Genomic DNA, 113643 nt, shown 5'->3' with positions numbered 1-113643 from the left:
GGAAGCGATCAGGCTCATGCTCGATCAGTCCTCAACGCAGTTTCAACGTGGCCAGACCGATCAGCACGAGAATTACCGTGATGATCCAGAAACGCACGATCACGCGCGGTTCAGGCCAACCTTTGAGTTCGAAGTGGTGGTGGATCGGCGCCATGCGGAACACGCGCTTGCCGGTCAGCTTGAAGGAGGCGACCTGGATCACCACCGACAGGGTTTCCATGACGAACACGCCGCCCATGATGAACAGCACGATTTCCTGGCGGACGATCACCGCGATGGTGCCCAGCGCGGCGCCGAGGGCCAGCGCGCCGACGTCACCCATGAAGACCTGGGCCGGGTAGGTGTTGAACCAGAGGAAGCCCAGCCCGGCACCGACGATGGCGCCGCAGAAGATGATCAGCTCACCCGCGCCAGGCACGCTCGGGATGAACAGGTATTCGGCGAATTTGATGTTGCCCGACAGGTAGCAGAAGATCCCCAGCGCGCCGCCGACCATCACGGTGGGCATGATGGCCAGGCCGTCGAGGCCATCGGTGAGGTTCACCGCGTTGCTGGAGCCGACGATCACGAGGTAGGTCAGCACCACGAAACCGATCCCCAGCGGGATCTCGACGTTCTTCAGCATCGGCACGATCAGCGTGGTCTCCACCGGCGTCTCGGCGGTCATGAAGAGGAAGATCGCCGCGCACAGGCCGAATACCGACTGCCAGAAATACTTCCAGCGGCTCGGCAGGCCGCGGGAGTTCTTCTCGATCACCTTGCGGTAGTCATCCACCCAGCCGATGGCGCCGAACAGCAGGGTCACTACCAGCACGACCCACACGTAGCGGTTCGACCAGTCGGACCACAGCAGGGTGCTGATGGCGATGGCCGTGAGGATCAGCGCGCCGCCCATGGTCGGCGTGCCTTTCTTGGACAGGTGCGATTGCGGGCCGTCGTTGCGCACGGACTGGCCGATCTGGCGGATCTGCAGGGTGCGGATCATCCACGGCCCCAGCCAGAGCGACAGGACGAGCGCGGTCAACACGCTCAGGATGCCGCGCAGGGTCAGGTACTGGAAAACGCCGAAGCCCTTGTAGAACTGTTGCAGGTACTCGGCGAGCAGCAGCAGCATTTAGTGACTCTCCTCGGAGGAACCACAGAGCGCCGCGACGACCTTGTCCATCGCCGCGCTGCGGGAACCCTTGATCAGAATGGTGGTTGTCGAAGCTTCTTCGGCCAGGGCCTGGATCAGGCTGGCCTGATCGGCGAAGTGCCGGCCCGCGGAACCGAACGCCTGCACGGCGTGGCTCATCAGCGGTCCGACCGCATACAGGGCGGCGACTTTGCCAATGGCATAGGTTCCCACTTCGCGGTGGGAAGATTCCGCCCAGGCACCCAGCTCGCCCATGTCCCCGAGGACCAGGACGGTCCGGCCGGAAAAGCCGGCGAGTATATCAATCGCCGCGCAGATTGAAGCCGGGTTGGCGTTGTAGCTGTCGTCGATCACACGCATGCCGTTCGTCGCCAACTGGGCTACGGCGCGCCCCTTGACCGGCTGCAGGTTGTGCAGCCCGGAAACGATCCCGACCAGCGGCACGCCAAGAGCGTGAGCGGCTGCGGCGGCGGCCAGCGCATTGGTGACGTTGTGCTCACCCAGCAGATTCAGCTGAACGGCAGCCTCGCCGGCAGGGCCCTGCAGGGTGAATCCCGGGCAGCCACGGGCGTCACGCTTGACGTCGCTGGCGTGGAAGTCGGCGCGAACATCGTGCAGGCCGAAACTGGAGACGCGACGGCCGTCAGCACGGGCCTGCCAGGTATCGAAGGCCTTGTCGTCACGATTGAGAATGGCGACCCCATCGGCCGCCAGGCCTTCGAGTATTTCGCCCTTGGCCAGGACGATCTTGTCCTGCCCGCCGAACTCGCCCACATGGGCGGTGCCGGCGTTGGTGATGATCGCCACCTGCGGACGGGTCAGCGCGACGGTATAGGCAATCTCGCCGACACGGTTGGCGCCCAGCTCGATGACTGCGCTCTGGTGCTCGGGGGCCAGCTTCAACAGGGTCAGCGGCGCGCCGAGATCATTGTTCAGGTTGCCGCGGGTCGCCAGGACGTCGCCCTGGGTCCGCAGGATACTGGCGAGCATTTCCTTCACGGTGGTCTTGCCGCTGGAGCCGGTCACGGCAGCGACGCGGCCGGTGAAGGCAGCACGGTTCAGCGCGCCGAGCTGGCCCAGCGCGATGCGGGTGTCTTTCACGACCAACTGCGACAGCGGCGCACCGGCGACTTCACGCTCGACCAATGCAGCGACAGCGCCCTTGGCGGCGACGTCGGCCAGATAGTCGTGGCCGTCGAAGCGCGGACCGGTCAGGGCAATGAACAGTTGGCCCGGCTCGATGGCGCGGCTGTCGGTGCTCACGGCGGCGAAAGTGACATCGGCACCGACCACCCGGCCTTGCAGTGCGCCAGCGACTTCGTTGAGCGACAGGGGCTTAAGCACGCTTCACCTCCCAGGCAGCCAGCGCCTTGGCGGCTTGATCAAGATCGGAGAACGGATGGCGTACGCCGTCGATCTCCTGGTAATCCTCGTGTCCCTTGCCAGCCAGCAGCACGACATCGTCGACAGCGGCGGAGGCAATCAGGCGGGCGATAGCCTCGCCACGGCCCGGGACGAACTCGACGGCATCGGGCTTGGCGAAACCGGCGCGGATATCCGCGATGATCGCCCCGCTCTGCTCGGTACGCGGATTGTCGTCGGTGACCAGCACGCGGTCGGCGTGCTGCTCGGCAATCTGCGCCATGATCGGACGCTTGCCGCGGTCACGATCACCGCCGCAGCCGAACAAGCACAGCAGTTGGCCGTGCACATGCGGGCGCAGGGCCAGCAGGACCTTTTCCAGCGCATCCGGGGTGTGGGCGTAGTCGACAACCACCAGTGGCTTGTCGCCGCCACCCAGGCGCTGCATGCGGCCGATGGGGCCTTCCAGTTGCGGCAGCACTTTGAGGACGTCGCCCAGCGGGTAGTCCAGGCCTAGCAGCGCACCGACCACGGCCAGCAGGTTGCTCAGGTTGAACTTGCCCAGCAGCGAACTGCGCAGCAGGCCTTCGCCCTGCGGGGTGACGATGTGCGCCTGCACGCCGGCATCGCTGAACTTCGCTTCGCGGCAATAGATATAGGCAGACGAGTCGCTCAGGCTGTAACCCATCAGTCGCGACTCGTGGGACTCGGCAGCCAGCTGGCGACCGAAGTCATCGTCCAGGTTGATCACCCGGCAACGCAGCCCCTGCCAGGCGAACAGCTTGGCCTTGGCGGCGCCGTAGGCTTCCATCGAGCCGTGGTAGTCCAGGTGGTCGCGGGACAGGTTGGTGAATACCGCCACATCGAAACCCAGGGCGGCGACGCGGCCCTGCTCCAGGCCATGGGACGACACCTCCATCGCCACGGCCTTGGCGCCGGCCTGCTTGAGGCGTGCCAGGGTCGCCTGCACGGCGAGCGGATCGGGCGTGGTGTGGCGGCCGCTTTCCAGCGCGCCATAGAAACCGGTGCCGAGGGTTCCGACAATGCCGCAGCGTTCGCCCAGCAGGTCGAGCGCCTGGGCCACCAGTTGGCTGACGCTGGTCTTGCCATTGGTGCCGGTCACGCCGACCAGCTCGACGGCACGGCTAGGCTCGCCATAGAAGCGCCCGGCAATGGCGGAAAGCTGTTTGGCCAGGCCCTTGATGGCGATCATCGGCACATCGCTGGGTGGCAGGTCGACAGCACCTTCCGCTTCGTAGGCAATCGCGGCAGCGCCCAGAGAGAGCGCAGCGGCAATGTGCGCGCGGCCATCCTGACGGCCACCCGGCACGGCCAGGAACAGGTCGCCCGGCTTGACGGTGCGGCTGTCCAGGGTCAGCTCACGGATCAGCTCGCCGCTTTCAGCTTGCGGCAGCAGTTGATTCAGGCTCATCGGCATCAGCCACGCCCTCCCTTGGCAGCGGGCGCAGCATCGGCTTGTTGCTGCGGGGTTGTCGGCAGGTTGTCTGGCGGCACGTTCATCAGGCGCAACGTCCCGGACATCACCTTGCTGAACACCGGCGCGGAAACCAGGCCACCGAAGTAACCGGCCTTGCTGGGTTCATCGATCACCACCACGGCGACATAGCGTGGGTTGTTCATCGGCGCGAACCCGGCGAACAGGGAACGGTAGGAGTTCTCGGCGTAGCCCTTGGTCCCGGTCGCGGTCTTGCGCGCGGTGCCGGACTTGCCGGCCACGTGATAACCCGGCACCTGGGCGCGGTACACGCCGTTCGGCGCCTCGATGACCTGCTGCAGCATGCCCTGCATGGTTTTGGCGACCGGCTCGGGGATGACCTGGACGGCGTCGGCCGGGCGATCGGCACGCACCATGGTCAGCGGCACGCTGCGACCATTGTTGGCCAGCGCCGCATAGGCATGGGCCAACTGGATGGCGGTTACCGACAGGCCATAACCGTAGGACAGGGTCGCGGTCTCGGCCTTGCGCCACTCACGGTAGTTCGGCAGGTTGCCGACGCGCTCGCCCGGGAAGCCCAGGCCGGTGTCCTGCCCCAGGCCGACCTTCTGCATCACGCTGTAGATGGCTTCGCCGCCGATGTCGAAGGCGACCTTGCTCATGCCCACGTTACTGGAGCGGATCAGGATGCCGGTCAGGTCCAGCACCGGGCCCTCGGTACGGGAAACGTCGCGAATGGTGTAGCGGCCGATCTGCAGGGTGCCGGGGTAGACCTCGACCTTGTCGGTGGGCTTCCAGCGGCCGGTTTCCAGCGCCGCGCTCATGGAGAACGGCTTCATGGTCGAGCCGGGCTCGAACACATCGATCATCGCGCGGTTACGCATCATCGCCGGCTGCAGGTTGCGGCGGTTGTTCGGGTTGTAGGTCGGCTGGTTGGCCATGGCCAGTACTTCGCCAGTCTTCACGTCGAGGATCACCAGGCTGCCGGCCTTGGCCCCGTTCTCCACCAGCGCGTTACGCAGTTCGCGGTTGGCCAGGTACTGCAGACGCAGGTCGATGGACAGCGCCAGGGTCTTGCCGGCCTTGGCATTGCGGGTGACCTGCACGTCGCGGATCAGGTGGCCACGGCGATCCTTGAGCACTTGGCGCTTGCCCGGCACGCCGGCCAGCCAGCTGTCGAAGGCGAGCTCGACACCTTCACGGCCGCGGTCGTCGACATCGGTGAAGCCCACGACCTGTGCAGCAACCTCGCCCGACGGATAGAAGCGGCGGAATTCCTCGACCGAATAGACGCCGGGGATGCGATGGGCCTTCACCTGAGCCATCACCGCCTCGCCCTGTTCCGGGGTCAGGCCCCGGACCAGATAGATGAATTCCTTGTCAGCGTTCGCCTCCAGTCGCTCGGACAGCGCGGCCTTGGGCTGGCCAAGCGCGTCGGCGAGGAAATCCCACTTCTCGCGCTCGAGCACCAGTTCCTTGGGGTTGGCCCAGAGGGTGGCGACCGGCGTACTGACGGCCAGCGGCTCACCATTGCGATCGGTGATCAGGCCGCGGTGCGCGGGGATGGTGATGTGACGCACGCTGCGCGCATCGCCCTGCCCCTTGAGGAAGTCATGGTCGATCACGTGCAGGTCGACGATCCGCCAGGCAATCGCCGCGACCATCGCCAGCAGCAGGGCGATGACGACGCGGAAGCGCCAGGGGTAGCGAGCGCCGGCCAGGTCTCTCATGGTGCCACCATGATGATTTCGGTCGGATCGGGCACGCGCATCTTCAACTGGTCGGTCGCCAGGCCTTCGATACGGCTATGGGCCGTCCAGGTGCTCTGCTCGAGGATCAGCCGACCGTACTCGGCCTGCGCCTTGTCGCGCACGTTGAGCTCGGTGTACAGCGAGTTGAGCAACTGGCGATTCCAGTAAGCGCTGTAGGAAACGGAGATGGCCGACAGCAGCACGCCGATGAACAGCAGCAGCATGAAGAAGCTGCCGGTGGGCAGGCGCTTGGAGAAGAGACGGCTCATCTGAGCTTCTCCGCAATGCGCATGACCGCGCTGCGCGAGCGCGGGTTGGCCTTGAGCTCCGCCTCGGAGGCGTAGACAGGCTTGCCGATCAGCTTGAGGCGCGGATCGAACGGCTTGACCTGGATCGGCAGGTTGCGTGGCAGGTTGTCCGCTTCGCCTTTCACCTGCTTGCGCATGAACTGCTTGACGATGCGATCTTCCAGCGAGTGGAAGCTGATCACCACAAGACGACCGCCCACAGCCAGACCTTCCAGCGCGGCCTCGAGACCACGCTCCAGATCGCCCAGCTCGTTGTTGATGAAGATGCGCAGTCCCTGGAAGGCACGGGTAGCCGGGTTCTTGCCCTTTTCCCAGGCCGGGTTGGCCTCGGTGATGACGGCCGCCAGGTCGGCGGTACGCTCGAACGGCGCTTCCGCACGGCGCTGCACGATGGCGCGAGCCATGCGCTTGGCGAAGCGCTCTTCACCGTAATCCTTGAATACACGGGCGATCTCGTCTTCCGCGGCCGTGGCGATCCACTGCGCAGCGCTGACGCCCTGATCCGGGTTCATGCGCATGTCCAGCGGGCCATCATTGAGGAAGCTGAAGCCACGCTCCGGGTCATCCAGCTGCGGCGAGGACACGCCCAGGTCCAGCAGAACGCCGTTCACGCTGCCCTGCAGGCCGCGTGCGGAGAACTCTTCGCCCATCTCGGCGAAGGACCTTTGCACAATGACGAAGCGGCCGTCTTCGGCCGCCAGTGTTTTTCCCGTCGCGATGGCTTGCGGGTCCTTGTCGAACCCGAGCAGTTGACCGCCCGGGCCGAGCTTCCCGAGCAAGGCCCGGCTGTGCCCTCCCCTTCCGAAGGTTCCGTCCACATAGCGGCCGTCCTCCAGGGGGGCCAGCGCTTCGACGGCCTCCTCGAGTAGAACGGTGATGTGTTGGAAGGTACTGGTCACAGGCAGGCTCACAGAATAAGGTCGCGCAATTCATCCGGCAGGCCGCCGGGCTCTTTGATGGCTGCGAGGTCGGCCTCGGCAACCGCATTCCACTTGTCTTCGTCCCACAGCTGGAACTTGTTCAGCTGGCCGACCAGCATCGCCTTCTTGTCCAGGCCGGCGTACTCGCGCAGGCGCGGCGGAACGAGAAAACGCCCGGCGCTATCGAGCTCCAGGTCAACGGCATTACCAATCAGCAAACGCTGCAGACGCCGCGTTTCTTCACGCAGCGAGGGCAGCTCGCGCAGTTTGGCTTCGATGAGTTCCCATTCAGGGAGGGGGTAGACGGTGAGGCAGGTGTCGACGGCATCGATAGTGACGATGAGCTGGCCATTGCAACGCGAAACGAGCTCGTCACGATACCGACTCGGCATCGCGAGGCGCCCTTTGGCGTCGAGACTGATGGCGTTAGCTCCGCGAAACACGTCAGCGCTTCCCCTGTGGTTGGCTATCCATGCCTGTTGATCCCACTTTTACCCACTTCATACCACTTCTGCACACTATAGAAATCCGCGCTCCCCACCGTCAAGGTAAGCCTGAGGGGAAAAATCCTTACAGGACCGAGATTTAGCGTGCTTTTACGAGGTTCTGGGAGGGAATTTGACGCGCTAGAAAAGAGAAAAGCCCAGTGTTTTCAAAACACTGGGCTTTCATACTTAAAGTGATTTCTTAAGTTCTACACTTCTTCCGGTCAGCGACAAATGGTCATGTGGGAAGAAGTGGCGGAAAAGTGGTGAGAGTCGATCTGTAAGCCGGGTTCTGTCGAGGACAGCCATTCCTCTGGGACATACATCACTGCATGCCTCAAGCGATCTACCCGAACCCAACGCGGGCCGCGCCAATGGGTTCCTATTTGATCTTGCTCCGAGTGGGGTTTACCTAGCCACGAACTGTTGCCAGCCGTGCGGTGCGCTCTTACCGCACCTTTTCACCCTTACCGGCGCTTGCGCGCTTAGGCGGTTATTTTCTGTGGCACTTTCCGTAGGCTCACGCCTCCCAGGCGTTACCTGGCACTCTGCCCTGTGGAGCCCGGACTTTCCTCCACCCCGTGATGGAACACCACGAAACAGCGACTGTCCAATCGACTCTCAGGCTGCAAGGTTAGCGGCTGTCAACGCCCAGGACAAGCTCAAGCCTTGCCCTGGCGCTCCAACGCGATCTGATAAAGCTGGTTCTTGCGCGCCCCGGTGATCTCCGCGGCAAGCGCCGCCGCGCGCTTGATCGGCATCTCCGCCAGCAGCAGGTCGAGCACCCGCAGGGTGTGCGCATCGACCGCTTCATCGCCCTCGGGCGCAGGCTTGCCGGCCACCAGCAGCACGCACTCTCCCCGCTGCTGATTGCTGTCCGACGCCACGAATTCACGCAGTTCCCCCAGCGGCAACCCCTTGAGGGTCTCGAAGGCCTTGGTCAGTTCACGGGCCAGCAGCGCCGGCCGTTCGTCGCCGAAGATCGCCACCATATCCTCGATGCACTCCAGCACGCGGTGCGGCGCCTCGTAGAAGATCAGGGTACGCGGCTCATCCACCAGCGCCTCCAGGCGCCCACGACGTCCGGCGGCCTTGGCCGGCAGGAAGCCTTCGAAGACGAAGCGATCCGACGGCAGGCCCGCCGCGGAAAGTGCGGCAATCAGCGCGCAGGCTCCCGGCACCGGCACCACCGGGATGCCCGCGGCGCGCGCCTGGCGCACCAGGTGATAGCCCGGATCAGAGATCAGCGGCGTGCCCGCATCAGAGATCAGCGCGACATCCTCGCCAGCCTGAAGCTTGGTAAGGAAGCGGCCGCCCTGCTCTCGCTCGTTGTGTTCGTGACAAGCCGCCAATGGCGTCTGGATGCCGAAGTGCTGCAGCAGACGCACGGAGTGACGGGTGTCTTCGGCCGCGATCAAGGCCACGTCGGCCAGCACCTTCAGCGCCCGGGCGCTGATGTCGTCCAGGTTGCCAATAGGAGTGGCCACCACATAGAGAGTGCCTAGGGTCACGCGGGAGAACCTCACCGGAAGTGTCGGAAAAGACGCATTGTATCCCGATTCCGCCAGCCGCCATCGCGTCCCCCTTGCCGCTTCGGTACAATCGGCAGTTCTTTGAATGCGTCACGAGAAGCCCGATATGATCGCTCGCCTGCGTCCGCTATCCGCTCTGTTCCTGGCCGGCATGCTCGCCGCCTGTGCGTCCTCCCCGTCGTCCACTCTCGGCGAACTGCCGCGCACCCCGGACGCCAGCATCGAACAGCTGCTGCAGCAGGCCTCCACCGCCAAGCCAGATGAAGCCGCAGTCCTGCGCCTTTTCGCCGCCGATCAGGCCTACAAGCAGAAAGATCTTGGCCGCTCGACGCAGATCCTCGACCAGATTCCGCTGGAAAGCCTGAAGCCCGCCCAGCAGGTCTTCGCCAGCACCCTGCGTGCCCAGCTCGAACTGGCGCGCAACAAGACCAAGGCCGCCCTGAAGGCTTTCGACCATCCCAGCTTCCAGCGCCTGGGCGAAATGCCCGTGGACCTGCAGGCGCGCGCCGGCATGGTCAAGTCACTCGCCCTGGCCGCCGACGGTCAGGCCCTGAGCGCCGCCCGCGAACGCGTCTTCATCGACCCACTGCTCAATGCAGAGGCGAGCAAGGCCAACCACGAGGAGATCTGGAAACTGGTTTCCAGCCTCCCACTCGAGCAGATGCAGGCCAGCAGCAACGAAGGCGACCTGAACGGCTGGCTGGAACTGGCGCGCATCACCAAATCCTCGTCAACCCTCAAAGAACAGCAGTCGAACATCGACAACTGGGTCGCGCAGAACCCCGACCACCCGGCCGCCAAGCAATTGCCCGACGCGCTGACCAAGCTGAAATCCCTGGCTGCCCAGCCGCTGAACAAGATCGGCCTGCTGCTGCCCCAGCAAGGCCAGCTGGCCTCCGTCGCCCGCGCCCTGCAGGACGGCTTCCTCGCCGCCCACTACCAGGCCCAGCACAACGGCGGCCAGCAGCCGGATATCAAGCTCTACGACAGCACCCAGGTACGCTCGCTGGATGAGTTCTACCGCCAGGCCCAGGCCGACGGCGTGCAACTGGTCGTTGGGCCGTTGGAGAAGAACCTGGTCAAGCAGATGAGCAGTCAACCGCAACTGCCCATCACCACCCTGGCCCTGAACTACGCCGATGGCAATCAGGAAGGCCCTGCCCAGTTGTTCCAGTTCGGCCTGTCCGCCGAGGACGAAGCCCGCGAAGTCGCCAACCGCGCCTGGAACGACGGCATGCGCCGCGCCGTGGCCCTGGTGCCGCGCGGCGAATGGGGCGACCGTGTACTCGCCTCGTTCAGCCGCAACTGGCAGGCCGCCGGCGGCACCCTGATCGCCGCCGAACACGTCGACCAGCCGGTCGAGCTGGCGCGCCAGATCGCCGACCTGCTACAACTGCGCCAGAGCGAAGGCCGCGCCAAGCGCCTGCAGGGCGTGCTTGACAGTAGCGTCGACACCCAGCCGTCGCGCCGCCAGGACATCGACTTCATCTTCCTCGCCGCCACCCCGCAGCAGGCCCGTCAGATCAAACCGACGCTGGCCTTCCAGTACGCTGGCGACCTGCCGGTCTACGCCACCTCCAACCTGTACACCGGCGTAAACAATCCGGCGCAGGACCAGGACCTGAACGGCATTCGCTTCTGCGAAACCCCCTGGCTACTGAACCCCAACAACGCCCTGCGCCAGCAGGTCGCAGCGCAGTGGCCGGCCGCCAACGGCAGCCTCGGCCGCCTGTACGCCATGGGCGCCGACGCCTACCAACTGGCCCCGCGCCTGCCGGAGCTCAAGGCGGTGCCAAGCATGCAGCTAGATGGCCTGACCGGCACCCTGAGCGTCAGCGCCAGCCAGCGCGTAGAGCGCCGCCTGCCCTGGGCAGAGTTCAAGAACGGCCAGGTCCAGCCGCTGGAGAACAGCGGTATTTGATCGGCAACAGCCCTACCCAGAAGGCCGGGCAGCGAGCCGAAGCCGCCGCCCTGGCCCACCTGCAACAGCATGGATTGAGCCTCCTGGCTCAGAACTGGACGTGCCGCCGAGGCGAGCTCGATCTGGTCATGCTGGACGGCGATACAGTAGTATTCGTCGAAGTTCGCTCCCGCCGGCATTCTGCCTGGGGAGGAGCACTGGAGAGCGTGGACATGCGCAAGCGTCAACGCCTGGCCATTTCCGCTGAACTCTTCCTGCAACAGAACGCCCGCTGGAGCAGCCACCCCTGCCGGTTCGACATCGTCGCCATCGACATTCGCACCCCCAGCTCCGCAGGGCACTTGAACTGGATTCCCAACGCTTTTGACACCTGATCAGACGCCCGACGAAAGGTCACACCTGATGGACATGCAATCCCGTATCCGCCAGCTCTTCCATGCCAGCATCGAGACCAAGCAACAGGCTACCGAGGTGCTCATCCCGCATATCGAGCAGGCCAGCATGGTCATGGTCAATGCCCTGCTGAACGAGGGCAAGATTCTCTCCTGCGGCAATGGCGGCTCCGCTGGCGACGCCCAGCACTTCTCCTCCGAACTGCTGAACCGCTTCGAGCGCGAACGCCCGAGCCTGCCGGCGGTCGCCCTGACCACCGACAGCTCGACCATCACCTCGATCGCCAACGACTACAGCTACAACGAAGTCTTCTCCAAGCAGATCCGTGCCCTGGGCCAACCGGGCGACGTGCTGCTGGCGATTTCCACCAGCGGCAACTCGGCCAACGTCATTCAGGCGATCCAGGCCGCACATGATCGCGAAATGGTTGTCGTAGCTCTGACCGGCCGCGACGGCGGCAACATGGCATCATTGCTGCTGCCCGAAGACGTGGAGATCCGCGTTCCGGCCAAGGTCACCGCACGCATCCAGGAAGTCCACCTGCTGGTCATCCATTGCCTCTGCGACCTTATCGACCGTCAACTGTTCGGGAGTGAAGAATGACCCGCACCCCTCTGATCGCAGCCGCACTGGCCGTGACCATGGCACTGGGTGGCTGCAGCAGCTTCGTCAGCGCCACCCGCGACAAGCCGATCGACGATGACAAGGGTACCCGTACCCTGGGCAGCAAGATCGACGACTCACTGATCGAAACCAAGGTGGCGGTGAACGTCGCCAAGGCCGATCCGGACCTCGACCGCAATTCCCACATCGTGGTGATCAGCTATAACGGCGTGGTACTGCTCGCCGGCCAGACTCCGCGAGCCGACCTGAAGAACAAGGCCGAGCAGGCCGCCAAGGAAGTGCAGAAGGTCAAGACCGTGCACAACGAGCTGCAGATCCTGCAGCCCTCTTCCCTGGCCGCGCGCAGCAACGACACCTGGCTGACCACCAAGATCAAGAGCCAGATGCTCGCTGACGCAAACGTGCCGTCCACCCGCATCAAGGTGCTGACCGAGAACGGCATCGTCTATATGCTCGGCCTGGTGACCCGCAAGGAAGGCGACCTGGCCACCCAGGTGGTCCAGGGCGTGGACGGCGTGCAGAAGATCGTCCGCCTGTTCGAGTACATCGACTGACCGGGCCATTTATTGCAGGCATGAAAAAGGCGACCCTCGGGTCGCCTTTTTTTATTACTTCACCACCTTGAGACTCGGGCGGCCACTGGGGCGTGGCGGCTCGTCGGACGGGCCGTCATCCGGCAGCTCCTCGTCATCGGTGGGCACCGGCGGCTCCAGATCGAACACCATGCCTTGGCCGTTCTCCCGCGCATAGATGGCCATTACAGCCTGAGACGGTATGTACAGACCCTGGGCAACACCACCGAAGCGACCCTCGAAGCTGACCGCCTCGTTGTCCATCTGCAGGTGGCGCACAGCGGTCGGGGAGACGTTGAGCACGATCTGCCCGTCGCTGGCATAACCCGGCGGCACCCGCACGCCGGGATACTCGGAATTCACCAGGATATGCGGCGTGCAGCCGTTATCGACGATCCACTCATAGAGGGCTCGCACGAGGTAGGGACGACTGGAGTTCATCATCGGGCTCCTTAGCGCATATCACGTTCGATAGAGGACAGGCTGGCACGGAAAGTTTCCCGTGCAAACTGTCGCTCCATGTAATCCAGCAGGGGCTTTGCCGGCCGCGGCAGCTCGATGCCCAGGATCGGCAGTCGCCAGAGGATCGGCAGCAGGCAGCAATCCACCAGGCTCAGCTCGTCGCTGAGGAAGAACTGCTTGTCGGCGAACAGCGCCGATACACCCGTCAGGCTCTCACGCAATTCCTTGCGCGCCAAGGCGCGTTCGGTGTCCTTGCGGCGGGTATCGAGGATTCTATCCACCAGACTGCACCAGTCGCGCTGGATGCGATGCATCAGCAGACGGCTGTTCGCGCGGGCCACCGGGTAGACCGGAAGCAGCGGCGGGTGCGGATAACGCTCATCGAGGTACTCCATGACCACCGTCGACTCGTAGAGCGCGAGATCGCGATCCACCAGGGTCGGCAAGCTGCCGTAGGGGTTCACTTCAGCGAGTTTGGCCGGGATATTGCCGGCAGGGACGTCGATGATGTCGGCAACGACGCTCTTCTCAGCCAGCACCAGGCGTACGCGATGGCTGTAGTGGCAGGCGGGATCGGAGAAGCAGGTGAGCTTGTTGATAGCGGCCATGCCGCGCGCCTCCTCGCAGGACTTTCTTGTGGGAGGTAGAAAAACGCACGCGCGCCCCGTAGGGCGCGCGCTTGTTACTACGACGGGTGGTGCTTAGTGCACGTCCTTCCAGTATTCGCGCTTGAGCAGGTAGGCGAACACGAAGAAGAAGGCCAGGAACAGCAGGACGTAGGTGCCGATGCGGTGGGAGTCCAGCTTGTTCGGGTCAGCCGAATAAGCCAGGAAGGTCACCAGATTCTTCACCTTCTCGTCGAACTGAGCCTCGGTCAGCTGACCGGTCTTCGGAACGACGGTCAGTTGGTCGCAGGCCTCGTGGGTCAGCGGGGTACCGGTCAGAGGATCGTACTGCTTCTTGCCATCCTCGACGACCTGAACCTGCTTGCAACCGACGACCTGGCGGCCCTGCAGGCTCACCAGCACGTTCGGCATGCCGACGTTCGGGAAGATGGTGTTGTTCACCCCCCAAGGACGCTTGGGATCTTCGTAGAACGAGCGCAGGTAGGTGTACAGCCAGTCGGCGCCACGCACGCGGGCTACCAAGGTCAGGTCCGGCGGAGCAGCACCGAACCATACCTTGGCGTCAGCAGGCTTCATGCCGATGTCCATGTGGTCACCGATCTTCGCACCGGTGAACACCAGGTGGCTCATCATCAGCTCTTCCGGAATACCCAGATCACGACCAACACGCTCATAACGCTGGAACTTGGCGCTGTGGCAGCCCATGCAGTAGTTGGCGAAGGTACGCGCGCCGTCCTGCATGGCGGCCTTGTCAGTCAGGTCGATATCGACGCGATCCAACTCAGGACCGGCCTCAGTGGCGGCAAATCCGAATACCGGCAGGAAAGCCAGAATCAATGCTGCGAATTGCTTTTTCATCAGCCAGTCACCCTTTCCGGAACCGGTTTGGTTTTCTCCATCCGGGTGTAGAACGGCATCAGGATGAAGAAGGCGAAGTACAGAATGGTGCACAGGCGGGACAGGGTAGTCCCCAGCGGCGACGGTGCTTGCGAGCCGTAGTAGCCGAGAACGACGAAGGACACCGCGAAGATCACCAGCCAGATCTTGCTCAGCCAACCCTTGTAGCGGATCGAGCGCACCGGGCTACGATCCAGCCACGGCAGCACGAACAGCACAGCGATGGAGGCGCCCATGGCGACAACGCCCATCAGCTTGTCCGGAACGGCACGCAGAATGGCGTAGAAGGGCGTGAAGTACCACACCGGAGCAATGTGCGGCGGGGTCTTGAACTGGTTCGCCATCTCGAAGTTGGGCTTCTCGAGGAAGAAACCACCCATTTCCGGGAAGAAGAAGATCACGGTGCAGAAGACAAAGAGGAAGACCACGACACCGACAATGTCCTTCACGGTGTAGTACGGGTGGAACGGGATGCCATCCAGCGGGATACCGTTCTCGTCCTTCTTCTTCTTGATGTCCACGCCGTCCGGGTTGTTCGAGCCGACTTCGTGCAGCGCCAGGATGTGCAGCACGACCAGGCCGAGCAGGACGATCGGCAGAGCGATCACGTGCAGGGCGAAGAAGCGGTTCAGGGTGATGCCGGAGATCAGGAAGTCACCGCGGATCCACTGGGCCAGGTCTTCGCCGACCACTGGAATGGCGCCGAACAGCGAGATGATCACCTGGGCACCCCAGTAGGACATCTGGCCCCAGGGCAGCAGATAGCCCATGAAGGCCTCGGCCATCAGGGCGAGGTAGATCAGCATGCCGAAGATCCACACCAGTTCGCGCGGTTTCTGGTAGGAGCCGTACAGCAGGCCACGGAACATGTGCAGGTAGACGACCACGAAGAACGCCGATGCACCGGTAGAGTGCATGTAGCGGATAATCCAGCCGTAATCCACATCTCGCATGATGTACTCGACGGAGGCGAAAGCCTCTTCCGCCGACGGGGTGAAGCTCATGGTCAACCAGATACCGGTGAGGATCTGGTTAACCAGGACCAACAGTGCGAGGGAGCCGAAGAAGTACCAGAAGTTAAAGTTCTTCGGGGCGTAGTACTTGCTCAGATGGTCTTCCCACATCTTGGTCGCGGGGAAGCGGGCATCGACCCAAGCCATGAACTTGTTCATCAGGCTTTCTCCTGGTCCACACCGATGGTCAACTCATCACCATCCAGCGTATAGGGCGGAATCGGCAGGTTCAGAGGCGCAGGCTGCCCCTTGTAAACGCGGCCGGCGAGGTCGTAATGGGAGCCGTGGCAGGGGCAGAAATAGCCACCCTTCCAGTCCGGACCGAGGTCAGCAGGGGCGACTTCCGGGCGGAAAGTCGGCGAGCAGCCCAAGTGGGTGCAGATACCGACGATCACCGCCAGCTCAGGCTTGATCGAGCGAACCTTGGGATCGACGTAAGCGGGCTGCTCCGAAGCCTTCGACTCGGGGTCGGCCAGTTGCCCTTCGAGCGTCGGCAGCGCGTCCAGCATTTCCTTGGTGCGGTGCACCAGGAACACCGGCTTGCCGCGCCATTCGGCCACGACTTGCTGGCCCGGCTCGATCTTCCCTACGTTGACCTTAACCGGCGCGCCAGCGGCCTTCGCCTTGGCACTGGGGAACCATGACCCCACGAACGGGACCGCAGCTCCGACCGCTCCTGCCGCACCTACCACCGAAGTGGCCGCGACAAGGAAGCGACGCCGGCCTGCATTCACGCCGTCATTACTCATTCAGTCGTCTCCCATCAGCTTCAAGCCTGTTCAAATCAGGCTTTTAAGTAAAAATTCGAGCCGCGCAAAAAATTCGCCAAATGGTAAAGAAAAGCCCTTGTGATGACAAGGTAATAGCCTGTCACACAACCCCTGAAACCCTTGAACGACGCGGCCTGCGCGGATGCGACACCTTGCCGCACGAACTTATTGAAGACATAAAAAAACGCCCAGTCCAAAGGATCTGGGCGTTTTTTTCGAAGCGTCGTATTAACGCTTGGAGTACTGCGGACGCTTACGCGCTTTACGCAGACCGACTTTCTTACGTTCAACTTCGCGGGCATCGCGAGTGACGTAGCCGGCTTTACGCAGCGGACTGCGCAGGGTCTCGTCGTACTCGATCAGTGCGCGGGTGATACCGTGGCGGATTGCACCAGCTTGACCGCTTACGCCACCGCCAACGACGGTCACGTAGATATCGAACTTCTCGGTGTTCTCGGTCAGCTCGAGCGGCTGACGAACAACCATGCGAGCGGTCTCACGACCGAAGAACTGCTCGATGGAGCGGTTGTTGATGGAGATCTTGCCAGTGCCCGGACGCAGGAAGACGCGAGCGGTAGCGGTCTTACGACGGCCAGTGCCGTAATTTTGAGTCGCCGACATAATGAGCTATCCCGTTAAATCTTCAGTTCTTGAGGCTGCTGAGCGGTGTGCGGGTGGTTGGCACCCTTGTACACTTTCAGCTTGCGGTACATGTCGCGGCCCAGCGGGTTCTTCGGCAGCATGCCTTTGACGGCAGTCTCGATAACACGCTCAGGAGCCTTGGCGATCAGCTTCTCGAAGTTGATCGACTTGATACCGCCCGGGAAGCCCGAGTGATGGTAGTACATCTTGTCGGTAGCTTTGGCGCCAGTGACACGAACCTGCTCGGCGTTGATCACGACGATGTAGTCGCCGGTGTCAACGTGCGGGGTGTATTCCGGCTTGTGCTTGCCGCGCAGGCGGGTAGCAATCTCGGTAGCCAGACGACCCAGGGTCAGGCCAGCAGCGTCGACGACGAACCAGTCGCGCTTAACAGTTTCTGGTTTCGCGGTATAAGTTTTCATTCGTTATAGCCTCAGGGGCCGCCTGAAAATAAGACGGCGAATCTTACTGGACAGTGGTTGCCTTGACAAGTCAAGGACAGCCGAAGACAGACACGAATTGGGGCTCGGGTCGGTGTGCGTCCGTAACGACTAGATGTATCAATCGGCAGGCTTTGGCATCCCCCACCGATGAAAGGCTGCGGAATTATGCAGATTCCGGCAGAATTTTCAACTGTATGACGCACTTGTTTTCATGAGGAGACCCGCATGGAGTACCGCCCGCTCGGCCGCACCGAATTGAAAGTCAGCGCCCTCTGCCTGGGAACCATGACCTGGGGCGAGCAGAACACGCAGGACGAGGCTTTCGCCCAGATCGAGCGGGCCAAGGCCGCCGGTCTGAATTTCATCGATACCGCCGAGATGTACCCCGTCCCGCCACGTGCGGAAACCTACACCCGCACCGAGCAGATCATCGGCAACTGGTTCGCCCAGCGCGGCGATCGCACCGATTGGGTACTGGCCAGCAAGGTTGCCGGCCCCGGCAACTCCATCAGCCACATCCGGGACGGCCAGCCAAAACTCGATCGCAAGAACATCGTGGCGGCACTGGATGGCAGCCTCAAGCGCCTGCAGACCGACTGGATCGACCTCTACCAACTGCACTGGCCCGAGCGCAGCACCAATTTCTTCGGCCAACTGGGCTACCAGCACAAGGAAGAGAGCTTCACCGCGCTGGAAGACACCCTGGAAGCACTCGACGAGCAGGTCCGCGCCGGCAAGATCCGCCATATCGGCCTGTCCAACGAAACGCCCTGGGGCACCATGCGCTTCCTGCAGATCGCCCAGGAGCGAGGCTGGCCACGCGCAGTGTCGATCCAGAACCCCTACAACCTGCTCAACCGCAGCTTCGAGGTGGGCCTGGCGGAAATCGCCATCCGCGAGCAGATCGGACTGCTGGCGTACTCGCCCCTGGCCTTCGGCATGCTCTCGGGCAAGTACTTCGGCGGCGCGCGCCCGGCCAATGCGCGGATCACCCTGTTCAGCCGCTTCACCCGCTATACCAATCCGCAGACCGCCAGCGCCTGCGACCGCTATGTAACCCTGGCCCGCGAGCATGGCCTGGACCCGGCACAGATGGCCCTGGCCTTCGTCACCAGCCGACCGTTCGTGACCAGCAACATCATTGGCGCGACCAACCTGGAGCAACTGGAGGCCAACCTCGGCAGCTTCGACCTCAAGCTCTCCGACGAGATACTGGCCAGCATCGAGGCGATCCACAAGGATCAGCCGAACCCGGCACCCTGACCGCGCGCAAAGAAAAAAGCCCGGCAATCGCCGGGCTTTTCTCTTGCCGCTGCCGCTTACAGCGCGCGAGCGATGATTTCCTTCATGATCTCGTTGGTGCCCGCATAGATGCGCTGCACGCGCGCATCCGCCCAGGCGCGGGCGATCGGGTATTCCCACATGTAGCCATAACCGCCATGTAGCTGTACGCATTCATCGAGCACCTTGCACTGCAGGTCGGTGGTCCAGTATTTGGCCATGGCCGCTGTCGGCACATCCAGCTTGCCTTCCAGGTGCTGCTCCAGGCAGCGATCGACGAAGACACGCCCCACCTGCACCTCGGTGGCGATCTCGGCCAGCTTGAAACGGGTGTTCTGGAAGTCCGCCACGGACTTGCCGAAAGCCTTGCGCTCGCGGGTGTATTCCAGCGTCCACTTCAACGCTGCCTCGGCCGATGCCAGGGCGCCGAGGGCGACCGTCAGGCGTTCCTGGGGTAGCTCCTGCATCAGGTAGATGAAGCCCTGTCCTTCCTTGCCCAGCAGGTTCTCCTTGGGGATACGCACGTCCTGGAAGAACAGCTCGGAGGTGTCCTGAGCCTTCATGCCCACCTTTTCCAGGCGCTTGCCCTTGCTGAAGCCCGGTGTGCCGGCTTCCACCAGGAACAGGCTGGTGCCCTTGGCGCCGGCCTTCGGATCGGTCTTGGCGACCACGATCACCAGATCGGCCAGCCAGCCGTTGGTGATGAAGGTCTTCGACCCATTGATCACGTACTCGTCGCCGTCCAGTACAGCGGTGGTCTTCACGCCCTGCAGGTCGGAGCCGGCACCCGGCTCGGTCATGGCGATCGCAGAGACCATCTCGCCGGAGATCAGCTTGGGCAGGTAGCGCTGCTTCAATTCCTCGCTGCCGTAATGAAGAATGTACGGAGCGACAATGTCCGAGTGCAACGAGAAGCCAATGCCGGTCAGCCCGAGACGGCCGATCTCCTCGATCACCACCGCGCTGTAGAGGAAGTCCGCCGCCATGCCGCCATACGCCTCGGGCAGGTGCGAGCAGAGCATTCCGGCCTCCCCGGCCTTGTTCCACAGTTGACGGTCGATATGGCCGTCCTTTTCCCACTGGGCGTGAAAGGGCACCGCCTCCTGTTCGAGGAACTTGCGGACGCTGTCGCGGAACAGTTCGTGATCGGAACTGAACAGGGTTCTGGGAATCATGCGGTGCACCTGCGAATCGGTTGTAGGAATTATTGGAAGGCCGACTGTAGGCCAGCCCGAACCGCTCTGCACTGGACACTTTCGCCAAAAAATAAGACGATCCAGCCGCATCATGACCGCTTTAGCGTCATGCAAAGACATCCATAAGAAGTACAAGAATCGATGCCCAATTCAGTTTCCCAGGTGCTGCGCCGCGTCAGCATCCTCGCCACCCATGGCGTCTTCGGCTCCACCCTGATGCAGGCCAAGGACTTCTTCCACATGGCCGCCCTGCGCCACGGCCGCCAACAGGGCCTCGGCCTGCAGCCCAGCTTCGAGACCCGCATCGTCAGCCCCGACGGCCAGCCGGTAATGAGCTTCAGCGGCGACCTGCTACCGGTGCACGGCGCCCTGGACGAGCCGGAACTGATCATCCTCCCCGCCTTCTGGGGCGACTTCGACGAACTGCTGACCCTCTACCCACAGGTAACGGCCTGGCTGCGCGAGCGTCACGCCGCCGGCTGCGTGCTCTGCGGTGAGGTCTCGGGGGTGTTCTGGCTCGCCGAGGCGGGCCTGCTGGACGGCAAGGAAGCCACCACCTACTGGCGCTTCTTCCGCGAGTTCGCCGAGCGCTACCCCAAGGTACTGCTCAACCAGGACAAGCACATCGCCGACGCTGACAACATCTACAGCGCTGGTGGCCTGACGTCGGTGCGCGACCTGTACATCTACCTGATTGAACGCTTCTGCGGCGCCACCGTCGCCCAGGGCGTGGCCCGCGACATCCTCTACGAGGTGCAGCGCAACTACACGCCAGGGCGCCTGGGCTTCGGCGGACAGAAACTGCACCACGACCCGGCGATCCTGCAGATCCAGCACTGGCTGGAGGAGCACTTCTCCGACAAGTTCCGCTTCGAGGATGTGGCCCGCGAGCACGGCATGAGCATCCGCAACTTCATGCGGCGCTTCCAGGCGGCGACCGGCGACAAGCCACTGCACTACCTGCAGCGTCTGCGTATCGAGACCGCGCGCAACCTGCTGTCCACGACCCGCAAGAGCATCAAGACCATCAGTTACGAGGTCGGCTACGACGACGCCAGCTTTTTCGCTCGGCTTTTCCGCCAGCACACCGGGCTGTCGCCGAATCATTACCGGCGCCAGTACGAGCAGAAGGAAGGCTGAAACAGGCCATCCCTAGGATGGGTTCACGGACTCGGGGGCGGCCCTATGATCGGGGCAGCTTCCGACAACAAGAACTTCACGGGATATCGCCATGCGCCGCTTTCTGCTTGCCCTCCTGACCGTATTCAGCCTCAACGCTGTGGCGGACGACACCTGGAAACCCTTCCCCTACGACCAGAAGGCCTTCGACTACAGCGGCGACAAGCTGCGCGAGGCTTGGCCGCGACTGACCCGAGGCTTCGGCGCCAACTACCCGTTCCCGGACGCGGACTGGGTAGTGACCATGGCCACCCGGCATCCCGAAGCCCTGGAGAAGACTGTCGCCGCCGGCACCGGTTTCAGCGGCAAGCCGGAAGAAGCACAGGTCTACGCCGAGAAGCTGCAGGACGTGTGGCGCAAGGTGTTCCGCGGCGACTTCGCCCAGGCCAAGAAGGACGGCCTGGCATTGGGTGTCGGCGGCCAGGTGCCGGGGATGTTCGCCCAGGTGCTCTACGCCATGTTCCTTGCACCGAACCAGGACGATAAGCAACGCCTGCTGGAAGAAGTGATCAGCTACACCGACGAAGCCGGCCCGCTGCTCAACGCCGACCCCATCGCCCAGTTCGGCCGCGCCTACGCCAAGGCTCGCCTGGCAGAGGACCTGCCGGTGCCGGTGGTGCTCAAGCGCGGCTACACCAGCGAGATTCCCAAGGAACTGGACGCCTTGCTGGCGAAGCAGCCGAACCAGCCGTTCGCCCTGGCACTCTACGGTGGCTACGAAGCCGGCGTGATCCGCAAGGTCGGCAAGCTGGTGGGCAAGATGACCTACGGCGTCAGCGCGGACAAAATGGAGCAGTACTTCGCCCGCTCCTTCCGCGCCGCCGACGACCTGCCTATCGGTCACTACGAGTACGCCAACGCGCTGGGTTATGTGTACGGCGAAGATGAACAGGAGAAGGCGCTGGAGCAGCTGAAGAAAGCGGTGGCAATCAAGCCGATCAATGCCATGGAGGCGCTGGAAGTCGCCCACGCCCAGCAACTACTGAAGAAAGCGCAGCAGGAGATGGCCCAGCGCTGACTGGTTTTGTAGAAGCCGGCCTGCTCGCGAACCGTCCAACTCCCGAGCGGGCCGGTGGAATTTTCGCGAGCAAGCTCGCTATTGCGAAGTGCTCAAACGAAAAGGCTGCCCGAAGGCAGCCTTTTTCATTTGCCGAACCATCAGGGACGGTGCGGGCGACTCAGGTACTCGTGGGACTGCATTTCCAGCAGGCGGCTCAGGGTGCGCTGGAACTCGAACTCCAGCCGGCCACCGGTGTACAGGTCCTTGAGCTCCACCTCGGCGGAGAGGATCAGCTTGACGTTGCGGTCGTAGAACTCGTCCACCAGGTTGATGAAGCGGCGCGCCATGTCGTCCTTGGCCACGCCCATCTGCTCGACGTTGGAAATCAGGATCGCGTGGAAGATCTTCGCCAGCTCGATGTAGTCGTTCTGGCTGCGCGGGCCATCGCACAGCTCGCGGAACTCGAACCAGGCCACGTCATCGCAGGTGATGCGCGCGCGGATTTCGCGGTTCTCGATCATCAGCGCGTCATCGCGGGTCGCTGCAGCGCACTCCGGGGTCAGCGCCTTGAAGTCGCGGGTCATGGCCTGGTCGGCCTGTTCGGACAGCGGCCAGTGATACAGCTCGGCCTGTTCCAGGGCGCGCAGGCGGTAGTCCACGCCGCTGTCGACGTTGACCACTTCGGTGTACTTCTTGACCAACGCGATGGCCGGCAGGAAGCGGGCGCGCTGCAGGCCGTCCTTGTAGAGGCCATCCGGCACGATGTTGGAGGTCGCCACCAGGCTGACGCCGTTCTTGAACAGCTCTTCCAGCAGGGTCGCGAGGATCATCGCGTCGGTGATATCGGAGACGAAGAATTCGTCGAAGCAGATCACCCGGGCCTCGTCGGCGAATCGCTTGCCGATGATGGTCAGCGGGTTCTTCTCGCCCTTGAGGGTTTTCATTTCCTCGTGGACGCGCTTCATGAAGCGGTGGAAGTGCGTGCGCATCTTCTGCTTGAAGGGCAGCGCTTCGAAGAAGGTGTCCACCAGGTAGGTCTTGCCGCGGCCGACGCCGCCCCAGAAATACAGGCCCTTCACCGGCTCCTGGGACTTCTTGCCCAGCAGTTTGCCGAACAGCCCGGACTTGCCCTTGTCGGCGGCGACCAGGTCGTCGTAGAGGCGTTGCAGGTGCTTCACGGCGTTCGCTTGCGCGGCGTCGTGGAAGAAATCGGGGCGTTTGAGGTCTTCCTGGTAGCGCTGAAGAGGCGTCATGATCGGTAGCAAGGCAACGAAAACGGGGGCGCACACTTTAGCGGCGCCCCCGTTTCTTGGCAATTGGCCGGTAGTCGGACCGGCCTGCTGCGCCTCACTCCTGCGGAGCGAGAGCCTCGCGCAGACGCTGCATGGCGGTGTCGCGCTCCGCGTCGGTGGAGAACTCCGGGCTATACGCCACGGCTTCGCCATCCAGGCGCACGCTGAAGGCGTTCAGTTCGGCGTGCAGGTCCAGTTCCTCGGACTGCAGGCGCTTGGTCACCTGGCCGGCGGCCTTGCCATCGGTGAAGGCGATGGACAGCAGCAGTTGCTCACCCGCGGCATCCAGCAGGCGGAAGCGGAAGCCGTCGTCCTCGCGGAAGCTGACGAAGCGCGCCGCCTTGGCAGCTTTCTTCTTGCCCTCGGTCGCCACCTGCACCTGCTCGCGGAACGAACGCAAGCCGACCGACTCGCGCAACTCGCCGAGGAACGGCGTCGCAATGCGGCGGGCCTTGGCGGCGCCGGCCAGGAGAATATCTTCCAGGTCGGCCGGGCGGGTGATCAGCGCGTGATAGCGCTCGCGGGCCTCGCCCAGCTCGTTGTCGAGCAGCTCGAACAGGCGCTGTTTGGCCTCGCCCCAGGCCAGGCCGCCGAGCAGTTCGGCGCGAAACGCGGCCTGTTGCTCGTGGGTGGAGAACGCCTGGTACAGGGTGAACAGGTGGGAGTTGTCCGGGTCCTTCGGCTCGCCCGGCGCGCGGGAGTCGGTGACGATGCGCGCCACGGCGTCCTTGAGCTGCTTGGCGCTGCCGAACAGCGGGATGGTGTTGTCGTAGCTCTTGGACATCTTGCGACCGTCCAGGCCCGGCAAGGTCGCCACGTCTTCCTCGATCACCACTTCAGGCAGGGTGAACAGTTCCTTGCCGTTGCCGAACAGGTGGTTGAAGCGCTGGCCGATGTCGCGGGCCATTTCCACGTGCTGGATCTGGTCGCGGCCGACCGGCACCTTGTGCGCGTTGAACATCAGGATGTCCGCGGCCATCAGCACCGGATAGCTGTACAGGCCCATGGTGACGCCGGCGTCCGGGTCTTCGCCGGCCTCGACGTTCTTGTCCACCGAGGCCTTGTAGGCGTGGGCGCGGTTGAGCAGGCCCTTGGCGCTGACGCAGGTGAGCAGCCAGGTCAGTTCGGGGATTTCGGGAATATCGGACTGGCGATAGAAGGTCGCCTTGTCAGCATCCAGGCCGCAGGCCAGCCAGGTGGCGGCGATTTCCAGACGCGAACGCTGGATGCGCGCCGGGTCATCGCACTTGATCAGCGCGTGGTAGTCGGCCAGGAAGTAGAAGGAATCTGCCTGCGGATCGCGGCTGGCGACGATGGCAGGGCGGATGGCGCCGGCGTAGTTGCCCAGGTGCGGAGTACCGGTGGTGGTGATGCCGGTCAGGATACGGGTCGTCATGGGAATCCAGGAATCAACACAAATGAAATGGCGGGCCGGATGGTAACGCGGCTTGGCGGCCTAGGCGAGCCGGGCCTGTATCAGGTCCTTGAGCTCGATCAGCTTGCCGTGGAAGAAATGGCTGCACTCGGGGATGCGGATCAGTTCGTGGGGCTTGGTGAGCTCCGCACTCCAGGCGTACACACGCTCGGGCGTGACTACTTCGTCGGCTTCGGGCTGGATCACCGTCAGCGGGCAGCGCTCGGGCAGGTCGACATCGAAGCGCTCCACCGGCGGCGCCAGCATGAACAGCTGTGCGAGTTCTGCGCCCTGCTCTTCCAGGCGCCCGGCAGCATTGCCGGCCACGCAGGAGCCGAAGGAGAAGCCCATCAGCGTCAGCGGCAGGCCCGGATGCTGCCCGGCCAGCCAGTGCGCGACGGCCAGCACGTCGTCGATTTCACCGCGGCCTTCGGCGTAACTGCCGGCGCTCTGACCCACGCCACGAAAATTGAAACGCAGGGTGGCGTATCCTGCATCCCGTGCGGCGCGTTGCAGGGTGGCGACCACCTTGTTCTGCAGGGTGCCGGCGAACAGCGGGTGCGGATGACAGATCAGCGCGACGCCCTTGGCATCAGGCGTGGCGAGGTGCAGGGCTTCCAGTTGGCCCTCGGGGCCATCGAGGAACAGGGGGATTTCGCGGGTGGTCAAACAACAGCTCCGTGACCCCGTGGCGGGTCGTCTCGTCTAGCTCAATACCTGCGCAGGCGGCGAAGCATTCGCCACGGTATACAAGCACAGGTGCAAGCCGCTAACGTAAAGCAAAGCCGTCTATAGAGGAAGGATTCGCGTGGAACAGTCCCTCACCACCTGGTTGCTGCCGCTACTCGCCCTGATCGTCGGGGTCGGCATCGGCTTTCTGATCGCCCGCCTGCTGCCCAACGCCGCGCCCAACAAGCTGCAGCGTCAGGTGGACGACATGCAGGATCGTTTCGATAGCTACCAGCGCGAAGTGGTGACCCACTTCAGCACCTCCGCCAGCCTGATGAAGAAGCTCACCCAGAGCTATCAGGATGTGCAGGAGCACCTGTCCGAGGGCGCCGAGCGCCTGGCCCTGGACGAACAGACCAAACAGCGCCTGCTGGCCGCCCTGCACGCCGACGAATACCCCGAGCGCCGCGAGCGCCTGACCCCGCCGGCGAACAACGAAGCGCCGCGCGACTATGCGCCCAAGACCGGCGACGGTCCGGGCACCCTGGACGAGACGTACGGGCTGAAAAGCAAGTACTGAGGTCTCCGCGCCAAGGAAAAAGCCCCGCCGATGCGGGGCTTTTTCATTCATGCTGCCAGAACTACCAGCGGAAGGTCACGCTCCCCAGCAGCGAGCGCTCTTCGCCCCAGTAGCAACGCCCGGCGTTGTTGCAGCCGGCGACGTATTCCTTGTCCAGCAGGTTCTTCGCATTCACTTCTGCGGACCAGTGCTCGTCTAGCTGGTAGCCGACCAGGGCGTCCACCAGGGTCACGTCGCCGGTATCCAGCTTGCCGTACAGCGATGCCGGGGTGTAGGCGAAGGTGCTGTCGAAGTGCCTCACGCCGCCACCCACACGAAACCCCTTGAGATAGCCGTCGAGGAAGCGGTAGGTACCCCAGGCCGACGCCTGGTTGCGCGGCACGCCGGTCATCTGGTGGTCCTCCAACAGTGAACCGGGGGCATCCTTGGTAATCCGCGAATCAGTGTAGGTATAGGACGCCGTCAGGCTGAGATTTTCGGTGATGTCGCTGTTGACCTCCAGCTCCAGCCCCTTGGAACGGCTTTCACCCACCTGCCGGTAGTCGCCGACCGTGCTGTCGTAGATCACATCGTCGGTCTTGCGCAGATCGTAGACCGAGGCGGTCATCGAGGTATTCCAGCCCTTGGGCTCGTACTTCACGCCCACCTCGTACTGCTCGCTGGTCGTCGGGTCGAGAGTGCCCGATTTGCTCGACGTCTGCTGGGTCGGAGCGAAGGCGGTGGAGTAGCTGGCATACGGCGACAGGCCATTGTCGAACTGGTACATCAGGCCCGCCTGCCAGGTGAAGTCATGGTCCCAGTTGTCCAGGTCTGCCAGCCCGTTGGTGGTGCCGGCGCGGTTGCGGTACTGGCTGTTGACCTCGTCAAGGCGCCCGCCCAACAGAGCGACCCAGTTGTCGTAGCGGGTCTGCAACTGGCCGTAGAGGCCATACATCTTCTGTTCCAGCAGCGCGTCCTGAACATGGATCGGCGTGCTTGGCTTGACTGTCCACACCGGGTCAAACACGTTCACCGAACCGCCGGCACCGGCGTCCCAGTCCTGGTTGAATGAAGTACGGTCGAAACTTGCGCCCACCAGCACGGTGTTGGCCAGCTCGCCGGACTGGAAGTGCCCCTCGAACTGGTTGTCCAGCGAGTAAGTCATCGACTTGTTGTAGCGGTCGTACGCCGTGTTGTTGACGTTGGTACCGAAGCCAGCGTTGTTCAGGCTCCCCGGCCACATCTCGCGGCGGTCGATACGCGACTGCATGTAGCGTGAGTTCTGGCGGAACTGCCAGGTATCGTCGATCTGGTGGCTGAACTCGTAGCCCAGGGTCCAGGCTTCGCGCTCGAACCTGTCCCAGTCCGGGTTGCCCGACAGCGTGTCCTTGTCGATCTTGCCATTGGGGTTGTGCAGCAGCGTGCCGGCCGCCGGATAGCCCAGTTCCATCAGCGTGCGGTCGCGCTGGTAGGTAGAGAGCAGTGTCAGAGTGGTGGCATCGTCGAAGTTGAAGGTCATCGATGGCGCGATATAGATGCGGTCATCCGGCTGGTGATCGACCTGGGTATCGGCGTCGCGGCCGAGCATCACCACGCGACCGAGAATGTTGCCTTCATCGGTCAGCGGGCCGGAAACGTCCACGCCCAGCTGCTTGCGGTCATGGGACCCGTAGGTGAGTTGGACCTCGCCGCGCGGGTCGGCGGTGGGCCGCTTGCTCACCAGGTTGACGATGCCTCCGGGAGCATTTTCCCCGTAGAGGATCGAGGTCGGCCCACGGAAGACCTCGACGCGCTCCAGGCCATAGGGCTCGCTGGTGGTGTCGTAGCGATTGCCCTGCACCCGCAAGCCATCGCGCAGCAGGCCATAGCCCCAGTCGGTGGCATTGAAGCCGCGGATAAAGAACAGATCGCCGGCCAAGCCATCACCGGCAGCGAACGGCGGGGCGAAGATCCCCGGCACATAGCCCAGCACATCGGTCAGCGTCTGCGATTGCTGATCGACCATGCGCTGGCGGGTCACGACGGAGATCGAGCGAGGTGTCTCCGCCAGGGAAGTGCTGGTCTTGCCCGCCGTGGAGCTGACCTTGGCGTTGTAGCCGTTGTCGTCCAGTTGCTCGGCGCCGGTACCGCTACCGATGATCGAGGTCGAATCCATCTGCAATACGGTACCGTTCGGGTCCGGTTGCAGGACGTAGCCGCCGGACGCCTGCGGCACTGCCTGCAGGCCCGTGCCATCGAGCAGCAACGCCAGGGCGCGCTCGATGCTATAGCGACCATCAAGCCCCTTGCTGGTCTTGCCGGCGGTCAGATCGTTGTGGCCAACCAGGTAGATGCCAGCCTGGCCGCTGAACTGGTTGAGCGAGGCCGCCAGGGCCCCCGGAGCGATGTGGTATTCGCGCAGAACAGCCTGTTCCGTGCCCGGAGCCGCTTGAGCCGACTGAATCGGGTTCAGCGCAACGAGGCTGCACAGCGACAACGAGATGGCCAGCGCCAGCGGCCGCCGGACGAAGGGGCGCGAGGAGGAAATGAGCGAATGCATGGAATTCCCTGGTTCGGTGCAGTGGGTAAAAGTGCGTTTCTGTGGAATGACCGAACGGGAAACTGAAAAAGGGAACCACAGCGGAAATTATTTTCCTGATAAGTCAGACGGACTCGATGCTCACCCACCACGGTGTCAGGCGCTGGACCTTGACCGGCAATGCCGCTGCCAGCAGGCGCAGCGCCTGGTCACTGTCGTCCAGGGGGAAAGCCCCCATCACCGGCAACTGCGCGACTGCCGGATCACAACCCAGGTAGCCGTGGCGATAACGGCCCAGCTCTTCGACCAATTGCCCCAGCGACATGTTCTCGGCGGTGAGCACGTGGCGTACCCAGGAATCCCCTGCCGTCTGTGCCGGCAACACCTCGCCGATGGCGATGCGCGTGAAGTCAGCGCGTTGGCCGGCTTCCAGTACTCGCTTCTCGCCACTCTCCGCGGTGCGGATTTCCACTGCGCCGGTGTAGACGTTGAGGCGCGTAGAGTCGCCCAGTTGCTTGACCGCAAAGCGCGTGCCCAGTGCGCGCAGGCGCCCCTGCTCAGTATCGACAAGGAAGGGCCGGTGCGCGGCATCCCTGGCGGTGTCCACCAGCACTTCGCCGAAACGCAGCCGCAACAGGCGCTGGTCCGGGCCGAAGTCGGCATCCACCGCACTGATCGCCGCCAGCCAGAGATGGGTGCCATCGGCAAGGATAGCCTCGCGAGTCTCGGCAGTACTGGTGCTGTAATCGGCACTCCATCCTTGCACCAACCTCGGCAACGCGTTACTGCGCCAGGAGCCCCAGCCGAGCAGCAGGCCGCCGCTGAGCACCAGCAGTCCCTTGAGGCCCTGGCGACGCGAGAGCTGGCGCTCGCCACTGGCCTTGAGCACCCGCCCCGCCAGCTGTCTTTCCCCCTGTAGCGGTGCGAATCGTTGGCCTATGCGCTCGACGTAGTGCCAGGCGGCCTGGTGCTCGGCGTGCAGGTCGAGCCATTGGCGCCATTGCGCATGGAGTTGCACGCTGGGATTTTCATCCTGCAGCAGCACGTACCAGTTCGCCGCCTGCTGCAGGCTGGCGTGGCTGAGCTTGTCGTCGCGACCGTTCACTCCACCAGCACTCCGTCCAGCTCGGCTTCCAGCACCGCGCAGTGCAGGAACGCCTAGGCGAGATATTTCTTCACCATGCGCTCGGACACCCCCAGCTCCACAGCGATTTCCCGGTACGGCAAGCCATCGATCTGCGCCAGCAGGAAGGCCCGGCGAGCTCTGGCGGGCAGACGCAGAAGCATCGCGTCCACCTGCTGCAATGTTTCCAGGATCAGCGCCAATTGTTCAGGAGACGATTGCACCGCCTCGGGCTGGGCGGCCAAGGACTCCAGCCACGCCTGCTCCAGCTGCAGGCGGCGCCACTGGTCGATCACCAGGCCGCGGGCAATGGTCGCGAGGTAGGTGCGCGGTTGCTCGAGATACACCGCGACGCCCTTGGCACGCACCGTGAGCACGCGCAGGAAAGTGTCCTGGGCGAGGTCGGCGGCACGCTGCGAGCAGCCCGTCTTGCGACGGATCCAGCCTTGCAGCCAGCCATGGTGATCGGCGTAGAGGCGGTGCATGTCGTGATCCGCGAGTTGTGTACGACCCAGTAGCGACACCACCGCACCTGCCATTCAGCAAATAATAATCAGTCGCATTATATGCAGGTATCGATCAACGGCAATAGCCATCTGCCAGCGAAGGCTTTGCGCATGACAATCGACCGGGCCGCCCGCCACAGCGGCTCCCACAAGAACGTCAGGCATGAAAAAGCCCCGCAGGTGCGGGGCTTCTTCAGTTCAGCGCTGTGCGATCAGATCGCGCCGCGCTGGCGCAGCAGGTCGAGGACCGCCTTGACGCCCTCTTCCACCGACTGGCTCTGGGTGTCGATCACCAGATCGGCATCCAGCGGCACATCGTAGGGGAAGGACTCGCCCGGGATGTTGTCCTGGCCGGCGGCGTACAGGCCTTGCGGGTCGCGTTCGCGGCAGACCTGCGGGGAAGCCTGGACGTAGACGGTGATGAAGCGCTCGGCTCCGATCAACGCCTTGGTCTGCGCGCGGCCTTCGGCGCTCGGGGCGACGAAGGCGCACAGGCTGATCAGGCCGGCTTCGTTGAACTGCTTGGCCACATGGGCGGTACGCTGCCAGTTCTCGTTGCGACCGGCGCGGTCCTGCGGCAGGCCCTTGTTGAGGTCGTGGCGCAGGTTCTGGCCGTCCAGCACATAGACCGCGCGACCCATGTCGAACAGCTTGCGCTCCACCGCATAGGCCAGGGTGCTCTTGCCGGCGCCGGAGAGGCCGCTGAACAGCACAGTAGCCGGCTGCTGGCCGAATCGCGCAGCACGCTCTTCACGGGCTACATGGCCGTTGCTGTGGTGGACGGAAGCCCCCTGCCCGGCCTGCGGCGCGGCGATGATCATGCCGGCGCCGACGGTGCCGTTGGTCAGGCGGTCGACCACGATGAAGGCACCGGTGGTGCGATTCTGTTCGTAGCCGTCCAGCGCGATCGGAGCATCCAGGCTGACCTTCACGCGGGCGATCTCGTTGAGCTTGAGTTCGCTGGCGGCGGTCTCTTCCAGGGTGTTCACATCCACCTTGTGGGTGATGCTCGGGATCGAGCCCGGGACATAGCTGGTGGCGCGCTTGATGTCGTACTTCTTGCCCGGCAGCATCGGCTCTTCGGCCATCCACACCAGCATGGCGTCGAAGCCGTCGGTGACCTGCGGACGGTTGTCGGCATGCACCAGCATGTCGCCGCGGGAGACGTCGATCTCGTCTTCCAGGGTCAGGGTGATGGCCTGGCCCGGACCTGCCTGCTCCAGCTCACCTTCGTAGGTGACGATGGACTTGACCTTACTGCCCTTGCCCGACGGCAGGGCAATCACTTCGTCGCCCTTGCGCACGATGCCGCTCGCCAGGGTGCCGGCGAAGCCACGGAAGTTCAGGTTCGGACGGTTGACGTACTGCACCGGGAAGCGCATGTCGTCGAGGTTGCGGTCGCCCGCGACTTCCACGGTCTCGAGGATTTCCATCAGCGACTGGCCGGTGTACCACGGCGAGCGCTCGGACTTGTTGACCACGTTGTCGCCCTTCAGCGCCGACATCGGCACGAAGTGCAGGGAATTGGTCTTGAGGTTGATCTTGTCGGCGAACTGCAGGTAGTCGGCCTTGATCTGCTCGAACACGCCCTGGTCAAAGCCCTTGAGGTCCATCTTGTTGATGGCGACGACGATGTGCTTGATGCCCAGCAGCGAGGCGATGAAGCTGTGCCGGCGGGTCTGGGTCTGCACGCCGTAGCGGGCGTCGATCAGGATGATGGCCAGGTCGCAGGTGGAAGCGCCGGTAGCCATGTTGCGGGTGTACTGCTCATGGCCGGGGGTGTCGGCGATGATGAACTTGCGCTTGGCGGTGCTGAAGTAGCGGTACGCCACGTCGATGGTGATGCCCTGCTCGCGCTCGGCCTGCAGGCCGTCGACCAGCAGCGCCAGGTCGACGTCATCGCCGGTGGTGCCGACTTTCTTCGAGTCGCGGGTGATGGCCTCGAGGTGGTCCTCGTAGATCATCTTGGAGTCGTGCAGCAGGCGCCCGATCAGGGTGCTCTTGCCGTCGTCGACGTTGCCGCAGGTGAGGAAGCGCAGGAGTTCCTTGCGCTCGTGCTGGGCCAGGTAGGCGAGGATGTCCTCGCTGATCAGATCGGATTGATGCGACATGGTGCGAGAACCTTAGAAGTAGCCCTGACGTTTCTTTTCTTCCATAGAGCCGGCGGCATCATGGTCGATGACCCGGCCCTGGCGCTCGGAAGTCCGCGTCAGCAGCATTTCCTGGATGATTTCCGGCAGCGAAGTAGCGGTCGACTCCACCGCGCCGGTCAGCGGGTAGCAGCCCAGGGTGCGGAAACGCACCATCTTCTTCTGGATGCTGGCCTTCTGCTCGGGCGTGAGGTGCTCGAGGATGCGTTCGTCGTCGATCATGATCAGCGAGCCGTTCATCTCGATGACTTCGCGCTCTTCGGCGAAGTACAGCGGAACGATCGGGATCTGCTCAAGGTAGATGTACTGCCAGATGTCCAGCTCGGTCCAGTTGGAGAGCGGGAAGACGCGGATCGACTCGCCCTTTTTCACCTTGCCGTTATAGACGTTCCACAGTTCCGGACGCTGGTTCTTCGGGTCCCAGCGGTGCTTGCTGTCGCGGAACGAGTACACCCGCTCCTTGGCGCGGGATTTCTCCTCGTCGCGGCGGGCACCACCGAAGGCGGCGTCGAAGCCGTACTTGTCGAGCGCCTGCTTGAGGCCCTCGGTCTTCATGATGTCGGTGTGCTTGGCGCTGCCGTGGGTGAACGGGTTGATGTCCTGCGCCACGCCATCGGGATTGATGTGGGTAATCAGGTCCAGGCCGTATTCGCTGACCATCTTCTCGCGGAAGCGGTACATCTCCTGGAATTTCCAGCGGGTGTCGACATGCATCACCGGGAACGGCAGCTTGCCGGGGAAGAAGGCCTTGCGCGCGAGGTGGAGCATCACCGCGCTGTCCTTGCCGATCGAGTACAGCATCACCGGGTTGTCGAATTCGGCGGCGACCTCGCGGATGATGTGGATGCTCTCGGCCTCCAGCTGTTTCAGATGCGTCAGTTTGTCGACCATGGCTACTCACGGAATTGCTTATGGACGGCCGGCGGGCCGTAGACGAGCGCGCACTCTATCACAGCGCAAGGCTCTAACCGGCGGGCGGGTTATACCGAAAAAATATACTTATATAGCCATACGCGCTCAGTCACCCTCAGCGCTTCGCGCCCGCCGACGAGGTGTTTGAGGAAGGCCCTGAACTCCATCTCATCGACGCTTGAGATGCCATCGCCCGACATTGGTGTCGCAAGACTGAAGGACTTTTCCTGCAACAGTCTCGCAATGTCCCGGCTTGTGCCCGCGCGGCACTGCGCTAGCATAGCCGGCACGTTTTCCTGCCCCAGAAGATTCCCCATGCGCCGCATCGCTTTCACCCTGCCTTTACTCGTCCTGGTCTCTGCGTGCAGCAGCAAACCGACTCCCGCACCACAACCGGCCCAGAAGCCCAAGCCCCCCACCCTGATCACGACCAGTGCCCACCCGGCGTTCGGCTCTGTACAACCGATCACCCCGCTGCGCGGTGACTACGCGAATAATGCCAACGCCAATCGCTTCATCGACATGATGGTGAGCAAGCACGGCTTCAACCGGCAGGACCTGCACGACCTGTTTGCCCAAACCCAGGAACTGGACTGGGTGATCCGCCTGATGGACCGCCAGGCCCCGACCTACACCCCGCCCAGCGGCCCGAACGGCGCCTGGTTGCGCTACCGGAAGAAATTCATCACCCCGGATAACGTGCAGAAGGGCGTACTGTTCTGGGACCAGTACGAGGCGGACCTGCAACGCGCCTCGCGCACCTACGGCGTGCCACCGGAAATCATCGTCGGCATCATCGGCGTGGAAACCCGCTGGGGCCGCGTGATGGGCAAGACGCGGATCATCGACGCACTGGCCACCCTGTCGTTCTCCTACCCGCGCCGCGCCGAATTCTTCAGCGGCGAGTTGGAGCAGTTCCTGCTGCAGGCGCGCAAGGAAGGCGACAATCCGCTGGAGCTGCGCGGTTCCTACGCCGGCGCCATGGGCTACGGGCAGTTCATGCCCTCCTCCTTCACCCAGTACGCAGTGGACTTCGACGGCGACGGCCACCGCGACCTGTGGAATCCGCGCGACGCCATCGGCAGCGTGGCCAACTACTTCAAGCAGCACGGCTGGGTCACCGGCGATGCGGTGGCGATCCCGGCCATCGGCCAGGCCCGCTCGCTGGAAGATGGCTTCAAGACTCAGTACTCGATCAGCGCCCTGTCCGCTGCCGGCCTGCGCCCGCAGGGCTCGCTGGGCAATCACCAGACCGCCAGCCTGCTGCGCCTGGACATGGGCAACACCTACCAGTACTGGTACGGCCTGCCGAATTTCTATGTGATCACCCGCTACAACCACAGCACGCACTACGCCATGGCGGTGTGGGAACTGGGCAAGGCGGTGGACCGCCAGCGTCACGGCTACCGCTGAGGCGCCATGAAAAAAGCCGGCTCCTTGAGCCGGCTTTTTTCATGGCGCCGAAGAGTCAGGCAGGGTTCGGGCAATCGATGAACAGGTGCTCGATGGCAAAGCGCTTGGCCAGGTAATCCCCCAGCGCCTGCACACCGTAGCGCTCTGTAGCGTGGTGGCCGGCGGCGATGAAGCTGATGCCATTCTCCCGCGCGCTGTGCACAGTCTGTTCGGAGACTTCGCCGGTCAGATAAGCATCGACGCCCGCGGCGATCACCTGGTCGATGTAGCCCTGGGCGCCACCGGTGCACCAGGCGATGCGACGGATCGGCTGGCCGCCATCCACCAGCAACGGCTCGCGACCCAGCACATCGCGCACATGGAGCGCCAGATCGCTCGGCAGCATGGGTTCGACCAGCGAGCCTACCAGGACGATGGAGCGCGGGTTGCCGGGTTCCAGCGGCCCTTCGATCTCGAAACCGAGTTGACGGCCGAGCTGCACGTTGTTGCCCACCTCGGCATGCAGGTCCAGCGGCAGGTGATAGGCCAGCAGGCTGATGTCATGGTTCAGCAGGGTCTTCAGGCGTCGCTGCTTCATGCCGACCACCCGGGCATCCTCGCCCTTCCAGAAATAGCCGTGGTGGACCAGCACCACATCGGCGTCTGCTTCCACGGCGGCATCCAGCAGCGCCTGGCTGGCGGTGACACCGGAAACGATGCGCCGCACCTGCGGCCGACCCTCGACCTGCAGGCCGTTGGGGCAGTAATCCTGGATCTTCGCGGCCTCCAGGAAACGGTCCGCTTCCTCGACCAGCGTGCTCAGTGCGATAGCCATCGAAATTCCTCCAACATCGGCTGCGAGCGTCTATTTTCTTGGCTCGCCGCCCGTATAATGGCCGCCACCCTATCGGCCATCCCCCGGCCAAGCAACCCCAAGGATTTTCTTCGATGCTGAAGGCCCTGCGTTTTCTCGGCTGGCCCGTGCTGGTTGGCGTCCTGTTGGCGCTGCTGATCATCCAGCATAACCCGCAATGGGTCGGCCTTCCGCAGCAGGAAGTGCACCTGCAACAGGCTCCACTGCTCAGCCGCATCCAGCAAGGCCCGGTCAGCTACGCTGACGCCGTGACCCGCTCCTCGCCTGCAGTGGCCAATCTTTACACCACCAAGATGGTCAGCAAGCCGAACAACTCCATGCTCGACGACCCGCTGTTCCGGCGCTTCTTCGGCGATAACCTGCCGCAACAGAAGCGCATGGAATCGAGCCTGGGTTCGGCAGTGATCATGAGTCCCGAAGGCTATCTGCTGACCAACAACCACGTGACCTCCGGCGCTGACCAGATCGTCGTGGCCCTTCGTGATGGCCGCGAGACCATCGCCCGCCTGGTGGGCAGCGACCCGGAAACCGACCTTGCAGTGTTGAAGATCGACCTCAAGGACCTGCCTTCGATCATGCTCGGCCGCTCCGATGGCATCCGCACCGGCGATGTCTGCCTGGCCATCGGCAACCCGTTCGGCGTCGGCCAGACCGTCACTATGGGCATCATCAGCGCCACCGGCCGCAACCAGCTGGGCCTGAACACCTACGAAGACTTCATCCAGACCGATGCGGCGATCAACCCCGGTAACTCCGGCGGCGCGCTGGTGGACGCCAACGGTAATCTGATCGGCATCAACACCGCGATCTTCTCCAAATCCGGCGGCTCCCAGGGCATCGGCTTCGCCATCCCGACCAAGCTGGCTCTGGAAGTCATGCAGTCGATCATTGAGCACGGCCAGGTGATCCGCGGCTGGCTCGGTGTCGAGGTACAGCCGCTGACCCCGGAACTGGCCGAGTCCTTCGACCTCAAGGACAAGGCCGGCATCGTCGTCGCCGGCGTCTACCGCGACGGCCCCGCCGCCAAGGCCGGCCTGCTGCCGGGCGACATCATCCTGAACATCGATGGCGAGGCCGCCAGCGATGGCCGCCGCTCGATGAACCAGGTGGCGCGCACCAAGCCGGGCGAGAAGATCACCATCGAAGTGCTGCGCAACGGCAAGCCGGTGACACTCAACGCCGAAGTCGGCCTGCGCCCGCCGCCCGCGCCCAACGCCAATTGATACCGGGCTCTTTTCCGGAGCCATGAAAAACGGCGCCCTCGGGCGCCGTTTTCGTTACCAGCGAAAGCCTTACAACTTCAGTCGCAGGGCATCGATCAGAGCCTGGTTCTGCTCCTCGGTGCCGATGCTGATGCGCAGGAACTGGTTGATCCGCTGCTGCTTGAAGTGACGCACGATCACGCCCTCTTCGCGCAGGGCCGCGGCCAGTTCAGCACCGTCACGCTGCGGGTGGCGGGCGAAGATGAAGTTCGCCGCCGACGGCAGCACCTCGAAGCCCAGGGTCTTGAGCTCGGCCACCAGCTTCTCGCGGCTGTGGATAACCGCGCTGCAGGTCTGCTCGAAGTAGGCCTGGTCCTCGAAGGACGCCACCGCACCGGCCAGCGCCAGGCGGTCCAGCGGGTAGGAGTTGAAGCTGTTCTTCACCCGTTCCAGCGCTTCGATCAGGTCTTCATGCCCCACCGCGAAGCCGACCCGCAGGCCCGCCAGCGAACGCGACTTGGACAGGGTCTGCGCCACCAGCAGGTTCGGGTAGCGGTCGACCAGGGAAATCGCGGTCTCGCCGCCGAAGTCGACGTAGGCCTCGTCCACCAGCACCACGCTGTCCGGGCTGGCTTGCAGCAGGCGCTCGATGGCTCCTAGCGGCAGCAGGCAACCGGTGGGCGCGTTGGGGTTGGGGAAGATGATGCCGCCGTTCGGGCGTGCGTAATCCTCGGCGCGTATCTGGAACTGCTCGTCCAGCGGCAGCGCTTCAAACTCGATGCCGTAGAGACCGCAGTAGACCGGATAGAAGCTGTAGGTCACGTCGGGGAACAGCAGCGGCTTGCCGTGCTGGAACAGCGCGTGGAAGGCGTGAGCCAGGACTTCGTCCGAGCCGTTGCCGACGAAGACCTGGGCGGTCTTCACACCGTGGTATTCGGCGATAGTCTGCTTCAGGCGGTCAGCGTTCGGGTCCGGATACAGGCGCAGCGTGTCGTTCAGCTCGGCCTGGATCGCGGCGACCACCTTCGGCGACGGGCCGTAGGGGTTTTCGTTGGTGTTCAGCTTGACCAGCTTGGCCAGCTTTGGCTGCTCGCCAGGAACATAGGGCACCAGTTCCTTGACGAAGGGGCTCCAGAATTTGCTCATGGGTTACTCACTCTTGCCGTCAAGGATGCGGAATTCGGCGCTGCGCGCGTGGGCGGTCAGCGACTCGCCACGGGCCAGGATCGACGCGGTCTTGCCCAGCTCGGAAGCGCCCGGCGCGGAGCAGAAGATGATCGAGGAGCGCTTCTGGAAGTCGTACACGCCCAGCGGCGAAGAGAAACGCGCGGTGCCGGAGGTCGGCAGCACGTGGTTCGGGCCGGCGCAGTAGTCGCCCAGCGCCTCGGCGGTGTAGCGGCCCATGAAGATGGCGCCGGCATGGCGAATCTTCGGCAGCCAGCTTTCCGGGTCGGCCACCGACAGCTCCAGGTGTTCCGGGGCGATGCGGTTGGCAACCTGGCAGGCCTGCTCCTGGTCGGCAACGAGGATCAGCGCGCCACGGTTGGTCAGCGAGGTACGGATGATCTCGGCGCGTTCCATGGTCGGCAGCAACTTCTCGATGCTGGCGGCGACCTTGTCGAGGAAGGCGGCGTCCGGGCTGACCAGGATCGACTGGGCGTCCTCGTCGTGCTCGGCCTGGGAGAACAGGTCCATGGCGATCCAGTCCGGATCGGTGCCGCCGTCGCAGACCACGAGGATTTCCGACGGGCCGGCGATCATGTCGATGCCGACCTGGCCGAACACGTGGCGCTTGGCGGTGGCGACGTAGATGTTGCCCGGGCCGACGATCTTGTCCACCTGCGGCACGCTCTCCGTGCCGTAGGCCAGCGCGGCCACGGCCTGGGCGCCGCCGATGGTGAAGACGCGGTCGACGCCGGCGATGCAGGCGGCAGCCAGGACGATTTCGTTGATTTCGCCGCGCGGGGTCGGTACCACCATCACCACTTCGGCGACGCCGGCGACCTTGGCCGGAATGGCGTTCATCAGCACGGAAGACGGGTAGGACGCCTTGCCGCCCGGCACGTACAGGCCGGCGCGATCCAGCGGGGTGACCTGCTGGCCGAGCACGGTGCCATCGGCTTCGGTGTAGCGCCAGGAGTCCTGCTTCTGCTTCTCGTGGTAGCTGCGTACGCGCTCGGCGGCGACTTCCAGAGCTTCGCGCTGAGCCGGGGTGATGCGGGTCAGGGCCAGCTCCAGGCGCTCGCGCGGCAGGATCAGGTCGGCCATGGTCTTGGCGTCGACACCGTCGAAGCGTTGGGTGAATTCCACTACGGCAGCGTCACCGCGCTTGCGCACGTCAGCGATGATGTCCAGCACGCGCTGGTTCACCGCATCGTCGGACACGCTTTCCCAGGAGAGCAGATGGTCCAGATGACGCGCGAAGTCCGGATCGGCGGCGTTGAGTCGACGGATAGCGAAGGGTGCGGTCATAGCTGGCCTCTTTAATTGGCATGATCTCGGGCGCCGCAAGACTATCAAGCCTTCCGTGCGGGCACCCGAGAAAATTTGGCTATGACACGGATAGGGCCGAAAAGCTGCTCCCTGCGTTTTCGGCATTCCCGCCATCCTTGGCGGGCTCTGCCGCGACCGGGGTCGCGGTGGGTATCAGTGACGGTGTCGAGCTTCGACGGCTTCGCGCAGGGTGTCGATCAGCGCCTGGATGCGAGCATGCTGCATCTTCATCGAGGCCTTGTTCACCACCAGGCGCGAGCTGATGTGCGCGATCAGTTCCTGGGGCTCCAGGCCGTTCGCACGCAGGGTGTTACCGGTGTCGACCACGTCGATGATCTTGTCGGCGAGGCCGATCAGCGGTGCCAGCTCCATGGAGCCGTACAGCTTGATCACGTCGACCTGGCGACCCTGCTCGGCGTAGTAGCGCTTGGCGACATTGACGAACTTGGTGGCCACGCGCAGACGCCCCTTGGGCTCCGGCGCACCGACCGCACCGGCGGTCATCAGCTTGCAGTTGGCGATCTTCAGGTCCAGCGGCTCGTACAGGCCCTGGCCACCGTACTCCATGAGCACGTCCTTGCCCGCCACGCCGAGGTCGGCGGCGCCATGCTCGACGTAGGTCGGCACGTCGGTGGCGCGCACGATCAGCAGGCGCACGTCATCGAGGGTGGTGGGGATGATCAGCTTGCGGCTCTTGTCCGGATTCTCGGTCGGCACGATGCCTGCCGCTGCAAGCAGCGGCAGGGTGTCGTCGAGGATACGGCCCTTGGACAGGGCAATCGTCAGCATCGTCTGATTCTGCCCTAGCCCGGCACGCGGCGAATCTTCGCCCCGAGCAGTTGCAGTTTCTCTTCGATGCACTCGTAGCCACGGTCGATGTGGTAGATGCGGTCGATCATGGTGTCGCCTTCGGCCACCAGGGCAGCGATCACCAGGCTGGCGGATGCGCGCAGGTCGGTCGCCATGACCGGTGCGCCCTTGAGCTGCGGAACGCCGGTGACGATGGCAGTGTTGCCTTCGACCAGGATCTGCGCGCCCATGCGGTTCATTTCATAGACGTGCATGAAGCGGTTCTCGAACACGGTCTCGATGACCGCGCCAGTGCCTTCGGCGATGGCGTTCATGGAGATGAACTGGGCCTGCATGTCGGTCGGGAATGCCGGGTACGGCGCAGTGCGGATGTTCACCGCCTTCGGCCGGTTGCCCTTCATGTCCAGCTCGATCCAGTTGCTGCCGGTGGTGATGTGCGCGCCGGCTTCGACCAGCTTGGCCAGCACCGCTTCGAGGATGGTCGGATCGGTATCCTTGAGCTTGACGCGGCCGCCGGTGGCAGCCGCCGCCGCCAGGTAGGTGCCGGTTTCAATGCGGTCGGGCATGACGTTGTACTTGGCACCGCCACCCAGGCTTTTTACACCGTTGATCACGATGGTATCGGTACCGGCACCCTGCACATCACCGCCCATGGCGTTGATGAAGTTGGCCAGATCGACGACCTCAGGCTCGCGCGCAGCGTTTTCCAGCACGGAGCGGCCATTGGCCAGTGCAGCGGCCATCATGATGTTCTCGGTACCGGTCACGCTGACGGTATCGAAGAAGAAGTGCGCACCGCGCAGGCCGCCGGCCGGGGCCTTGGCCTTGATGTAGCCGCCTTCGACGGCGATTTCTGCGCCCATGGCTTCCAGGCCGCGGATGTGCAGGTCAACCGGACGCGAACCGATGGCGCAGCCGCCGGGCAGGGCGACTTCGGCTTCGCCGAAACGGGCGACCATCGGGCCAAGCACGAGGATCGACGCACGCATGGTTTTCACCAGCTCGTACGGTGCCACCAGGGTCTTGATGGTGCTCGCGTCGACTTCGACGTTGAGCTTCTCGTCGATGATCGGCTGCACGCCCATGCGGCCGAACAGCTCGATCATGGTGGTGATGTCGTGCAGGTGCGGCAGGTTGCAGACGGTCACCGGGGTGTCCGCCAGCAGGGTTGCGGCGAGGATCGGCAGCGCAGAGTTCTTCGCGCCGGAGATGCGAATCTCGCCATCGAGACGAGTACCGCCGGTAATGATCAGTTTATCCATTGCTAATTTCCCCGTGGGCTCAGGAACGCTCGGCCCAGGCGGCGCGGCTGAAGAATTTCATGGTGACGGCATGGATGGCGCCGGAGGCGATCCACTCGTTCAGGTGGGCATAGATCTGTTGCTGGCGCTTGACCGGGCTCAGGCCGGCGAGCTCGTCGCTGATAAGGTTCAGCTGGAAATTGCAGCCTTCGCCTTCCACTTCGATCTGGGTACCTGGCAGTTTCGATTCCAGGAAGTTTTTGACTTCTACGGCCTGCATGCTCAACCTCGTTCGGCGCCCTACGCGCGCGGGTCGGCCATGATACAAAAAAGCCCCCCGCCTGCGAACCCCGGCAGGGGAAGTCGCGGACGGAGGGCTTTCTCACTGTTTCAATGCTGTAACGGCAGAATCTCGAGAAGCTCGCCAACCTTGGCGATTTCCTGCATGTCCTTGGGCATCCCAGAGATCTGCAGCGTCTTGCCAGCCTTGCGCGCATCACGGGTGTAGGACAGCAGCAGCGACAATCCGACGCTACTGGAGTGTTCCACCGCCGAGCAGTCCAGGCGCAGCGACGCGGCCTTGCTGGCGGCGATCAGGCTTCTGCCCTGCTCGCGCAGCGCCGGGCCGGTCCTGTAGTCCAGCACGCCGGCGAGGGCCAGGTCGCCCTCACTGCGCTCCGTGATACTGCCCTGAGTCATTCTGCGCTGCCTTCCGGCTGGCCCTTGGCCGCATCCTTGGCCTTGGCGACGACCTGGCCCCAACCGGCGATGGTCTTCTCCAGGTCGTTGCGGTTCTTCTGCATGGAGTCGGCGAACTGGTCACGGAACAGCTTGCCGATGTTGATGCCGTTGATGATCACGTTACGCAGGCGCCAATCGCCACCCTGGTTGACCATGGTGTATTGCACCGGATAGACGGCGCCATTGCTGCCGACCACTTCCATGTTCACCGAAGCGCGATCCTGCTCCTGCTTGCCGCTGTTCAGCACGCGGATGTCCTGGTTGTCGTACTCCAGCAGCGCGTTGCCGTAGAACTGGAACAGGCTGTTCTTGAAGGTTTCCTCGAAGCGCTTGACCTGCTCCGGCGTCGCCTGGCGGGAGTACTTGACGGTCATCACGCCCTTGGCGATGCCCTCGGAATCCACGACCGGGCCGAGGATGCGGTTCAGGGTGTCGTAGAACGCCTGGGGATTGGCCTTGTAGCTGGCCTTGTTGGTCTTCAGGTCCGACAGCAGGCTGTCGACGGTCTGCTGCACGACCTGCTGAGCAGTCTGCTCGGCCTGGGCGAACAGCGGCAGGACCGCGAGCAGGACCAGGAAGCCACGGCGCAAGGTTTTCAACATGGAGTGAGCCCTCATTTCTTCGAGTCGTCTTTGTTGACCGAATTCAGCAGGAATTTGCCGATCAGGTCTTCCAGCACGAGTGCCGACTGGGTGTCCTTGATGGTATCGCCATCCTTCAGCAGCTCTTCGTCGCCACCGACACTGATGCCGATGTACTTCTCGCCCAGCAGGCCAGCAGTGAGGATGGAGGCGGTAGAGTCGTCCGGCAGGTTGTTGACCTGACGATTGATCTCCATGGTCACACGACCACGATAGCTGTCATGGTCCAGGTCCACCGCAGTGACCTTGCCGATGGTGACACCCGCCATGGTGACCTTTCCGCGGACGGTAACGCCGGCGATGTTGTCGAAATAGGCATACAGCTTGTAGGTATCGCCGGAATTGCCGATGGTCAGTCCGCTGACACGCAGGGCCAGCAGCAGCAGGGCCAGCAGGCCGGCCAGAATGAACAGGCCTACACCGATTTCCAGGGTGCGGGTTTGCATCAGAAGTCTCCAAACATCAAGGCGGTCAGGATGAAGTCCAGCCCCAGCACGGCCAGGGAGGCATACACAACGGTACGGGTGGTGGCGCGGCTGATCCCCTCTGAGGTGGGTTCGCAGTCATAACCCTGGAACACGGCGATCCAGGTCACGACGAAAGCGAACACCACGCTCTTGATCACGCCATTGAGAATGTCCTTGGTGAACTGCACGCTGTTCTGCATGTTCGACCAGTACGAACCGTCATACACACCCAGCCAGTCCACGGCGACCAGGGCGCCGCCCCAGATGCCGACCACACTGAAGATAGCTGCCAGCAGCGGCATCGAGATGAAGCCGGCCCAAAGGCGCGGAGCGATGATGTACTTGAGCGGGTCGACGCCGATCATCTCCAGGCTGGACAACTGCTCGGTGGATTTCATGTTGCCGATCTCGGCCGTCAGCGCGGAGCCTGCGCGCCCGGCGAACAGCAGACCGGTGACTACCGGCCCCAGTTCACGCAGCAGCGTCAGCGCAACCATCTGGCCGACCGCCTGTTCCGAACCGTAGCTCGCCAGGATGTTGTAGCCCTGCAGCGCCAGCACCATGCCGATGAACAGGCCGGACACGACGATGATCGCCAGGGACAGCACACCCACCGAATACAGCTGTTTGACCAGCAACTGGAAGGCGCCGCTGTGCACCCGGCGGCCGAAAATGGCGTGGACCAGGAACAGGCTCGAACGGCCCAGCGACTCGAGGACATCGAGGCCCGCGCGCCCGAGCAGGCGAACTCGCTCGAGCGATGAAGTCTTGCGCATCAACGTTCTCCCAGCAGGTCGGCGCGGTAATCGCGAGCAGGATAGTGGAACGGCACCGGCCCATCCGGGATGCCCTTCATGAACTGGCGCACTCGCGGATCATCGAGACCCTGCAGGTCGGCCGGCGTTCCGTGACCGAGCACACGGCCGTCACCGACGATATAGATGTAGTCGGCGATGCTCGCCGTTTCCGCCAGATCGTGGGACACAACGATGGAGGTGATACCCAGGGCATCGTTGAGCAGGCGGATCAGGCGCACCAGCACGCCCATGGCGATCGGGTCCTGACCCACGAAAGGCTCGTCGTACATGAGGATCTGCGGGTCCAGCGCGATGGCGCGGGCCAGCGCCACACGGCGCTTCATACCGCCGGACAGCTCATCGGGCATCAGTTCCACCGCCCCGCGCAGGCCAACGGCCTGGAGCTTCATCAGGACAATGTCACGAATCATGTCCTCGGGCAGCTCGGTGTGCACGCGCAGCGGGAAGGCAACGTTCTCGAAGACATCGAGATCGGTGAACAGCGCACCGCTCTGGAACAACACGCCGAACTGCTTGCGCATGTCGAACAGGTCGCTGCGCCCCAGCGTGGGGAGATTCTGGCCGTTGACCCACACTTCGCCGCTCGCCGGACGCAGTTGGGCGGCGATCAGTCGCAACAGGGTGGTCTTGCCACACCCCGACGGCCCCATGATCCCGGTGACCTTGCCGCGTGGAATGCGGATGTCCACGTTATCGAAAATCTTACGCGTGCCACGCTTGAAGCTCAGGCCCTTCAGCTCGACCGCGTATTGGTCATTGGTGCTCATAGAACTCCTTTCATCACGGCGCTGTCCGTTGCCCCGTCTGTCATACGGCAGAAACACGGCGCGGCAGGCCGAACGGCCGCGAACTATAACACCCCGTGAAGCCGCGCCCCAAGGGCTGCTAAGCCGCTGTTAAGGCCCAGTTCAGCAAAATGCGTTCAACATTGAGTTGCCAGTGATGAAGCCTTTGTCGCTTTCCCGTTATAATCTCGCACTTCATTTTGCCCCGCGCCTTTCGAACATGAGCCAGAAACACGATTTCATCCAGTCGGCACAACGCACCATCCGCCTCGAGCGTGACTCGGTGGACGCCCTGCTGCCGCGCATCGGCACCGATTTTTCGCTGGCCTGCGAACTGTTGCTGAACTGCAAGGGGCGCGTCGTCGTGGTCGGCATGGGCAAGTCCGGCCATATCGCACGCAAGATCGCCGCCACCCTGGCCAGCACCGGCACACCGTCGTTCTTCGTGCACCCGGCCGAGGCCAGCCATGGCGACATGGGCATGATCACCAAGGACGACGTCGTCCTGGCCCTCTCCAACTCCGGCTCCACCGCGGAAATCGTCACTCTGCTGCCGCTGATCAAGCGCCTGGGCATCACCCTGATCAGCATGACCGGCAACGCCGAATCACCGCTGGCCAAGGCTGCTGCGGTGAACCTCGACGCCAGCGTGGAGCACGAAGCCTGCTCGCTGAACCTGGCGCCGACTTCCTCCACCACGGTGTCCCTGGTGATCGGCGACGCGCTCGCCATCGCCCTGCTCGAAGCGCGCGGTTTCACCGCCGAAGACTTCGCCTTCTCGCATCCGGGCGGGGCGCTGGGCCGTCGATTGTTGCTGAAAGTGGAAAACATCATGCACGTGGGTGAAGCATTGCCGCAGGTTTCCCCTGGCACTTCGCTCAGCGGCGCATTGCTGGAAATGACCCGCAAGGGCCTGGGCATGACCGTCATCCTCGGCGAAGACGGCAAGCTCGCCGGGGTCTTCACCGATGGCGACCTGCGCCGCACCCTGGACAAGGGGCTGGACGTGCGCACGGTCACCATCGATCAGGTGATGACCGTGCACGGCAAGACCGCCCGCCCGGATATGCTCGCTGCCGAAGCCCTGAAGATCATGGACGACCACAAGATCAACGTACTCGTGGTTGTCGACGACAAGGACCACCCGGTCGGCGTCCTGCACGTCCACGACCTGACCCGCGCGGGAGTCATCTGAATGACCGCCGACCTGCTGCAACGCGCGAAAGCGGTCCGCCTGGCGGTATTCGACGTCGATGGCGTGCTCACCGACGGCAAGCTCTACTTCCTGCCCGACGGCGGCGAGTTCAAGACCTTCAACACCCTGGACGGCCAGGGCATCAAGATGTTGATGAACTCCGGCGTAAGCACCGCGATCATCACCGGCCGTTCGAGCCCGGTGGTCGAGCGGCGGGCGAAGAACCTGGGCATCAACCATCTGTTCCAGGGCCGCGAGGACAAGCTGGTCGCCCTGGACGAGTTGCTCGCCGAACTGGGTCTAGGCTATGAAGAAGTCGCGTACCTGGGCGACGACCTGCCCGACCTGCCGGCCATCCGCCGCGCCGGCCTGGGCATGGCGGTCGCCAGCGGCGACGCCTTCGTGCGCCAGCATGCCGACGGCGTTACCCAGGCCCGTGGCGGCGAAGGCGCCGCCCGCGAGTTCTGCGAACTGATCCTGCGCGCCCAGGGCAACCTCGAAGCTGCCCAGAACGCGTACCTCTAGAGCCGAACATGCCCAAGACACTCCAACAGAAGCTGTTGCTCGCCCTGATCGCCATCCTGCTGATCGCCCTCGGCTATTACTGGAACGTGCGTCTGGATTTCAACGAGCGGCAACTCAAGTCGCAGACCAGCGACGCCATCGACTTCTACGTGGTCAACGCCAAGAGCGTTCAGTACCGCATCGACGGCTCCCTCGCCTACGAGATGACCGCCGACAAACTCGAACACCTGAAAGCAACCGACGTGACCCTGGTCACTACGCCTGACCTCTACTTCCACCGGGAGAACGAGTCTCAGCCGTGGCATGTCCAGAGCGTTCACGCCGAAGTGGCCCCCGAAGGCAAGCAGGTCGAGCTGATCGACGACGTGCGTGTTGCGCGCACCGACGCACAGCAACGCACGCTCCTGCTCAACACCTCGCGCATGACGGTGTTCCCAGACAAGGACTATGCGCAGACTGACCAGCCCGTGAAGATCACTGAACCCAACGGTGTCACCACGGCAGTTGGCATGAAAGCGTATCTGAAAGACAGCCGGATGCTCCTGCTGTCCAACGTAAGAGGTCAGCATGAGGCTCGTTAACACCCTCCCCCTTCTTTTCAGCCTCGCCGCCGCCATCGGCAGCAGTGCCGCCTGGGCTCTTCCCACCGACCGGGAACAGCCGATCCGGGTTCAGGCCGACAGCGCCGAACTGGACGACAAGCAGGGCGTAGCCGTGTATCGCGGCGACGTGGTGGTAACCCAGGGCAGCATGAAGCTGACTGGCAACACCGTCACGCTCAAGCAGAACAAGAATGGTGACATCGAAGTCGTCACCTCGGTCGGCAAGCCTGCCTACTTCGAGCAGAAGCCGGCGCCGGACAAGCAGATCACTCAGGCCTACGGCCTTACGATCCAGTACTTCGTCACCCAGAACCGCGTCGTATTGATCGACCAGGCCAAGGTGATCCAGGAAGGCAACACCTTCGAAGGCGAGAAGATCGTCTACGACACCCAGCGCCAGATCGTCAACGCAGGCCGCGCCACCGGGTCCCAGGTGACCACGCCGCGCCCGCGTATCGACATGGTCATCCAGCCCAAGAAAAAGCAGGATCAAGCGCAGTAATGGCTACGCTAACCGCCCAGCACCTCGCCAAGAGCTACAAGAGCCGGCAAGTCGTCCGCGATGTCAGCATGAGCATCGAGAGCGGGCAGATCGTCGGCCTGCTCGGCCCCAACGGAGCGGGCAAGACCACCTGCTTCTACATGATCGTCGGCCTGGTTCGCGCCGATCAGGGTGTCGTGCGCATCGACGAGCAGGACGTCACCCACCTGCCCATGCACGGACGCGCCCGCGCCGGCATCGGCTACCTGCCGCAGGAAGCCTCGATCTTCCGCAAGCTGTCGGTGGCGGACAATATCGGCGCCATCCTCGAAACCCGCAGCGACCTGGATCGCGCCGGACGCCAGGAAGCCTTGGAAGGCTTGCTCGAGGAGTTCCACATCCACCACATCCGCGACAACCTCGGCATGAGCCTTTCCGGTGGCGAGCGTCGCCGCGTGGAGATCGCCCGTGCACTGGCCAGTTCGCCGAAGTTCATCCTGCTGGACGAACCTTTCGCCGGTGTCGACCCGATCTCCGTGGGCGACATCAAGCAGATCATCCATCACCTCAAGGCCAAGGGCATCGGTGTCCTGATCACCGATCATAACGTCCGCGAAACCCTGGATATCTGCGAAACGGCGTACATCGTCAACGACGGTCAACTGATCGCCGAAGGCAGCGCCGAGAGCATCCTCGCCAACGACCTGGTGAAGGAAGTCTACCTGGGCCACGAGTTCCGCCTCTAAGGCGCTGCGCCGCGCCCTGCCAGGGCGCGGCCACCCCACCTCCCCCTCTTCGCGCGGCCCGGTTCGCCGGTTGTTCCGCGCCGCATTCGGCCGCCCAATCCCCCCTGGCGCAACCGGGTTGTAACGAAAGGTCGACAGCCCCTAGGCAAAGCGCCCAAACTCAGGCATATAATTTGCTTCCTCGCGGCGCCCCGGCGTCCGTAGTCGTGGATATGGCGCGCTTTGCGCCAGCGAACAAGGTGCCTAGTTCCAGCCATGAAACCATCGCTAGTCCTCAAGATGGGCCAGCAGCTGACGATGACCCCGCAGCTGCAACAGGCCATCCGACTGCTCCAGCTCTCCACGCTGGACCTCCAACAGGAAATCCAGGAAGCCCTGGAGTCCAACCCGATGCTGGAGCGCCAGGAAGAAGGTGAGGACTACGACAACAGCGATCCCATGGCCGACGGCGCCGAATCTGGCGCCAACGGCACCAGCAACAACTCACAGGACAACTTCCAGGAAAGCACCACGCCCAACGCCGACAGCCTCGACGAGGACCAGTGGGCCGAGCGTATTCCCAACGAGCTGCCGGTCGACACCGCCTGGGAAGACATCTACCAGACCAGCGCCAGCAGCCTGCCCAGCAACGATGACGACGAGTGGGACTTCACTTCCCGTACCTCCGCTGGCGAAAGCCTGCAGAGCCATCTGCTCTGGCAACTGAACCTGGCGCCGATGTCCGACACCGATCGCCTGGTCGCCCTGAGCATCATCGACGGCATCAACGACGACGGTTACCTCGAAGAGTCCCTGGACGACATCCTCGCCTCCATTGACCCTGAACTGGGCGTGGAGATGGACGAAGTGGAAGTCGTCCTGCGCCGTGTGCAGCAGCTCGAGCCCGCCGGCGTCGGTGCCCGCAACCTGCGCGAATGCCTGCTCCTGCAGCTGCGCCAGCTGCCCACCAAGACCTACCTGCTGGCCGAGGCCATCCGCCTAGTCAACGACCACCTGGACCTGCTCGGCAGCCGCGACTACAGCCAGCTGATGCGGCGCATGAAGCTCAAGGAAGACGAGCTGCGCGAGACCATCGAACTGATCCAGTCGCTGCACCCGCGCCCCGGTTCGCAGATCGAGTCCGGCGAAGCCGAATACGTGGTTCCGGATGTCATCGTGCGCAAGCACAACGAGCGCTGGCTGGTGGAACTGAACCAGGAAGCGGTACCGCGCCTGCGCGTGAACTCGCAGTATGCGGGCCTGGTGCGCCGCGCCGACTCCAGCGCCGACAACACCTTCATGCGCAACCAGCTGCAGGAAGCGCGCTGGTTCATCAAGAGCCTGCAGAGCCGCAACGAGACATTGATGAAGGTGGCGACCCAGATCGTCGAGCACCAGCGCGGCTTCCTCGAATACGGCGAGGAAGCGATGAAACCACTGGTCCTGCACGACATCGCGGAAGCCGTGGGCATGCACGAATCGACCATCTCCCGCGTCACCACGCAGAAATTCATGCACACGCCGCGTGGCATCTTCGAGCTCAAGTATTTCTTCTCCAGCCACGTCAGCACCTCCGAGGGCGGCGAGTGCTCGTCCACCGCGATCCGCGCCATCATCAAGAAACTGGTCGCGGCGGAAAGTCCGAAAAAGCCATTGAGTGACAGCAAGATCGCTGGTTTACTGGAAGCACAGGGCATTCAAGTGGCACGTCGTACCGTCGCCAAGTACCGGGAGTCCCTAGGAATCTCTCCCTCGAGCGAGCGCAAGCGGCTGGTGTGACGTTGATCCACGCCAAGGTGTTCCGGCGGCAGGCCCCATAACCTGCCACTTACACACGGGCAACAAGGAGAAAGCGGTATGCAAGTCAACATCAGTGGACATCAACTGGATGTGACCGACGCCCTGCGCGACTATGTCGGCGAGAAACTTGGCCGACTGGAGCGCCACTTCGACAAGATCACCAATGTTCAGGTCATCATGGAGGTCGAGAAGCTGAAGCAGAAAATTGAAGCCACCCTCCACATCGCCGGTGGCGAAGTGGTGGCCTGCGCCGAACATGAAGACATGTACGCGGCCATCGACCTGCTCACCGACAAGCTCGACCGCCAACTGATCAAGCACAAGGAAAAATACCTCGAACGCCAGCAAGGTGTTGGCGTCCGTTAACCCCTCCCTATGATCCGACTTGAGCAAATCCTGACCCCCGGCCGTTCCCTCGTGAACGTGCCGGGCGGCAGCAAGAAACGTGTCCTCGAACAAATCGCCAACCTGGTGGCTCGCGAGCTGCCGGGTTTCGATTCCCAAGACATCTTCGACAGCCTGGTGGCCCGGGAACGCCTGGGCTCCACCGGCTTCGGCAATGGCATCGCCATTCCGCACTGCCGCCTCCCCGGCTGCCAGTCGCCGATCAGCGCCATCCTGCACCTGGATCACCCGGTAGATTTCGACGCCCTCGACGGCGCGCCGGTCGACCTGGTGTTCGTGCTGCTGGTGCCGGAAGCCGCCACCGAGGAGCACCTGGAACTGCTGCGGCAGATCGCCTCCATGCTCGACCGCTCCGACGTCCGCGACCGTTTGCGTCACGCCGCCAACGGCGAGGACCTGTACCGGATCGTCGTGGACTTCCAGAACAACGGGCACTGATCATGCGCCTGATCATCGTCAGTGGAAGATCCGGCTCGGGCAAGAGCACAGCGCTCAACGTGCTCGAGGACAACGGCTTCTATTGCATCGACAACCTGCCGGCCAGCCTCCTCCCGGACCTGGCCCAGCGTGCGTTGCTGCACACCGAGCTGCTGCACCCGCAGGTCGCCGTCTCCATCGACGCGCGCAACCTGCCCAGCCAGCTGCAGCGCTTCCCCGAGCTGCTGCAGGAAGCTCGCGACAAGCACATCCAGTGCGACGTGCTGTACCTCGATGCCGATGATGAAACGCTGCTCAAGCGCTTCTCCGAGACGCGCCGGCGCCACCCGCTGACCACCGACAGCCGCTCACTGGCCGAAGCCATCGCCGACGAGACGCACCTGCTGGCACCGATCGCCGACCTGGCGGATCTCAAGCTCAACACCACCAATCTCAACCTGTATCAGCTGCGCGACGTGCTCAAGCTGCGCCTGCTGAACAAGCCCGAACTGGGCACCGCCTTCCTGGTCGAATCCTTCGGCTTCAAGCGCGGCATGCCGGTGGACGCGGACCTGGTGTTCGACGTGCGCTGCCTGCCCAATCCCTACTGGAAACCGGAACTGCGCGAGCACACCGGGCTGGAAGTGGAAGTCCAGGAATACCTGGCGGCGCAACCGGATGTAGAAGAGATGTACCAGGACATCCTCGCCTACCTGAACAAATGGCTGCCGCGCTTCGCCGCGAGCAACCGGGCCTATGTGACCATCGCCATCGGCTGCACCGGTGGCCAGCATCGCTCGACCTATATTGCCGAGCGCATCGGTCAGGCCCTCAAGGAAACCCTCACCAACGTACAGATTCGCCACCGCGACCTGAGCTAAGCAGCGACAGACAACAAAAGGACAGCCCCTCGCGATGCCCGCCCTCGAAATCACCATCATCAACAAGCTTGGCCTGCACGCCCGTGCGGCGGCCAAATTCGTCGGCGTGGCAGGACGTTATCCCTGTCAGGTTCGCGTAGGGCGCAATCCGGAAAGTACGGTAGACGGCAAGAGCATCATGGCGGTGATGATGCTCGCCGCCGGCAAGGGCACCAATCTGCACCTCGCTGCCGAAGGCGAGCAGGAAGACGAGGCGCTCAAGGCGCTGGTCGAACTGATCAACAACTACTTCGACGAAGGCGAGTGACTCGCCGGGCCTTCGATCAGCCCAGCGACGTATCCAGCACCATCATCAGACAGAAGCCGATGATAAGCCCCTGGGTGGCCTGCGCCGCATGGCCGCGCCGCTGTGATTCAGGGATGATCTCGCGCACCACCACGTAGAGCATCGCTCCCGCTGCCGCGGCCAGCCCCCAGGGCAGGAACATCCGCGAGATGCCGATCAGCCAGGCGCAGAGCACCGCGAACAGCGGCTCGACCAGCCCGGACGCCGCGCCCGCCAACGCCGCCTTGCCGCGTGACACGCCTGCCCCGACCAGTACCAGCGCAATCGCCAGCCCTTCCGGCACGTCCTGCAGCGCGATGCCCAGCGCTAATCCGCTGGCGCCTTGCACCTCTCCCCCGGCGGCGACTCCGACGGCCATGCCCTCGGGAATGTTGTGCAGGAAGATGGCAGCAACGAACAGCAGGATGCGCGCAGGAACCTTTCCATCAGAGACGCCCCGGATATTGGCCTGCGCATCTTCCAGTACTCGGCCGAACACCGCGAGACCGAAGGCCCCCAGCGCCAGGCCGAGGCTGACCAGCACCGAGGCCAGCCAGGTGGGCCGGCCCGAGGCTTCAGCCGCCTCCAGCGCGGGAAGCAGTAGCGAGAATGCGGTGGCCGCCAGCATCACGCCGGCGCCGAAGCCGAGCATGGCGTCAGCGATTCGCGCCGGCATGCTGCGCACCAGCAGCACGGGCAGCGCGCCCAGGGCAGTCCCGAGCGCACAGAGCATGCCGCCATGCAAGGCCAGGTACAGCGGCGGGGAAAGCGACAATCGCGCCAACAGCATCAAGTGCTGGACTACCAGCAGACCGCCGCCGAGGACAATGATCAGCCCCAGCAACCAACGCAAATTGCGTCCTCCGCTTTCACGCAGACTCTGCACGATCAGACGCATGGGACGCCCTTCGGTTTCATCCTTGCCCCCGCGCCTGCCGTGCCTCGCGGTAACGTCGGAGCACCTCCGGCCAGGCGACGACGTTGTAAAACGCGGCAATGTATTCCGGCCGGCGATTCTGATAGCGCAGGTAGTACGCGTGCTCCCAGACGTCCAGCCCGAGGATCGGCAAGTTGCCCTGCATCAGCGGGCTGTCTTGGTTGCCGGTGCTTTCCACCACCAGTTGGCCCTGCGGATCGACGCTCAGCCACGCCCAGCCGCTACCAAAGCGAGTCAATGCCGCCTTGGTGAACGCCTGGCAGAAGGCCTCGTAGCCGCCCAGTTGAGCGTCAATGGCCTGGCCCAACTCTTCCTGCGGATGACCACCGCCGTCAGGAGCCATCACGGTCCAGAACAACGAGTGGTTGGCGTGGCCGCCGCCGTTGTTGATCACCGGCGCGCGCAGTGCCTCGGGCAGGCGGTCGAGCTTCTGCAGCAACGTTTCCAGCGGAACTTCGGCGAACTCTGTGCCTTCCAGCGCAGCGTTCAGGTTGTTGATGTAGGTCTGGTGGTGCTTGCTGTGGTGGATTTCCATGGTCTGCGCATCGATGTGCGGTTCCAGGGCGTCGAACGCATAGGGCAAGGCGGGCAGGACGTGAGGCATCTTCGAACCTTCTTCAGTGGTAGCGCATCGATTGAACGGCAGTGAACAGCCCCGGGCGCAACTCGACCGCGCCTTGGCGACGCAGCAGGCGCTGGGTACGCGGATAGGTACCGTGCTCGCCAATGAAGTTGAGCAGTTCGACGTAGGTACGGCGGCTGTGCTGCACCGCGGCCAGGCGTAGATCCGAGCATTTGCGCAGGTCTTCGCCTAATACCAATAGGCGCTCGTGGCAGGCGCACAGGTACTCGGCGGTTTCCTCCGGCTGTCCCAGTTGCAGGTGCAGGTCGCCGAGGTTGTGGTGGGAGATGACAAACGCCATCACGGCTTCCTCCGGGTCGTGCCAGCGGTCCAGCAGGACCTGGGCCAGCGCCAGCGCATGGAGGTAGTGCTCACGGGCATCGATCAACTCGTTGCGAATGAAGCAGCGGTTGCCCAGTTCGATGGTGCGTTGCCAGTGGCGCATGGCGGGTTCCTCCAGCGGGTGGGGCGGACTCAGAGTCCGCCGGCGGTGAGCTTCTCGGGATTGAGCAGTTGCTCGAGGCGGGCACGGTCCAGGTCCGTGTTTTCCAGCGCGACGTCGATGATCGGCCGCCCTTCGCGGTAAGCCTGCTTGGCGATCTCCGCGGCCTTCTGGTAGCCGATGATCGGGTTCAGCGCGGTGACCAGGATCGGGTTGCGCGACAGCGCCTCGCGCAGGCTCGCCTCGTTGACCTTGAAGCTGGCGATGGCCTTGTCCGCCAGCAGACGGCTGACGTTGGCCAGCAGGTGGATGCTGTGCAGCAGGTTGTCGGCGATCACCGGCAGCATCACGTTGAGCTCGAAGTTGCCCGACTGCCCGGCAATGGCGATGGTGGTGTCGTTGCCCATGACCTGGGCGGCGACCATGGCAGTGGCTTCCGGAATCACCGGATTGACCTTGCCCGGCATGATCGAGGAACCCGGCTGCAGCGCCTCCAGCTCGATCTCGGCAAGGCCTGCCAGCGGGCCGGAGTTCATCCAGCGCAGGTCATTGGCGATCTTCATCAGCGCCACGCCTAGCGCCTTGAGCTGGCCGGAGGTGGCCACGGCGATATCCTGAGCACCGATCAACGCGAAGAAATCATCACCGGGGCGGAATGCCAGGCCGGTCAGTCCGTTGAGCTCTTCGCAGAAGCGCGCGGGGAACTGCGGGTGAGCGTTCACGCCGGTTCCGACGGCAGTGCCGCCCTGAGCCAGTTGCTGCAACGCCGGCAGTTGCCCTTCTATGCCCAGAGACGCCTGGCGCACCTGTTGCGCCCACCCGCCAAGCACCTGGCTCAGGCGCACCGGCATGGCATCCATCAGATGAGTGCGCCCGGTCTTCACGTACGAGTGCACGGACTTGGCCTTCTTCTCCAGGGTCGCGTGCAGGTGATCCAGGGCCGGCAGCAGGTGCTGGTGGATCTCTACCGCCGCACTGATGTGGATGGTCGAAGGGATGATGTCGTTGCTGCTCTGCCCGCAATTGACCTGGTCATTGGCGTTGACCGGTTTTCCCAGGCGGCGGCCGGCGAGGGTCGCAACCACCTCGTTGGCGTTCATGTTCGAGCTGGTACCCGAGCCGGTCTGGAACACATCCACCGGGAAGTGTTGCTGCAGGTCGCCCGCCAACAACTCCTCACAGGCAGCGACGATGGCGGCGCCGGTTTCCGCGTCCAGCTGTTCCAGGCTGACATTGGCCCGCGCCGCGGCGGCCTTGGCCAGCAGCAGCGCGCGGATGAACGGACGCGGCATGCGCTGGCCGCTCACCGGGAAGTTGTTCACCGCCCGCTGCGTCTGGGCACCGTAGAGCGCCGCCACCGGCACCTCCAGTTCGCCCATGCTGTCGCGTTCGATACGGCTGTCAGTCATTCTCGATTCCTTCTTGCAGTCTCAGGGAAGGCGCCATCTCCTGCTGTGCCATCCGCCGGCCGAGCAGGCACAGGCGTTGGCGCTGGGCGGTAGAGGTCGCCAGGCGTTGCAGTTCGCGTAGAGGGAGATAGGCGTGATCCAGGCAGAGCACCCGCCAGTGCCAGGGCAGTGCGATGTCGCGGCTGCTGTCGAGCAGCAACTGGAAGCACTTCTCGAAGAGGCGCCAAGCCGGCACCGGTTCCCAGGCCGCCAGGTAACGCGCCTCGCACAGGTACTGCTCGACCAGACGCGGCTCATCCGGCTCCAGGGCGCAGCGGATGCGGGTCCCCAGGCGGTACCAGCGATCGGTGATCGAGCTGTCGATCTCGGCAAGCATGGCAACCTCTCAATCGATAATGAGATTGATTATTGTTTGCGAGAATCAAAAAAACAAGCCGCCCGAACGCAATGCGCTGGACGGCCTGTCTGGAGAACGGCTTTGGGAAGGACTGAAAGCCGCGGCCAGCAAGGCCGCGGTGGGTGGATCAGTTGCCGGCGACCATCATCTTTTCAATGAGGACGGAGCCTGTGTGCAGGTTGCCGCGATACTCCACATCGTTGCCGATGGCGACGATATTGCGGAACAGGTCGCGCAGGTTGGCGGCGATGGTGACTTCCTGCACCGGGAACTGGATTTCGCCGTTTTCCACCCAGTAACCGCCGGCACCACGCGAGTAATCGCCGGTCACCAGGTTGACGCCCTGCCCCATCAGCTCGGTGACCAGCAGGCCACGTCCCATGCGACGGATCAGCGCGGCCTGGTCCTCGTCGCCATGGCTGACGAACAGGTTGTGCACGCCGCCGGAGTTGGCCGTGCTGGGCATGCCCAACTTGCGCCCGGAGTAGGTGCCGAGCACATAGGAGACCAGCTCGCCGCCTTCGACGAAGGGTTTGGCATAGGTCGCCAGGCCGTCGTTGTCGAACGAGGCACTGCCCAGCGCGCCGCGCAGCAGCGGGCGTTCGTCCAGGGTCAGCCATTCCGGGAACAGTCGCTGCCCCAGCGCACCTTCGAGGAAGGAAGACTTGCGGTACAGGCTGCCGCCGGAGATGGCACCGAGGAAGTGGCCGAACAGGCCGACCGCGACTTCCGGGGCAAACAGCACCGGCACCTCGGCGGTCGGCACCGGGCGCGCGCCGAGCCGGCTGGCAGCCCGCTCGGCGGCACGGCGGCCGATGGATTCGGGAGTCGCCAGCAGCTCACCGCGGCGGTTCACGTCATACCAGTAGTCGCGCTGCATCTGCCCTTCGCCTTCGGCGATCATCACGCAACTCAGGCTGTGGCGGGTGCTCGCATAGCCGCCGACAAAGCCATGGCTGTTGCCGTAGACGCGGCAGCCCTGATGAGTGTTCAGCGTGGTGCCGTCGGCCTTGGTGACGCGCTTGTCGGTGGCGAACGCGGCAGCCTCGCAGGCCAGCGCGCGCTCGATGGCCTGGTCGGGGGTGATCGACCAGCCGTGGTAGAGGTTCAGGTCCGGGAGATCCCGCGCCATCAGCGCAGGGTCTGCCAGGCCGGCGCAGTCGTCTTCGGAGGCATGCTTGGCAATCGCCAACGCCGCCGCCACGGTTTCACGGATGGCGTCCGCGCCTGTTGCCGAGGTGCTCGCCGAGCCCTTGCGCTGGCCAACGTAAAGAGTGATGCCGAAGCCCTGGTCGCGATTGAACTCGACGGTCTCGACTTCACCCTGGCGCACCGAGGTGGACAGCCCCTGCTCCACCGACACCGCCACTTCGCAGGCGCTGGCGCCCTGCCGGGAAGCCTCGGCGATGATCCGCTCGACCTGCTCGCGCAGTTCGGGAAGGACCTCCGGGCTCACTGCCGGGTTGTGTTCGCTCATTGCATGCCTCTCCTGTTCATGTTCCGGCCCCGCCATCAGGCGGCGGCAACCGGCGCGGGCCGGACAAGCGGCCCCTGACTCGTTATCATGGCGGCGTTTTCAAAGAGACCCCCGCCATGGCTGAAATTCACGATGACGACTCGTCCTTCGATGAGAAGAGCAAGTCGCAAGTAAAACGCGAAATGCACGCGCTGCAGGAGCTCGGCGAGCGCCTGACGACGCTCAAGGCCGACATGCTCGACCGCATGCCGCTGACCGATCCGCTGCGCCGCGCGCTGGAAGAAGCACCCAAGCACAAGGCCAACGCTGCCAAGAAACGCCATCGGCAGTTCATCGGCAAGCTGATGCGCGACCAGGACGTCGAGGCCATCCTCGCCCTGCTGGAACAGGTAGACACCTCGACCCGCCAGTACAACGAACGCTTCCACGCCCTGGAGCGCTGGCGCGACCACCTGATCACCGGCGGTGACGCAGCGCTGTCCGCGTTCTTCGGCGAATACCCGGAAAGCGACCGCCAGCACCTGCTCCAGCTGATCCGCCACGCCCAGCACGAGGCCGCTCACAACAAGCCTCCGGCCGCGGCGCGGAAGATCTTCAAGTACATCCGCGAGCTGGACGAGCTCAAACGCGGCCTGCGCTGAGCAGCCGCTTCCCTCTCTCCAAGCCTCACGGGCAACGACCTCAGGCGCCCGTGCCGCCAACGGTGATCGCGTCGATCTTCAGGGTCGGCTGGCCGACACCGACCGGCACGGACTGGCCGTCCTTGCCGCAGGTACCCACGCCGCTATCCAGTGCCAGGTCATTGCCGACCATGGACACCCGGCTCATCACTTCCGGGCCGTTGCCGATCAGCGTCGCGCCCTTCACCGGGCGGGTGATCTTGCCGTTCTCGATCAGGTAGGCCTCGCTGGTGGCGAAGACGAACTTGCCGCTGGTGATGTCCACCTGGCCGCCGCCAAGGTTGGCGCAGTAGATGCCACGCTCGACGCTGGCAATGATTTCCTGCGGATCGCTCTCCCCGGCCAGCATGTAGGTGTTGGTCATGCGCGGCATCGGCAGGTGCGCGTAGGACTCGCGACGACCGTTGCCGGTGCGCGCCACGCCCATCAGGCGGGCGTTGAGCTTGTCCTGCATGTAGCCCTTGAGAATGCCGTTCTCGATCAGCACGTTGCAGTGGGTCGGCGTGCCTTCGTCGTCCACCGACAGCGAACCGCGACGGCCGGCGATGGTGCCGTCATCGACGATGGTGCACAGGCTGGAAGCGACCTTCTCGCCGATGCGACCGCTGTAGTTCGAGCTGCCCTTGCGGTTGAAGTCGCCTTCCAGGCCGTGGCCCACGGCCTCGTGCAGCAGCACGCCGGACCAACCGGCGCCCATCACCACCGGCAGACTGCCGGCCGGCGCGGGCACCGCTTCCAGGTTGACCAGCGCCTGGCGCAGCGCCTCGCGCGCGTAGCTCATGGCGCGGTCTTCCTGCAGGAAGTACTTGTAGTCCGTGCGACCGCCGCCGCCATGACCACCGCGCTCACGGCGGCCGTTCTGCTCGACGATGACGCTGACGTTGAAACGCACCAGCGGTCGGATGTCCGCAGCCAGCGAACCATCCGCCGCAGCGATCAGTACCTGGTCCCAGACACCGGCGAGGCTGACGGTGACCTGCTGGATGCGCGGATCAAGGGCGCGGGTGGCGGCGTCGATCTTCTGCAGCAGCTCTACCTTCTCGGCGCGGCTCATCACATCCAGCGGGTTCTCGCCGGCATACAGGCGGGTCGGCACCACGGCCTTGAACGCCTGCACCTTGCCATTCTGCCCGGCTCGGGAGATCGAGCGTGCAGCGCGGGCAGCCTGGATCAGCGCTTCGTGGTTGATCGCGTTGCTGTAGGCGAAGCCGGTCTTCTCACCGGACTGTGCGCGCACGCCGACACCCTGGTCCATGTGGAAGCTGCCTTCCTTGACGATGCCGTCTTCGAGCATCCAGGACTCGGAGACCTGGCTCTGGAAGTACAGGTCGGCGGCGTCGATGCCGGAGCCACTCAGCTCGTGCAGGATCGGCGACAGCTGGTCGATATCCAGACCACCGGGGGCCAGCAGGTGCTGGCTGACGGATGACAACAGTTCGCTCATATTCACTCCGTGCGCGCCGGTCGCGGTTCGACCGACGGGAAAAATCTTCTGTGCCGGACAATCGGCATGCGCTGCCGCACCGCCGCCTGTTCCTCGCTATCGCGCTCGGCCAGCAGCACCGCCTCGCCCTTGGCCTGCTCGGCCAGGATACGCCCCCAGGGGTCGACGATGGCCGACTGGCCCCAGGTTTCCCGTCCGTTGGGGTGGGTCCCGCCCTGTCCAGCCGCCAGCACATAGCACTGGGTTTCGATGGCGCGGGCGCGGATGAGGATTTCCCAGTGCGCAGCGCCAGTCACCGCGGTGAATGCCGAAGGGGCACTGATAAGCTCCGCGCCGGCTTCGCGCAGCGCGGTATACAGTTCGGGGAAGCGCAGGTCGTAGCAGACCGTCAGCCCCAGCCGCCCGACCGGCGTATCCGCCACCACCACGCGCTGGCCGAAGGCGTAGTCGTCCGACTCGCGATAGCGGCCACGGGCATCAGCAACGTCCACATCGAACAGATGCAGCTTGTCGTAGCGCGCCGCCACTTCACCGCGCTCGTCCACCAGCAGCGAGCAGGCATTGACCTTGGCTTCCGGCTGGTTCTCCGGCGGCAACGGCAGGGTGCCGGCGACTATCCACAACCTGAGGTCGCGGGCGGTGCTTTTCAACCAGGGCAGGATCAGGCCTTCGCCAAGGGCTTCGGCGCGGCCGATGTCCGCGAGGTCTCGGCGCCCCATGGCGGCGAAGTTTTCCGGTAGTACGGCAAGGCGCGCGCCTCCGTTGGCGGCCTGCTCCAGCAGGCGACGGGCGGTGGCAAGATTAGCCAGGACATCGTCCTGGCTGACCATCTGGATGACGGCGATGGACATGGTCAGCTCCGGGAATACCTGGCTTTCATGCTAACCGATGCCCGGGCATTGTGCTTGGCCGCCGGTTCAGTGAGGTTTTTCGAAGGGTTTCTCGAAGGTGATGGTCGGGCTCTGCCATTGCCCCTTCACGCTGTACTGCACGCTGGCGAAGCGTGCGACCTTGTCACCCAGCAACTTGTCCACCACGAACAGCGCGCCGCCAATGGCGGGAGCGCCGACGATCAGTGCCGCCAACGGCAGGTTGTTGGTCACCGGCAGCGTCACCAGCAGCTTGGCGTCTATCTCGTCGTGGGCCATGTCCAGGGTGCCGTTGAGTTCCAGGTTGCTCGACGGTCCATCCAGACGCAGCGGCTCGCGGGTGAAGTAGACGCCATCGGTGGCGGTGAGCACGCCCTTGACCCGGTCGTAGCTCAGGCCCTTGCCCAGCAGGTCGGAGAAGTCCAGGCGCAGGCGGCGGTTGATGGCGTTGAAGTTGAGCAGGCCGAACACCCGCAGGGCATTGGCGCCGCCCTCCACTTCGACGAATTGCCCCTTGCGCAGGCTGGCGTCCAGGGTACCGCCGAACCGCCGCAGGTTCAGCGCCGCCGGCGAACCCGGCCAGTTGCCGTTGATGTCCACGTTGAAACGCTCGCTGGTCACGCTGGGCGCGAAGTCCCAGGCCTTCAGCACGTCGCCCAGGTTCTTGCCCTCGAGCTTGCCCTGGAAGGTGCTGCGCGCGCTCGCCTCAAGACCATCCCAGCGCAGGCTGCCCTTCACCGACAGGCCACGCAGGTCCAGATTCACATTGTTGAAGCCAACACCGGTAGGCGTCGGGCGCAGGTTGAAGCTCCAGGCACCGACCGGCTTCCCGGCCTTGAGGACCTGGCGGATGGACACGTCCATCGGCGGCAGGCTGCGCGGGTCGACCTTTGCCAGCGGATCAGGCTGCTCGACTGCCTTCTCGGAATCGATGGCCTCGCCCTTGGGCAGGTCGAGACGGTCCAGGGCGATCTGGATCGGCTTCACCTTGCCGTCGGGCAGGGTGACCTTGCCCGAGACCAGCGAGCTGACCAGTCCAACCTGCCAACTGCTGTCGACACGCAACACATCCAGCGTGAGATTTTCCAGGGTCTGGCCAAAGCCTTTGAAGCGACCGATCTGCAGGTCTGCGCCGCGCAACAGGCCAGCGGCGCCCTCAACCCCGGTATTGGAGTATTTCTTCGCGACCGCCATCCAGGCGTCGGCGTCGACTTCGTCGATCTTGCCGCGTACCTGGACGCCATTCCAGTTGGGCAGCACGGCCGGGTCGCCACCCAGGCGCAGCACGCCACGGCCGGCCAGCGGCTGGTCCGCCGGAGCCGCGTAAGCCAGGCTGGCGCGATCGCCGTAGGTTGCCCAGTAGCGTCGCTCGGCGCCCTCGAGGGTCATGCGCCATTCGCTCTCGCGGGTTTCCTGCGCGGCCTTGCCCAGCGGTGCCGGCAGATCGATGGTGACGCCCTGCAGGTTCGAGGCGACCTGCAGCTGGCTGTCCTTGCCGTCGAACAGCAGGTTGAGCTGGAACGGCACGCGGCCGTCGACCGGCAACTGTTTCTGTACCTTGCCCCAGTCGAGCAGGGTCTTCACCGATACCTGGCCACCCACCAGCACCCGTGTACGCGGAGCGCCGTTGCGGCCTTCGGCGCGAATGCTGCCGGTGATACGGCTACCCAGCACCTGAGCGGAGATGTTCTGCCCGCTGAGGCCGCTGTCGGTGTCGTAGCGGAACTTGCCCTTCACCTGTTCGAGGTTCAGCTCAGGCTTGGCAATCTTCAGCTGCGCCTTGTCGGTGTCGAAATCGACGATCACCCGCGCCTTGCTCGCCTCGCCCTTGGCCAGCGGAATGTCGAGGTTGAGGTGGCCATTGAGGTCGCCCTTGCCTTCCCAGCCGGCGAAGGTGTGCGTCGCACCGATGGGCGAGTCCTGGAGGATCTTCAGGCCATCGACGAGGTTGCTGTCGATATCGCCGTCCACATGCAGATGGGCGACTTCCCCCGGGTTGGAATGGGGAATCTCCACCGAGACATCGCGCACCTGGCTGTTGAGAATCTGCCCGCTGGTTGCGTTGATGCTGACGCCGGTGTCCTCCACGCGCACCTCGCCCTCGGCCTTGCTCAGGCCGGGCCAGCCCGGCTGGTAGTCGAGCACGCCGTCATGGACCTTGAAGTACAGGGTCATGGCATGGGCTTCCGGCGCCGAGCCCTTCTGCAGCGAACCTTGCCAGAGGAAATAGCCCTGTTCGATGCGCCCACTCTTGATTGAACCTTTGAGCCAGGCAGCCAGATCCTTGCTCATCTGCGGGATGACGGTGGGCAGGTATTTACCGGTGTAGCGCGCATCGCCGTTGCTCATCCCCACGCGCAGGTCCATGTAGTCTTCCTGCGCCGGATCGCGCATCAGGCGAATCAGGATGTCGCCGGCGATGGTTCCCTCGTCGCCCTCCACCTGCATCAGGTGGCTGCCGAGGGTGAAGGCCTCGTCGTTGAACTGGAAGAACATCCGCGTGCGCGCGGTGCGGTAGTGCCAGGGCTCGGGGAACAGCGTGGCCAGGTGCAGCATGAAATCCTGGGCGTTGGCGTCCAGCGTGCCGCCGCCAAGGTTGCCGCGGAAGGTGCCGTCGACGTTGGCCACGGCCGGCACATCATGGAAGGCACTGACACCGACCTTCTCCAGGTTGGTGGCATAGGCGACGCGCTCGGCGCCCTCGCGCTGCGGCCAGTAATCGAAATTGACGTTGTGTAACACACCGTGCGGTTTCAGCCCTTCGAGCCACTCAATGGCCTTGTCCGGCAGCGGTGCCAGTGCTGTGATGGTCGGTCCCAGCGGGGTCAGGTCGAGGCGGTCGGCGCGCAGCTGCCAATGCTCCTCGTCCTTCATCCGGCGAGTCAGCTCCAACTCCACCTCGCCCCAACGACTTTCGCCGAAATTCGCTGCCAGATCGGCGATACGCAGATCGAAATCGTCGCCGTTGCGCTGGAAAAACAGGCTGACGCCCAGGTCGCTCAGGCTCACCGGCTTGCGGTCGCCCAGCGCGGCGTCGATCTTCGGGGCATTCAGGCGGGCTGCGGCGGAGACCGGCACGCCCTTGTCGATGGTCGCCCAGAATTCGCCGCCAGCCTTGGCGTGGGACAGCTTCCAGGCGCCAGTGAGACGCTCGGGCAGCCATTTGGCCCAGTCGGCCTGGGGCAGGCTCAGGTACAGCTGGGCCGAACTCTTCGCCCAGTCATCGCGGTTCAGCCGGGCCTCCAGCCGCGCCGCCACCGGTTCGCCGCCGGGCAGGCTGAAGCGTGCCTCCAGGCGCTGGCGGCTGCCGCTACGCAGGGTCATGCCGACATAGTTCAACGACAGCGGGTTGGCCTGTTGCGGCAGTACGGTCAGTTGGCTGTCCATCAGCGACAGGCGATGTGGGGTCAGCAGCAGGTCCATGAGCTTGCGCGGGTCGGTGTCGCCGCCACGGCTGGGCAGACCGTCGGCGTGCCAGTTGCCGTCCTCGTCCTCGCGCAGGGTCAGGTGCAGGCCTTCCAGCTCCAGGCTGTCGATGCGCGGCTGGCGCGCCATCACGCTGCCGAGGATGTCCGGGGTCAGGCGCACGCGCTCCAGGCGCAGCGAATCGGTGCCTTCGCCCAGTTGGATGTCGCGTACCACGATGATCGGGCTGAACCCGCGCCAATGCCCTTCCAGGGCGCCAATAGCCACCGGCAGGCCCAGTTGCTCGCTGGCTTTGCGCGCCAGATCGTCGCGATACTCCGCCACCAACGGCACCAACTGCCGGCCAAGGCTGACGTACAAAGCCAACAGCACCAGCCCCAGCGCCAGGAGGCCCAGGACGATGCGCAGCGAGGTGGCGAACAGGCGGCCGGCGCGATCCATGTCAGGCGGCTGCCTGTGAGGTGAAGCGAAGGGTCATCGAGCGGCCTCCCAGCCATCCAAGGTCGAACCAGGTCTGACAGTGTGCGTCAGGCAAAGCTCCAAAAAACCCCATGGCAAAGCTGCCGGCCGGCGGATCTCCACGATGTGCGAGCCGCCGCTCAAAGCAGGACCACGTCGTACTGCTCCTGGGAATACATGGCCTCGACCTGGAACTTGATCGGGCGACCAATGAACAGCTCCAGGTCCGCGACGTTGCCCGACTCCTCGTCGAGCAGGCGGTCCACCACTTTCTGGTTGGCCAGCACCAGATAGGAATTGGCCTGGTAGGCCCGCGCTTCACGGAGGATTTCCCGGAATATCTCGTAACAGATGGTCTCGGCAGTCTTCAGCATGCCGCGCCCCTGGCAGCTCGGGCAGGGCTCGCAGAGCACCTGCACCAGGCTTTCGCGGGTGCGCTTGCGGGTCATCTGCACCAGGCCCAGCTCGGTGATGCCGATGATGTTGGTCTTGGCATGATCACGTTCGAGCTGCTTCTCCAGGGTCCGCAGGACCTGGCGGCGGTGCTCCTCGTCTTCCATGTCGATGAAATCGATGATGATGATCCCGCCCAGGTTGCGCAGGCGCAGCTGGCGGGCGATGGCGGTCGCCGCCTCGAGGTTGGTCTTGAAGATGGTCTCTTCGAGATTGCGGTGGCCGACGAAGGCGCCGGTGTTCACATCGATGGTGGTCATCGCCTCGGTCGGGTCGATGATCAGGTAGCCGCCGGACTTGAGCAGCACCTTGCGCTCCAGCGCCTTCTGCACCTCGTCCTCGACCCCGTAGAGGTCGAAGATCGGCCGCTCGCCCGGGTAGTGCTCCAGGCGGTCGGCGATTTCCGGCATCAGCTCTTCGACGAACTGCGTGATCTTCTGGAAGTTCTCCCGGGAATCGACGCGAATCTTCTCGATGCGCGGGTTCACCAGGTCGCGCAGGGTGCGCAGGGCCAGGGAGAGGTCTTCGTAGATCATCGTCGGCGCGCCGACAGTCTGGATCTGCGCGTCGATCTGGTCCCAGAGGCGGCGCAGGTAGCGGATATCGGCGAGGATCTCGTCCTCGCCGGCGCCTTCGGCAGCGGTGCGCAGGATAAACCCACCTCGCTCGACGATGCCCTCGGCCTCGACGCACTTGGCGACCACCTGCTTTAGGCGCTCGCGCTCGTGTTCGTCCTCGATCTTCAGGGAAATCCCGACATGACTGGTGCGCGGCATGTAGACCAGGTAGCGCGAAGGGATCGACAGGTGCGTGGTCAGCCGTGCGCCCTTGGTGCCGATGGGGTCCTTGGTGACCTGCACCACCAGGCTCTGCCCTTCGTGGACCAGCGCGCCGATGCTCTCCACCGCACTGCCCTCGCGGTTGGATATCTCCGCGGCGTGGATGAAGGCAGCGCGCTCCAGGCCGACGTCGACGAAGGCCGCCTGCATGCCCGGCAGCACCCGTACGACCTTGCCCTTGTAGATGTTGCCGACGATCCCGCGGCGCAGCGTGCGCTCGACATGGACCTCCTGCAGGACGCCGTTCTCCACCACCGCCACGCGCGATTCCATCGGCGTGATATTGATCAGGATTTCTTCGCTCATGCGCCCTTCCTTATCGCGCCCGGAGTCGTGCCAGCGCTACTTCGTGATCAAGACTGCCAGCTAGGGATGGAGAAGTCAGCCAGCAATGCCGCAGTTTCACACAGGGGCAGGCCGACCACGGCGCTGTAGCTGCCCTCGACGCGGCTGACGAAGACTGCCGCGAGCCCCTGGATAGCATAGCCACCCGCCTTGTCCTGCGGCTCGCCGGTTTCCCAGTAACGCTCGGCCTCCTCGGCGGAAATCTCGCGGAAGGTCACGCGACTGCTGACCACGCGTGCTTCGCAGCGGTCGCGATCGGCCACCGCCACGGCAGTCAGCACCTCATGCTCGCGGCCGGACAGGGCCTGAAGCGTCGCCAGGGCGTCGTCGCGGTCCAGCGGCTTGCCGAGGATGCGACCATCCAGCACCACGGCGGTATCGGCACCGAGCACGCAGACATCGGCGCGCTGGGCGAGGAAGTTCAGCCCGGCCAGGGCCTTGCTGCGCGCCAGGCGCTCGACATAGGCATGCGCCGACTCGCCGGACTCGGGCGTTTCGTCAATCGACGCAGGCACTATGTGGAATGGCAAGCCAATCTGGGTGAGCAGCTCGCGGCGGCGCGGCGAACTGGAGGCGAGGTACAGCTGGGCCATCAGGGACTCCGAAGCGGGCCCGCTCAATGCCGGCCCGGCGATTCCCCCGCAAGGGGGCGATCAATTGATGTTCAGGCGCAACCGCAGGGCCCGCAGCAATGTATAGACCCAGGGCCAGAGCAAGGCGCTGACCAGCGCCGGCAGCAGGAACACCAGGGTCGGCGGGCGATTGCCGGTCAGGGCGCTGATCCACAGCTGGACCAGCTGGGCGAGACCGAAGACCACCAGCAACACCAGGCACTGCTGCCAGATGGGGAACATACGCAGGCGCTGGTGCAGCGACAGCACCAGGCAGATGATCAGGCTCAGGATCAGGGCGTTCTGCCCCAGCAGGCTGCCGTAGAGCACGTCTTCGGCAACGCCCAGCACCCAGGCAGTCAGCATGCCGACCTTGTGCGGCAGGTAGAGCACCCAGTAGGTGAGGAACATCGCCAGCCACAGCGGGCGGCCGATCTCCATGAAACTGGGCATGGGCGCCACCGACAGCAACAGCGCCAGGAGCAGGGTGAGCCAGATGGCCCAGCCATTGTTCGAGCCCTGACCCGCCATCAGCGCCGGGTCCTTGCATCGGGGTGCGACGCCGGCGCACCAGGCGCGGCAGGCGCTGCGCCATTGGCGCCGGCCGGATGGGCAGGCTGTGCGGCGGGAGCGGCAGGCTGCGCACTGTCATGTGGCTGGGCGGCCGGAGCGCCGGGCGCAGGCTGGGCCGGCGCGCCGGACTCGGCCGCCTTGCGGTCGGCTTCAGCCTGGGCTTCGGCGGCATCGGTGGCGCGCTGTTCGGGCGTGCGGCTGTCGCTGAAGACCAGCAGCACATAGCGGCTGCGGTTCATCTTGGCGGTCGGCACGGCACGGATGGTGGCGAAAGGCCCACCGGTGTCGTGGAGTACTTCCTTCACCACCGCCACCGGATAACCGGCCGGGAAGCGCTGCCCCAGGCCGGAACTCACCAGCAGGTCGCCTTCCTTGATGTCGGCGGTATCGGCGACGTAGCGCAGCTCCAGGCGTTCCGGGTTGCCGGTGCCCACGGCGATGGCGCGCAGGCCATTGCGGTTCACCTGCACCGGAATGCTGTGGGTGGTATCGGTCAGCAGCAGGACGCGCGCGGTGTAAGGCATCACCTCGACCACCTGGCCCATCAGGCCGCTGGCATCGAGCACCGGCTGGCCCTGGAACACGCCGTCCTTCTCGCCCTTGTCGATCAGGATGCGCTGGGTGAAGGGGTTCGGGTCGACACCGATCAACTCGCCCACCAGCACCTTGTCGTCGACCAGCGCGGACGAGTTGAGCAACTCGCGCAGGCGCACGTTCTGTTCGGTGAGGGTGGCCAGCTTCTGCAGGCGGCGCTGCATCAGCAGCTGCTCGGCCTTCAGGCGCTCGTTCTCGGCCAGCAGTTCGCTGCGGCTGGTGAACTGGTCGCGCACGCCTTCCCAGGCTCGAACCGGGATGTCGGCGATGCCATAGAAGGGGCTCAGCACGAGGCCCATCTGGCTGCGTACCGGTTTCAGGTAATCAAAGCGGGCATCGACCACCATCAAGGCGACCGACAGGACGGCGAGCACCAGCAGGCGCGCGCCCAGCGAGGGCCCTTTGGAGAATATCGGTTTGATGACCGGCTCCTAGCTGTGCAAGGTCGGTTGAAGATTCACCAGCGTGGGCGAAACGTTAACCGACCTTTACAGAGCTTTCCTACCTTATTCGGTGGAAAGCAGGTCCATCGAATGGCGATCCATCATTTCCAGCGCCTTGCCGCCGCCACGGGCCACGCAGGTCAGCGGGTCTTCGGCAACGATCACCGGCAGGCCGGTTTCCTGGGCCAGGAGCTTGTCCAGGTCGCGCAGCAGCGCGCCACCACCGGTCAGCACCAGGCCACGCTCGGCGATGTCCGAAGCCAGCTCCGGCGGAGACTGTTCCAGGGCGCTCTTCACCGCCTGGACGATGGTCGCCAGGGATTCCTGCAGCGCTTCGAGCACTTCGTTGGAGTTCAGGGTGAAGCTGCGCGGTACGCCTTCGGCCAGGTTGCGGCCACGGACGTCGACTTCGCGGACTTCGCCGCCCGGGAAGGCGGTGCCGATTTCCTGCTTGATGCGCTCGGCGGTGGATTCGCCGATCAGGCTGCCGTAGTTGCGGCGCACGTAGGTGACGATGGCTTCGTCGAAGCGGTCGCCGCCGACGCGGACGGATTCGGCGTAGACCACGCCATTGAGGGAGATCAGGGCGATCTCGGTGGTGCCGCCGCCGATATCGACGACCATCGAACCACGGGCCTCTTCCACCGGCAGGCCGGCACCGATGGCCGCGGCCATCGGCTCTTCGATCAGGTAGACCTCACGGGCGCCAGCGCCCAGGGCCGATTCACGAATCGCGCGGCGTTCCACCTGGGTGGACTTGCACGGCACGCAGATCAGCACGCGAGGGCTGGGCTGCAGGAAGCTGTTCTCGTGAACCTTGTTGATGAAGTACTGCAGCATCTTCTCGCAGACGCTGAAGTCGGCGATCACGCCGTCCTTCATCGGACGAATGGCGGCAATGTTGCCCGGAGTACGGCCCAGCATGCGCTTGGCTTCGGTACCGACGGCAACCACGCTTTTCTGGCTGCCATGGCTACGGATGGCGACCACGGACGGTTCGTTCAGGACGATGCCGCGCTCGCGCACATAAATAAGGGTATTGGCAGTGCCCAGGTCGATCGACAGATCACTGGAGAACATGCCACGCAGTTTTTTAAACATTGGAAAGAAACCCATAGGTGGCGCGTGGGTGAAAAGTGCGCGGGTAAAAAAGTGCGGCAAACTCTAACAATGACGGGGGTTTTGGGCAAGGCGGCAATTTATGCTAGATTCCTCGTTTTTCGGGCCTGCTCGGCCCGTCCCAGCGGCCTTCGACCGTCTGCCGCGGGTTCTGTTCCCCGCCCCCTCATTCCTTCCGGCCAGGTCCAGTTCGAACCGGGCCGCTCTAGCTGGAGATCCCGATGGCGCTTGAACGCTCCGACGTGGAAAAGATCGCCCACCTCGCCCGCCTGGGCCTGGAGGAAGCCGACATTTCGCGTACCACCGACACCCTGAACAACATTCTCGGCCTGATCGACGCCATGCAGGCCGTCGACACCGACGGCGTGGAGCCCCTGGCCCACCCGCTGGAAGCCACGCAGCGCCTGCGTGCCGACGCAGTCACCGAGGAGAACCGCCGCGAAGCCTACCAGGCCATCGCGCCGGCCGTGGAAGACGGCCTTTACCTCGTCCCGAAAGTCATCGAGTAAGCGCTAAGGACACGGACATATGCTGCATCAATTGACCCTCGCCGAAGTCGCCCGCGGACTCGCCGACAAGCAATTCTCTGCCCAGGAACTGGCCACTGCCCTGCTCGCGCGCATCCAGCAGCTCGACCCGCAGCTGAACAGTTTCATCACCGTCACCGAAGAAAGCGCCCTGGCCCAGGCCAAGGCCGCCGACGAGCGGCGTGCCAAAGGTGAAACCGGCGCCCTGCTCGGTGCGCCTATCGCCCACAAGGACCTGTTCTGCACCCAGGGCGTGCGCACCAGCTGCGGCTCGAAGATCCTCGACGCCTTCGTCTCGCCCTACGACGCCACCGTCGTCGAGCGCCTGGCGGATGCCGGCACCGTGAGCCTGGGCAAGCTGAACATGGACGAGTTCGCCATGGGCTCGGCCAACGAATCCAGCCACTACGGCCCGGTGAAGAACCCCTGGGACACCTCCCGCGTGCCGGGCGGCTCCTCCGGCGGCTCCGCCGCCGCGGTGGCCGCGCGCCTGATTCCGGCGGCCACCGGCACCGACACCGGCGGCTCGATTCGCCAGCCGGCTGCGCTGACCAACCTCACCGGCATCAAGCCTACCTATGGACGGGTTTCCCGATGGGGCATGATCGCCTATGCATCCAGCCTCGATCAGGGCGGCCCGCTGGCCCGCACCGCCGAGGACTGCGCACTGATGCTCGGCGCCATGGCAGGCTTCGACCCGAAGGACTCCACCTGCGTCGACCAGCCAGTGGACGACTACCTGGCCGCCCTGGCCAAGCCGCTGACCGGCCTGCGCATCGGCCTGCCGAAGGAATACTTCGGCGCCGGCCTCGACAGCCGCATCGCCGACGCGGTGATGAACGTGGTCGAGCAGCTCAAGCAGCTCGGCGCGGTGGTCAAGGAGATCTCCCTGCCGAACATGCAGCACGCGATCCCTGCCTATTATGTGATCGCGCCCGCAGAAGCCAGCTCCAACCTGTCGCGCTTCGACGGCGTGCGCTACGGCTATCGCTGCGAAAACCCGAAGGACCTGCAGGACCTGTACAAGCGCTCCCGCGCCGAAGGCTTCGGCGCCGAGGTGAAGAACCGCATCATGGTCGGCACCTACGCGCTTTCCGCTGGTTACTACGACGCGTATTACCTGAAAGCTCAGAAAATTCGCCGCCTGATCAAGAACGATTTCACCAGTGCCTTCGCCGAAGTCGACGTGATCCTTGGCCCGACCACGCCGAACCCGGCCTGGAAACTGGGCGAGAAGAACAACGATCCGGTCGCCCAGTACCTGGAAGACATCTACACCATCACCGCCAACCTCGCCGGCATTCCGGGCCTGTCCATGCCTGCCGGCTTCGTCGATGGCCTGCCGGTGGGTGTCCAGTTGCTCGCGCCGTACTTCCAGGAAGGCCGCCTGCTCAACGTCGCGCACCAGTACCAACTGGTCACCGACTGGCACACACAAGCACCGGCTGGGTTCTGAGGAAGGATTACGATATGCAATGGGAAACCGTGATCGGGCTGGAAATCCACGCACAGCTCTCCACCCAATCGAAAATATTCTCCGGTAGCGCCACCACCTTCGGCGCCGCCCCGAACACCCAGGCCAGCCTGATCGACCTGGCGATGCCCGGCACCCTGCCGGTGCTGAACCAGGAAGCCGTGCGCATGGCCTGCCAGTTCGGCCTGGCGATCAACGCCGAGATTGCCGAGCGCAACGTCTTCGCCCGGAAGAACTACTTCTACCCGGACCTGCCCAAGGGCTACCAGACCAGCCAGATGGACCACCCCATCGTCGGCAAGGGCCACCTGGACATCACCCTGGAAGACGGCACCGTCAAGCGCGTCGGCATCACCCGCGCACACCTGGAAGAGGACGCCGGCAAGAGCCTGCACGAAGACTTCCACGGCATGAGCGGCATCGACCTGAACCGCGCCGGCACTCCGCTGCTGGAGATCGTCTCCGAACCGGAAATGCGCAGCGCCAAGGAAGCCGTGGCCTACGCCAAGGCGATCCACGCACTGGTGCGCTATCTGGGCATCTGCGACGGCAACATGGCCGAAGGTTCGCTGCGCTGCGACTGCAACGTGTCGGTACGCCCGAAAGGTCAGGCCGAGTTCGGCACCCGCCGCGAGATCAAGAACGTCAACTCGTTCAAGTTCATCGAGCGCGCCATCAACACCGAGATTGCCTGGCAGATCGACGAGCTGGAATCCGGCCGCAAGATCGTCCAGGAAACCGTCCTGTACGACGTGGCAGCCAACGAAACGCGCTCCATGCGCAGCAAGGAAGAAGCCAACGACTACCGTTACTTCCCCTGCCCGGACCTGCTGCCGGTAGTGATCGAGCGCGCCTTCCTCGACAACCTGCGCGCCCACCTGCCGGAACTGCCGGACCAGAAGCGCGAGCGTTTCGAGAGCCAGTATGGCCTGTCCGCCTATGACGCCAGCGTGCTGTCCGCCAGCCGCGAGATGGCCGACTACTTCGAGAAGGTCCAGACCATCTGCGGCGACGCCAAGCTGGCCGCCAACTGGGTGATGGGTGAGCTCTCCAGCCTGCTCAACAAGGACGGCCTGGAGATCGAGCAGTCCCCGGTCTCCGCCGAGCACCTGGGCCAGATGATCCTGCGCCTGAAGGACGGCACCATCAACGGCAAGGCCGCGAAGACCGTATTCGCCGCCATGGCCGAAGGTGAGGGCTCGCCGGACGAGATCATCAAGGCCAAGGACCTGGTGCAGAACACCGACAGCGGCGCCGTCGAGAAGCTGCTGGACGACGTGCTGGCAGCCAACGCCGAGCAGGTCGAACAGTACCGCGCCAGCGACGAAGCCAAGCGCGGCAAGATGTTCGGCTTCTTCGTCGGCCAGGCCATGAAAGCCGCCAAGGGCAAGGCCAACCCGGCGCAAGTGAACGAACTGCTGAAGAAGAAGCTCGAAGCCTGAGCCCACACTTCAACGACGCCGGGCTTGCCCGGCGTTTTTTCGTCCGGAGGTTCGATGCTGCGACCCATGGCCCTCGTCGGCTGCCTGGCCCTGCTGGCCGGCTGTAGCACCACGTCTTACGACAGCGACTCGGAAGTCTCCGGCCGCGGCTACCGCGCCGAAGGCACCGCGTCCTATTACGGCAAGGCCCACCATGGCAAGCGCACCGCCAGTGGCGAACGCTTCAACCAGAACGCCCTGACTGCCGCGCACCGCACGCTCGCCTTCGGTACGCGGGTGAAAGTCACCAACCTCGACAACGGCCGCAGCGTCGTGGTGCGCATCAACGACCGCGGGCCATTCGGCCGCGGGCGCATCATCGATGTGTCGAAAGCCGCCGCCGAACAACTCAATATGCTGCGCTCCGGTACCGCCCGGGTGCGCCTGGAAGGTCTCTGAAGGAGCCAGAAGTGAGCAACGACAACCGCAAGGCCGGCGAGCAGGTTCGCCGCGAAGTGATGGGCGACGTCTTCGTCGATCGTGCCCTGGGCAATGCCACCGAGTTCACCCAGCCGCTGCAGGACTTCGTCAACGAGCACGCCTGGGGCGGTGTCTGGAACCGCGAAGGCCTGCCGCGCAAGACCCGCAGCCTGATCACCCTGGCCGCGCTGACCGCGCTGAAGTGCCCGCAGGAACTCAAAGGCCACGTGCGCGGCGCGTTGAACAACGGCTGCACCGTGGAAGAGATTCGCGAAGCGCTGCTGCACTGCGCGGTGTACGCCGGCGTCCCGGCGGCCATCGACGCCTTCCGCGCGGCGCAGGAAGTAATCGACGCCTGGCAGGCCGATCAGAAGGCCTGACCGTAACAACTGTAGGAGCGAGCTGGCTCGCGAATGGATCCGCTAGCAAGCAGGGCATTACGGGTAACTGAACCGCTTCACCAGCGTCAGCTCACCGGGCTGGCGCATCGGGATCAGGAAGGACTCCTGCTTCTCGTTCACCGTGCCCTCCTCCGTGACGATGGTCACCTGCGCCGTGGTCAGCGGCTTGGCCGCGTTCACGTCGCCGGAGCTCTCGTCCGAGCTCCAGCCACCGCCGTAGTAATTCACGTAGACCAGATACTGCCCCTTGAGCGGCGTCGGGCTGGCGATGATTTCCGGGCCGTAGCCGGTGGTCACGTCGACGTCCTGGGCCGCGCCGTTGGGCAGTGAGCGATTGCCGTACCAGACATGCCCGCCATCGGGCGTCAGCAGGTGCAGGTCGAGGTCGGTGTTGTCCGAGTCCCACGACAGCATGACCCGCAGCTTGGCCGCCACCTCGCCGCCGCCACCGCCGTGGTAGAACTGCACGCGCTTGTGCTGCTGGCCGTCCGGACTGATGACCTCGACACTGTTGGAGCCCGCGGGGAAAGCGAAGGGACGGTCAAACCTGCCATCGTTTTCGACCCGCATCGGCATGGCCACGCCGTTGACCACCAGGCGCGCCGGCTCCTTGCTGTCCTTGGGCAACCCACGGATTTCGCCACGGATGCGCGCGGTATCGGACTGGTCTTCCCGCGAATTCACCGACGCCGCCGGGTAGTTCACCGTCTGCCGGAAGTCGGCCTTGTCGCCGTCGCCCGCGCGCCAGCCGCCCAGCGGAGTATCCAGGCGGATCGGCGATTCGGCGGCCTGCACGCCCAGCGGTATCAGGCTGGCGAGCAGAGACAGGCGGAGCGCATAGGCAAGTTTCATGTCGATCATTCCAGTATCAGGCGACGGGCCAGGCTTTCCACGTAGCCCTCGTCTTGTCCATTGGGGTGCGCCTGGAATGCCAGGTGCAGGTATTCGTGAGCCAGGTCGAGGCGGTCCTGCTGGGAATACAGGCCACGCACGAAGATGCGCTGGCGTTCGCGGTCGACGTAGGGTCGGCCGCTGCTCAGTCGGCACACGGCGAAGGACTGCAATTCTTCATAACCCGCCTCTGCTTCCAGCCGCGTCCGCCAGTTGCGGCGCTGTGCCTGCAGCCAGCGCTCGGCCTCCGGCAGGGGCTGGCAGGCAGCGGTCGGGTTGCTCCAGCGGCTCAGGCTGGTGCGCGGGAAAGCGCGGGCGAGAATGGCGTCGTAGCGCAGGCCCTTGGCGGCCTGCTCCTGGGCGTCGCGCCAGGAGAGTTTCGACTGCCCCGCCTCGTCCGAATGATAGGTTACGGTGCCACCAGCCAATACCAGATCGGCGGTCCAGGCGGCGATGCCCCGCGCCGCCTCGCTGGCAGGGCGCGGCGCCACGCGCTGGCGTTGACTGCTGTCGTCGATGCTCAGACAGTCACCGCGCGGAGCGCCGTTCTGCAACAGGTAAGTCCGGATGGTCACGGCCAACGCCTTGGCGGCTTCCGGCGGCGTGGCCGACGCCTCACGATCCAGCACTCGTGCAACGTATTCCTCGCGGGAAAGGCGGGCAGTCAGGCGCGGCCCCTGGGGGCCGCGCTCCAGGAACAGATCACCGTTGCTGCCCACGTCGAGGCGAACCCCGTTGGCGAACAGTACGCTCTGCCGGCCTGCCAGCAAGCCCTCGGCAGCCGGTTGATTGCGCGCGTCGTAGACCTCCTTCAGTGGATAGCGACTGAACAGGCTGACCTCCACGCAGCGTCCCGGATCATGCGGCCAGGGCGCCGGCAGTGCAGCGCCGATGGCATTGCCGTACTTCGCCAGCACCGTCTTGCTGGTGCCCGGTCCGCGCGCCCAGAGCGGCGTACCGTCCACCAGCCAACCGGCAAAGCCGCCTTCGCGCTTGCCATTTTCATCCCAGCTCCAGGTCTTCACCCGCAGACGTCCACCCAGTGCGGCCGGGGCACGCCCCTCATCGGCAGCGAGGCTGACGTCCAGCAGCACCTTTTGCGCCTGTTCCTGGGCGGGCAGGTGTTGTAGTTGATCGAGCAGCTCGGCGACCGGCACTTCGGTTTGCGCTGCCAACTTGTCCAGCTGGGCGATCCAGCCCGGCGCATGGCGCGCCTGCCAGTACTGCTGCCAGACCGCGCCGTCGATACCCAACCGCTGCGGCTCGAAGTACAGGCCACAGGACTTCACCAGCGCGGCGTCACGTTCGATGCTCTGCCCGGCCGTGCAGCAATAGACTTCTTCCTTGCTCTCGCCACGGCACTGATAGGCCGGCTCCTGCTGGCCGGTGTCGTTCAGCCAGGCATAGACGAACAGCTTCCACAGGCTGCCCAGCGGCGCCTTCAGCTCAGCCGGCAAGGGCTGGCGATCCAGTACCTGCTGCGGCCCGAGGCGCAACAGCTCATCGCCCTTCGCGCTGCGCCAGGCCAACTGCGCCTGCTCTTGCGAGCCGGGCGCCGCAAGGGCGCTCAGCGGCAACAGCAGGATCAGCCCGGCAAGGCGTGCGCGCATGGATTACTGGACCTTGATCTTCGCCAGGGCCGGCTGCTGCTCCAGCGCCTGTTCCTGCGGCGCATAGAGGCGCTGGTAGCGCGCCGGCGGCAGGACGAACTCGCCCTTCTGCGAGAAGCGGACCAGATGACGGAAGCGCAACTCGCCGCCCAGGGTATCCACCGGCACGCCGTAGAACAGGTCGCCCGGCTCGTTGCGCGCGCGCTCCAGGCTGGTCGCCTCGACGCCGCCCAGGCCGCTGATCTGCAGGCCCCAGGTGGTGCGCTCGACATCCGCACCCGGCGGCAGCGGCACTTCCAGCATGCCGTAGCGCAGGGCCTGCGCCTGATCGGTGGTGAGGGTCACTTCGTCCAGGTACAGCTCGTCGCTGGACAACGGTTTGTCACCCAGCTCCTCGGCCTTGAAGGCGAAGGCGTCTTCGCCCGGAACCAGGCGCAGCAGGCGCCGCTTGATGGTCACCGGCAACTGGCTGGCCGGCGCTTCGGCGCTGCGGAAGGTCACCGAAGCATTGAGCGGACGCGACGGCGCGGCGCTCAGGTCCAGCTGCACTGGCACCTCCTTGCCCTGCCATTGCCAGAAGGCGTCACCCGTGGTGCTGTGGCTTTCCTTCCAGTCCGCCACCGGCTTGGGCAACTCGGCGGCCGGGGCTTCGGCTACGGCGCGCTGCATCCAGGTCAGCGCCAGGGCGCGTTCGACGGTGGACTGCTGCGGCGCCAGGCTCAGCAGCAGTGCGCGAGCACGGCTGGCGTCCACACTACCGCTGTAGAGCTGCACGGCGCGGGCGAACGGCTGGTCACTGGTGTTCAGCTTCAGGCGTGCACCGTCCAGTTGCTTGGCGAAGCCTTGCGGCAGCGCGACCTTGTTCTGCTCGGCCAGGCTGGCGGTCAGCACGCGAGCCACCGCCAGCCCCAGCTCGGAGTCCGGTTGGCTCATGACCAGGCTGTCGTCGCTGTCGACGTCGTTCACCGACTTCGCTGCCTCGCCGTTGCCGGCGTTTTCCAGGTCGGTGAGCAGGCCGCTGACCAGCGTCTGTACCGGCAGTTGCATGTCGCGGGCGAAGGCCAGGATCAGTGCACGCTGCAGCAGCGGCGTGGCGCTGGCACGCGCGGAGTAGAGTTCCAGCACGCGCTGCCAGTGGTCCGGCGGCAGCTGGATTTCCAGTGCGCGGCTGGCATGCCAGTCGGCGTAATAGGCATACGCCGTGAGGAAGGCGTCGTTGTCTTCGCCGCCCCACCAGGTGAAGTAGGCATCCGGGCCAGCCATCTGCACCAGGCGCAGGCGGCTGGTCTGCATGATCAGGCGCAGGCGGTCACGCACCCGCGGCTCGCTATTGGCCAGCATCGGGTAGGCGACGCTCAGCGGCAGCAGTTGGCTGGCAGTCTGCTCGACGCCACCCCACGGATAGTCGAGCAGCGAATCCAGATTGCCACGCAGCAAGGCTTGGGCGCTGTCATCCAGGCGCAACCTCACATCGCGGGCATCCGCCGGAAGCTGCAGCGGCGTGTTCTGCGCATTGACCTGCAACGGCTTGGACTGCAATACCTGCCAGCTATCGGCGACCAGGCTGAAGTGCACGCCGAGACTGTCGCGAACCTGACCGTCCTGGCGCAGTTCCACGCTCCAGTCGCCGTCGCTGAGCGGCTGCTTCGGCAGGGCGATGTAGTTGACGCCGCGCTTGAGCTCCAGCGCCTGGGTCTGCTCCTCGCCATTGGCGCGGATCAGCAGTTCGGCCTTGGTGTCCTGCTCGCCCTGGTTGAAGACGAACAGCCCGAGGTCCGGCGCATCGCCGCTGCGGAAGCGTTTCGGGCCGCTCCACTTCAGGTACAGCGGTTTCTCCGAGCGGATGAACTGCTTCTTCTGGCCAACCTGGCCTTCGTCATCCATGGCGCGGGCAGTGATGCGCCAGCGGGTCAGGGAATCCGGCATGCGGAACTTGAACTGCGCCTTGCCGTTGGCATCGGTAACCAGCTCGGGTTCCCAGGCGGCGGTGTCCACTTCCTCACGGCGCGGGCGCTCCAGCACCTTCACGCCACGCTCGCTGCGGTTGGCGCGGCCGGGCGCGCTGGGCGTGCCCGGCAAGGCGACGTCGTAGCTGATGAACGACAGGCTGGCGCTGGTGCGCACGTTATTGCGGCGCGGGTGGTAGAAGAACTGGTCGATGCCCGGCGCGATCTCCGGCTGCAGCGCGTAGATCATCTCGTCCACCACGCTCACGGTGAGGTGGCTGGAGACGGGCTTGCCGGCGTAGGTGGTGTCGAGATTGACGGTGACCGTCTCGCCCGGCTCGTAGCGTTCCTTGTCGGTGCTGACGGCGATTTCCACCTGCGGCACGGCGACCTTGATGCCGGCGTTCTGGAAGCTGTAGTCGCCGCTGCGGGTGTAGAGCACGGAGAAGGTCAGGTTCGGCGAGAACTCCGGCTTCACCGGGATGCGCGCGCGGTACTGGGTCGGGTTGAGCTTCTCCAGCTTCAGCCAGTCGCCGCCCTTGGACAGCAGTGCGGTGGCCTCGACCTTGTCACGCTCCAGCGACAGCAGCGCGTCATCCACCGGCTCGGGGAAGGTGATCAGCGCCAGCGCCTCGTCACCGGCCTTGTACTCGGCCTTGTCGAGGACGATTTCCACGGTGCCCGGCACGGCCTTCACGCCGTCGCCGCTGACCGAGTGGCCGGTGCCGCCGAGCAGTTGGCCGGCCTTGTCGCGCAGTTCGACGCTGTAGGTACCGGGCTTGTCGAAGGTGATGGCGAACTTGCCGTCGGCCACCGCGCCGTCGCCGCTGCTGCGGTCTTCCAGGCGCAGCCAGCGGTAGGCGGTGGGCTGGATCTGGGTCTGCTGTTCTGCGGCGTAGCTGAACTCGACCTTGTCACCGGCAGCGCTGAAGCGCTGCGGCGCGCTCACGCGGTAGCGGGCGGCGCCGCGCTCGATGAGGATTTCCTTGCTGGTCTTCACGCGGTACGCGGCGCCATCGCTGGCGAACACGGTGAGCATGTAGCGGCTGGGCTTCTCCGCCGCCGGCAGGTCCAGCGCCGCGCGGCCCTGGGCGTCGGTGGTGATCTGCGCGCTGGACAGCTCCACGGGGAACTGGCCGAGGTACTGCAGTTCGTTGTCCACCATGGACAACTGCTGGGCGCGCAGGCTCAGCTCCAGGCGCGCGTTGGCCACCGGCTTGCCGTCGGGGTAGAGCAGGATCAGGTTGCCCTTCACAGGCTCGCCGGTCTTGAAGTCCGGCTTGGCGAGGTCGAGGGAAATCTCGAAGTGCGGCTTGATGTACTCGGCAACACGGAAGGCGCTGCTGTAGGTCTGGTCGCGGTAGTCGAAGCGCAGCTCGTAGCCGCCGGCCACGGCGTTGGCCGGCAGCTGGAAGCGGCCGCTGGTGCCGCTCTTGGCGTCGAACTTGAGATCCAGCGTCTGCAGCGTGGTGCCGGCGGCGTCGATCACCGACAGGCGCAGCGGGGCAGCTTGCGGAGCCTGCGATTCGCGGGAGTTCTTGAACTCGCGGCCGACAATCTTCAGCGATACCCAGTCACCCGGACGGTACAGCGGCCGGTCGGTGAAGGCGTAGAGCTTGGTGTCGTAGATTTCGCTGTCGTAATAGAAGTTCTCGGAGACGAAGACACCGCCCTCCTCATCCTCACCGATCACGAAGGAGCGCTCCGGGCTGACGTGTTGCAGGCGCAGCAAGCCATCGGCGTCGCTGCTGCCGCTGCTCATCACGCCCAGGCCGTCAGTCCACAATACCTTGGCGCCGCCCACCGGCGTGCCTTCATGCTTGCGCGCGGTCCAGACCAGCAGCTCGTTGCCGGCGATCTTGCTCACCGCAACGCTGTTGGAGACGAACACCACGGTGGTGGCGCGGTATTTGCCGACCAGCGCCTCGACCAGATAGAGGCCGGGTTTCAACTTGCCCAGCGGCACATAGACGTTACCCGGCGCGACGTTGATGAATTCGCTGGAGGAGCCGGCCAGGGTGACTTCCTTAGGCGGCTGGATCGGCTTGGCGTCCCACAGCGGATAGCGGAACTGGCTGACCATCGGCAGGCCGGGGATCGGCGCGTATTGCGGCTGGGCGTCATACGGCGTCGGGGCGCGCATGGCATTGCCCATCTTCAGCTCGGGCACCACTTCGGTGACCTGCTGGCGCGACTCGTAGGAGAAGGTCCGCTGCATCACCCGACGCGACTTGCGGTACCAGTTGTCCCACAGGTAAGCCAGCGTGTTGGACAGGCCCTCGCCCTTGAACTGCCCCTCGGACAGCACGCGGTGCAGGTTCTTCTGGCGCTTGAGGAAGTCCAGCGGCTGGTCGATGCGGTAGACGCGGATGTCCGCTCCGCCGTATGGCTCCATGCGGTAGCGACGGTAGTCGCGGCCCGGCGCTTCCAGGCGCACTTTAGCCACTTCGTCGGAAGCGAAGCTGGAGTCGGCCAGCAGGAAGAACGACTCGCCGGCCATGGGCGTGTAGTTGCTCGCCGGAACGTCGTCGTCCGCCCGCGCAAGTGTGGGTGCGGCGGCGATCAGGCCGGCGCAGGCCAGGGCTGCGGCAATGCCGCGCAGCGCGTTCATCGGGTCAGGAAGGACAAGCGATAGACGCCGATAAAGTTGGGATTGGATTCGTCGGGTATCCATCGGGTGTCCTTCCAGGTCATGAGTTGTTGCAGGCTGACCGAGCGCATGCCGTTGTCGGTCGCCGTACGAGTGCCGGTGTGATAAGCGATGTCGCGGCCCATCCAGATCATCAGATGCTGGTCATCGCCCTGGTCGAAGAACATCAGGTCGCCGGGGCGCGCCTGGTTGAGGTCGCGGCCAACCAGCTGGCTGTTGTACTGAATGAGTTTGATCGCATTGACATAGGGGCCGGTCTTGCCACCGCCCTGCTGCCAGCTCTGCGCGAGGTTGCGCTGCGCGTCGGTAAGCTCCAGCTCCGGCGGCAGGTAGCGGTTGGACATGCCGTTGGCGCGCAGCCACTTGGCGTCGTGAACCTTCAGCGCCTCGTTGGCAGCGAAGCGCACCAGGCCCGCGCAGTCCTGCTGGTACCAGCGCGGGTTCGGCCCACGGCGCAGTTGTTCCTCGGCGATGCGCACGAACCAGGCGCGGAACACCTGGGTCTGCTGCGCATCCAGTGCCGGCTCAGCCGCATGCGCCAGCGTGGCGACAAGCAGACCGGCGAGCAGTGTGAGGGGTTTGCGGATCACAGCGCCTTCCAGTCCAGCGGCAGCCACTCCCATTCGCCGCTCGGCTCGCTGCCGGCCGGCAGGGTCAAGGCGTAGGAGCCGTTACCGGCGAGGGTCTTCAGGCGTGGCAGGAGCAGCGTATCGGCGGCGTTACGGAACACCGGTTCGAGGTCCTGCGGCAGGCTGTCGAGGGTTTCGCGCTTGAGCAACTCGGACAGCGTCTTGGGCGCCAGGTAGGCCGGCACCAATGCATCCTTGGGCAGCACGTCGGCCAGCGGCGGGTAGCGTTTGGCCAGAGTATTGCGCGCCTTGTCGAGGAGCTTGTCGTCGATGGAGAACAGCAGGGTGTTGCCATCGCGCAGCAGGCTGACACGGAAGAAGCCGTTGCCGCTGACCTGGTCGGGATTCTCCGCCTCGCTGGCCGGGTACTGGCCGAAGCGCGAGCTGACCTGGCGCTGCCAGAGGCGACCATCGCCTTCGGCACGACTTTCCACCTCGAAGGCGCCCGCCTCCACATTGGCTTCGTAGGCGCCGATCATGCTGCCGAACAGCTTGCCCAGTTGATCGTCCAGCTCGGGGCTGGCGGGTGCGTCGAGCTTCACCGCGAGCAGCGGCGAGTGCAGGCGTGACTCCGGGTACCAGCAGAGGCCGGCGGCACCGGAGAGATGCTCGGAGAAGGCGGCGGCCATCTTCTGCTCGGCGCCCAGCTTGACCAGCATGTTGTCGTACAGCCCCGGCGTGACCGGAAGAGCAACGCAGGCGCTGGCTCCCATGGGCATGGCCTGCCAGACGGGGGTGAAATCCAGGTCCGGCTGACGTGCCACCTCATTGAGCGCCAGGTAGCTGTGCCAACCGTCCTTGCCCTGCTCGAAGCGCACACCGGCGAAGGTCGGGATCAAGCGCTGGTAGCCCATGGCGAGCACGCCGGCGCTCAGGGTAATACGCTGCTTCAGCTCGCCGCGCGGCTCCAGGGCGAAGTCCTTGGCGAACAGCGGCTCGCCCTCCAGCGCACTGCCCAGGTCCTTGGCAACTGCCGCATCGGGCTCACCGAGGTTGTCGTAGTCCGGATTGGGGAATAGCATCTTCGGGTTCGACAGCACCAGCATCTGGTCGCCACGGGAGACGAACAGCAAGGTCTTCTCCGCGCCGTAGCGCAGGCTGTAGACCGGCGTGGCGGCGCCTTTCACCTGGATCTCCGAGACCTTCTTCAGCTGGGTATCGTCGGCAGCCACCTTGGCCAGCGGCTCCAGGACCTTGGCCAGGCCACCGCGCTTGAGGACCACCATGAAGTCGCGCAGGCGGCCATCGGCGCCGCGCCACAGGGCGACCTGGGCCGGCTGGTCGAGCAGTTCCTCGATCACGCTGTCCTTCAGCGTCAGGTCGTGCTCGTAGACGATGCGCCGCAGCGTGCCGGTCAGGCCCAGGCGGTCGGCGTTATTCTCGTAGTAGAAGACGAAATCCTCTGTCAGCACGTCGCGCAGCAACGGCACTTCCAGCACCGCTTTGGGCAACTGGCTGAGGGAGGCGCTTTCGATCAACGCGTCCGGGCGCTTGAGGTCGCGCACCACCTCCGGGCTTTCCGGCGCCTCCAGGGTGCCCACCGGTGCCGAGTGGAAGGCGGGGATCAGGCCGAAGGCCAGGGCCAGGCCGCCGGCGACCAGTGCGGCAGCCACCACACCGATGGCGATCAGCGGCCCATGGCGCGGCGCTTGTGCTGCCGGCGGCGTCGGAGTGCTGTCTTGACTGCTGGAGGGCGTATTGTCGCTCATGGATCGCTTGTCCCGTGTCATCCCTGCGAGGGGCGAATTCAGTAATTGAAGGTCTTCACCAGCACCAGATCACCGATGGTGCGCATGGGCACCACGAAGGTCTCGCGCTTCTCGTTGACGGTATTTTCGTTGAACACCAGGTTGATCTCGGCGGTGATCACGTCCTGCTCATGATTGCCTTCCTGGAAGTTGTATCCCTGGCTGGCGCTGTAGTTGCCCCAGTAGTTCACATAGATCAGGTAGGTGCCGTGCAGCGGCGCGGCCATGATGAACATTTCCGGGCCTGGGCCGTCGACCCCGTCGGGGTCCAGGCCCCCGCCGTTGCTCAGGCGAGGGTTGGCCCAGAACGCATGCTGGCCGTCGGGCGTGACGATATGCAGGTCGAGTTCGGCCTTGGGGTCGTTCCAGCCCAGTGCCAGGCGGATGCGCGGCGGGATGCGAGCGTTGTTGGCTTCATAGAACTGCACGCGCTTGAGGGATTTGCCCTGGTCACTGCTGACCGCGACGCTGTTGCTACCGGCGCCGAAGTTGTAGGGGCGCACGAACTTGCCTTCGGCGTCGGTGTAGAGCGGGAGCGGATTGCCGTTGACCACCAGGCGCTGGGCACGATCGACGCCGGAGACTTCGCGCAGGTGCCCTTCGATCAGGCTGCGGCCACGAACACCGCCACGGTCGATGGGAGGCGTGGGATAGGCCACGCGAGGCACGCTGGGGTCATCGGTCAGGCCGGAATAACGCCAGCCGGCAGTGGGGCTGGAAAGGTCCGCACCCGGCGCGGCAGCGACCGTCGCAGCCAGGAGACTGGCTGACAGAACAAAGACGGCACGAACCATCCGACGCGTGAGCTGCATGAACATTCCTTGATCGTGCATAGCGGGGGAGCCAAATGTAACCGGTCTTGTCGACGTGCGGAACGACCTTCGCATGACCGTGCGACGCAGGACGATCTTTCAGAAATTTCCTACAAACCGATTGGCTTTTGGCGTACCCCGATTGGAAGAGTCTCGACTTCCACCGAGTCACATCCAGCCGCCCCATTGCAGGACGAAGATGCCGACGTTGGTGGTCAGCGCCGCCACCAGGGTGGTGATGACGATGATCGACGCCGCCAGTTCGTGATTGCCATTCGCCGCACGGGCCATGACATAGCTGGCCGCCGCCGTGGGGCTGGCGAAATAGAGGAAGAGTACGCCCAGTTCGGCGCCACGAAAGCCCAGCGACCAGGCGACGGAAGTGCAGATCAGCGGCAGCCAGACCATTTTCATCAGACTCGCGCTGATCGCCAGGGCGCCACTCTCGCGCAGCGAGGCCAGCGACAGGGTACCGCCGATGCACACCAGTGCCAGTGGCAGGGTCATCTGCGCGAAGTAGTCAGCGGAAGTCAGCAGCCACTTCGGCAGGCCGATACCGAACCAGGAAAACGGCAGCGCGGCCAGCACACTGATGATCAGCGGATTACAGATGACGTTGCGGGCGATGCTCAGCGGGTCGGACTTCATGCTCGGGCTGTAGATCGCCAGCACCACTGAGGACAGCGTGTTGTAGCAGAGGATCACCAGGGCTGCGAGGACTGAGCCGAGCGCCAGGCCATGGTCACCATAGAGGCTGGTGGCCAGCGCCAGACCGATGATGCCGTTGTTGCCGCGGAACGAGCCCTGCACGTAGACGCCGCGCTCGGCGCGCGGCACTCGCCAGGCCGCCCAGCCCCAGGCCAGCAGGAAGCCCGCCAGGGTCGCTGCGCAGAAATACAACAGTACCTCGGGGCGCGCTGCGCTATGCAGGTCGGAGTGGTAAATGCCGAGGAACAGCATCGCCGGCATGGTGGCGTTGAACACCAGTGCCGAGGCGGTCTGGATGAATTCCGGATTGATCGCCCCGACGCGGCGCAACAGCACGCCCAGGAACAGCATGGCGAAGACCGGGGCGGTGATGGCGAAGGTCTGGAGCAGCAGGGCAAGCATGGGAAGCAGGCATCAGGGCGACGGGGGCAGAATCATAGCAAGCTATGTACCCGCCCCACAGGATGAATCACACCTGCGCGTCGGTCGCTTCGCCCCAGAGCGGCGCCGGCAGTTCCAGCGGTTTGGGCGACTCGCCTTCGGCCAGGCGAGTCAGCTTGCCGTCCACGGTGGCTCCGTTCTCCATGCTCAACTGGCGATACTGGATATTGCCGACCACGCGTGCATTGGAGTGCAACTCCAGCAGGTGTTCGACATACAGGTCGCCAATGATGGTCCCATCGATCAGCGCGTCGTAACTGCTGACATTCCCCTCGATCCGACCTTCCGCACTGAGCGCCAGCAGGCTGGCGGCGCCGGGCTTGTGGCAGACATTGCCTTTCACGGTACCGAGAATCTTCAGGCCATCCTGGAACTGCATATCGCCGACCAGATCGACGTTGCCCGAGAGCAGGCTGGAGAACTTGTCCACCGACACCTGCGGGCCTTTCTTCTTGCTGTTGCTGAACATCGCAATTCCTCGCGCGTACTACTTGCCAGGTTTCTGCTGGCGGTAGAAGGCCAGCTCAGTCTTGAGTTTCTTGATTTCGGCGGACATCGAATCGATGCGCTGCATCAGCTGTTCTCGATTGGCGCGGTCCTCGTCGCCCTGCAGGCGTTTGTCCTCCAGTTCGGCGGTCAACTGCTCGACCTGCACACGCAGCGCCTGGAGTTCATCAGCCTGTACACGGCCCGCCACCTCACCCTGGTGGCGCATCAACCAGACGCCCGCCAGCGCCGCTGCCAGCAAGAGAACCAGGAGCAAGGCCGCGCGGCCCAACGCCGCGGAACCACGAGGAACATGGGGGCGGTGCTCGGCGCGCAGCAGGTCGCGGGTGGAGGGCTTCCTAGTCCGAGGCCATACCATCGCTATCGATCTCCATGCCTCCCAGAGAGAGGAAGTTCTGTGGGTCGACGAATTCGCCGTGGTAAAGCACTTCGAAATGCAGGTGCGGCCCCGTGGAGCGGCCGGTGGAACCCACCTTGGCAATTTCCTGCCCCGGCAGCACTACGTCGCCCACTTTCACCAGCAGTTTCGAGGCGTGGGCATAGCGCGTGACCAGGCCGTTGCCATGGTCAATCTCCACGCGATTGCCATAGGAGGGATTCGGCCCTGCGACGATGACGCGTCCACCAGCGGCCGCATGGATCGGGCTGCCGGTCGGCGCCGAGAAGTCCTGGCCGGAGTGGAACGCCAGGTGGTGATTGAAGGGGTCGAGCCGGTTGCCGAAAGGCGACCCCAGGCGCGCCTGCTCCATCGGGCGACGGGCGGGAATGGCCATGAAGTCGGCGTTGCGCCGCGCCACCTGGTCCATCAACAGGTCGAATACCCGGCGCAGGCATTTTGCCGAGCGCTCGCTCCGCTCCAGATCGACGTCGGAAGCGGGCAGCGGTTCTGCACAAGGGCGCGGTGGCAGCAGGATGCCGCCTTTGCCCTTGGTGGTCGGCGCCTGGGGCTTTGGCGCGAGCTCAGGGTCGACCTTGGACAGTTTGCGCGCGATTTCCTCGTGGCTGTCGACGGCCTTGAGCAGGTAAGTGGCGTCTTTCTCCAGCACGTGCAGGCGACCGGCCAGCTCCCCTATCCGCTCCGCTGCGAAACGCTCGGCGGAATCATCTTCCGAGGGGGCGGGTACGCTCGCGACGACGGGCATCGGCACCGGCTCGACGTTGGTCCGGCCCACCCAGACACCGACCACGAAGGCCACCACAGCGAATAGCAGCGCCGTGCAGCCGGCCACCAGCAGGAACCGGCGCCGATCGATCAGCTGCAGGTCCGAACGGGTCAATGCCTGCCGAGTTGGTGAAAGGAAGCTCATGGGAGGTACCGTTGAATCTTTCGAAACCCGATCCTGGTCGGACCGGGCTGCACAGGGTACCTGTTATTGAAAGCTTCGCAGCGGCGAAACACTGAAAAATGTAAATAAATAAGAAGAAATCATCCCATCTGAGAAGACTTTCAGATGTTTCCCACTAACACCTTCACAGTATCCCAGTGAATCAAACTGCCACTACACCGGCAGAACAGCCTCGATCTCCTGCAATCGATGGTCTTCCAGGCGCAGCTGGCGCGGGTGGAATCGTTTCAGGCTGAGACGGTGGCCAATGCTGACCAGGGTGACGCCTGGCAATTGGTCCAGCAGCACCTGGTAGAGCGCAGCTTCGTCGGTTTCGTCCAGCGCGGAAGTCGCCTCGTCGAGGAATAACCACTGCGGCGCATAAAGCAGTGCACGGGCGATGGCCAGACGCTGCTGCTCGCCCGGAGACAGCACACGCTGCCAATGGTCGGCTTCACCCAGGCGCGGCACCAGCGAATCCAGGCGGCACAGGTGCAGCACCTGTTTCAGTTGCTCGGGATCGTGACGATCGCCCTGCTCCGGATAGCAGAGCGCCTCGGCGAGGGTGCCGATGGGCAGGTAGGGTTTCTGCGGGACGAACAGACTGCGCGCCTCAGGCATCTGCACAACGCCGCTGCCGTAGCGCCACAGGCCGCTCATGGCGCGCAGCAGGGTGCTCTTGCCACCGCCGGACGGGCCACCGATCAGTACGTGCTCCCCGGTGTTGATCGCCAGGCTGGTGGGCTGCAGCAGCTCGCGACCGTTGCCCAGGCTCAGGGTGAGGTTCTGCAGTTGCAGCAGGTCGCCGGACTTGCGCACATCGATATTGGCCGACTCCTGGGCGATGTCGGCCATGGCTCCGCGGAAGCTCAGCAGACGGTCGCAGGTGGCGCGCCAATTGGCGAGGCTGGCGTACGCATCGATGAACCAGCTCAGGCCGTCCTGCACGTTGCCGAAGGCGGAGTTGATCTGCATGAGCTCGCCGAGTTGGATCTTGCCGGCGAAGTAACGCGGGGCGGCGACCACCAGGGGGAAGATGATGGCGATCTGGGCATAGCCGGAGCTGAAGAAGGTCAGGCGCTTCTGCACCTTCATCAGCTCCCAGAAGTTGCCCCAGACATTGCGGAAGCGCGTCATCAGCCGTTCGTTCTCGTTGGCCTCGCCGTTGTACAGGGCGATGCTCTCGGCATTCTCGCGCACCCGGACCAGGCCGAAACGCAGATCCGCCTCGAAGCGCTGTTGCTGGTTGTTCAGGGTGATCAGGCGGCGCGCGATCAGGTGCGTCAGCCAGCTGCCAACCGCCGCGTAGAGCAGCGCTGCCCAGAACATGTAGCCGGGAATGGTGATGCCGAGGATTTCGATGCTGCCGGAAACGCCCCAGAGGATGACCGAGAAGGACACCAGGCTGACGACGTTGCGGATCAGGCCAAGACCCAGGGTCAGGGTGGTGTCAGTGAAGTTATTGAGGTCTTCGGTCAGGCGCTGGTCAGGGTTGTCCGTATGGCCGCGCTGCTCGAGGCGGTAATAGTTCTTGTCGCCCAGCCAGGCGGCGAAGTGCTTCTCCGTCAGCCAGCGGCGCCAGCGGATGGTCAGCATCTGGGTCAGGTAGAGGCGGTAGACGGCGATCAGGATCGCGGCGGCGGCAATGCCGCAGAAGTACAGGACCAGCCGGATGAAGGAGTCGACATCCTTGTTCTGCAGGGCGTTGTAGAAGTCACGGTACCAGCTGTTGAGCCAGACCGAGACGGCCACACCCACCAGCGAGAGGGCGATGACCACGATCAGCAGCAACCAGGCCATGCCCTTCTCTTCGCTGCGCCAGTAAGGCGCGGTGAGGTGCCAGACTCGGTGGAAGAAGCGGCTGCGAACGGCATCGTTCGCGGCGCGGTACTCGGCGCTGTCGGTCATGGAATGGGCTCGCACGGCTGTACATACAAAAAAGGAGCGCTCATTGGCGCTCCTTTGTGTTATCGATCGCTTAACGCCTCACCGGGCGCTTCTGCAGCTTACGTTGCAATGTGCGCCGGTGCATACCCAGCGCTCGGGCGGTCGCGGAGATGTTGCCGTCATGTTCGGCAAGCACGCGCTGGATATGTTCCCACTGCAGGCGGTCGACCGACATGGGGTTTTCCGGCACCAGGGTCTCCAGGTCGGCGTGCTGCGACAGCAGTGCGGTGAGCACATCGTCGGCGTCGGCCGGTTTGCACAGGTAGTTGGTGGCGCCGCGCTTGATGGCTTCCACCGCGGTGGCGATGCTGGAATAGCCAGTGAGGATCACTACGCGCATCTCGGCGTCGAGCTCAAGCAGCTTAGGCAGCAGCACCAGGCCGGAGTCGCCGTCCATCTTCAGGTCCAGCACGGCGTAGTCGGGCAGATCGTCCTTGGCCATGGCCAGGCCTTCCTCGGCGGAGCCGGCGACCGACACCCGCAACCCGCGACGGGCCATGGCGCGGGCCATGACGCGGGTAAAGGTGGCATCGTCGTCCACCAGCAGCAGGTGGGGCTGCTCTTCGCCTTCGAACAGGATCTCTTCGCTCATGGTACTTCCTCGCGGGCGCGGCGATCAGGCCACGCCATAGCTTCTGGGCAGACGCAACTCGGTCAGAGTGCCGCCATCTTCATGGTTATACAACTTCACCGTTCCACCTGCGCGGGTCACGCTGGCCTGGCTCAGGAACAATCCCAGGCCGAACCCCTTGCCCTTGGTGGTGAAGAACGGCTTGCCGAGCTGTTCGGCAATCGCCAGCGGCACGCCCGGGCCCTGGTCGCGGATGCTCAGGCAGATTTCCCCGGCATCCCAGTCCAGGCGGATATCCAGGTCGTCCGGGCAGGCGTCCGTCGCATTATTGAGCAGGTTCAGCAGCGCCTGGCTCAGGTCGGTCGGCGGAGTCATCCGCGGTGCCTTGCCCTTGCCGAGCGTCTGGTAGCGATAGCTCGCCTCCGGGCGCATCAAATGCCAGCGCCGCAGCACCGCTTCGACCCACTCGTTGGCGCCCTGCTCTTCCACCGCCTGGCGACGATCCGCTTCGGCGGCGCGTACCAGGTGCTGCAGGGTGGTCTTGCAAAGCTTGACCTGCTCCTGCAGCAGGGCGAGATCTTCCTGCAACATCGGCTGGTCCGCATTGGTCTGGCGCAATTCCTTGAGCAGTACGCTCATGGTCGCCAGCGGCGTGCCCAGTTCATGGGCGGCGCCGGCGGCCTGGGTGGCCACGGCCAGCAGTTGCTGGTCACGCATGCCTTCCTCGCGACGCTGCGCCTGCAACTGCTCCTGGCGGCGCAGCGACTCGGACATGCGGGCGACGAAGAAGGTGATCAGTGCGGCGGCCAGGGCGAAGCTCAGCCACATGCCATAGATAAGGAGGTTGTCGCGTTGTCCCGCAGCCATCTCCAGCGGGTGGAACCACACCAGCAGCACCGTGTAGCTGGCCAGCGCCAAGCCTGCCAGGGCGATGGTGTAGAGCCATGGCAGGGTCGCGGCGGCGATGGTCAGCGGCACCAGGTAATAAGAGACGAAGGGGTTGCTCGAACCACCGGAGTAGTACAGCAGCACACTGTGGATGACCAGGTCGCAGGCGAGCTGGACGGCGTACTCCAGCTCCGTGACCGGCCACGGGCCGCGCAGGCGCAACGCCGTGCCCAGGCAGAGCACAAGGGAGACACCGAGGGTCACGCCCAGCGCAAGCCAGGGCAGTTGAATCAGTTGGGCCTTGTAGGCGAGCCCGACCGAACCGGCCTGGGCGGCAAGCACGAGAATACGGATGAGCGTCAGATGCAGAAGGTTCTGACGACTGGCGGAAAGCTGGAAAACCGGTGGGCGCATGGTGAATTCCGGAATTTGCGCGAGTATAGCCAAGAGCCCCCTCTCCTTTATGCGGCATAGCGCCACAGCATACTCCAGCGCGGCCCGCGTCGGCCGCCTCGCACCGAAACAATTGGTGACATCCGTCAATAACCCGGATCGGAACGAATCCTCGTCAAAGGGTCTGACAGTCCTCGCCACTGGCTCTACTAAGCTGTGGCCGGGACATTTTCTGGAGCAAGGAGTCATCCATGTCTGTACTGAAGAAACCCTTCACCGCCATCGCCGCCGCCATCGCCCTGTGCGCCACCAGCCTGGGAGCCCTGGCAGACGAACCTCGCTACAACCAGGTTTCGCTGCGCGCCGAGGTCAGCCAGGAAGTTGCCCACGACCTGATGCACGTGACCCTGTTCAGCGAAGGCCAGGCCAGCGATCCGGCCAAGCTGGCCAGCGAGACCACCACCGCGCTGAATGCAGCCGTGGAGCAGGCACGCAAGGTGAAAGGCGTGACCGTCAGCCTGGGCAGCCGCAACAGCTACCCGGTGTATGACGACAAGGGCCAGAAGATCACGGCCTGGCGCGAGCGCGCGGAAATCCGTCTGGAGAGCACCGACTTCGCCGCCCTCTCGCAACTCACCGCCGACCTGCTGGGCAAGTTGAAGATGGGCAGCATGGACTTCAGCATCGCCGACGCCACTCGCGCGAAGAACGAGGACGCGATGATGAAGGGCGCCGTGGATGCCTTCAAGGCCCGCGCCCAGGTACTCACCGACGCGCTCGGCGGCAAGGGCTACAGGCTGGTCAGCCTGAACCTGAACACCTCCGGCGCGCCACGGCCGATGCCGGTGATGCGCATGGCCGCCGCCAAGTTCGCCTCCATGGATTCGGCACCGGCGCAGGAAATCGAAGCCGGCACCAGCCAGGTCACCGTCAGCGCCGACGGCACGATCGAGGTGCAGATGCCGTAACACCTACGGCCTTTTCCAGCGCGGCGCCTTGGGGGACCGGGGCGCCGCCGCTCGACCGCACGGTTCCCATTGTCGAAATTGCGACATTCCCTTGCACCCGCGTCACAACTTCTACACTCATCCCGGTTAGACGCTTGCACCCGGCATGTGCCGTGCATAGCTTCACGCAACGCAGCTCACGAGGCTGCCCCTCGATGACAACCAGAATAAACAGAGGTCCCAATGCGTAAGAACGCCGTCATCCGCGCCATGATTGCCGCTGGGCTGATCGCCAGCGCCCCGCTCGCCCACGCCGCCAACAACCTGGTCTACTGCTCCGAAGGCAGCCCCGCGGGCTTCGACCCCGGCCAGTACACCACCGGCACCGACTTCGATGCCTCGGCGGAAACCGTGTTCAACCGCCTCACCCAGTTCGAGCGCGGCGGCACCCAGGTCATCCCGGGCCTGGCGGAAAAGTGGGACGTATCCGATGACGGCAAGACCTACACCTTCCACCTGCGCTCCGGCGTGAAGTTCCACACCACCGACTACTTCAAGCCGACCCGCGAGTTCAACGCCGACGACGTGCTGTTCACCTTCAACCGCATGCTCGACAAGAACCATCCGTTCCGTAAGGCGTACCAGACCGAATTCCCCTACTTCACCGACATGGGCATGGACGCGAACATCGCCAAGGTGGAGAAGGTCGACGACAAGACCGTCAAGTTCACCCTCAACGAAGTTGACGCGGCGTTCATCCAGAACCTCGCCATGAGCTTCGCCTCGATCCAGTCCGCCGAATACGCCGACCAGTTGCTCAAGCAGGGCAAGGCCAGCGACATCAACCAGAAGCCCATCGGCACCGGCCCGTTCGTGTTCAATCGCTACCAGAAGGACGCGATGATCCGCTTCAAGGCCAACCCGGACTACTGGAACAAGGGTGAGGTGAAGATCGACAACCTGATCTTCGCCATCAACACCGACGCCTCGGTGCGCATGCAGAAGCTCAAGGCCAACGAGTGCCAGATCACCCTCTTCCCGCGCCCGGCCGACCTGGAGGCGCTGAAGAAGGACCCGAACCTGAACATGCCGTCTCAGCCGGGCTTCAACCTCGGCTACATCGCCTACAACGTCCTGCACAAGCCGTTCGACAAGCTCGAAGTGCGCGAGGCGCTGGACATGGCGGTGAACAAGAAGGCGATCATCGACGCCGTCTACCAGGGCGCTGGCCAGCTCGCCGTGAACGGCATGCCGCCGACCCAGTGGTCCTACGACGACAGCATCAAGGACGCCGGCTACAACCCGGAGAAGGCCAAGGAGCTGCTGAAGAAGGCCGGCGTCGCCGAAGGCACCGAGATCACCCTGTGGGCCATGCCGGTGCAGCGCCCATACAACCCCAACGCCAAGCTGATGGCCGAGATGCTGCAGTCCGACTGGGCCAAGGTCGGCATCAAGGCGAAGATCGTCACCTACGAGTGGGGCGAGTACATCAAGCGCGCCAAGGGCGGCGAGCACGACGCCATGCTGATCGGCTGGAGCGGCGACAACGGTGACCCGGACAACTGGCTGGGCACCCTCTACGGCTGCGATGCCGTGGACGGCAACAACTTCTCCAAATGGTGCGACCCGGCCTACGACAAGCTGATCAAGGATGCCAAGCGCACCCCGGACCAGGCCAAGCGCACCGAGCTGTACAAGCAGGCCCAGCACATTCTCAAGGAGCAGGTGCCGATCACCCCGATCGCCCACTCCACCGTGTACCAGCCGATGCGCAAGACGGTGCAGGACTTCAAGATCAGCCCGTTCGCGCTGAACTCGTTCTACGGCGTCGGCGTCGGCGTCGGCGTCGGCAAGTAAGGCCAATGGCCGCCGGCAACCGCCGGCGGCCAAAGCCCCGACCGCCAGCCCCATGCCCAGCCATTTCCGCAAACGGCTCTCCGGGATGATCCTGGCGAGCCTGCTCGGCTGCACCTCGGCATTCGCCCAGCCCCTGGTGGTCTGCACCGAGGCCAGTCCCGAGGGCTTCGACATCACCCAGTACACCGCCGCGACCACCGCCGATGCTTCCGCCGAGACGGTCTTCGAGCGCCTGGTGCAGTTCGCCCCCGGCAGTACCCGCGTGGTACCTGCGTTGGCAGAGAGCTGGGAGATAAGCGACGACGGACTGCAGTACACCTTCGCCCTGCGCCAGGGCGTGAAATTCCACAGCACCGACTACTTCACGCCGACTCGCGGGTTCAACGCCGACGATGTGCTCTGGAGCTTCCAGCGCCAGCTCGACCCGAAGCACCCATGGAACAGGCTGGCCCCGCGCGGCTTTCCCTATGCCGAGGCAATGGGCCTGCCCGGCCTGATCGGCGCGGTGGAAAAGCTCGACGACTACCACGTGCGCTTTACCCTCAGGCATCCCGAGGCGCCCTTCCTCGCCGACCTCGCGATGGGTTTCGCCTCCATTTATTCCGCCGAGTACGGTGACCTGCTGCTGGCTGCCGAGAAGGCCGACCAGTTGAACAACCTGCCCATCGGCACCGGCCCCTTCATCTTCCAGCGCTACCAGAAGGACGCTCAGGTGCGCTTCACCGCCAACCCTGATTACTGGGGCGGCAAGCCGAAGATCGACCGCCTGCTGCTGGCGATCACTCCCGACCCGAACGTACGCATCCAGAAGGTCAAGGCCGGCGACTGCCAGATAGCCGTCTACCCCAAGCCCACCGACGTGCCCGCGCTGCGCCAGGACCCGAAACTCAAGGTCGAGGAACTGGACTCCCTGCTGGTCGCCTACGTCGGCATCAATACCCGGCACAAGCCGCTGGACGATGTGCGCGTGCGCCAGGCGATCAATCTCGCCTTCGACCGCGATGCCTACCTGCGCGCACAGTTCGGCGAAGGCGCCGCAACGCTGGCTGTGGCGCCCTATCCGCCGACACTGTGGGGTTCCGATCCGCAGCTCAAGGTCTGGCCCCACGACCCGGCGCGCGCCAGGCAACTACTGGAAGAAGCCGGCATCAAGCCCGGCCTGAAACTGTCGATCTGGACCCGCCCCGGCGGCGGCCCGACCAACCCCAACCCCGGCATCGGCGCGCAGATGCTGCAGGACGACCTGGGCAGGATCGGCATCCAGGCGGACATCCGCGTCTTCGAATGGGGCGAGCTGATCAAGCGCGCCAAGCAGGGCGAGCACGACCTGATCTTCATGGGCTGGGCCGGCGACAATGGCGACCCGGACAACTTCCTCACGCCGAACCTGTCCTGTGCGGCGGCGAAAAGCGGCGAGAACCAGGCCGGCTGGTGCAACGCGGAGTTCGACGAACTGCTGCGCAAGGCCCGCGCCATTACCGACCAGGAAACCCGCGCGGACCTCTACCGCCAGGCGCTGGCGGTCTACCAGCGCGAGGCGCCGTGGATCGCCCTGGCCTACCCGAAGCAGTTCGCCGTGGTGCGGCCTGGCGTAACAGGCTTTACCCTGAGCCCGCTGGGTTCGAACAATTTTTCCCGTGTGCAGCTACAGGGCTCGCCGGGACCATAACGACAAGGACCAGACCTCAAAAGGGTCGATGTCGACAAGAACGGACCGCCCATGACGCGGCCCAACCGTGACCATCCCATGTGGAGAACTCCCCACAATGCTGTCCTTCATTGCCCGGCGCTTCGGGCTACTGATACCGACCTTCTTCGGCGTCACCCTGCTCACCTTTGCGCTGATCCGCCTGATTCCGGGCGACCCCGTGGAAGTGATGATGGGTGAACGCCGCGTCGACCCGCAGATGCACGCCGAGGCCATGCACCGCCTGGGCCTCGACAAGCCGCTTTACCAGCAGTACCTCGACTACATCGGGAACCTCGCCCAGGGCAACCTCGGCGAATCGCTGACCACCCGCGACAGCGTCTGGCACGAATTCCTCACCCTGTTCCCCGCCACCCTCGAACTGTCGCTGGCGGCCCTGCTGTTCGCCGGCGTCTTCGGCCTGCTCGCCGGGGTGATCGCGGCGCTCAAACGCGGCTCGCTGTTCGACCACGGGGTGATGACCATCTCCCTGGCCGGCTACTCGATGCCGATCTTCTGGTGGGGCCTGATCCTCATCATGCTGTTCTCCGTCAGCCTGGGCTGGACGCCGGTGTCCGGGCGCCTCGACCTGCTCTACGACATCGAGCCGAAAACCGGCTTCATGCTCATCGACACCCTGCTCTCGGATGAAGACGGCGCCTTTATCGATGCCGTGCGCCACCTGATCCTGCCGGCCATCGTGCTGGGCACCATCCCGCTGGCGGTGATCGCGCGGATGACCCGCTCCTCGATGCTCGAAGTGCTGCGCGAGGACTACGTGCGCACCGCCCGCGCCAAGGGCCTGTCGCCCGCTCGCGTGGTATTCGTGCACGCCCTGCGCAACGCCATGATCCCGGTGCTCACCGTGTTCGGCCTGCAGGTCGGCACGCTGCTGGCCGGCGCGGTCCTGACCGAAACCATCTTCTCCTGGCCCGGCATCGGCAAATGGCTGATCGACGCCATCGGCCGCCGCGACTACCCGGTAGTGCAGAACGGCATCCTGCTGGTGGCGACCCTGGTGATCCTGGTGAACTTCATCGTGGACATCCTCTACGGCCTCGCCAACCCACGCATCCGCCACCAACGCTGAGAAACTGCCCATGGCCTGCTGCGCGTCGGCGATACAGCGTCAGACTCCACCGATAAATGCTCATTTGCTTCATGCAAACTGCGCTTTCTCGGCGGACTCTTCCTCGTCTTGCTCTAGCTCGCGAGGCCCTGAGCAGCTTCTACGGAGCTTGCAATGAATACAGATTCTCTTACTCCCGCCAGCGACCCGAGCCTGGTCTACCCCTCCCCGCTGAAAGAATTCTGGCACGCCTTTTCGCGCAACAAGGGCGCGGTCGGCGGCCTGCTGTTCATGCTGGTCATCGTGTTCTGCGCGCTGTTCGCGCCCTGGGTCGCGCCCCATGATCCGAGCGAGCAGTTCCGCGACTTCCTGCTCACCCCGCCGCTCTGGCTCGAAGGTGGCAACGCGCAGTTCCTGCTGGGCACCGACGAGCTGGGCCGCGACCTGCTCTCGCGCCTGATGCACGGCGCGCGGCTGTCGCTGATGATCGGCCTGACTTCGGTGTTGATCTCGATGATCCCCGGCATCTTCCTCGGCCTGCTCGCCGGCTTCTCGCCGACCCGCCTTGGCCCGGTGATCATGCGCCTGATGGACATCATGCTGGCGCTGCCCTCGCTGCTGCTGGCGGTAGCTATCGTCGCCATCCTCGGCCCGGGCCTGATCAACACCGTGATCGCCATCGCCATCGTCTCGCTGCCGGCCTACGTGCGCCTGACCCGCGCCGCGGTCATGGGCGAACTGAACCGCGACTACGTCACCGCCTCGCGCCTGGCGGGTGCCGGCACCCTGCGCCTGATGTTCGTCACCGTGCTGCCCAACTGCATGGCGCCGCTGATCGTGCAGGCCACCCTGAGCTTCTCCTCGGCGATCCTCGACGCCGCCGCATTGGGCTTCCTCGGCCTGGGCGTGCAACCGCCGACGCCCGAGTGGGGCACCATGCTGGCCTCCGCGCGCGACTATATCGAGCGCGCCTGGTGGGTCGTCTCGCTGCCCGGCCTGACCATCCTGCTCAGCGTGCTGGCGATCAACCTGATGGGCGACGGCCTGCGCGATGCGCTGGACCCGAAGCTGAAGAATGCGGCGTGAGGAGCATGCAGATGGATACCCCCGTGCTCTTCGTAGGACTGAAGCGTCCCTCTCGTTCCCACAAGAAGAACAAAAGCCTGACGGAGACCGCCGTATGAGCCTCCTCGACCTGCGCAATCTTTCGGTGCGCTTCGGCGACCGCAATGCCATCCCGGTAGTGGATGGCCTCGACCTCTCGGTGGACAAGGGTGAAGTCCTGGCCATCGTCGGCGAATCCGGCTCCGGCAAGTCGGTGACCATGATGGCCCTGATGGACCTGATCGACGCCCCCGGCATCATCACCGCCGACACCATGCAGTTCGACGGCATCGACATGCTGCGTCTGAAAGGCCGCGAGCGTCGGCGCATCGTCGGCAAGGACATCGCCATGGTCTTCCAGGACCCGATGACAGCCCTCAACCCCAGCTTCACCGTCGGCTACCAGATCGAGGAAGTGCTCAAACTGCACCTCGGCCTGCGCGGCAAGGCCCTTCGCCAGCGCGCCCTGGAGCTGCTCGAACGGGTGGAAATCCCCGGCGCCGCCCAACGCCTGGACGCCTACCCGCACCAGTTGTCCGGCGGCATGAGCCAGCGCGTCGCGATCGCCATGGCGATTGCCGGCGAGCCCAAGCTGCTGATCGCCGACGAGCCGACCACCGCGCTGGACGTGACCATCCAGGCGCAGATCATGGAGCTGCTGCTGAACCTGCAGCGCGACCAGGGCATGGCGCTGATCCTGATCACCCACGACCTCGCCGTGGTCGCCGAGACCGCCCAGCGCGTCTGCGTGATGTACGCGGGCCAGGCGGTGGAGATCGGCCAGGTGCCGGCATTGTTCGACCTGCCGACCCATCCCTATACCGAAGCGCTGCTCAAGGCGATCCCGGAACACAGTGCCGGTGAAGAGCGCCTGGCTACCCTGCCCGGCATCGTTCCCGGCAAATACGATCGCCCTCAGGGCTGCCTGCTGTCGCCACGCTGTCCCTACGTGCAGGACAACTGCCGCAGCGTACGCCCGGCGCTGGAAGCCCATGAGCGCGGCGCCGTGCGCTGCTTCTACCCGCTCAACCTGAACACCGAGGTGGCCCGATGAACGCCGTTCTGACCGCCCGCGACCTGACCCGTCACTACGAAATCTCCCAGGGCCTGTTCAAGCCCCACGCCCTGGTCCGCGCGCTCAACGGCGTGTCCTTCGACCTGCTGGCCGGCAAGACCCTGGCCGTGGTCGGCGAATCCGGCTGCGGCAAGTCCACGCTCGCCCGCGCGCTGACCCTGATCGAAGAACCCACCTCCGGCTCGCTGCAGATCGCCGGCCAGGAAGTGAAAGGCGCCAACCACGAGCAGCGCAAACAGTTGCGCCGCGACGTACAGATGGTCTTCCAGAACCCCTACGCCTCGCTCAACCCACGACAGAAGATCGGTGACCAGTTGGCCGAGCCGCTGGTGATCAACACCAATCTGTCGCGCGCCGAGCGCCGCGAGCGCGTGCAGGCGATGATGAAGCAGGTCGGCCTGCGCCCCGAGCACTACCAGCGCTACCCGCACATGTTCTCCGGCGGCCAGCGCCAGCGCATCGCCCTGGCCCGCGCGATGATGCTGCGGCCCAAGGTGCTGGTGGCGGACGAACCGACCTCCGCGCTGGATGTGTCGATCCAGGCCCAGGTGCTCAACCTGTTCATGGACCTGCAGCAGGAGTTCGGCACCGCCTACGTGTTCATCTCCCACAACCTCGCCGTGGTCCGCCACGTCGCTGACGATGTGCTGGTGATGTACCTCGGCCGCCCGGCGGAAATGGGCCCGGCGGACAAGCTCTACGAGCGCCCGCTGCATCCCTACACCCAGGCGCTGCTCTCGGCCACCCCGGCGATCCACCCTGACCCGAGCAAGCCGAAGATCAAGATCCAGGGCGAGCTCCCCAACCCTCTCAACCCACCCAGCGGCTGCGCCTTCCACAAGCGCTGCCCCTACGCGACCGAGCGCTGCAGGACCGAGGTACCGGAGCTGCGGCTGCTGGATGAGCGACAAGTCGCCTGTCATCACGCCGAGCAGTTCCTGAACTGATGCGAAACGGGCCGGTCATAGGCCGGCCCTCTTTCGGATACAGCTGCGTCCTACAGCGCAGCGGGAACAGGCCTACGGCCTGATCCAGAACGTCCCGCTAGGGTGGCGTCCCGCCACTGTCCCGCACCGCAGTGGCCGTAATCCACAGGGCCACACTCCACATGCTGCTGTTCTTCCTCCTGCTGATCCTCGTCACCGCCATCGTCGCCAATGTGCAGTTGCACAAGTGGAAGCGGCAACAGCGGATGGACGTGCGCGCGGCAGTGAAATCACGGAAGAAATCGTCGACGACGAAGAAAAAGGCGCCGGGGGACGTCGATCTCGACGAGATCGACTGGAGTGGGCTCGACCAGGATGAACTGGACTTCAGCGCACCGCCCTCGCCAGCGCCAAAGCCGCCGCCCGCGTCGGTTCGTGCCACGGCTCCTGCCCAGCCGTCTGCCGAGGTCAAACCGACAGTCGAGCCCCGGGACGAGTTCTTTCCCCTGGAACGGGCACTGCCACCGGGACAGCTGACGGCTGCCCAACGCGACGAAGCCATGGCACAACTGCTCAAGGCCAGCCTGCATATCCCCACTCCGGAACCCGGCGAGAGGCATGTGGTGCTGGACATGGACGGCGGCAGCTACGTGCCGGTCGCCACGCACCCGGCCGCGGCGGCGATCGCCCTCGGGCATCTCGCCGAGAGCCTGCAACAGCGCAAGGGCGCGCAGCTGCTGCACGAGTTGCGCGGCAAGGAACTCGGCCTGCTGGTGGTCGCGCGCAATCCGCAGAAGCCGTCCGTGGCACGGCTGTGGAAAATCCTCCCAGAAGACCTGTAGGAGCGAGCTTGCTCGCGAACAGGCCGAGCGGCGGAGTCAGTTCGCGAGCACGCCCGCTCCCACGAAGAGCCGTTTGCGCTGTTCTGCAACTTGCTCACCACCGCACCGAAACTGTCCCTACAGATCACGGATCAGCGCCAGGCGCACGCCGAAGCCCAGCAGAATGCCGCCGAAGCCCCACTGTTGCACCCGCTGCATCGCCCTGTGCCGCGCCAGCCAACGGCCCATGCGCTCGCCGCTGACGGCGTAGAAGCTGTCAAAGCCCAGCCCGACCACCACCAGCACACCGCCCAGCAGCGCGAATTGCAGTGCCAGCGGCCCGTTCTGCGGATGAATGAACTGCGGCAACAGCACCGAACAGAACAACAGCGCCTTGGGGTTGAGCAGATTGGTCAGCAGGCCACGCCGAAACGCCCGCCGGTAGCTCACTGTGGATAACCCGGCGCTCCCCTCCGCCAGCGGCACGCCAACCGGCGCTCGGAGCAACTGCAAGCCAATCCACGCCAGATAAAGGCCACCGCCGATGCGCACCACATCGAACGTCCACGGCGCCGAACGGAACAGCAGTGCCAGCCCGGTCGCCGCCAGCGCCACATGGCAGGCACGCGCCAGGCCCAGGCCGAGCGCGGTCGCCAATGCCGCGCGGCAGCCCTCGCGGGCACCGGTGTGCAGCAGGAGAATCATGTCCGGCCCGGGCAGCAGGTAGACCATCGCCAGGGCCAGCAGGAAGACGCCGATATCCACAGGAGCCACTCCGAAGAAGACATTGTGGATAAGGATTCTATGCCTGAAGCTTGGAGCAGGTGCTTGCGTATTCCACCAGCACAAAGCTGCCAATTGGCATACTCTGCCACTCTGAAGCCACTTGATCAGCCAATCATGCCAAGCCCAAAACTGGACGCCTACGACCACCGCATCCTCGCCGCCCTGCAGCGCGACGGCCGCCTGACCAACGTGCAGCTTGCCGAGGAAATCGGGCTCTCCCCTTCGCCCTGCCTGAGGCGCGTGCGCATCCTCGAAGAGGCCGGGATGATCCGCGGTTACCACGCCGAACTGGGCCGCGACGAAGTCGGCCTGGGCTTGACGGTGTTTGTCGGCGTGAAGGTCGAGCGCCACAGCGATACCAGCGCTGCCGCCTTTCGCCAGGCGGTGATCGACTTGCCGGAGGTCATCTCGGTGCATCTGGTCAGCGGCGAGTCGGACTTCCTCCTGCAGGTGGTGCTGCCGGACCTGCGCGCCTACGAGCAATTCCTCACCGGCACCCTGCTCAAGCTGCCGGGCGTCAGCGACATCCGCAGCAACTTCGCCATCCAGACGGTGAAAGAGTCGGCGCCCCTGCCGTTACGGCACTTGCCTAAGTAGCGAAAAACCTCAGGAACGCGCGCAGGTCCGCCTGCGCCTGTTCCACGCTCGCCTCGACAAAGCGCACCTCGCTGTGCGCCGGGCATTGCGCCAGGCGGCCGATGTCCAGCGGGTGCAGCACGCCCAGCAGCGGGTAGCCACCCATGGTCTGCCGGTCGGCCAGCAGGATGATCGGCTGGCCGTCCGGCGGCACCTGGATGGCGCCCTCCACTATTCCCAACGACCACTGCCGGCGGGGCGCGCCCAGGGCTTCGCCGCGCAGGCGCACGCCCATGCGGTCGGATTGCGGGCTGATCTGCCAGGGCTGAGTGAAGAAAGCCCGGCGCTGTTCGGTGGTGAAGGCATCCGGGCCAGGCAAAACGCGCAGGACCGGGCATTCGCGGTAGTCCGGCCGATAGGGCCAGGGCACGTCGGCGCCACGGGAGAAATGCTCGCCCGCAGCGGTGCATTCCAGCACATCCCCCACGGCCAGGGTCTCGCCATTGCCGGCAAGACCTCCGAGCTTTTCCCGCGTCTGGGTCGAAACGCTACCCAGTACCGGTGCCGCACGGAAACCACCGGCAGCAGAGAGATAGGCGCGCTGTCCGGCACGGGCGAAACCGAGCTTGAGGCGCTGCCCGGCCCGAACATGAAAACGCGACCAAGCGGGAAGCGGTTCGCCATCGAGCCGGGCAGGCAGCTCGGCGCCGGTCAGCGCCAGCCAGGTATCGTCCTGCGCCTCCAGCTCCACGCCGCCCAGCGCGATCTCCAACAATGCCGTGCCGTAGGGGTTGCCGAGCAGGTGATTGGCCCAGGCCGCGGCGTGTTTATCCACAGGGCCGCCGGGAGAGATGCCGAGCTGCTGCCAGCCCTGGCGACCACCATCCTGCAGCAGGCACAGCGGGCCGCAGGCGATGACCGTGAGGCTCATGCGTCACCGCCCGCAGCGCGAAAAGCAGCTTCTTCGATGGGTACGAAGCGCACCCGATCGCCCACGGCCAGCGGGCAGGGAGGCGTCGCGCAGGGATCGAACAGGCGCTGCGCGGTGCGTCCCAGCAGGTGCCAGCCGCCGGGCGAGGCCTGTGGATAAACCGCTGTCTGGCGCTCGGCAATGGCGAGGCTGCCGGCGGGAACCCGTGTGCGCGGCGTGGCCCGGCGCGGCAGGACGAGACGTTCGTCCAACTCGCCCAGGTAGGCGAAGCCGGGGGCAAAGCCGATGGCGCCGACGCGGTAGTCGCGACCAGCGTGCAGGTCGATCACCTGGGTCGGCGTGAGCCCGCAGTGAAGGGCAACCTCGGCGAGGTCTTCACCGGCGTACCACACGGCAATTTCATGCAGCCGCTCCACTTCACCGGTCGCGGCCTCGCCTGGCCACTGCGCCAGCGCGGCCTGCACCTGACGCTGCAACTGCGGCAAGTCGACGCGCAGCAGGTCGTAGTGAAGGAGCAGGGTCGTCCAGCCCGCCACGCAATCGGTCAGCGCCGGGCCGAGTTCGGTGCGCAGGCGTTCGGACAGCCGAGCGATGCGCAGCGGCAAGGTGTCGTCGGGCTGTTTGGCCAGGGTGATCAGCAGCGCCGTGGCGCCGAAGGGCTCGAGACGGATCATGCCTGGTCCAGCAGGCCACGCAGGCGCCGCAGCACCGCCAGGGATTCGGGGTTGTCACCGTGCACGCAGAGGCTGTCGGCGCGCAGCCGCAGCGGGTTGCCGTCGATATCCGGGAAAGGTTCGCCGCGGGCGATGGCCAGGGCCTGATCGAGAATGCGTTGCGGCTCGTGATGCACGGCATTGGCCAGGCGCCGCGGCGCCAGCTGGCCGTCGGGCAGGTAGGCGCGGTCGGCGAAGGCTTCGAACATCAGCGGCACATCTGCCACGTCGGCCAGTTGCAGCTCGCGACTGTTGTCGGCCAGGGCCAGCACCATCAGCGGCAGGCGCTTGCGATAGGCGGCACAGGCGTCGAGCACGGCGCAGAGCAGCGCGTCGTCGCGCACCAGGTCGTTGTACAGCGCACCGTGGGGCTTCACGTAGGCCACCTGGGTGCCGGCGGCGCGGCAGAAGGCATCCAGCGCGCCGATCTGGTAGAGCACCAGGGCGTGGACTTCCTCGGGCGAGCAGTTCATGTGCCGGCGACCGAAGCCGGCGAGGTCCGGGTAGGCCGGGTGGGCACCGATGCAGACGCCCTGCTCCACCGCCAGGCGCACGGTGTGCTGCATGGTCAGTGGGTCGCCCGCGTGGTAGCCACAAGCGAGGTTGGCCTGGTCGATCAGCGGCATGGCGTGGGTGTCGTCGCCCATGCGCCAGGCGCCGAAGCTTTCGCCCATGTCGCAGTTGAGCAGGATTCGCGTCGTGCTCTCGGTCATTGGTGTCGCCATCCTTCCAAGTTTCCTACAGGGTAAAGCAGACAATGGCCTTTGGCCTTCGGAGAATACTCAGTCACGTTCAGGAGGAGTACTATCCCGGGTCTGTAGTAGCGGATACCTCCCCGAATGATCAAAGCCGCCATCCTGGCCGCCTTCGGCCTGAGCATCGTTTATGTCCACCTGCGTGGACGGGTGCGCCACAAGTTCACGCGCCAGCTGAGCGACCACTCCAGCTTCCTGGCGCCGATCAACTGCCTGATGTACCTGTTCTCCAAGGTACCCAGCCGCCCATACCTGGCGACCGAGCAGTTCCCGGAAATGCGCCTGCTGACCGAGAACTGGGAAGCCATCCGCAGCGAAGCGCTGCACCTGCGCGATGCCGGCAGCATCAAGCGCTCCGACCAGCTCAACGACGTCGGCTTCAATTCCTTCTTCAAGACCGGCTGGAAGCGCTTCTACCTGAAATGGTACGACGACAGCCATCCGTCGGCCGATGCGCTGTGCCCGAAGACCACCGAACTGCTGCGGCAGATTCCGTCGGTGAAGGCCGCGATGTTCGCCGAGCTGCCGCCGGGCTCGCGCCTGGTGCGCCACCGCGACCCGTACGCCGGCTCGCTGCGCTACCACCTGGGCCTGCTGACGCCGAACGACCCGGGCTGCTTCATCGAGGTGGACGGCGAGCGCTACCACTGGCGCGACGGCGAGGCGGTGGTGTTCGACGAGACCTACATCCACTACGCCGAGAACACCACGGAACATGACCGGGTGATCCTCTTCTGCGACATCGAGCGACCGCTGAAGTACGGCTGGGTAACGGCCTTCAACCGCTGGTTCAGCCGCAACGTGATGGCCGCGGCAGCCTCGCCCAACGATGCGGGCGACAAGACCGGCGGCATCAACCGCGCGTTCGCCTCGCTGTACAAGATCCGCCTGCAGGGCAAGGCCCTGAAGAAGCGCAACCGCAAGCTGTACTACCTGCAGAAGTGGGGCTTCTTCGCGGCGGTACTGGCGCTGTTCCTGTGGATCTGAGCGACTGGATTTAAGCGCTCCGCTATCAAAAAAGGCCTCCGCATTCGCGGGGGCCTTTTTGTTTGCGCCATTTGAGGAGCCCTGCGTAGGGCGGACAACCTGGAACAGGTTATCCGCTGACGGCCAATCGGCGGATAGCGCTGGCGCGTTATCCGCCCTACGAAAAGCCAGTCACGCTGAGCGTGGGAGCGGACTCCGTCCGCGATTGGCTAGACCCAACGCCCCATCAATACACGTCGCGCCGATAGCGCCCACCCTCCAGCAACCCCTCGACCTCGGTATCACCGAGCATCTCGCGCAAGGCACGGTCGACGCCTTCGGCCATGCCTTGCAGGCTGCCGCAGACGTAGATCACCGCCCCCTCTTCCAGCCACTGGGCGAGTGTTTCGGCGCTGGCGCGCAGGCGATCCTGTACGTAGACCTTCTCGGCCTGGTCGCGGGAGAAAGCGACATCCAGGCGTTGCAGTTCGCCGCGCGCCAGCATGCCCTCGAGCTCGTCGCGGCAGTAGAAGTCGTGGGCGATATTGCGCTCGCCGAACAGCAGCCAGTTGCGCGAACGGCCTCCGGCAACGCTCGCTTGCAGCAGAGCACGCAGGCCAGCGATACCGGTGCCGTTACCGATGAGGATCAGCGGGCGATCGTCCTCGGTGAGATGGAAGCTGCGGTTGCGCCGCAGGCGCAGCAGCAGGCTGCCGCCTTCGGGCAGGTATTGGGTCAGCCAGCCGGAGCAGATACCCAACGAACCGTCCGCGTGCTGCTCCTGGCGCACGATCAGCTCCATCGCGCCTTCGCTGCGCAATGAGGCGATGGAGTACTGGCGCACCGAGAGCTTGATCAGCGCATCAACCACCGCCTGGCCGTGCTGGCCGACCAGATGCTCCAGGTTCGCCGGCAACAGGCAGCCGGCCAGGGCGTCCTTGAGCGGCATGGCCAGGCCGTCGACCTGCACCTTGGCCGCGCCGTCGAGGCCAAGGCGTTCGAGCCAGCGGCTGACGAGGAATTCCGGTTGGCGGGGAACGATTTCCACCAGGTCGCCGGCGGCCCAGTCGATCTGTGAGTCGCTCGGCGCCCCGAGGCGCAACAGCCAGGTGGATTCGCCCTGGCTGCCGGGGTTCAGGTGCTCACGGCCACTCAGCGTCCAGACTTCGAAGGCCGGCGCGGTGAAGGCCACTTGCGGTGCGGTGCCGGAGAGTTCGGCGAGGCGTACCTGCCAGTCATGCAGCGCGGTGGCATCGCCATTGTCCACTTCCACGCCGTCGAACAGCGGGCGCGCGCCCTGCCCTTGCAGCCGGCTCTGCATGCGCCGGGCGAAGCCGCAGAAGTGCTCATACTGGCGGTCGCCCAAGGCGAGTACGGCGAAGCGCAGGTCGTTGAGGCCGAGGGATTGGCCGAGCACCTGGCGTTCGAAACCACGGGCACTGTCCGGCGCCTCGCCTTCGCCGAAAGTGCTGACCACGAACAGCGCATTACGGGTCTGCTCCAGCTGCGCACGGTCCAGCTTGCCCAGAGACTCGACGCGTACCGGCAGGCCAGCAGCCTGCAACTGGCCGGCGCTCTGCCAGGCCAGTTGTTCGGCGAAGCCGCTCTGGCTGGCGTAGCCGATCAACCAGGAGTCGGCACCACCAGCCGTAGTGCCCAGCTCGCCGCGGGCGGCCAGCGCTGCGCGCTTCTTCCGGCGGCGATCAAGGTAGAGCAGCCAGCCGGTGATGAAGAACAGCGGCATGGCCAGGCTGGCGAGCATCATCAGGATGCGCCCGGTGAGGCCGAAGTAGCTGCCCACATGCAGGGCGTAGACGCTGGTGAGCAGTTGCTTGCCGGCGCTGCTGTCGTTGTAGCGGCGGTCCTTGAGCAGCTTGCCGCTGGCCGGGTCGATGGTCATCTCGTTGAAGGCGCGCTCGTGGGCAGCGTCATCGAGAAGGTAGAACACGGTGGCCGGCTGGCCCTTCACCGGCGGCAGGCGCAGGTTGTAGGCGGTCATGGCGGAGCCGCCGGTCTGCTGGATGGTGTTCCAGATGGCGGTGGCATCGACTACCGGCGGCGGGCCCTCGGGCGCCGGGCCGCGCTTGCCGCCGCCCCGCTGGCCGCCCTTGGCCTGGCCGGCGGGGGCGTCGTCGAGCAGCTTGAACAGGCCGTTGCGGTACCACTCGTAGGACCAGTACAGGCCGGTCAGCGAGGCCAGGAGGTAGAACGCCAGGCACCAGGTACCGGCCACGGCGTGCAGGTCCCAGTTGAAGGCGCGGCCTTTCTTGCGCCAGTCGAAGGTCAGCCAGGTGCGCCAGTTCAGCGCCTTGCGCGGCCAGCGCAGGTACAGGCCGGAGAGGCAGAAGAAGATCAGGATCAGGGTGCAGGCGGCCGTGATCCGCTGGCCGACTTCGCCGGCGGCGAGGAAGCGATGCAGCTGCATGATGAACAGGAAGGCGCCCTCGCCCACTGGCGCGGGCAGGGCTTGCGCGGTGTAGGGGTCGACATACAGGGATTCGCCACGGCGCTGGCCCGGTGGCGGGGTGAAGAAGATGCGCGCGGACTCCACGCCCTCGGTCTTGAGCCAGAAGAAGGCGACCTTCTTGCCTGGCTCGGCGCTCTCCACCCGGCGGATCAGTTCGTCCATCGGCAGCACGGCTTCGGCGCGCTTTTCCACCACCAGGCTGTCGGGGTTGATGGCCCGCAGGATCTCATCCTGGAACGACAGCATCGCCCCGGTGATACCCATCAGCGCCAGCACAAGCCCTGCGCTGATACCGAACAGCCAATGCAACTGGAAAAGGACTTTCTTCAACACCGCGGCTTCACCTTCGGACACCCATCACGCAGGGCGGGCATTTTAATGAGAATTGCTCGCAAACGCAGCCGATTTAACAATCTTTACCCTCGCCTTACCTTCGTCGCAGGCGGCCCGCGCAAAGAAAAGCCCCGACCGAGGAGCATCGGCCGGGGCGGGGCGCCAGGAGTACGCGGCCCTTAGAAGTGGACGTTGACCCCCAGCAGTGCGGTGCGGCCCGGGGCCACGTGCGCCATGTGGGTGCTGAAGACCTGGTCGAAGTAGCGCTTGTCGGTCAGGTTCTGCACGTTGAGCTGCAGGTCGACGTTCTTGCTGATCACGTACTTGGCCATGGCGTCGTAGCGCCAGTAGGACGGGATCATGGTGCTGTTGGCGGTGTTGCCGTACTGCTCATCGACGTAGGTTGCGCCGCCGCCCACGGTGAAGTTCTGTAGCACATCGTAGGTCGACCACAGGGTGAAGTTGTTCTGCGCGGTCTGCGGCATGCGGTTGCCCTCGTCACTGGCCACGCTGGACTTGAGGATCTCGCTGTCCAGGTAGGTGTAGCCGCCGAAGACTTTCCACTTGGGTGTCAGTGCGCCGCTGAAGCCAAGCTCCACGCCCTGCACGCGCTGCTCGCCATCGAGCACTTGGACGGTGGAGTCGTCCGGCGAGGCGACGCGGGCATTGGTCTTGTCGGTGCGGAAGATCGCCGCATTGAGCGACAGCGCTTCGTCGAAGAAGGCCCACTTGGTGCCGATCTCGTAGTTGCGGTTGCGCTCAGGGTCGAGGTTGGCGTTGGCCAGACTGAGGTCGCCACCGCCTTCGCCGGCGGTTTCGCCGCTGGGGTTGCTGGAGGTGGACCAGGCCGCATAAATGCTGCCGTTGGGCGCCGGCTTGTAGACCACGCCGAGCTGGTAGTTCCAGAAGTGGGTGTTGCTCTGGCGGTCGAAATCGCCGGCGGGCGAGCCGCGGCCGCCCGTGGAGTAGCCGCTGGAGCGGGTTTCGTAGTCGTCGTAACGCAGGCCGAGGTTGAGATCCCACTGCTCACTGAGCTTCAGGGTGTCGAACACGTAGGCCGAGGCGGTCTTGGTGTCGGTATCGGTGAAGGCGGCGCTGTCGGTGATGCTGCCAGTCCAGTGGTCGCCGGGGGTGGGCTTGTTCAGGCTGGTGCAGTCGCCGCTGGCGAGCAAGCCGGGGGTGCAGGTATTGCCGCTGCCGCCGCCGGGGGTAATGACATAGGGGCGGTTGTGCACGTCCTCGTAGCTGAACTCCATGCCGGTGACCAGGGTGTGGCCGACAAAACCGGTGTCGAAGGTGGCCTTCAGGTCAGTCTGGTTGACCCAGCCCTTGGAGGTGGAGTTACGGTTCTTCGAGGAGCGATAGACCAGCCCGTTGGCGACGTTGCCGCGGCTGTCGTCGGGGTTGGTGACGATGTAGTCAAGGGTGGTACGCACCAGGCGGAAGCTGTTGGACAGGGTCAGGTTGTCGTTCAGGTCATGCTCGATGCGGAAGGTGCCGGTGTCGGTGGTGCTCTTGCGGTAGTCGCGGTCGTTCAGGCCGTAGAAGTTGCTCTTGTCCACCGATACCGGCTTGCTCGGGTTGCGCTCGCTGCGCCCGGCCAGGGTCAGCGGAATGCCATAGTCGGGCATGTCGTCGGTGGACAGGTGATAGTACGACAGCGTGGCACGGGTCGGGGTATCGAAGCCGAAGGTGACGGTCGGCGCCACGCCCCAGCGGCTGACGTTGACCTCGTCGCGGCCGGCGACGTTGGCATCGTGCTTCATCAGGTTCAGGCGGAAGGCCGCGTTGTCGCCCAGCCTGTGGTTGACGTCCAGGGTGGTGCGGCGGGTCTGGTCGGTGCCCAGCACGATACTGGCATCGTTGAAGTCGGCCTGCTTGGCGGTCTTGCTGATCAGGTTCAGGCTACCGCCGGTGGACCCCGCGCCGGTGTAGGCCGAGCCCGGGCCCTTGCTCACTTCGATCTGTTCGATGTTGAAGATCTCGCGGGTTTGCGAGGCCACATCGCGCATGCCATCCAGGAATGTATCGCTCTCGGCGTTGAAACCACGGATGAACGGACGGTCGCCCGCCGGGTTGCCGCCCTCGCCGGCACCGAAGGTGATGCCGGGAGTGGAGCGCAGGGCGTCCTGCAGGGTCAGCGCGCCAGTATCCTTGATCACCTGCTGGGGGATCACGGTGACGGTCTTGGGCGTCTCCAGCAGCGGCGCGGTGTACTTCTCGTTGGAAGACTTCTCGACGTTGTAGGTCGTCGGATCCTGCTGTTGCGCCCCGACAACGGTGTCGGCGTCCAGAGACAGCACGTCCTGGCCGGACTTCTTCGGCATAGCCTCGTCAGCGTGGGCCAGGTGAGTGCCGGACATGGCGGTAATCGCCACACCGACGGCGGAAACCAGCAGGCGCGGCTTGCTGCCGGCGAACTCGGTGGATTGACGCGACATCGCAACTCCCTCCCCAGGGGTTCATGAAGGCCGCGCAATCTATTGCAAATAAGAATTTGTATCAATTCACATTCATTACCATACGCAGATGATTTACAACTTTTACACTTTCTCCCTGTCGGAAGCAGGGGTATGGCGGTTGTACCGATCTGTTGCAAATCATTATCATTGGCAAATTATCGAACCTGATGGAACCGGCCCATGCTGCTGCACATTCCCGGCGTCTTCACCCGCGATGAGGTGACGCGCATCCGCGCCGCCCTGGAACAGGCCGAGTGGACGGACGGCAAGGTCACCGCGGGCTACCAGTCGTCCCGCGCCAAGCACAACCTGCAACTGCCGCAGGACCACCCGCTGGCCCGCGAGATCGGCGAGGCCATGCTGCAGCGCCTGTGGAGCAACCCGTTGTTCCAGTCCGCCGCGTTGCCGAGCAAGGTCTTCCCGCCGCTGTTCAACTGCTACACCGGCGGCGGTTCCTTCGACTTCCACATCGACAACGCCGTGCGCGACACACAGGGTGGCCGCGAGCGCGTGCGCACCGACCTGTCCTCGACGCTGTTCTTCAGCGACCCCGACGACTACGACGGCGGCGAACTGGTGATCCAGGACACCTACGGCACCCAGCAGGTGAAGCTGCCGGCCGGCGACCTGGTGCTCTACCCCGCCACCAGCCTGCACAAGGTCAACCCGGTGACCCGTGGCGCGCGCATCGCCTCGTTCTTCTGGACCCAGAGCCTGGTGCGCGAGGACAGCCAGCGCGCCCTGCTGTTCCAGATGGACCAGTCGATCCAGGCACTGACCCGCGACGTGCCGGACCACCCTGCGCTGATCGAGCTGACCGGCACCTACCACAACCTGCTGCGGCGCTGGGTGGATGTCTGATCCGCCATGAGCTTCGTCCTGCGTCGCACTGAAGAAATCAATGTCGAAGACCTCACCGGCCAGCTCGCCGACGATCCGCGGCAGACCGCCCGGCTCATCCTGGCCGGCGCCCGTGAAGGGAACCTGGAGGCCCAGGCGTTGCTCGGGCAGATCCTCCTCGACGGCCACGGCATCGAACAGGACATCGGCCTGGCGCTGACCTGGTTCGGCATCGCCGCCGAGCGCGGTCATGCCATGGCCCGCAACATGCTCGGGCGCTGCCTGGAGCACGGTTGGGGGTGCGCCAAGGACGAAACGGCTGCGGCCGGCCATTACGCCATCGCGGCGCAGCAAAAGCTCGACTGGGCCATGTACAACCTCGCCAACCTGCTTTCCACCGGCCGCGGCGTGGCGCGCGACGATGCCCGCGCGCTATCACTCTACGAGGGCGCGGCGGCATTGGGCCATGCCAAGTCGATGAACCTGGTGGGGCGCTTCCACGAGGAAGGTCTGGTGGTGCCCCGCGACCTTGGCGCGGCACACCAGTGGTACCGTCGGTCGGCCGAGGCCGGTGACTTCCGTGGCCAGTTCAGCCACGCCTCGGTGCTCGCCGAGCGCGGCGACCTGCCAGCCGCGCGCATCTGGCTGGAACGGGCGCTGGAAGGCGGCAACCTCAACTTCCTGCGCGTAGCCCGCCGGCAGCTCGCCGACTCCATGCCGCCAAGCCTGCGGGAGTTGACCCTGGCCTACTTCCAGCGCGCCGCCGAGCTGGGCGACGAATCGGACCTGCATCAACTCGCCGAGCAGATGGGTGTCGCCTGACACCCCTTGACGTAATTTTCACACCAACCCTGCTATCTTCGCCGGCTAACCTGGCTGCCGGAGTGTTCGGCAGCCGCCACGTAACGACGAGGCGCAAGTGTCGAACACCACATCCCCCGCAGCGCGCAAACGCGTGGACTGGGCCGCCCTGGGCTGGCTCCTGCTGTTCTTCTGGTACTTCTCCGGCGTTACCCAGGCGCTGATCCTGTTCAGCGGCACCACCGGCTTCGCCGGCTTCCGTGACGCCTTCTTCCTCAGCAGCCTGTGGCTCGCGCCGCCGTTGCTGCTGCCGCGCTTCACCAAAGGCATCGCCGCCGTCATCGGCCTGGTGCTCTGGGGCGCCTCGCTGGTGGGCCTGAGCTACTTCGGCATCTACAAGCAGGAGTTCTCGCAGAGCGTCATCTTCGTGATGTTCGAGTCGAACACAGCCGAGGCCGGCGAATACTTCAGCCAGTACTTCAGCCTCTGGTTATGCCTGGCATTGCTGGCCTACACCGTGGTCGCCGTGGTGCTGTGGAAGCGTATCCGCCCGATCAGCATGCCGGCCTATGCCCGCGTGCCGCTGGCCGTGCTGCTGGTGGTGCTGAACCTGTTCTACCCCTTCTACAAGCAGATGGTCACCCAGGAGCGCACCTTCGCCCAGGCGCTGGAAAAGGTGCAGTCGCGCATGGAGCCGGCCGTGCCGTGGCAACTGGTGGTGGGGTACGTCCAGTACCGCCAGCAGCTGGACAACATGCAGAAGCTGCTGCAGCAGAACGCCTCCCTGCCGCCCCTGCAGAACCTCAAGGACAGCAGCGGCGAAGCCCCGCGCACGCTGGTGCTGGTGCTGGGCGAATCCACCACCCGCCAGCACATGCACCTGTACGGCTACGGCCGCGATACCACGCCGAACCTCGACGCCCTCGCCGCCAGCGGCAAGGGCCTGACCGTGTTCCAGAACGTGGTTGCGCCGCGCCCCTACACCATCGAGGTGATGCAGCAGATCCTCACCTTCGGTGATGAGCAGAACCCGGACAAGTTCCTCACTGATCCGTCGCTGATCAACCTGATGAAACAGGCGGGCTACAAGACCTTCTGGATCACCAACCAGCAGACGATGACCAAGCGCAACACCATGCTCACCACCTTCTCCCAGCAGACGGACGAGCAGGCGTACCTGAACAACCAGCGCAACCAGAACGCCAGCCAGTACGACGGCGTGGTGCTGGACCCGTTCGAGAAGGCCCTGAAGGACCCGGCGCAGAAGAAGTTCATCGTCGTCCACCTGCTGGGCACGCACATGGACTACCGCTACCGTTACCCCGAAGAGTTCGCCTACTTCAAGGACCGCCAGGGCGCGCCCTCGGCGCTGTCGGATGACCAGGTGGAGACCTACAACTTCTACGACAACGCAGTGCGCTACAACGACTTCGTGGTGTCGAGCCTGATCAAGCGCTACTCGGCGGCCAACGCCAACGGCTTCATGCTCTACCTCTCCGACCATGGCGAAGAGGTCTACAGCTCGGGCAACCACGACCGCCTGGGCCGCAACGAGATGGACCCGACCCGGCCGATGTACACCATTCCGTTCATGGTCTGGACCTCGCCGAGCTGGCAGGCCGACCACCCCCGCGACCTGCAGGCAGTGGCCAATCGTTCCTACAGCAGCTCGCACCTGATCCACACCCTGTCGGACCTCGCCGGCCTGAGCTACGATCGCTACGAACCCGCCAAGAGCCTGGTGAACCAGCAGTTCGCCGCGGCGCCGCGCTGGATCGGCGACCCGTACAGGAAGGACGGCCTGCACGAGTTCGACAAGCTGCCGATGGACAAGGCCGCACAGCAGCAGGAGATCGCCACCGACGCCAAGGCGCCGGCCACCGCGCAGGCTCCGGTGAAGACGCAGCCCAAGGAGGGTTGAATCTGCGGTGATGCCATGAAGAACGCCTCGCATTGCGGGGCGTTCTTCATTCCGTCCGACGAGAGTGCACAGGCTCGCTCCTACAGGGTGGTGTGTCGCTTCGGCTTCCTCCTTGGTGCGGGATTTCGCGGACAAAGTCCGCTCCTGCGCAACAGCTTCAGCGCCGC

108 protein-coding genes and 1 other RNA gene (1 of these 109 cut by a window edge) are annotated in these 113643 nt (G+C 64.6%); 39 read left to right on the top strand and 70 right to left on the bottom strand.

The annotated features are described in order from the left end of the window. From murD to rsmI, 10 genes are all read right to left on the bottom strand, one after another. Positions 1–18, bottom strand: partial view of a UDP-N-acetylmuramoyl-L-alanine--D-glutamate ligase gene (murD, locus tag GJV37_RS15975; RefSeq protein ID WP_037009771.1) — the start only. It extends 1329 nt beyond the left edge of the window; 18 of the gene's 1347 nt are visible here — the first part of the coding sequence; the start codon lies at positions 16–18; the stop codon falls past the left edge of the window. 13 nt (positions 19–31) lie between these two features. Further along, a complete protein-coding gene (gene mraY, locus GJV37_RS15970) occupies positions 32–1114 on the bottom strand; it encodes a phospho-N-acetylmuramoyl-pentapeptide-transferase (protein ID WP_037009773.1) in 1083 nt (360 codons plus the stop codon). Then, positions 1115–2479 (bottom strand): UDP-N-acetylmuramoyl-tripeptide--D-alanyl-D-alanine ligase, encoded by a 1365-nt coding sequence (locus GJV37_RS15965; protein ID WP_193452729.1) that lies wholly within the window; start codon positions 2477–2479, stop codon positions 1115–1117. Further along, positions 2472–3935, bottom strand: coding sequence for a UDP-N-acetylmuramoyl-L-alanyl-D-glutamate--2,6-diaminopimelate ligase (locus GJV37_RS15960; RefSeq protein ID WP_170859495.1), 1464 nt, complete (start codon positions 3933–3935; stop codon positions 2472–2474). Before GJV37_RS15960 ends, GJV37_RS15965 begins: the two co-directional genes overlap by 8 nt. Next, complete coding sequence (locus GJV37_RS15955) at positions 3935–5683, bottom strand: peptidoglycan D,D-transpeptidase FtsI family protein (RefSeq protein WP_024764059.1); 1749 nt, start codon at positions 5681–5683, stop codon at positions 3935–3937. The genes GJV37_RS15960 and GJV37_RS15955 overlap by 1 nt, the downstream gene beginning before the upstream one ends. Continuing rightward, positions 5680–5973 (bottom strand): cell division protein FtsL, encoded by a 294-nt coding sequence (gene ftsL / locus GJV37_RS15950; RefSeq protein WP_024764058.1) that lies wholly within the window; start codon positions 5971–5973, stop codon positions 5680–5682. The genes GJV37_RS15955 and ftsL overlap by 4 nt, the downstream gene beginning before the upstream one ends. Further along, a complete protein-coding gene (gene rsmH, locus GJV37_RS15945) occupies positions 5970–6911 on the bottom strand; it encodes a 16S rRNA (cytosine(1402)-N(4))-methyltransferase RsmH (protein ID WP_089285828.1) in 942 nt (313 codons plus the stop codon). Before rsmH ends, ftsL begins: the two co-directional genes overlap by 4 nt. Positions 6912–6919: 8 nt before the next feature. Beyond that, a complete protein-coding gene (gene mraZ / locus GJV37_RS15940) occupies positions 6920–7375 on the bottom strand; it encodes a division/cell wall cluster transcriptional repressor MraZ (RefSeq protein WP_024764056.1) in 456 nt (151 codons plus the stop codon). A gap of 307 nt (positions 7376–7682) precedes the next feature. Then, positions 7683–8039, bottom strand: an RNA gene (rnpB, locus tag GJV37_RS15935) — RNase P RNA component class A. 40 nt (positions 8040–8079) lie between these two features. Further along, positions 8080–8928, bottom strand: a complete 849-nt coding sequence (rsmI, locus tag GJV37_RS15930; protein WP_167632560.1) for a 16S rRNA (cytidine(1402)-2'-O)-methyltransferase — start codon at positions 8926–8928, stop codon at positions 8080–8082. Positions 8929–9055: 127 nt separating this feature from the next. Between rsmI and GJV37_RS15925 the strand changes: the two genes are divergently transcribed. The 4 genes from GJV37_RS15925 to GJV37_RS15910 are packed head-to-tail and all read left to right on the top strand — an operon-like array spanning position 9056 to position 12441. Then, the gene (locus GJV37_RS15925) at positions 9056–10870 is read left to right on the top strand and encodes a penicillin-binding protein activator (RefSeq protein WP_193452728.1); all 1815 of its coding nucleotides are present in this window, start codon (positions 9056–9058) and stop codon (positions 10868–10870) included. Then, complete coding sequence (locus GJV37_RS15920) at positions 10867–11244, top strand: YraN family protein (protein WP_024764054.1); 378 nt, start codon at positions 10867–10869, stop codon at positions 11242–11244. Before GJV37_RS15925 ends, GJV37_RS15920 begins: the two co-directional genes overlap by 4 nt. 28 nt (positions 11245–11272) lie before the next feature. Further along, positions 11273–11866 carry a phosphoheptose isomerase gene (locus GJV37_RS15915; protein WP_017518113.1) on the top strand — a complete coding sequence of 198 codons (594 nt, stop codon included), beginning with the start codon at positions 11273–11275 and terminating at the stop codon, positions 11864–11866. Then, entirely contained in the window at positions 11863–12441 is a 579-nt protein-coding gene (locus GJV37_RS15910; RefSeq protein ID WP_017518114.1) for a BON domain-containing protein, read from the top strand. The genes GJV37_RS15915 and GJV37_RS15910 overlap by 4 nt, the downstream gene beginning before the upstream one ends. A gap of 54 nt (positions 12442–12495) precedes the next feature. Here GJV37_RS15910 and GJV37_RS15905 read toward each other — a convergent pair whose 3' ends face one another. From GJV37_RS15905 to rplM, 7 genes are all read right to left on the bottom strand, one after another. Continuing rightward, positions 12496–12900, bottom strand: a complete 405-nt coding sequence (locus GJV37_RS15905; RefSeq protein WP_024764052.1) for a ClpXP protease specificity-enhancing factor — start codon at positions 12898–12900, stop codon at positions 12496–12498. Between the two features lie 11 nt (positions 12901–12911). Next, positions 12912–13529: a glutathione S-transferase N-terminal domain-containing protein gene (locus GJV37_RS15900; protein ID WP_024764051.1), complete on the bottom strand. Its 618-nt coding sequence runs from the start codon at positions 13527–13529 to the stop codon at positions 12912–12914. 93 nt (positions 13530–13622) lie between these two features. Continuing rightward, on the bottom strand, positions 13623–14405 hold the full coding sequence (locus tag GJV37_RS15895; RefSeq protein WP_084358267.1) for a cytochrome c1: 783 nt from the start codon (positions 14403–14405) through the stop codon (positions 13623–13625). After that, the gene (locus GJV37_RS15890) at positions 14405–15616 is read right to left on the bottom strand and encodes a cytochrome b (RefSeq protein ID WP_017518118.1); all 1212 of its coding nucleotides are present in this window, start codon (positions 15614–15616) and stop codon (positions 14405–14407) included. Before GJV37_RS15890 ends, GJV37_RS15895 begins: the two co-directional genes overlap by 1 nt. Continuing rightward, positions 15616–16206: a ubiquinol-cytochrome c reductase iron-sulfur subunit gene (petA, locus tag GJV37_RS15885; RefSeq protein ID WP_024764049.1), complete on the bottom strand. Its 591-nt coding sequence runs from the start codon at positions 16204–16206 to the stop codon at positions 15616–15618. Before petA ends, GJV37_RS15890 begins: the two co-directional genes overlap by 1 nt. 249 nt (positions 16207–16455) lie before the next feature. Beyond that, positions 16456–16848 (bottom strand): 30S ribosomal protein S9, encoded by a 393-nt coding sequence (rpsI, locus tag GJV37_RS15880; protein ID WP_017518120.1) that lies wholly within the window; start codon positions 16846–16848, stop codon positions 16456–16458. 14 nt (positions 16849–16862) lie between these two features. Continuing rightward, positions 16863–17291, bottom strand: coding sequence for a 50S ribosomal protein L13 (gene rplM, locus GJV37_RS15875; protein WP_015475857.1), 429 nt, complete (start codon positions 17289–17291; stop codon positions 16863–16865). A 246-nt stretch (positions 17292–17537) separates the two neighbouring features. Here rplM and GJV37_RS15870 point away from each other — a divergent pair, with 246 nt between their 5' ends. Next, positions 17538–18575, top strand: coding sequence for an NADP(H)-dependent aldo-keto reductase (locus GJV37_RS15870; protein ID WP_024764048.1), 1038 nt, complete (start codon positions 17538–17540; stop codon positions 18573–18575). 56 nt (positions 18576–18631) lie between these two features. Here the strand turns inward: GJV37_RS15870 and GJV37_RS15865 are convergent, their stop codons facing one another. Next, positions 18632–19777 carry an acyl-CoA dehydrogenase family protein gene (locus tag GJV37_RS15865; protein ID WP_170859499.1) on the bottom strand — a complete coding sequence of 382 codons (1146 nt, stop codon included), beginning with the start codon at positions 19775–19777 and terminating at the stop codon, positions 18632–18634. 252 nt (positions 19778–20029) lie between these two features. Here GJV37_RS15865 and GJV37_RS15860 point away from each other — a divergent pair, with 252 nt between their 5' ends. Both GJV37_RS15860 and GJV37_RS15855 read left to right on the top strand, forming a co-directional pair. Further along, a complete protein-coding gene (locus tag GJV37_RS15860) occupies positions 20030–20929 on the top strand; it encodes a GlxA family transcriptional regulator (RefSeq protein WP_162484002.1) in 900 nt (299 codons plus the stop codon). Positions 20930–21020: 91 nt separating this feature from the next. Then, positions 21021–21986, top strand: a complete 966-nt coding sequence (locus tag GJV37_RS15855) for a hypothetical protein (protein WP_170859500.1) — start codon at positions 21021–21023, stop codon at positions 21984–21986. Between the two features lie 140 nt (positions 21987–22126). Here GJV37_RS15855 and zapE read toward each other — a convergent pair whose 3' ends face one another. From zapE to GJV37_RS15840, 3 genes are all read right to left on the bottom strand, one after another. Continuing rightward, positions 22127–23221: a cell division protein ZapE gene (zapE, locus tag GJV37_RS15850; protein ID WP_037009786.1), complete on the bottom strand. Its 1095-nt coding sequence runs from the start codon at positions 23219–23221 to the stop codon at positions 22127–22129. Positions 23222–23315: 94 nt separating this feature from the next. Next, positions 23316–24656, bottom strand: a complete 1341-nt coding sequence (locus GJV37_RS15845) for a tryptophan--tRNA ligase (protein WP_193452727.1) — start codon at positions 24654–24656, stop codon at positions 23316–23318. 60 nt (positions 24657–24716) lie between these two features. Further along, on the bottom strand, positions 24717–25343 hold the full coding sequence (locus GJV37_RS15840; RefSeq protein ID WP_038803239.1) for an alpha/beta hydrolase: 627 nt from the start codon (positions 25341–25343) through the stop codon (positions 24717–24719). A 139-nt stretch (positions 25344–25482) separates the two neighbouring features. Here GJV37_RS15840 and GJV37_RS15835 point away from each other — a divergent pair, with 139 nt between their 5' ends. Then, entirely contained in the window at positions 25483–25923 is a 441-nt protein-coding gene (locus tag GJV37_RS15835) for a Z-ring associated ZapG family protein (protein WP_045209602.1), read from the top strand. 61 nt (positions 25924–25984) lie between these two features. Here the strand turns inward: GJV37_RS15835 and GJV37_RS15830 are convergent, their stop codons facing one another. The 5 genes from GJV37_RS15830 to cysD all read right to left on the bottom strand — a co-directional run bounded on the left by GJV37_RS15830 (position 25985) and on the right by cysD (position 33090). Then, the gene (locus GJV37_RS15830) at positions 25985–28441 is read right to left on the bottom strand and encodes a TonB-dependent siderophore receptor (protein WP_193452726.1); all 2457 of its coding nucleotides are present in this window, start codon (positions 28439–28441) and stop codon (positions 25985–25987) included. Positions 28442–28544: 103 nt separating this feature from the next. Then, positions 28545–29525 (bottom strand): FecR domain-containing protein, encoded by a 981-nt coding sequence (locus GJV37_RS15825; protein WP_193452725.1) that lies wholly within the window; start codon positions 29523–29525, stop codon positions 28545–28547. Positions 29526–29578: 53 nt separating this feature from the next. Further along, entirely contained in the window at positions 29579–30028 is a 450-nt protein-coding gene (locus tag GJV37_RS15820) for a sigma-70 family RNA polymerase sigma factor (RefSeq protein ID WP_193452724.1), read from the bottom strand. 233 nt (positions 30029–30261) lie between these two features. Continuing rightward, positions 30262–32160 (bottom strand): sulfate adenylyltransferase subunit CysN, encoded by a 1899-nt coding sequence (gene cysN, locus GJV37_RS15815; RefSeq protein ID WP_024764038.1) that lies wholly within the window; start codon positions 32158–32160, stop codon positions 30262–30264. A 12-nt stretch (positions 32161–32172) separates the two neighbouring features. Continuing rightward, positions 32173–33090: a sulfate adenylyltransferase subunit CysD gene (gene cysD, locus GJV37_RS15810; RefSeq protein ID WP_037009793.1), complete on the bottom strand. Its 918-nt coding sequence runs from the start codon at positions 33088–33090 to the stop codon at positions 32173–32175. Positions 33091–33426: 336 nt separating this feature from the next. Between cysD and mltB the strand changes: the two genes are divergently transcribed. Continuing rightward, on the top strand, positions 33427–34524 hold the full coding sequence (gene mltB, locus GJV37_RS15805; protein ID WP_193452723.1) for a lytic murein transglycosylase B: 1098 nt from the start codon (positions 33427–33429) through the stop codon (positions 34522–34524). Positions 34525–34579: 55 nt separating this feature from the next. Here the strand turns inward: mltB and GJV37_RS15800 are convergent, their stop codons facing one another. Beyond that, complete coding sequence (locus GJV37_RS15800; RefSeq protein ID WP_193452722.1) at positions 34580–35338, bottom strand: Nif3-like dinuclear metal center hexameric protein; 759 nt, start codon at positions 35336–35338, stop codon at positions 34580–34582. Positions 35339–35451: 113 nt separating this feature from the next. Between GJV37_RS15800 and algW the strand changes: the two genes are divergently transcribed. Further along, a complete protein-coding gene (gene algW / locus GJV37_RS15795; protein WP_024766531.1) occupies positions 35452–36600 on the top strand; it encodes a Do family serine endopeptidase AlgW in 1149 nt (382 codons plus the stop codon). A gap of 69 nt (positions 36601–36669) precedes the next feature. Here algW and hisC read toward each other — a convergent pair whose 3' ends face one another. The 10 genes from hisC to GJV37_RS15745 all read right to left on the bottom strand — a co-directional run bounded on the left by hisC (position 36670) and on the right by GJV37_RS15745 (position 44557). Next, complete coding sequence (hisC, locus tag GJV37_RS15790) at positions 36670–37725, bottom strand: histidinol-phosphate transaminase (protein WP_024766532.1); 1056 nt, start codon at positions 37723–37725, stop codon at positions 36670–36672. Between the two features lie 3 nt (positions 37726–37728). Then, positions 37729–39051, bottom strand: coding sequence for a histidinol dehydrogenase (gene hisD / locus GJV37_RS15785; protein WP_037009800.1), 1323 nt, complete (start codon positions 39049–39051; stop codon positions 37729–37731). A 174-nt stretch (positions 39052–39225) separates the two neighbouring features. Continuing rightward, complete coding sequence (gene hisG / locus GJV37_RS15780) at positions 39226–39861, bottom strand: ATP phosphoribosyltransferase (protein WP_024766534.1); 636 nt, start codon at positions 39859–39861, stop codon at positions 39226–39228. A gap of 14 nt (positions 39862–39875) precedes the next feature. Next, entirely contained in the window at positions 39876–41144 is a 1269-nt protein-coding gene (gene murA / locus GJV37_RS15775; protein WP_024766535.1) for a UDP-N-acetylglucosamine 1-carboxyvinyltransferase, read from the bottom strand. A gap of 19 nt (positions 41145–41163) precedes the next feature. Beyond that, complete coding sequence (locus tag GJV37_RS15770) at positions 41164–41403, bottom strand: BolA family protein (RefSeq protein WP_017518139.1); 240 nt, start codon at positions 41401–41403, stop codon at positions 41164–41166. 110 nt (positions 41404–41513) lie between these two features. Next, positions 41514–41822 (bottom strand): STAS domain-containing protein, encoded by a 309-nt coding sequence (locus GJV37_RS15765; protein ID WP_170859506.1) that lies wholly within the window; start codon positions 41820–41822, stop codon positions 41514–41516. Next, complete coding sequence (locus tag GJV37_RS15760; RefSeq protein ID WP_065083921.1) at positions 41819–42466, bottom strand: Tgt2/MlaC family protein; 648 nt, start codon at positions 42464–42466, stop codon at positions 41819–41821. Before GJV37_RS15760 ends, GJV37_RS15765 begins: the two co-directional genes overlap by 4 nt. Positions 42467–42477: 11 nt before the next feature. Next, complete coding sequence (mlaD, locus tag GJV37_RS15755; protein WP_024766538.1) at positions 42478–42951, bottom strand: outer membrane lipid asymmetry maintenance protein MlaD; 474 nt, start codon at positions 42949–42951, stop codon at positions 42478–42480. Then, complete coding sequence (gene mlaE / locus GJV37_RS15750; protein ID WP_024766539.1) at positions 42951–43748, bottom strand: lipid asymmetry maintenance ABC transporter permease subunit MlaE; 798 nt, start codon at positions 43746–43748, stop codon at positions 42951–42953. Before mlaE ends, mlaD begins: the two co-directional genes overlap by 1 nt. Beyond that, on the bottom strand, positions 43748–44557 hold the full coding sequence (locus GJV37_RS15745) for an ATP-binding cassette domain-containing protein (protein WP_024766540.1): 810 nt from the start codon (positions 44555–44557) through the stop codon (positions 43748–43750). The genes mlaE and GJV37_RS15745 overlap by 1 nt, the downstream gene beginning before the upstream one ends. A 238-nt stretch (positions 44558–44795) precedes the next feature. Between GJV37_RS15745 and GJV37_RS15740 the strand changes: the two genes are divergently transcribed. The 10 genes from GJV37_RS15740 to GJV37_RS15695 all read left to right on the top strand — a co-directional run bounded on the left by GJV37_RS15740 (position 44796) and on the right by GJV37_RS15695 (position 51913). Further along, the gene (locus GJV37_RS15740) at positions 44796–45770 is read left to right on the top strand and encodes a KpsF/GutQ family sugar-phosphate isomerase (protein ID WP_024766541.1); all 975 of its coding nucleotides are present in this window, start codon (positions 44796–44798) and stop codon (positions 45768–45770) included. Next, positions 45771–46295: a KdsC family phosphatase gene (locus GJV37_RS15735; protein ID WP_037009806.1), complete on the top strand. Its 525-nt coding sequence runs from the start codon at positions 45771–45773 to the stop codon at positions 46293–46295. 8 nt (positions 46296–46303) lie between these two features. Next, a complete protein-coding gene (gene lptC, locus GJV37_RS15730) occupies positions 46304–46876 on the top strand; it encodes an LPS export ABC transporter periplasmic protein LptC (protein WP_024766542.1) in 573 nt (190 codons plus the stop codon). Beyond that, positions 46863–47399 (top strand): lipopolysaccharide transport periplasmic protein LptA, encoded by a 537-nt coding sequence (lptA, locus tag GJV37_RS15725; protein WP_024766543.1) that lies wholly within the window; start codon positions 46863–46865, stop codon positions 47397–47399. The genes lptC and lptA overlap by 14 nt, the downstream gene beginning before the upstream one ends. Then, positions 47399–48124, top strand: a complete 726-nt coding sequence (lptB, locus tag GJV37_RS15720; RefSeq protein ID WP_037009811.1) for an LPS export ABC transporter ATP-binding protein — start codon at positions 47399–47401, stop codon at positions 48122–48124. Before lptA ends, lptB begins: the two co-directional genes overlap by 1 nt. Before the next feature lie 255 nt (positions 48125–48379). Further along, positions 48380–49882, top strand: a complete 1503-nt coding sequence (locus tag GJV37_RS15715) for an RNA polymerase factor sigma-54 (RefSeq protein ID WP_081754068.1) — start codon at positions 48380–48382, stop codon at positions 49880–49882. Positions 49883–49960: 78 nt separating this feature from the next. Further along, positions 49961–50269, top strand: a complete 309-nt coding sequence (gene hpf, locus GJV37_RS15710) for a ribosome hibernation-promoting factor, HPF/YfiA family (RefSeq protein ID WP_017518151.1) — start codon at positions 49961–49963, stop codon at positions 50267–50269. Between the two features lie 9 nt (positions 50270–50278). Then, complete coding sequence (ptsN, locus tag GJV37_RS15705; RefSeq protein WP_037009823.1) at positions 50279–50746, top strand: PTS IIA-like nitrogen regulatory protein PtsN; 468 nt, start codon at positions 50279–50281, stop codon at positions 50744–50746. A 2-nt stretch (positions 50747–50748) separates the two neighbouring features. Continuing rightward, a complete protein-coding gene (gene rapZ / locus GJV37_RS15700) occupies positions 50749–51606 on the top strand; it encodes an RNase adapter RapZ (protein WP_024766546.1) in 858 nt (285 codons plus the stop codon). Positions 51607–51640: 34 nt separating this feature from the next. Next, positions 51641–51913, top strand: a complete 273-nt coding sequence (locus GJV37_RS15695) for an HPr family phosphocarrier protein (protein ID WP_024766547.1) — start codon at positions 51641–51643, stop codon at positions 51911–51913. A 16-nt stretch (positions 51914–51929) separates the two neighbouring features. On the opposite strand, the gene GJV37_RS15690 is transcribed toward GJV37_RS15695, so the two are convergent. From GJV37_RS15690 to pmbA, 6 genes are all read right to left on the bottom strand, one after another. Further along, the gene (locus GJV37_RS15690; protein ID WP_425326839.1) at positions 51930–52823 is read right to left on the bottom strand and encodes a ZIP family metal transporter; all 894 of its coding nucleotides are present in this window, start codon (positions 52821–52823) and stop codon (positions 51930–51932) included. Positions 52824–52845: 22 nt separating this feature from the next. Beyond that, positions 52846–53472: a superoxide dismutase gene (locus tag GJV37_RS15685; protein WP_024766549.1), complete on the bottom strand. Its 627-nt coding sequence runs from the start codon at positions 53470–53472 to the stop codon at positions 52846–52848. A gap of 13 nt (positions 53473–53485) precedes the next feature. Further along, complete coding sequence (locus GJV37_RS15680) at positions 53486–53935, bottom strand: hypothetical protein (RefSeq protein ID WP_170859507.1); 450 nt, start codon at positions 53933–53935, stop codon at positions 53486–53488. Positions 53936–53964: 29 nt separating this feature from the next. After that, positions 53965–55341 (bottom strand): class II fumarate hydratase FumC, encoded by a 1377-nt coding sequence (fumC, locus tag GJV37_RS15675; protein ID WP_169888234.1) that lies wholly within the window; start codon positions 55339–55341, stop codon positions 53965–53967. Next, on the bottom strand, positions 55334–55717 hold the full coding sequence (locus GJV37_RS15670; protein WP_170859508.1) for a FagA protein: 384 nt from the start codon (positions 55715–55717) through the stop codon (positions 55334–55336). The genes fumC and GJV37_RS15670 overlap by 8 nt, the downstream gene beginning before the upstream one ends. A 148-nt stretch (positions 55718–55865) precedes the next feature. Next, complete coding sequence (pmbA, locus tag GJV37_RS15665) at positions 55866–57215, bottom strand: metalloprotease PmbA (protein ID WP_170859509.1); 1350 nt, start codon at positions 57213–57215, stop codon at positions 55866–55868. Between the two features lie 116 nt (positions 57216–57331). Between pmbA and yjgA the strand changes: the two genes are divergently transcribed. Further along, entirely contained in the window at positions 57332–57856 is a 525-nt protein-coding gene (gene yjgA / locus GJV37_RS15660) for a ribosome biogenesis factor YjgA (RefSeq protein WP_024766553.1), read from the top strand. A gap of 40 nt (positions 57857–57896) precedes the next feature. Here the strand turns inward: yjgA and tldD are convergent, their stop codons facing one another. The 8 genes from tldD to mreB form a co-directional block, all read right to left on the bottom strand. Further along, a complete protein-coding gene (tldD, locus tag GJV37_RS15655; protein ID WP_170859510.1) occupies positions 57897–59339 on the bottom strand; it encodes a metalloprotease TldD in 1443 nt (480 codons plus the stop codon). Between the two features lie 2 nt (positions 59340–59341). After that, positions 59342–60190: a carbon-nitrogen hydrolase family protein gene (locus GJV37_RS15650; RefSeq protein ID WP_170859511.1), complete on the bottom strand. Its 849-nt coding sequence runs from the start codon at positions 60188–60190 to the stop codon at positions 59342–59344. 66 nt (positions 60191–60256) lie between these two features. Then, positions 60257–64075 carry a YhdP family protein gene (locus tag GJV37_RS15645; RefSeq protein ID WP_170859512.1) on the bottom strand — a complete coding sequence of 1273 codons (3819 nt, stop codon included), beginning with the start codon at positions 64073–64075 and terminating at the stop codon, positions 60257–60259. 158 nt (positions 64076–64233) lie between these two features. Beyond that, positions 64234–65691: a ribonuclease G gene (rng, locus tag GJV37_RS15640; RefSeq protein WP_170859513.1), complete on the bottom strand. Its 1458-nt coding sequence runs from the start codon at positions 65689–65691 to the stop codon at positions 64234–64236. A gap of 47 nt (positions 65692–65738) precedes the next feature. Continuing rightward, on the bottom strand, positions 65739–66323 hold the full coding sequence (locus GJV37_RS15635; RefSeq protein WP_024766557.1) for a Maf family protein: 585 nt from the start codon (positions 66321–66323) through the stop codon (positions 65739–65741). Positions 66324–66383: 60 nt separating this feature from the next. Further along, a complete protein-coding gene (gene mreD / locus GJV37_RS15630; RefSeq protein ID WP_024766558.1) occupies positions 66384–66872 on the bottom strand; it encodes a rod shape-determining protein MreD in 489 nt (162 codons plus the stop codon). Then, on the bottom strand, positions 66872–67921 hold the full coding sequence (mreC, locus tag GJV37_RS15625; protein WP_170859563.1) for a rod shape-determining protein MreC: 1050 nt from the start codon (positions 67919–67921) through the stop codon (positions 66872–66874). Before mreC ends, mreD begins: the two co-directional genes overlap by 1 nt. Before the next feature lie 93 nt (positions 67922–68014). After that, complete coding sequence (gene mreB, locus GJV37_RS15620; RefSeq protein ID WP_017518164.1) at positions 68015–69052, bottom strand: rod shape-determining protein MreB; 1038 nt, start codon at positions 69050–69052, stop codon at positions 68015–68017. A 239-nt stretch (positions 69053–69291) separates the two neighbouring features. On the opposite strand from mreB, the gene gatC reads away from it, so the two are divergent. The 5 genes from gatC to GJV37_RS15595 are packed head-to-tail and all read left to right on the top strand — an operon-like array spanning position 69292 to position 73352. Further along, the gene (gene gatC, locus GJV37_RS15615; RefSeq protein ID WP_015475813.1) at positions 69292–69579 is read left to right on the top strand and encodes an Asp-tRNA(Asn)/Glu-tRNA(Gln) amidotransferase subunit GatC; all 288 of its coding nucleotides are present in this window, start codon (positions 69292–69294) and stop codon (positions 69577–69579) included. Between the two features lie 19 nt (positions 69580–69598). Further along, complete coding sequence (gene gatA, locus GJV37_RS15610; protein WP_169888253.1) at positions 69599–71053, top strand: Asp-tRNA(Asn)/Glu-tRNA(Gln) amidotransferase subunit GatA; 1455 nt, start codon at positions 69599–69601, stop codon at positions 71051–71053. A 14-nt stretch (positions 71054–71067) separates the two neighbouring features. Then, positions 71068–72513: an Asp-tRNA(Asn)/Glu-tRNA(Gln) amidotransferase subunit GatB gene (gene gatB, locus GJV37_RS15605; RefSeq protein ID WP_170859514.1), complete on the top strand. Its 1446-nt coding sequence runs from the start codon at positions 71068–71070 to the stop codon at positions 72511–72513. A 54-nt stretch (positions 72514–72567) separates the two neighbouring features. Beyond that, complete coding sequence (locus tag GJV37_RS15600; RefSeq protein WP_024765927.1) at positions 72568–72951, top strand: septal ring lytic transglycosylase RlpA family protein; 384 nt, start codon at positions 72568–72570, stop codon at positions 72949–72951. Between the two features lie 59 nt (positions 72952–73010). Further along, positions 73011–73352: a carboxymuconolactone decarboxylase family protein gene (locus tag GJV37_RS15595; RefSeq protein WP_054906694.1), complete on the top strand. Its 342-nt coding sequence runs from the start codon at positions 73011–73013 to the stop codon at positions 73350–73352. 57 nt (positions 73353–73409) lie between these two features. On the opposite strand, the gene GJV37_RS15590 is transcribed toward GJV37_RS15595, so the two are convergent. From GJV37_RS15590 to GJV37_RS15530, 13 genes are all read right to left on the bottom strand, one after another. Further along, positions 73410–74225, bottom strand: a complete 816-nt coding sequence (locus tag GJV37_RS15590; RefSeq protein ID WP_193452720.1) for a YfaP family protein — start codon at positions 74223–74225, stop codon at positions 73410–73412. A gap of 5 nt (positions 74226–74230) precedes the next feature. Further along, on the bottom strand, positions 74231–75874 hold the full coding sequence (locus GJV37_RS15585; protein WP_193452719.1) for a DUF2300 domain-containing protein: 1644 nt from the start codon (positions 75872–75874) through the stop codon (positions 74231–74233). A gap of 3 nt (positions 75875–75877) precedes the next feature. Further along, complete coding sequence (locus GJV37_RS15580; RefSeq protein ID WP_193452718.1) at positions 75878–80431, bottom strand: alpha-2-macroglobulin family protein; 4554 nt, start codon at positions 80429–80431, stop codon at positions 75878–75880. Beyond that, complete coding sequence (locus GJV37_RS15575; RefSeq protein ID WP_037007436.1) at positions 80428–81093, bottom strand: DUF1175 domain-containing protein; 666 nt, start codon at positions 81091–81093, stop codon at positions 80428–80430. The genes GJV37_RS15580 and GJV37_RS15575 overlap by 4 nt, the downstream gene beginning before the upstream one ends. Further along, complete coding sequence (locus GJV37_RS15570) at positions 81057–82808, bottom strand: DUF2138 domain-containing protein (RefSeq protein WP_170859518.1); 1752 nt, start codon at positions 82806–82808, stop codon at positions 81057–81059. Before GJV37_RS15570 ends, GJV37_RS15575 begins: the two co-directional genes overlap by 37 nt. A 38-nt stretch (positions 82809–82846) precedes the next feature. Further along, positions 82847–83641, bottom strand: a complete 795-nt coding sequence (locus GJV37_RS15565; protein WP_425326838.1) for a YfaP family protein — start codon at positions 83639–83641, stop codon at positions 82847–82849. A 186-nt stretch (positions 83642–83827) separates the two neighbouring features. Next, positions 83828–84769 (bottom strand): AEC family transporter, encoded by a 942-nt coding sequence (locus GJV37_RS15560; protein WP_170859520.1) that lies wholly within the window; start codon positions 84767–84769, stop codon positions 83828–83830. Positions 84770–84836: 67 nt separating this feature from the next. Next, positions 84837–85277 carry a bactofilin family protein gene (locus GJV37_RS15555; protein WP_024765919.1) on the bottom strand — a complete coding sequence of 147 codons (441 nt, stop codon included), beginning with the start codon at positions 85275–85277 and terminating at the stop codon, positions 84837–84839. A gap of 18 nt (positions 85278–85295) precedes the next feature. Next, positions 85296–85673, bottom strand: coding sequence for a hypothetical protein (locus tag GJV37_RS15550; protein WP_024765918.1), 378 nt, complete (start codon positions 85671–85673; stop codon positions 85296–85298). After that, positions 85654–86622 carry a M23 family metallopeptidase gene (locus GJV37_RS15545; protein WP_193452716.1) on the bottom strand — a complete coding sequence of 323 codons (969 nt, stop codon included), beginning with the start codon at positions 86620–86622 and terminating at the stop codon, positions 85654–85656. Before GJV37_RS15545 ends, GJV37_RS15550 begins: the two co-directional genes overlap by 20 nt. A 192-nt stretch (positions 86623–86814) precedes the next feature. Continuing rightward, positions 86815–88548: an ABC transporter ATP-binding protein/permease gene (locus GJV37_RS15540; protein WP_065083931.1), complete on the bottom strand. Its 1734-nt coding sequence runs from the start codon at positions 88546–88548 to the stop codon at positions 86815–86817. 70 nt (positions 88549–88618) lie between these two features. Then, positions 88619–89179: a response regulator transcription factor gene (locus tag GJV37_RS15535; protein ID WP_037013643.1), complete on the bottom strand. Its 561-nt coding sequence runs from the start codon at positions 89177–89179 to the stop codon at positions 88619–88621. Between the two features lie 24 nt (positions 89180–89203). After that, complete coding sequence (locus GJV37_RS15530; RefSeq protein WP_024765915.1) at positions 89204–90460, bottom strand: ATP-binding protein; 1257 nt, start codon at positions 90458–90460, stop codon at positions 89204–89206. A 230-nt stretch (positions 90461–90690) separates the two neighbouring features. Between GJV37_RS15530 and GJV37_RS15525 the strand changes: the two genes are divergently transcribed. From GJV37_RS15525 to GJV37_RS15490, 8 genes are all read left to right on the top strand, one after another. After that, positions 90691–91407, top strand: coding sequence for an SIMPL domain-containing protein (locus GJV37_RS15525; protein WP_170859521.1), 717 nt, complete (start codon positions 90691–90693; stop codon positions 91405–91407). 222 nt (positions 91408–91629) lie between these two features. Beyond that, the gene (locus GJV37_RS15520; protein WP_193452715.1) at positions 91630–93243 is read left to right on the top strand and encodes an ABC transporter substrate-binding protein; all 1614 of its coding nucleotides are present in this window, start codon (positions 91630–91632) and stop codon (positions 93241–93243) included. Between the two features lie 52 nt (positions 93244–93295). Continuing rightward, the gene (locus GJV37_RS15515; protein ID WP_024765912.1) at positions 93296–94912 is read left to right on the top strand and encodes an ABC transporter substrate-binding protein; all 1617 of its coding nucleotides are present in this window, start codon (positions 93296–93298) and stop codon (positions 94910–94912) included. 97 nt (positions 94913–95009) lie between these two features. After that, entirely contained in the window at positions 95010–96020 is a 1011-nt protein-coding gene (locus GJV37_RS15510; RefSeq protein ID WP_065083933.1) for an ABC transporter permease subunit, read from the top strand. Between the two features lie 153 nt (positions 96021–96173). Further along, positions 96174–97085, top strand: coding sequence for an ABC transporter permease subunit (locus tag GJV37_RS15505; protein ID WP_054906647.1), 912 nt, complete (start codon positions 96174–96176; stop codon positions 97083–97085). A 94-nt stretch (positions 97086–97179) separates the two neighbouring features. After that, entirely contained in the window at positions 97180–98157 is a 978-nt protein-coding gene (locus GJV37_RS15500) for an ABC transporter ATP-binding protein (protein WP_193452714.1), read from the top strand. Beyond that, complete coding sequence (locus GJV37_RS15495; RefSeq protein ID WP_065083936.1) at positions 98154–99125, top strand: peptide ABC transporter ATP-binding protein; 972 nt, start codon at positions 98154–98156, stop codon at positions 99123–99125. The genes GJV37_RS15500 and GJV37_RS15495 overlap by 4 nt, the downstream gene beginning before the upstream one ends. 161 nt (positions 99126–99286) lie before the next feature. Further along, complete coding sequence (locus GJV37_RS15490) at positions 99287–99946, top strand: hypothetical protein (RefSeq protein WP_193452713.1); 660 nt, start codon at positions 99287–99289, stop codon at positions 99944–99946. Between the two features lie 117 nt (positions 99947–100063). Here GJV37_RS15490 and GJV37_RS15485 read toward each other — a convergent pair whose 3' ends face one another. Next, positions 100064–100690, bottom strand: a complete 627-nt coding sequence (locus GJV37_RS15485) for a LysE family translocator (RefSeq protein WP_024765906.1) — start codon at positions 100688–100690, stop codon at positions 100064–100066. A gap of 135 nt (positions 100691–100825) precedes the next feature. Here GJV37_RS15485 and GJV37_RS15480 point away from each other — a divergent pair, with 135 nt between their 5' ends. Then, positions 100826–101308, top strand: coding sequence for an Lrp/AsnC family transcriptional regulator (locus tag GJV37_RS15480; protein WP_017517556.1), 483 nt, complete (start codon positions 100826–100828; stop codon positions 101306–101308). On the opposite strand, the gene GJV37_RS15475 is transcribed toward GJV37_RS15480, so the two are convergent. Genes GJV37_RS15475 through GJV37_RS15465 form a run of 3 tightly spaced genes read right to left on the bottom strand, consistent with a single transcriptional unit; the run spans position 101301 to position 103644 of the window. Beyond that, the gene (locus GJV37_RS15475) at positions 101301–102218 is read right to left on the bottom strand and encodes a 5-oxoprolinase subunit C family protein (RefSeq protein ID WP_193452712.1); all 918 of its coding nucleotides are present in this window, start codon (positions 102216–102218) and stop codon (positions 101301–101303) included. The two genes, GJV37_RS15480 and GJV37_RS15475, sit on opposite strands and share 8 nt — an antisense overlap. Continuing rightward, entirely contained in the window at positions 102215–102892 is a 678-nt protein-coding gene (gene pxpB, locus GJV37_RS15470) for a 5-oxoprolinase subunit PxpB (protein ID WP_193452711.1), read from the bottom strand. The genes GJV37_RS15475 and pxpB overlap by 4 nt, the downstream gene beginning before the upstream one ends. After that, positions 102889–103644 carry a 5-oxoprolinase subunit PxpA gene (locus GJV37_RS15465; RefSeq protein WP_084358246.1) on the bottom strand — a complete coding sequence of 252 codons (756 nt, stop codon included), beginning with the start codon at positions 103642–103644 and terminating at the stop codon, positions 102889–102891. Before GJV37_RS15465 ends, pxpB begins: the two co-directional genes overlap by 4 nt. A 129-nt stretch (positions 103645–103773) precedes the next feature. Here GJV37_RS15465 and lpxO point away from each other — a divergent pair, with 129 nt between their 5' ends. Further along, positions 103774–104673: a lipid A hydroxylase LpxO gene (gene lpxO, locus GJV37_RS15460; RefSeq protein WP_089285829.1), complete on the top strand. Its 900-nt coding sequence runs from the start codon at positions 103774–103776 to the stop codon at positions 104671–104673. Positions 104674–104899: 226 nt separating this feature from the next. Here lpxO and GJV37_RS15455 read toward each other — a convergent pair whose 3' ends face one another. Together GJV37_RS15455 and GJV37_RS15450 are read right to left on the bottom strand one after the other, a co-directional pair. Then, positions 104900–107449 carry a sulfite reductase flavoprotein subunit alpha gene (locus GJV37_RS15455; RefSeq protein WP_246228352.1) on the bottom strand — a complete coding sequence of 850 codons (2550 nt, stop codon included), beginning with the start codon at positions 107447–107449 and terminating at the stop codon, positions 104900–104902. A 182-nt stretch (positions 107450–107631) separates the two neighbouring features. Next, entirely contained in the window at positions 107632–109893 is a 2262-nt protein-coding gene (locus GJV37_RS15450; protein ID WP_065083943.1) for a TonB-dependent receptor, read from the bottom strand. Between the two features lie 201 nt (positions 109894–110094). Here GJV37_RS15450 and GJV37_RS15445 point away from each other — a divergent pair, with 201 nt between their 5' ends. The 3 genes from GJV37_RS15445 to GJV37_RS15435 all read left to right on the top strand — a co-directional run bounded on the left by GJV37_RS15445 (position 110095) and on the right by GJV37_RS15435 (position 113476). After that, a complete protein-coding gene (locus tag GJV37_RS15445) occupies positions 110095–110775 on the top strand; it encodes a Fe2+-dependent dioxygenase (protein WP_193452709.1) in 681 nt (226 codons plus the stop codon). Positions 110776–110781: 6 nt separating this feature from the next. Beyond that, the gene (locus GJV37_RS15440) at positions 110782–111576 is read left to right on the top strand and encodes a tetratricopeptide repeat protein (protein ID WP_037014476.1); all 795 of its coding nucleotides are present in this window, start codon (positions 110782–110784) and stop codon (positions 111574–111576) included. Between the two features lie 97 nt (positions 111577–111673). Beyond that, a complete protein-coding gene (locus GJV37_RS15435; RefSeq protein ID WP_169888304.1) occupies positions 111674–113476 on the top strand; it encodes a phosphoethanolamine transferase CptA in 1803 nt (600 codons plus the stop codon). The last annotated feature ends 167 nt before the right edge of the window (positions 113477–113643 follow it).

It is taken from the genome of Pseudomonas nitroreducens, assembly GCF_010994165.1.
GTDB lineage: Bacteria > Pseudomonadota > Gammaproteobacteria > Pseudomonadales > Pseudomonadaceae > Pseudomonas > Pseudomonas nitroreducens.
This window is presented reverse-complemented; position numbering and strand designations above follow the sequence as displayed.

Coding starts and splice junctions, on each gene's coding strand:
- GJV37_RS15545 (WP_193452716.1), bottom strand. CDS start 86,622: ATGAGCTTCCTTTCACCAACTCGGCAGGCATTGACCCGTTCGGACCTG.
- lptA (WP_024766543.1), top strand. CDS start 46,863: ATGAGGCTCGTTAACACCCTCCCCCTTCTTTTCAGCCTCGCCGCCGCC.
- gatC (WP_015475813.1), top strand. CDS start 69,292: ATGGCGCTTGAACGCTCCGACGTGGAAAAGATCGCCCACCTCGCCCGC.
- GJV37_RS15560 (WP_170859520.1), bottom strand. CDS start 84,769: ATGCTTGCCCTGCTGCTCCAGACCTTCGCCATCACCGCCCCGGTCTTC.
- GJV37_RS15925 (WP_193452728.1), top strand. CDS start 9,056: ATGATCGCTCGCCTGCGTCCGCTATCCGCTCTGTTCCTGGCCGGCATG.
- GJV37_RS15650 (WP_170859511.1), bottom strand. CDS start 60,190: ATGTCCATCGCCGTCATCCAGATGGTCAGCCAGGACGATGTCCTGGCT.
- GJV37_RS15475 (WP_193452712.1), bottom strand. CDS start 102,218: ATGAGCCTCACGGTCATCGCCTGCGGCCCGCTGTGCCTGCTGCAGGAT.
- GJV37_RS15585 (WP_193452719.1), bottom strand. CDS start 75,874: ATGCGCGCACGCCTTGCCGGGCTGATCCTGCTGTTGCCGCTGAGCGCC.
- mraY (WP_037009773.1), bottom strand. CDS start 1,114: ATGCTGCTGCTGCTCGCCGAGTACCTGCAACAGTTCTACAAGGGCTTC.
- gatB (WP_170859514.1), top strand. CDS start 71,068: ATGCAATGGGAAACCGTGATCGGGCTGGAAATCCACGCACAGCTCTCC.
- pxpB (WP_193452711.1), bottom strand. CDS start 102,892: ATGATCCGTCTCGAGCCCTTCGGCGCCACGGCGCTGCTGATCACCCTG.
- GJV37_RS15500 (WP_193452714.1), top strand. CDS start 97,180: ATGAGCCTCCTCGACCTGCGCAATCTTTCGGTGCGCTTCGGCGACCGC.
- GJV37_RS15570 (WP_170859518.1), bottom strand. CDS start 82,808: ATGAGCGACAATACGCCCTCCAGCAGTCAAGACAGCACTCCGACGCCG.
- GJV37_RS15450 (WP_065083943.1), bottom strand. CDS start 109,893: ATGTCGCGTCAATCCACCGAGTTCGCCGGCAGCAAGCCGCGCCTGCTG.
- GJV37_RS15740 (WP_024766541.1), top strand. CDS start 44,796: ATGAGCCAGAAACACGATTTCATCCAGTCGGCACAACGCACCATCCGC.
- rplM (WP_015475857.1), bottom strand. CDS start 17,291: ATGAAAACTTATACCGCGAAACCAGAAACTGTTAAGCGCGACTGGTTC.
- GJV37_RS15510 (WP_065083933.1), top strand. CDS start 95,010: ATGCTGTCCTTCATTGCCCGGCGCTTCGGGCTACTGATACCGACCTTC.
- cysD (WP_037009793.1), bottom strand. CDS start 33,090: ATGGTCGACAAACTGACGCATCTGAAACAGCTGGAGGCCGAGAGCATC.
- GJV37_RS15520 (WP_193452715.1), top strand. CDS start 91,630: ATGCGTAAGAACGCCGTCATCCGCGCCATGATTGCCGCTGGGCTGATC.
- GJV37_RS15465 (WP_084358246.1), bottom strand. CDS start 103,644: ATGACCGAGAGCACGACGCGAATCCTGCTCAACTGCGACATGGGCGAA.
- GJV37_RS15910 (WP_017518114.1), top strand. CDS start 11,863: ATGACCCGCACCCCTCTGATCGCAGCCGCACTGGCCGTGACCATGGCA.
- tldD (WP_170859510.1), bottom strand. CDS start 59,339: ATGAGCGAACTGTTGTCATCCGTCAGCCAGCACCTGCTGGCCCCCGGT.
- GJV37_RS15540 (WP_065083931.1), bottom strand. CDS start 88,548: ATGACCGACAGCGCCGAGTACCGCGCCGCGAACGATGCCGTTCGCAGC.
- ptsN (WP_037009823.1), top strand. CDS start 50,279: ATGATCCGACTTGAGCAAATCCTGACCCCCGGCCGTTCCCTCGTGAAC.
- GJV37_RS15845 (WP_193452727.1), bottom strand. CDS start 24,656: ATGACGACCCGTATCCTGACCGGCATCACCACCACCGGTACTCCGCAC.
- petA (WP_024764049.1), bottom strand. CDS start 16,206: ATGAGTAATGACGGCGTGAATGCAGGCCGGCGTCGCTTCCTTGTCGCG.
- GJV37_RS15555 (WP_024765919.1), bottom strand. CDS start 85,277: ATGTTCAGCAACAGCAAGAAGAAAGGCCCGCAGGTGTCGGTGGACAAG.
- fumC (WP_169888234.1), bottom strand. CDS start 55,341: ATGACTGACAGCCGTATCGAACGCGACAGCATGGGCGAACTGGAGGTG.
- GJV37_RS15760 (WP_065083921.1), bottom strand. CDS start 42,466: ATGTTGAAAACCTTGCGCCGTGGCTTCCTGGTCCTGCTCGCGGTCCTG.
- GJV37_RS15685 (WP_024766549.1), bottom strand. CDS start 53,472: ATGCCTCACGTCCTGCCCGCCTTGCCCTATGCGTTCGACGCCCTGGAA.
- GJV37_RS15670 (WP_170859508.1), bottom strand. CDS start 55,717: ATGCTTGCCGAGATCGACAGCTCGATCACCGATCGCTGGTACCGCCTG.
- cysN (WP_024764038.1), bottom strand. CDS start 32,160: ATGTCGCATCAATCCGATCTGATCAGCGAGGACATCCTCGCCTACCTG.
- GJV37_RS15680 (WP_170859507.1), bottom strand. CDS start 53,935: ATGCGCCACTGGCAACGCACCATCGAACTGGGCAACCGCTGCTTCATT.
- GJV37_RS15565 (WP_425326838.1), bottom strand. CDS start 83,641: ATGGTTCGTGCCGTCTTTGTTCTGTCAGCCAGTCTCCTGGCTGCGACG.
- hisC (WP_024766532.1), bottom strand. CDS start 37,725: ATGAGCAAATTCTGGAGCCCCTTCGTCAAGGAACTGGTGCCCTATGTT.
- GJV37_RS15955 (WP_024764059.1), bottom strand. CDS start 5,683: ATGAGAGACCTGGCCGGCGCTCGCTACCCCTGGCGCTTCCGCGTCGTC.
- GJV37_RS15830 (WP_193452726.1), bottom strand. CDS start 28,441: ATGCATTCGCTCATTTCCTCCTCGCGCCCCTTCGTCCGGCGGCCGCTG.
- mlaD (WP_024766538.1), bottom strand. CDS start 42,951: ATGCAAACCCGCACCCTGGAAATCGGTGTAGGCCTGTTCATTCTGGCC.
- GJV37_RS15735 (WP_037009806.1), top strand. CDS start 45,771: ATGACCGCCGACCTGCTGCAACGCGCGAAAGCGGTCCGCCTGGCGGTA.
- lptC (WP_024766542.1), top strand. CDS start 46,304: ATGCCCAAGACACTCCAACAGAAGCTGTTGCTCGCCCTGATCGCCATC.
- GJV37_RS15695 (WP_024766547.1), top strand. CDS start 51,641: ATGCCCGCCCTCGAAATCACCATCATCAACAAGCTTGGCCTGCACGCC.
- hisD (WP_037009800.1), bottom strand. CDS start 39,051: ATGACCGCACCCTTCGCTATCCGTCGACTCAACGCCGCCGATCCGGAC.
- GJV37_RS15715 (WP_081754068.1), top strand. CDS start 48,380: ATGAAACCATCGCTAGTCCTCAAGATGGGCCAGCAGCTGACGATGACC.
- zapE (WP_037009786.1), bottom strand. CDS start 23,221: ATGACGCCTCTTCAGCGCTACCAGGAAGACCTCAAACGCCCCGATTTC.
- GJV37_RS15635 (WP_024766557.1), bottom strand. CDS start 66,323: ATGGCCCAGCTGTACCTCGCCTCCAGTTCGCCGCGCCGCCGCGAGCTG.
- GJV37_RS15440 (WP_037014476.1), top strand. CDS start 110,782: ATGAGCTTCGTCCTGCGTCGCACTGAAGAAATCAATGTCGAAGACCTC.
- mlaE (WP_024766539.1), bottom strand. CDS start 43,748: ATGCGCAAGACTTCATCGCTCGAGCGAGTTCGCCTGCTCGGGCGCGCG.
- GJV37_RS15770 (WP_017518139.1), bottom strand. CDS start 41,403: ATGCAGGCCGTAGAAGTCAAAAACTTCCTGGAATCGAAACTGCCAGGT.
- GJV37_RS15495 (WP_065083936.1), top strand. CDS start 98,154: ATGAACGCCGTTCTGACCGCCCGCGACCTGACCCGTCACTACGAAATC.
- yjgA (WP_024766553.1), top strand. CDS start 57,332: ATGGCTGAAATTCACGATGACGACTCGTCCTTCGATGAGAAGAGCAAG.
- algW (WP_024766531.1), top strand. CDS start 35,452: ATGCTGAAGGCCCTGCGTTTTCTCGGCTGGCCCGTGCTGGTTGGCGTC.
- GJV37_RS15595 (WP_054906694.1), top strand. CDS start 73,011: ATGGGCGACGTCTTCGTCGATCGTGCCCTGGGCAATGCCACCGAGTTC.
- GJV37_RS15890 (WP_017518118.1), bottom strand. CDS start 15,616: ATGAACAAGTTCATGGCTTGGGTCGATGCCCGCTTCCCCGCGACCAAG.
- GJV37_RS15645 (WP_170859512.1), bottom strand. CDS start 64,075: ATGGATCGCGCCGGCCGCCTGTTCGCCACCTCGCTGCGCATCGTCCTG.
- GJV37_RS15550 (WP_024765918.1), bottom strand. CDS start 85,673: ATGGTATGGCCTCGGACTAGGAAGCCCTCCACCCGCGACCTGCTGCGC.
- GJV37_RS15505 (WP_054906647.1), top strand. CDS start 96,174: ATGAATACAGATTCTCTTACTCCCGCCAGCGACCCGAGCCTGGTCTAC.
- mreD (WP_024766558.1), bottom strand. CDS start 66,872: ATGGCGGGTCAGGGCTCGAACAATGGCTGGGCCATCTGGCTCACCCTG.
- gatA (WP_169888253.1), top strand. CDS start 69,599: ATGCTGCATCAATTGACCCTCGCCGAAGTCGCCCGCGGACTCGCCGAC.
- GJV37_RS15855 (WP_170859500.1), top strand. CDS start 21,021: ATGCGCCGCTTTCTGCTTGCCCTCCTGACCGTATTCAGCCTCAACGCT.
- GJV37_RS15525 (WP_170859521.1), top strand. CDS start 90,691: ATGTCTGTACTGAAGAAACCCTTCACCGCCATCGCCGCCGCCATCGCC.
- mreB (WP_017518164.1), bottom strand. CDS start 69,052: ATGTTTAAAAAACTGCGTGGCATGTTCTCCAGTGATCTGTCGATCGAC.
- GJV37_RS15590 (WP_193452720.1), bottom strand. CDS start 74,225: ATGAAACTTGCCTATGCGCTCCGCCTGTCTCTGCTCGCCAGCCTGATA.
- lptB (WP_037009811.1), top strand. CDS start 47,399: ATGGCTACGCTAACCGCCCAGCACCTCGCCAAGAGCTACAAGAGCCGG.
- GJV37_RS15575 (WP_037007436.1), bottom strand. CDS start 81,093: ATGGGAGTGGCTGCCGCTGGACTGGAAGGCGCTGTGATCCGCAAACCC.
- GJV37_RS15600 (WP_024765927.1), top strand. CDS start 72,568: ATGCTGCGACCCATGGCCCTCGTCGGCTGCCTGGCCCTGCTGGCCGGC.
- pmbA (WP_170859509.1), bottom strand. CDS start 57,215: ATGAGCGAACACAACCCGGCAGTGAGCCCGGAGGTCCTTCCCGAACTG.
- rapZ (WP_024766546.1), top strand. CDS start 50,749: ATGCGCCTGATCATCGTCAGTGGAAGATCCGGCTCGGGCAAGAGCACA.
- GJV37_RS15445 (WP_193452709.1), top strand. CDS start 110,095: ATGCTGCTGCACATTCCCGGCGTCTTCACCCGCGATGAGGTGACGCGC.
- GJV37_RS15870 (WP_024764048.1), top strand. CDS start 17,538: ATGGAGTACCGCCCGCTCGGCCGCACCGAATTGAAAGTCAGCGCCCTC.
- GJV37_RS15915 (WP_017518113.1), top strand. CDS start 11,273: ATGGACATGCAATCCCGTATCCGCCAGCTCTTCCATGCCAGCATCGAG.
- GJV37_RS15580 (WP_193452718.1), bottom strand. CDS start 80,431: ATGAACGCGCTGCGCGGCATTGCCGCAGCCCTGGCCTGCGCCGGCCTG.
- murA (WP_024766535.1), bottom strand. CDS start 41,144: ATGGATAAACTGATCATTACCGGCGGTACTCGTCTCGATGGCGAGATT.
- GJV37_RS15960 (WP_170859495.1), bottom strand. CDS start 3,935: ATGCCGATGAGCCTGAATCAACTGCTGCCGCAAGCTGAAAGCGGCGAG.
- mltB (WP_193452723.1), top strand. CDS start 33,427: ATGCGCCGCATCGCTTTCACCCTGCCTTTACTCGTCCTGGTCTCTGCG.
- GJV37_RS15530 (WP_024765915.1), bottom strand. CDS start 90,460: ATGCGCCCACCGGTTTTCCAGCTTTCCGCCAGTCGTCAGAACCTTCTG.
- GJV37_RS15860 (WP_162484002.1), top strand. CDS start 20,030: ATGGCCGCCCTGCGCCACGGCCGCCAACAGGGCCTCGGCCTGCAGCCC.
- GJV37_RS15515 (WP_024765912.1), top strand. CDS start 93,296: ATGCCCAGCCATTTCCGCAAACGGCTCTCCGGGATGATCCTGGCGAGC.
- GJV37_RS15765 (WP_170859506.1), bottom strand. CDS start 41,822: ATGACTCAGGGCAGTATCACGGAGCGCAGTGAGGGCGACCTGGCCCTC.
- rng (WP_170859513.1), bottom strand. CDS start 65,691: ATGAGCGAAGAAATCCTGATCAATATCACGCCGATGGAATCGCGCGTG.
- GJV37_RS15745 (WP_024766540.1), bottom strand. CDS start 44,557: ATGAGCACCAATGACCAATACGCGGTCGAGCTGAAGGGCCTGAGCTTC.
- GJV37_RS15480 (WP_017517556.1), top strand. CDS start 100,826: ATGCCAAGCCCAAAACTGGACGCCTACGACCACCGCATCCTCGCCGCC.
- GJV37_RS15895 (WP_084358267.1), bottom strand. CDS start 14,405: ATGAAAAAGCAATTCGCAGCATTGATTCTGGCTTTCCTGCCGGTATTC.
- ftsL (WP_024764058.1), bottom strand. CDS start 5,973: ATGAGCCGTCTCTTCTCCAAGCGCCTGCCCACCGGCAGCTTCTTCATG.
- rpsI (WP_017518120.1), bottom strand. CDS start 16,848: ATGTCGGCGACTCAAAATTACGGCACTGGCCGTCGTAAGACCGCTACC.
- hisG (WP_024766534.1), bottom strand. CDS start 39,861: ATGCTGACGATTGCCCTGTCCAAGGGCCGTATCCTCGACGACACCCTG.
- GJV37_RS15535 (WP_037013643.1), bottom strand. CDS start 89,179: ATGAGCGAAGAGATCCTGTTCGAAGGCGAAGAGCAGCCCCACCTGCTG.
- hpf (WP_017518151.1), top strand. CDS start 49,961: ATGCAAGTCAACATCAGTGGACATCAACTGGATGTGACCGACGCCCTG.
- GJV37_RS15900 (WP_024764051.1), bottom strand. CDS start 13,529: ATGGCCGCTATCAACAAGCTCACCTGCTTCTCCGATCCCGCCTGCCAC.
- GJV37_RS15800 (WP_193452722.1), bottom strand. CDS start 35,338: ATGGCTATCGCACTGAGCACGCTGGTCGAGGAAGCGGACCGTTTCCTG.
- GJV37_RS15905 (WP_024764052.1), bottom strand. CDS start 12,900: ATGAACTCCAGTCGTCCCTACCTCGTGCGAGCCCTCTATGAGTGGATC.
- GJV37_RS15820 (WP_193452724.1), bottom strand. CDS start 30,028: ATGCACCGCCTCTACGCCGATCACCATGGCTGGCTGCAAGGCTGGATC.
- GJV37_RS15490 (WP_193452713.1), top strand. CDS start 99,287: ATGCTGCTGTTCTTCCTCCTGCTGATCCTCGTCACCGCCATCGTCGCC.